The organism is Paenibacillus sp. MAHUQ-45, from assembly GCF_058133325.1.
The window spans coordinates 172,372-287,714 of sequence record NZ_JBYUPV010000003.1; the positions used below are offsets into that span (position 1 = coordinate 172,372).

At 48.0% G+C, this 115,343-nt stretch carries 108 protein-coding genes, 1 pseudogene and 1 riboswitch (1 of these 110 running past the window's edge); of the genes and pseudogenes, 72 read left to right on the forward strand and 37 right to left on the reverse strand.

Annotated elements, in window-relative coordinates; genetic code table 11:
- The 3 genes from AC3Y23_RS08070 to AC3Y23_RS08080 all read left to right on the forward strand — a co-directional run.
- Positions 1 to 35, forward strand: the 3' portion of a protein-coding gene (locus AC3Y23_RS08070) for a sugar ABC transporter substrate-binding protein (RefSeq protein ID WP_379197499.1). 1,093 nt of this gene lie to the left of the window's left edge; 35 of the gene's 1,128 nt are visible here — the last part of the coding sequence; its start codon lies off the left edge, out of view; its stop codon occupies positions 33 to 35.
- A 102-nt stretch (positions 36 to 137) separates the two neighbouring features.
- Positions 138 to 1,658 (forward strand): ATP-binding cassette domain-containing protein, encoded by a 1,521-nt coding sequence (locus AC3Y23_RS08075; protein ID WP_379197501.1) that lies wholly within the window; start codon positions 138 to 140, stop codon positions 1,656 to 1,658.
- 12 nt (positions 1,659 to 1,670) lie between these two features.
- Positions 1,671 to 2,846, forward strand: coding sequence for a sugar ABC transporter permease (locus AC3Y23_RS08080; protein WP_379197503.1), 1,176 nt, complete (start codon positions 1,671 to 1,673; stop codon positions 2,844 to 2,846).
- Between the two features lie 83 nt (positions 2,847 to 2,929).
- Here AC3Y23_RS08080 and AC3Y23_RS08085 read toward each other — a convergent pair whose 3' ends face one another.
- Genes AC3Y23_RS08085 through AC3Y23_RS08095 form a run of 3 tightly spaced genes read right to left on the reverse strand, consistent with a single transcriptional unit; the run spans position 2,930 to position 6,141 of the window.
- The gene (locus tag AC3Y23_RS08085; RefSeq protein WP_379197505.1) at positions 2,930 to 4,018 is read right to left on the reverse strand and encodes a hypothetical protein; all 1,089 of its coding nucleotides are present in this window, start codon (positions 4,016 to 4,018) and stop codon (positions 2,930 to 2,932) included.
- A 57-nt stretch (positions 4,019 to 4,075) separates the two neighbouring features.
- Positions 4,076 to 5,479, reverse strand: coding sequence for a sensor histidine kinase (locus AC3Y23_RS08090; protein ID WP_379197507.1), 1,404 nt, complete (start codon positions 5,477 to 5,479; stop codon positions 4,076 to 4,078).
- A gap of 2 nt (positions 5,480 to 5,481) precedes the next feature.
- On the reverse strand, positions 5,482 to 6,141 hold the full coding sequence (locus AC3Y23_RS08095) for a response regulator transcription factor (protein WP_379197509.1): 660 nt from the start codon (positions 6,139 to 6,141) through the stop codon (positions 5,482 to 5,484).
- Between the two features lie 132 nt (positions 6,142 to 6,273).
- Here AC3Y23_RS08095 and AC3Y23_RS08100 point away from each other — a divergent pair, with 132 nt between their 5' ends.
- Positions 6,274 to 7,311 carry a phosphotransferase enzyme family protein gene (locus AC3Y23_RS08100; RefSeq protein ID WP_379197511.1) on the forward strand — a complete coding sequence of 346 codons (1,038 nt, stop codon included), beginning with the start codon at positions 6,274 to 6,276 and terminating at the stop codon, positions 7,309 to 7,311.
- A 111-nt stretch (positions 7,312 to 7,422) separates the two neighbouring features.
- Here the strand turns inward: AC3Y23_RS08100 and AC3Y23_RS08105 are convergent, their stop codons facing one another.
- A complete protein-coding gene (locus AC3Y23_RS08105; RefSeq protein ID WP_379197513.1) occupies positions 7,423 to 7,845 on the reverse strand; it encodes a PilZ domain-containing protein in 423 nt (140 codons plus the stop codon).
- 82 nt (positions 7,846 to 7,927) lie between these two features.
- A riboswitch (purine riboswitch) is annotated at positions 7,928 to 8,038 on the forward strand.
- Positions 8,039 to 8,111: 73 nt separating this feature from the next.
- Here AC3Y23_RS08105 and AC3Y23_RS08110 point away from each other — a divergent pair.
- Positions 8,112 to 9,068, forward strand: coding sequence for an EamA family transporter (locus AC3Y23_RS08110; RefSeq protein ID WP_379197515.1), 957 nt, complete (start codon positions 8,112 to 8,114; stop codon positions 9,066 to 9,068).
- A gap of 251 nt (positions 9,069 to 9,319) precedes the next feature.
- Here AC3Y23_RS08110 and AC3Y23_RS08115 read toward each other — a convergent pair whose 3' ends face one another.
- The 3 genes from AC3Y23_RS08115 to AC3Y23_RS08125 form a co-directional block, all read right to left on the reverse strand.
- The gene (locus AC3Y23_RS08115; RefSeq protein WP_379197517.1) at positions 9,320 to 10,798 is read right to left on the reverse strand and encodes a 4-hydroxyphenylacetate 3-hydroxylase family protein; all 1,479 of its coding nucleotides are present in this window, start codon (positions 10,796 to 10,798) and stop codon (positions 9,320 to 9,322) included.
- Between the two features lie 168 nt (positions 10,799 to 10,966).
- Positions 10,967 to 11,788, reverse strand: coding sequence for a VOC family protein (locus AC3Y23_RS08120; protein ID WP_379197519.1), 822 nt, complete (start codon positions 11,786 to 11,788; stop codon positions 10,967 to 10,969).
- Positions 11,789 to 11,890: 102 nt separating this feature from the next.
- Positions 11,891 to 12,844, reverse strand: coding sequence for an AraC family transcriptional regulator (locus tag AC3Y23_RS08125; protein ID WP_379197521.1), 954 nt, complete (start codon positions 12,842 to 12,844; stop codon positions 11,891 to 11,893).
- Positions 12,845 to 13,340: 496 nt separating this feature from the next.
- Here AC3Y23_RS08125 and AC3Y23_RS08130 point away from each other — a divergent pair, with 496 nt between their 5' ends.
- Positions 13,341 to 13,526, forward strand: a complete 186-nt coding sequence (locus AC3Y23_RS08130) for a hypothetical protein (protein ID WP_379197523.1) — start codon at positions 13,341 to 13,343, stop codon at positions 13,524 to 13,526.
- Between the two features lie 142 nt (positions 13,527 to 13,668).
- Here the strand turns inward: AC3Y23_RS08130 and AC3Y23_RS08135 are convergent, their stop codons facing one another.
- On the reverse strand, positions 13,669 to 15,057 hold the full coding sequence (locus AC3Y23_RS08135; protein ID WP_379197525.1) for a cryptochrome/photolyase family protein: 1,389 nt from the start codon (positions 15,055 to 15,057) through the stop codon (positions 13,669 to 13,671).
- A gap of 372 nt (positions 15,058 to 15,429) precedes the next feature.
- Here AC3Y23_RS08135 and AC3Y23_RS08140 point away from each other — a divergent pair, with 372 nt between their 5' ends.
- Complete coding sequence (locus tag AC3Y23_RS08140) at positions 15,430 to 16,392, forward strand: Ldh family oxidoreductase (protein WP_379197527.1); 963 nt, start codon at positions 15,430 to 15,432, stop codon at positions 16,390 to 16,392.
- A gap of 308 nt (positions 16,393 to 16,700) precedes the next feature.
- Here AC3Y23_RS08140 and AC3Y23_RS08145 read toward each other — a convergent pair whose 3' ends face one another.
- The 4 genes from AC3Y23_RS08145 to AC3Y23_RS08160 all read right to left on the reverse strand — a co-directional run bounded on the left by AC3Y23_RS08145 (position 16,701) and on the right by AC3Y23_RS08160 (position 21,293).
- Positions 16,701 to 17,576, reverse strand: a complete 876-nt coding sequence (locus AC3Y23_RS08145) for a sulfurtransferase (protein WP_379197530.1) — start codon at positions 17,574 to 17,576, stop codon at positions 16,701 to 16,703.
- A 142-nt stretch (positions 17,577 to 17,718) separates the two neighbouring features.
- Entirely contained in the window at positions 17,719 to 18,858 is a 1,140-nt protein-coding gene (locus AC3Y23_RS08150; RefSeq protein WP_379197532.1) for a toxic anion resistance protein, read from the reverse strand.
- 36 nt (positions 18,859 to 18,894) lie between these two features.
- Complete coding sequence (locus AC3Y23_RS08155; protein WP_379197534.1) at positions 18,895 to 20,583, reverse strand: vWA domain-containing protein; 1,689 nt, start codon at positions 20,581 to 20,583, stop codon at positions 18,895 to 18,897.
- A 14-nt stretch (positions 20,584 to 20,597) separates the two neighbouring features.
- Complete coding sequence (locus AC3Y23_RS08160) at positions 20,598 to 21,293, reverse strand: hypothetical protein (RefSeq protein ID WP_379197536.1); 696 nt, start codon at positions 21,291 to 21,293, stop codon at positions 20,598 to 20,600.
- A gap of 328 nt (positions 21,294 to 21,621) precedes the next feature.
- Between AC3Y23_RS08160 and AC3Y23_RS08165 the strand changes: the two genes are divergently transcribed.
- Genes AC3Y23_RS08165 through AC3Y23_RS08185 form a run of 5 tightly spaced genes read left to right on the forward strand, consistent with a single transcriptional unit; the run spans position 21,622 to position 25,152 of the window.
- Positions 21,622 to 22,587: an ABC transporter ATP-binding protein gene (locus AC3Y23_RS08165; RefSeq protein ID WP_379197538.1), complete on the forward strand. Its 966-nt coding sequence runs from the start codon at positions 21,622 to 21,624 to the stop codon at positions 22,585 to 22,587.
- Positions 22,580 to 23,326: an ABC transporter permease gene (locus AC3Y23_RS08170; RefSeq protein ID WP_379197540.1), complete on the forward strand. Its 747-nt coding sequence runs from the start codon at positions 22,580 to 22,582 to the stop codon at positions 23,324 to 23,326. The genes AC3Y23_RS08165 and AC3Y23_RS08170 overlap by 8 nt, the downstream gene beginning before the upstream one ends.
- 2 nt (positions 23,327 to 23,328) lie before the next feature.
- Entirely contained in the window at positions 23,329 to 23,703 is a 375-nt protein-coding gene (locus tag AC3Y23_RS08175) for a GntR family transcriptional regulator (protein WP_379197542.1), read from the forward strand.
- A 13-nt stretch (positions 23,704 to 23,716) separates the two neighbouring features.
- Positions 23,717 to 24,418, forward strand: a complete 702-nt coding sequence (locus AC3Y23_RS08180) for an ABC transporter ATP-binding protein (protein WP_379198548.1) — start codon at positions 23,717 to 23,719, stop codon at positions 24,416 to 24,418.
- Complete coding sequence (locus tag AC3Y23_RS08185; protein ID WP_379197544.1) at positions 24,412 to 25,152, forward strand: hypothetical protein; 741 nt, start codon at positions 24,412 to 24,414, stop codon at positions 25,150 to 25,152. Before AC3Y23_RS08180 ends, AC3Y23_RS08185 begins: the two co-directional genes overlap by 7 nt.
- Positions 25,153 to 25,227: 75 nt before the next feature.
- On the opposite strand, the gene AC3Y23_RS08190 is transcribed toward AC3Y23_RS08185, so the two are convergent.
- Positions 25,228 to 25,608 (reverse strand): PilZ domain-containing protein, encoded by a 381-nt coding sequence (locus AC3Y23_RS08190; RefSeq protein ID WP_379197546.1) that lies wholly within the window; start codon positions 25,606 to 25,608, stop codon positions 25,228 to 25,230.
- Positions 25,609 to 25,734: 126 nt separating this feature from the next.
- Between AC3Y23_RS08190 and AC3Y23_RS08195 the strand changes: the two genes are divergently transcribed.
- From AC3Y23_RS08195 to AC3Y23_RS08215, 5 genes are all read left to right on the forward strand, one after another.
- Complete coding sequence (locus AC3Y23_RS08195) at positions 25,735 to 26,340, forward strand: pentapeptide repeat-containing protein (RefSeq protein WP_379197548.1); 606 nt, start codon at positions 25,735 to 25,737, stop codon at positions 26,338 to 26,340.
- 661 nt (positions 26,341 to 27,001) lie between these two features.
- Complete coding sequence (locus tag AC3Y23_RS08200; protein WP_379197550.1) at positions 27,002 to 27,805, forward strand: glycoside hydrolase family 73 protein; 804 nt, start codon at positions 27,002 to 27,004, stop codon at positions 27,803 to 27,805.
- A gap of 6 nt (positions 27,806 to 27,811) precedes the next feature.
- Positions 27,812 to 28,087 carry a holin gene (locus tag AC3Y23_RS08205; protein ID WP_379197552.1) on the forward strand — a complete coding sequence of 92 codons (276 nt, stop codon included), beginning with the start codon at positions 27,812 to 27,814 and terminating at the stop codon, positions 28,085 to 28,087.
- A 156-nt stretch (positions 28,088 to 28,243) separates the two neighbouring features.
- A complete protein-coding gene (locus AC3Y23_RS08210) occupies positions 28,244 to 28,666 on the forward strand; it encodes a hypothetical protein (protein ID WP_379197554.1) in 423 nt (140 codons plus the stop codon).
- A 195-nt stretch (positions 28,667 to 28,861) separates the two neighbouring features.
- Positions 28,862 to 29,359 (forward strand): GNAT family N-acetyltransferase, encoded by a 498-nt coding sequence (locus tag AC3Y23_RS08215; RefSeq protein WP_379197556.1) that lies wholly within the window; start codon positions 28,862 to 28,864, stop codon positions 29,357 to 29,359.
- Here the strand turns inward: AC3Y23_RS08215 and AC3Y23_RS08220 are convergent.
- A complete protein-coding gene (locus AC3Y23_RS08220; RefSeq protein WP_379197558.1) occupies positions 29,310 to 29,531 on the reverse strand; it encodes a DUF6199 family natural product biosynthesis protein in 222 nt (73 codons plus the stop codon). The two genes, AC3Y23_RS08215 and AC3Y23_RS08220, sit on opposite strands and share 50 nt — an antisense overlap.
- A gap of 262 nt (positions 29,532 to 29,793) precedes the next feature.
- Between AC3Y23_RS08220 and AC3Y23_RS08225 the strand changes: the two genes are divergently transcribed.
- The 4 genes from AC3Y23_RS08225 to coaD all read left to right on the forward strand — a co-directional run bounded on the left by AC3Y23_RS08225 (position 29,794) and on the right by coaD (position 33,445).
- A complete protein-coding gene (locus tag AC3Y23_RS08225; protein ID WP_379198550.1) occupies positions 29,794 to 30,087 on the forward strand; it encodes a CHY zinc finger protein in 294 nt (97 codons plus the stop codon).
- A gap of 1,040 nt (positions 30,088 to 31,127) precedes the next feature.
- Positions 31,128 to 31,385 carry a DUF3973 domain-containing protein gene (locus AC3Y23_RS08230; protein ID WP_379197562.1) on the forward strand — a complete coding sequence of 86 codons (258 nt, stop codon included), beginning with the start codon at positions 31,128 to 31,130 and terminating at the stop codon, positions 31,383 to 31,385.
- 949 nt (positions 31,386 to 32,334) lie between these two features.
- Entirely contained in the window at positions 32,335 to 32,943 is a 609-nt protein-coding gene (gene rsmD, locus AC3Y23_RS08235) for a 16S rRNA (guanine(966)-N(2))-methyltransferase RsmD (RefSeq protein WP_379197564.1), read from the forward strand.
- Entirely contained in the window at positions 32,927 to 33,445 is a 519-nt protein-coding gene (gene coaD / locus AC3Y23_RS08240; RefSeq protein WP_379197566.1) for a pantetheine-phosphate adenylyltransferase, read from the forward strand. The genes rsmD and coaD overlap by 17 nt, the downstream gene beginning before the upstream one ends.
- Here coaD and AC3Y23_RS08245 read toward each other — a convergent pair.
- Positions 33,417 to 34,655: a nucleoside recognition protein gene (locus AC3Y23_RS08245; RefSeq protein ID WP_379197568.1), complete on the reverse strand. Its 1,239-nt coding sequence runs from the start codon at positions 34,653 to 34,655 to the stop codon at positions 33,417 to 33,419. The two genes, coaD and AC3Y23_RS08245, sit on opposite strands and share 29 nt — an antisense overlap.
- 158 nt (positions 34,656 to 34,813) lie before the next feature.
- Here AC3Y23_RS08245 and AC3Y23_RS08250 point away from each other — a divergent pair, with 158 nt between their 5' ends.
- Positions 34,814 to 35,851 carry a SepM family pheromone-processing serine protease gene (locus AC3Y23_RS08250; protein WP_379197570.1) on the forward strand — a complete coding sequence of 346 codons (1,038 nt, stop codon included), beginning with the start codon at positions 34,814 to 34,816 and terminating at the stop codon, positions 35,849 to 35,851.
- On the opposite strand, the gene AC3Y23_RS08255 is transcribed toward AC3Y23_RS08250, so the two are convergent.
- Positions 35,841 to 37,082, reverse strand: a complete 1,242-nt coding sequence (locus tag AC3Y23_RS08255) for a nucleotidyltransferase (RefSeq protein WP_379197572.1) — start codon at positions 37,080 to 37,082, stop codon at positions 35,841 to 35,843. The genes AC3Y23_RS08250 and AC3Y23_RS08255 overlap by 11 nt on opposite strands.
- Positions 37,083 to 37,242: 160 nt before the next feature.
- Between AC3Y23_RS08255 and AC3Y23_RS08260 the strand changes: the two genes are divergently transcribed.
- The 12 genes from AC3Y23_RS08260 to ftsY all read left to right on the forward strand — a co-directional run bounded on the left by AC3Y23_RS08260 (position 37,243) and on the right by ftsY (position 50,000).
- Entirely contained in the window at positions 37,243 to 37,755 is a 513-nt protein-coding gene (locus AC3Y23_RS08260; protein ID WP_379197574.1) for a YceD family protein, read from the forward strand.
- A gap of 62 nt (positions 37,756 to 37,817) precedes the next feature.
- Positions 37,818 to 37,991 carry a 50S ribosomal protein L32 gene (rpmF, locus tag AC3Y23_RS08265; RefSeq protein WP_026263995.1) on the forward strand — a complete coding sequence of 58 codons (174 nt, stop codon included), beginning with the start codon at positions 37,818 to 37,820 and terminating at the stop codon, positions 37,989 to 37,991.
- Positions 37,992 to 38,254: 263 nt separating this feature from the next.
- Positions 38,255 to 38,851, forward strand: coding sequence for a transcription factor FapR (gene fapR, locus AC3Y23_RS08270; RefSeq protein WP_379197577.1), 597 nt, complete (start codon positions 38,255 to 38,257; stop codon positions 38,849 to 38,851).
- Positions 38,835 to 39,824: a phosphate acyltransferase PlsX gene (gene plsX, locus AC3Y23_RS08275; RefSeq protein WP_379197579.1), complete on the forward strand. Its 990-nt coding sequence runs from the start codon at positions 38,835 to 38,837 to the stop codon at positions 39,822 to 39,824. The genes fapR and plsX overlap by 17 nt, the downstream gene beginning before the upstream one ends.
- A gap of 8 nt (positions 39,825 to 39,832) precedes the next feature.
- Positions 39,833 to 40,822: a beta-ketoacyl-ACP synthase III gene (locus tag AC3Y23_RS08280; RefSeq protein ID WP_379197581.1), complete on the forward strand. Its 990-nt coding sequence runs from the start codon at positions 39,833 to 39,835 to the stop codon at positions 40,820 to 40,822.
- Between the two features lie 80 nt (positions 40,823 to 40,902).
- Positions 40,903 to 41,826 (forward strand): ACP S-malonyltransferase, encoded by a 924-nt coding sequence (fabD, locus tag AC3Y23_RS08285; protein ID WP_379197583.1) that lies wholly within the window; start codon positions 40,903 to 40,905, stop codon positions 41,824 to 41,826.
- 61 nt (positions 41,827 to 41,887) lie between these two features.
- Entirely contained in the window at positions 41,888 to 42,637 is a 750-nt protein-coding gene (gene fabG, locus AC3Y23_RS08290; protein ID WP_379197585.1) for a 3-oxoacyl-[acyl-carrier-protein] reductase, read from the forward strand.
- 122 nt (positions 42,638 to 42,759) lie between these two features.
- Positions 42,760 to 42,993: an acyl carrier protein gene (locus AC3Y23_RS08295; RefSeq protein ID WP_019911228.1), complete on the forward strand. Its 234-nt coding sequence runs from the start codon at positions 42,760 to 42,762 to the stop codon at positions 42,991 to 42,993.
- A gap of 191 nt (positions 42,994 to 43,184) precedes the next feature.
- Complete coding sequence (gene fabF, locus AC3Y23_RS08300) at positions 43,185 to 44,423, forward strand: beta-ketoacyl-ACP synthase II (protein WP_379197587.1); 1,239 nt, start codon at positions 43,185 to 43,187, stop codon at positions 44,421 to 44,423.
- A 12-nt stretch (positions 44,424 to 44,435) separates the two neighbouring features.
- Positions 44,436 to 45,140, forward strand: coding sequence for a ribonuclease III (gene rnc / locus AC3Y23_RS08305; RefSeq protein WP_066369703.1), 705 nt, complete (start codon positions 44,436 to 44,438; stop codon positions 45,138 to 45,140).
- Between the two features lie 200 nt (positions 45,141 to 45,340).
- Positions 45,341 to 48,910: a chromosome segregation protein SMC gene (smc, locus tag AC3Y23_RS08310; RefSeq protein ID WP_379197590.1), complete on the forward strand. Its 3,570-nt coding sequence runs from the start codon at positions 45,341 to 45,343 to the stop codon at positions 48,908 to 48,910.
- A 97-nt stretch (positions 48,911 to 49,007) separates the two neighbouring features.
- Positions 49,008 to 50,000, forward strand: a complete 993-nt coding sequence (ftsY, locus tag AC3Y23_RS08315) for a signal recognition particle-docking protein FtsY (protein ID WP_379197592.1) — start codon at positions 49,008 to 49,010, stop codon at positions 49,998 to 50,000.
- A gap of 204 nt (positions 50,001 to 50,204) precedes the next feature.
- On the opposite strand, the gene AC3Y23_RS08320 is transcribed toward ftsY, so the two are convergent.
- Together AC3Y23_RS08320 and AC3Y23_RS08325 are read right to left on the reverse strand one after the other, a co-directional pair.
- On the reverse strand, positions 50,205 to 50,936 hold the full coding sequence (locus AC3Y23_RS08320; RefSeq protein WP_379197594.1) for a metallophosphoesterase family protein: 732 nt from the start codon (positions 50,934 to 50,936) through the stop codon (positions 50,205 to 50,207).
- 220 nt (positions 50,937 to 51,156) lie between these two features.
- Positions 51,157 to 53,343 (reverse strand): extracellular solute-binding protein, encoded by a 2,187-nt coding sequence (locus AC3Y23_RS08325; protein ID WP_379197596.1) that lies wholly within the window; start codon positions 53,341 to 53,343, stop codon positions 51,157 to 51,159.
- A gap of 401 nt (positions 53,344 to 53,744) precedes the next feature.
- Here AC3Y23_RS08325 and AC3Y23_RS08330 point away from each other — a divergent pair, with 401 nt between their 5' ends.
- Positions 53,745 to 54,620: a glycerophosphodiester phosphodiesterase family protein gene (locus AC3Y23_RS08330; protein WP_379197598.1), complete on the forward strand. Its 876-nt coding sequence runs from the start codon at positions 53,745 to 53,747 to the stop codon at positions 54,618 to 54,620.
- A gap of 268 nt (positions 54,621 to 54,888) precedes the next feature.
- Here the strand turns inward: AC3Y23_RS08330 and AC3Y23_RS08335 are convergent, their stop codons facing one another.
- Positions 54,889 to 55,278, reverse strand: coding sequence for a pepsin/retropepsin-like aspartic protease family protein (locus tag AC3Y23_RS08335; RefSeq protein WP_379197600.1), 390 nt, complete (start codon positions 55,276 to 55,278; stop codon positions 54,889 to 54,891).
- Positions 55,275 to 55,535: a hypothetical protein gene (locus tag AC3Y23_RS08340; protein ID WP_379198552.1), complete on the reverse strand. Its 261-nt coding sequence runs from the start codon at positions 55,533 to 55,535 to the stop codon at positions 55,275 to 55,277. The genes AC3Y23_RS08335 and AC3Y23_RS08340 overlap by 4 nt, the downstream gene beginning before the upstream one ends.
- Positions 55,536 to 55,740: 205 nt before the next feature.
- On the opposite strand from AC3Y23_RS08340, the gene AC3Y23_RS08345 reads away from it, so the two are divergent.
- Positions 55,741 to 56,187 carry a CcdC protein domain-containing protein gene (locus AC3Y23_RS08345; protein ID WP_379197602.1) on the forward strand — a complete coding sequence of 149 codons (447 nt, stop codon included), beginning with the start codon at positions 55,741 to 55,743 and terminating at the stop codon, positions 56,185 to 56,187.
- Positions 56,188 to 56,422: 235 nt separating this feature from the next.
- Here AC3Y23_RS08345 and AC3Y23_RS08350 read toward each other — a convergent pair whose 3' ends face one another.
- The 3 genes from AC3Y23_RS08350 to AC3Y23_RS08360 all read right to left on the reverse strand — a co-directional run bounded on the left by AC3Y23_RS08350 (position 56,423) and on the right by AC3Y23_RS08360 (position 60,376).
- Positions 56,423 to 58,132 (reverse strand): ABC transporter permease, encoded by a 1,710-nt coding sequence (locus AC3Y23_RS08350; protein ID WP_379197604.1) that lies wholly within the window; start codon positions 58,130 to 58,132, stop codon positions 56,423 to 56,425.
- A 12-nt stretch (positions 58,133 to 58,144) separates the two neighbouring features.
- Positions 58,145 to 59,161 (reverse strand): ABC transporter ATP-binding protein, encoded by a 1,017-nt coding sequence (locus AC3Y23_RS08355; RefSeq protein WP_379197606.1) that lies wholly within the window; start codon positions 59,159 to 59,161, stop codon positions 58,145 to 58,147.
- 114 nt (positions 59,162 to 59,275) lie between these two features.
- A complete protein-coding gene (locus tag AC3Y23_RS08360; RefSeq protein WP_379197608.1) occupies positions 59,276 to 60,376 on the reverse strand; it encodes an extracellular solute-binding protein in 1,101 nt (366 codons plus the stop codon).
- A gap of 655 nt (positions 60,377 to 61,031) precedes the next feature.
- Here AC3Y23_RS08360 and AC3Y23_RS08365 point away from each other — a divergent pair.
- The 16 genes from AC3Y23_RS08365 (at position 61,032) to AC3Y23_RS08440 (ending at position 80,820) form a co-directional block, all read left to right on the forward strand.
- Entirely contained in the window at positions 61,032 to 62,498 is a 1,467-nt protein-coding gene (locus AC3Y23_RS08365; protein WP_379197610.1) for a circularly permuted type 2 ATP-grasp protein, read from the forward strand.
- Positions 62,499 to 62,530: 32 nt separating this feature from the next.
- A complete protein-coding gene (locus AC3Y23_RS08370; protein WP_379197612.1) occupies positions 62,531 to 63,484 on the forward strand; it encodes an alpha-E domain-containing protein in 954 nt (317 codons plus the stop codon).
- The gene (locus AC3Y23_RS08375) at positions 63,481 to 64,347 is read left to right on the forward strand and encodes a transglutaminase family protein (RefSeq protein ID WP_379197614.1); all 867 of its coding nucleotides are present in this window, start codon (positions 63,481 to 63,483) and stop codon (positions 64,345 to 64,347) included. Before AC3Y23_RS08370 ends, AC3Y23_RS08375 begins: the two co-directional genes overlap by 4 nt.
- Positions 64,348 to 64,565: 218 nt before the next feature.
- A complete protein-coding gene (locus AC3Y23_RS08380; protein WP_379197616.1) occupies positions 64,566 to 65,225 on the forward strand; it encodes a VOC family protein in 660 nt (219 codons plus the stop codon).
- Between the two features lie 218 nt (positions 65,226 to 65,443).
- Complete coding sequence (locus AC3Y23_RS08385; protein WP_379197618.1) at positions 65,444 to 65,842, forward strand: DnaJ family domain-containing protein; 399 nt, start codon at positions 65,444 to 65,446, stop codon at positions 65,840 to 65,842.
- Between the two features lie 32 nt (positions 65,843 to 65,874).
- Positions 65,875 to 68,370, forward strand: coding sequence for an ATP-dependent helicase HrpB (gene hrpB / locus AC3Y23_RS08390; RefSeq protein ID WP_379198554.1), 2,496 nt, complete (start codon positions 65,875 to 65,877; stop codon positions 68,368 to 68,370).
- A 297-nt stretch (positions 68,371 to 68,667) separates the two neighbouring features.
- Complete coding sequence (locus AC3Y23_RS08395; protein WP_379197623.1) at positions 68,668 to 69,027, forward strand: replication termination protein; 360 nt, start codon at positions 68,668 to 68,670, stop codon at positions 69,025 to 69,027.
- A 164-nt stretch (positions 69,028 to 69,191) separates the two neighbouring features.
- Positions 69,192 to 69,575 (forward strand): DivIVA domain-containing protein, encoded by a 384-nt coding sequence (locus AC3Y23_RS08400; protein ID WP_379197625.1) that lies wholly within the window; start codon positions 69,192 to 69,194, stop codon positions 69,573 to 69,575.
- A gap of 315 nt (positions 69,576 to 69,890) precedes the next feature.
- Entirely contained in the window at positions 69,891 to 72,614 is a 2,724-nt protein-coding gene (locus tag AC3Y23_RS08405; RefSeq protein ID WP_379197627.1) for a CHASE3 domain-containing protein, read from the forward strand.
- A 203-nt stretch (positions 72,615 to 72,817) separates the two neighbouring features.
- On the forward strand, positions 72,818 to 73,684 hold the full coding sequence (locus AC3Y23_RS08410; RefSeq protein ID WP_379197629.1) for a PRD domain-containing protein: 867 nt from the start codon (positions 72,818 to 72,820) through the stop codon (positions 73,682 to 73,684).
- 24 nt (positions 73,685 to 73,708) lie between these two features.
- The gene (locus AC3Y23_RS08415; RefSeq protein WP_379197631.1) at positions 73,709 to 74,218 is read left to right on the forward strand and encodes a PTS sugar transporter subunit IIA; all 510 of its coding nucleotides are present in this window, start codon (positions 73,709 to 73,711) and stop codon (positions 74,216 to 74,218) included.
- A gap of 42 nt (positions 74,219 to 74,260) precedes the next feature.
- Complete coding sequence (nagE, locus tag AC3Y23_RS08420) at positions 74,261 to 75,718, forward strand: N-acetylglucosamine-specific PTS transporter subunit IIBC (protein ID WP_379197633.1); 1,458 nt, start codon at positions 74,261 to 74,263, stop codon at positions 75,716 to 75,718.
- A gap of 204 nt (positions 75,719 to 75,922) precedes the next feature.
- Positions 75,923 to 77,422, forward strand: a complete 1,500-nt coding sequence (locus AC3Y23_RS08425) for a methyl-accepting chemotaxis protein (RefSeq protein WP_379197635.1) — start codon at positions 75,923 to 75,925, stop codon at positions 77,420 to 77,422.
- A gap of 628 nt (positions 77,423 to 78,050) precedes the next feature.
- Complete coding sequence (locus AC3Y23_RS08430; protein ID WP_379197637.1) at positions 78,051 to 78,575, forward strand: cysteine hydrolase family protein; 525 nt, start codon at positions 78,051 to 78,053, stop codon at positions 78,573 to 78,575.
- Between the two features lie 194 nt (positions 78,576 to 78,769).
- A complete protein-coding gene (locus tag AC3Y23_RS08435) occupies positions 78,770 to 79,684 on the forward strand; it encodes a DMT family transporter (protein ID WP_379197639.1) in 915 nt (304 codons plus the stop codon).
- A gap of 293 nt (positions 79,685 to 79,977) precedes the next feature.
- Complete coding sequence (locus AC3Y23_RS08440) at positions 79,978 to 80,820, forward strand: class I SAM-dependent methyltransferase (protein WP_379197641.1); 843 nt, start codon at positions 79,978 to 79,980, stop codon at positions 80,818 to 80,820.
- Between the two features lie 67 nt (positions 80,821 to 80,887).
- Here AC3Y23_RS08440 and AC3Y23_RS08445 read toward each other — a convergent pair whose 3' ends face one another.
- Entirely contained in the window at positions 80,888 to 81,781 is an 894-nt protein-coding gene (locus AC3Y23_RS08445; RefSeq protein ID WP_379197643.1) for a LysR family transcriptional regulator, read from the reverse strand.
- A 283-nt stretch (positions 81,782 to 82,064) separates the two neighbouring features.
- Here AC3Y23_RS08445 and AC3Y23_RS08450 point away from each other — a divergent pair, with 283 nt between their 5' ends.
- The 5 genes from AC3Y23_RS08450 (at position 82,065) to AC3Y23_RS08470 (ending at position 86,492) form a co-directional block, all read left to right on the forward strand.
- Positions 82,065 to 83,012, forward strand: coding sequence for a phosphate ABC transporter substrate-binding protein PstS family protein (locus tag AC3Y23_RS08450; protein ID WP_379197645.1), 948 nt, complete (start codon positions 82,065 to 82,067; stop codon positions 83,010 to 83,012).
- 98 nt (positions 83,013 to 83,110) lie between these two features.
- Positions 83,111 to 84,007 carry a phosphate ABC transporter permease subunit PstC gene (gene pstC / locus AC3Y23_RS08455; RefSeq protein ID WP_379197647.1) on the forward strand — a complete coding sequence of 299 codons (897 nt, stop codon included), beginning with the start codon at positions 83,111 to 83,113 and terminating at the stop codon, positions 84,005 to 84,007.
- The gene (gene pstA, locus AC3Y23_RS08460) at positions 84,004 to 84,900 is read left to right on the forward strand and encodes a phosphate ABC transporter permease PstA (RefSeq protein WP_379197649.1); all 897 of its coding nucleotides are present in this window, start codon (positions 84,004 to 84,006) and stop codon (positions 84,898 to 84,900) included. The genes pstC and pstA overlap by 4 nt, the downstream gene beginning before the upstream one ends.
- A gap of 43 nt (positions 84,901 to 84,943) precedes the next feature.
- Positions 84,944 to 85,720 carry a phosphate ABC transporter ATP-binding protein PstB gene (pstB, locus tag AC3Y23_RS08465; protein WP_379197651.1) on the forward strand — a complete coding sequence of 259 codons (777 nt, stop codon included), beginning with the start codon at positions 84,944 to 84,946 and terminating at the stop codon, positions 85,718 to 85,720.
- 169 nt (positions 85,721 to 85,889) lie between these two features.
- Positions 85,890 to 86,492: a nitroreductase family protein gene (locus AC3Y23_RS08470; RefSeq protein WP_379197653.1), complete on the forward strand. Its 603-nt coding sequence runs from the start codon at positions 85,890 to 85,892 to the stop codon at positions 86,490 to 86,492.
- A gap of 630 nt (positions 86,493 to 87,122) precedes the next feature.
- On the opposite strand, the gene AC3Y23_RS08475 is transcribed toward AC3Y23_RS08470, so the two are convergent.
- Positions 87,123 to 87,644, reverse strand: a complete 522-nt coding sequence (locus AC3Y23_RS08475; protein ID WP_379197655.1) for a hypothetical protein — start codon at positions 87,642 to 87,644, stop codon at positions 87,123 to 87,125.
- A 52-nt stretch (positions 87,645 to 87,696) separates the two neighbouring features.
- Positions 87,697 to 88,350, reverse strand: a complete 654-nt coding sequence (locus AC3Y23_RS08480) for a TetR/AcrR family transcriptional regulator (RefSeq protein ID WP_379197657.1) — start codon at positions 88,348 to 88,350, stop codon at positions 87,697 to 87,699.
- 280 nt (positions 88,351 to 88,630) lie between these two features.
- Here AC3Y23_RS08480 and AC3Y23_RS08485 point away from each other — a divergent pair, with 280 nt between their 5' ends.
- Together AC3Y23_RS08485 and AC3Y23_RS08490 are read left to right on the forward strand one after the other, a co-directional pair.
- Entirely contained in the window at positions 88,631 to 89,344 is a 714-nt protein-coding gene (locus AC3Y23_RS08485) for an MBL fold metallo-hydrolase (RefSeq protein WP_379197659.1), read from the forward strand.
- Positions 89,345 to 89,348: 4 nt separating this feature from the next.
- A complete protein-coding gene (locus AC3Y23_RS08490; RefSeq protein ID WP_379197661.1) occupies positions 89,349 to 89,936 on the forward strand; it encodes a TetR/AcrR family transcriptional regulator in 588 nt (195 codons plus the stop codon).
- Positions 89,937 to 89,976: 40 nt separating this feature from the next.
- Here AC3Y23_RS08490 and AC3Y23_RS08495 read toward each other — a convergent pair whose 3' ends face one another.
- From AC3Y23_RS08495 to AC3Y23_RS08510, 4 genes are all read right to left on the reverse strand, one after another.
- Positions 89,977 to 90,504, reverse strand: coding sequence for a hypothetical protein (locus tag AC3Y23_RS08495; RefSeq protein ID WP_379197663.1), 528 nt, complete (start codon positions 90,502 to 90,504; stop codon positions 89,977 to 89,979).
- A 266-nt stretch (positions 90,505 to 90,770) separates the two neighbouring features.
- On the reverse strand, positions 90,771 to 90,947 hold the full coding sequence (locus AC3Y23_RS08500; RefSeq protein ID WP_379197665.1) for a hypothetical protein: 177 nt from the start codon (positions 90,945 to 90,947) through the stop codon (positions 90,771 to 90,773).
- A 320-nt stretch (positions 90,948 to 91,267) separates the two neighbouring features.
- Entirely contained in the window at positions 91,268 to 92,497 is a 1,230-nt protein-coding gene (locus AC3Y23_RS08505) for an aminopeptidase (RefSeq protein ID WP_379197667.1), read from the reverse strand.
- 31 nt (positions 92,498 to 92,528) lie between these two features.
- Positions 92,529 to 93,761 carry an aminopeptidase gene (locus tag AC3Y23_RS08510; RefSeq protein WP_379197669.1) on the reverse strand — a complete coding sequence of 411 codons (1,233 nt, stop codon included), beginning with the start codon at positions 93,759 to 93,761 and terminating at the stop codon, positions 92,529 to 92,531.
- 169 nt (positions 93,762 to 93,930) lie between these two features.
- Here AC3Y23_RS08510 and AC3Y23_RS08515 point away from each other — a divergent pair, with 169 nt between their 5' ends.
- The gene (locus AC3Y23_RS08515) at positions 93,931 to 94,206 is read left to right on the forward strand and encodes a hypothetical protein (RefSeq protein WP_379197671.1); all 276 of its coding nucleotides are present in this window, start codon (positions 93,931 to 93,933) and stop codon (positions 94,204 to 94,206) included.
- A 72-nt stretch (positions 94,207 to 94,278) separates the two neighbouring features.
- Here AC3Y23_RS08515 and AC3Y23_RS08520 read toward each other — a convergent pair whose 3' ends face one another.
- Entirely contained in the window at positions 94,279 to 95,562 is a 1,284-nt protein-coding gene (locus AC3Y23_RS08520; protein WP_379198556.1) for a TrkH family potassium uptake protein, read from the reverse strand.
- Between AC3Y23_RS08520 and AC3Y23_RS08525 the strand changes: the two genes are divergently transcribed.
- The 3 genes from AC3Y23_RS08525 to AC3Y23_RS08535 all read left to right on the forward strand — a co-directional run bounded on the left by AC3Y23_RS08525 (position 95,474) and on the right by AC3Y23_RS08535 (position 96,683).
- Entirely contained in the window at positions 95,474 to 95,674 is a 201-nt protein-coding gene (locus AC3Y23_RS08525; protein ID WP_379198614.1) for a hypothetical protein, read from the forward strand. The two genes, AC3Y23_RS08520 and AC3Y23_RS08525, sit on opposite strands and share 89 nt — an antisense overlap.
- Before the next feature lie 111 nt (positions 95,675 to 95,785).
- A complete protein-coding gene (locus AC3Y23_RS08530) occupies positions 95,786 to 96,139 on the forward strand; it encodes a VOC family protein (protein ID WP_379197673.1) in 354 nt (117 codons plus the stop codon).
- A 25-nt stretch (positions 96,140 to 96,164) separates the two neighbouring features.
- Positions 96,165 to 96,683: a GNAT family N-acetyltransferase gene (locus tag AC3Y23_RS08535; protein ID WP_379197675.1), complete on the forward strand. Its 519-nt coding sequence runs from the start codon at positions 96,165 to 96,167 to the stop codon at positions 96,681 to 96,683.
- A 166-nt stretch (positions 96,684 to 96,849) separates the two neighbouring features.
- Here the strand turns inward: AC3Y23_RS08535 and AC3Y23_RS08540 are convergent, their stop codons facing one another.
- Entirely contained in the window at positions 96,850 to 98,166 is a 1,317-nt protein-coding gene (locus AC3Y23_RS08540; RefSeq protein WP_379197677.1) for a hemolysin family protein, read from the reverse strand.
- 145 nt (positions 98,167 to 98,311) lie between these two features.
- Between AC3Y23_RS08540 and AC3Y23_RS08545 the strand changes: the two genes are divergently transcribed.
- From AC3Y23_RS08545 to AC3Y23_RS08565, 5 genes are all read left to right on the forward strand, one after another.
- Positions 98,312 to 99,073: a DUF1836 domain-containing protein gene (locus AC3Y23_RS08545; protein WP_379197679.1), complete on the forward strand. Its 762-nt coding sequence runs from the start codon at positions 98,312 to 98,314 to the stop codon at positions 99,071 to 99,073.
- Between the two features lie 90 nt (positions 99,074 to 99,163).
- On the forward strand, positions 99,164 to 100,366 hold the full coding sequence (locus tag AC3Y23_RS08550) for an MFS transporter (RefSeq protein WP_379198558.1): 1,203 nt from the start codon (positions 99,164 to 99,166) through the stop codon (positions 100,364 to 100,366).
- Positions 100,367 to 100,489: 123 nt separating this feature from the next.
- Complete coding sequence (locus tag AC3Y23_RS08555) at positions 100,490 to 102,277, forward strand: TerB N-terminal domain-containing protein (protein WP_379197681.1); 1,788 nt, start codon at positions 100,490 to 100,492, stop codon at positions 102,275 to 102,277.
- An 8-nt stretch (positions 102,278 to 102,285) separates the two neighbouring features.
- A complete protein-coding gene (locus AC3Y23_RS08560; RefSeq protein ID WP_379197683.1) occupies positions 102,286 to 103,605 on the forward strand; it encodes an ATP-binding protein in 1,320 nt (439 codons plus the stop codon).
- Positions 103,602 to 105,800, forward strand: a complete 2,199-nt coding sequence (locus tag AC3Y23_RS08565) for a DEAD/DEAH box helicase (RefSeq protein ID WP_379197685.1) — start codon at positions 103,602 to 103,604, stop codon at positions 105,798 to 105,800. Before AC3Y23_RS08560 ends, AC3Y23_RS08565 begins: the two co-directional genes overlap by 4 nt.
- A gap of 124 nt (positions 105,801 to 105,924) precedes the next feature.
- On the opposite strand, the gene AC3Y23_RS08570 is transcribed toward AC3Y23_RS08565, so the two are convergent.
- The 3 genes from AC3Y23_RS08570 to AC3Y23_RS08580 form a co-directional block, all read right to left on the reverse strand.
- On the reverse strand, positions 105,925 to 106,695 hold the full coding sequence (locus AC3Y23_RS08570; RefSeq protein ID WP_379197687.1) for a GNAT family N-acetyltransferase: 771 nt from the start codon (positions 106,693 to 106,695) through the stop codon (positions 105,925 to 105,927).
- Positions 106,696 to 106,942: 247 nt separating this feature from the next.
- Complete coding sequence (locus AC3Y23_RS08575; protein WP_379197689.1) at positions 106,943 to 107,308, reverse strand: hypothetical protein; 366 nt, start codon at positions 107,306 to 107,308, stop codon at positions 106,943 to 106,945.
- A 92-nt stretch (positions 107,309 to 107,400) separates the two neighbouring features.
- Positions 107,401 to 108,270, reverse strand: a complete 870-nt coding sequence (locus AC3Y23_RS08580; RefSeq protein WP_379197691.1) for a helix-turn-helix domain-containing protein — start codon at positions 108,268 to 108,270, stop codon at positions 107,401 to 107,403.
- Positions 108,271 to 108,527: 257 nt separating this feature from the next.
- Here AC3Y23_RS08580 and AC3Y23_RS08585 point away from each other — a divergent pair, with 257 nt between their 5' ends.
- The 3 genes from AC3Y23_RS08585 (at position 108,528) to AC3Y23_RS08595 (ending at position 112,021) form a co-directional block, all read left to right on the forward strand.
- A complete protein-coding gene (locus AC3Y23_RS08585; RefSeq protein ID WP_379197692.1) occupies positions 108,528 to 109,826 on the forward strand; it encodes an alpha-glucosidase/alpha-galactosidase in 1,299 nt (432 codons plus the stop codon).
- A 105-nt stretch (positions 109,827 to 109,931) separates the two neighbouring features.
- Positions 109,932 to 110,630: a response regulator transcription factor gene (locus AC3Y23_RS08590; RefSeq protein ID WP_379197695.1), complete on the forward strand. Its 699-nt coding sequence runs from the start codon at positions 109,932 to 109,934 to the stop codon at positions 110,628 to 110,630.
- A complete protein-coding gene (locus AC3Y23_RS08595) occupies positions 110,630 to 112,021 on the forward strand; it encodes a sensor histidine kinase (RefSeq protein WP_379197696.1) in 1,392 nt (463 codons plus the stop codon). The genes AC3Y23_RS08590 and AC3Y23_RS08595 overlap by 1 nt, the downstream gene beginning before the upstream one ends.
- Before the next feature lie 323 nt (positions 112,022 to 112,344).
- Here the strand turns inward: AC3Y23_RS08595 and AC3Y23_RS08600 are convergent.
- Positions 112,345 to 112,767, reverse strand: a pseudogene (locus tag AC3Y23_RS08600) (C40 family peptidase); the annotation flags it as partial.
- A gap of 379 nt (positions 112,768 to 113,146) precedes the next feature.
- Between AC3Y23_RS08600 and AC3Y23_RS08605 the strand changes: the two are divergent.
- Positions 113,147 to 113,827: a succinylglutamate desuccinylase/aspartoacylase family protein gene (locus AC3Y23_RS08605; RefSeq protein WP_379197697.1), complete on the forward strand. Its 681-nt coding sequence runs from the start codon at positions 113,147 to 113,149 to the stop codon at positions 113,825 to 113,827.
- 3 nt (positions 113,828 to 113,830) lie between these two features.
- On the opposite strand, the gene AC3Y23_RS08610 is transcribed toward AC3Y23_RS08605, so the two are convergent.
- On the reverse strand, positions 113,831 to 115,219 hold the full coding sequence (locus tag AC3Y23_RS08610; protein ID WP_379197699.1) for a hypothetical protein: 1,389 nt from the start codon (positions 115,217 to 115,219) through the stop codon (positions 113,831 to 113,833).
- Positions 115,220 to 115,343: the final 124 nt, after the last annotated feature.

The following is a 115,343-nucleotide window of genomic DNA, read 5'->3' on the forward strand; positions in this document are numbered from 1 at the left end:
GTTATTACAAAGCAGATGAATTCACAGGATTATAAGATTTCCTAGCCATTATACCGCAATAGGAACGAATAGTGATAGCGGCGTCCTAGCTCTATCACTATTCGCTATCGAAGTTGTTCAGTAAGGAGAGCAGAGCTATGAGCGATTACATTCTGGAAATGGATAATATTTCGAAAGAGTTTACCGGGGTCAAGGCACTGACCGATGTGAATTTCAAGGTTGGCAAAGGAGAGATTCATTGTCTGATCGGTGAGAATGGTGCCGGGAAATCGACGCTAATGAAGGTGCTTAGCGGGGTCTATCCTTATGGAACGTATAAGGGTGACATCATCTTTGAAGGCCAGGTACAGAGCTTCGCCAAAATCAGCGACAGCGTCAAGGCCGGGATCGCGATCATCTATCAAGAGCTGGCGTTATTCCCGGATTTGTCGGTGTACGAGAATATATTTGCCGGCAACGAAATTGCTAGACGTTCGGTAGTGAATTGGAACCAGACCATTATTCAAGCGAAGGCTTTGCTAGGTAAGGTGAAGCTGAATGTGAATCCGGAGACTCTGATTAAGGATTTGGGGGTTGGCAAGCAGCAGCTTGTGGAGATCGCCAAGGCACTTAGCAAAAATGTGAAATTGTTAATTCTTGATGAACCAACCGCCGCGCTGAACGAGAATGATAGCGAGAATCTGTTGGATTTGCTGCGGGAACTGAAGAACCAGGGCATTACTTGCATTATGATCTCGCACAAGCTGAAGGAAGTCATCTCGATTGCAGATAAAGTCACTGTGCTGCGGGACGGGAGAACAATATGCACTTTAGATGCTGCGCAAGGTGAGATTTCGGAGAACGTCATCATTAAACATATGGTCGGCCGGGAAATAGAGGATATTTATCCGAAAAGGGAGCAGAAGCGTTTTGGTGATAAGCTTCTGGAGATCCGAGACTGGAGTGCTTATGACAGCAAGCTGGGAAGAGCTGTTGCTGCTGATGTTAATCTCCACGTAAGAAAAGGTGAGATCGTAGGCATTGCGGGTCTCATGGGGTCAGGGCGAACCGAGCTGGCCTTGAGCATTTTTGGGAATCCGAAGCATTATAGGCTGAGCGGTGAGCTGCTCGTAGACGGAGAAGCACAGGTATTCCGCCATACAAGTGATGCGATCGCCAAGGGCATCGCTTACGTTACGGAGGATCGAAAGGGAGATGGGCTGTTCCTGATTCAGGATATCAAGAGCAATTTGACAGCTGCAAATCACGGAGGAATCTCCAGTAAGGGCGTTATTAATGATAATGAAGAGGTGAAGATAGGGAATCATTACAAGACATCATTGAATATCAAAGCGCCAACGATCGAACAACTGGTAGGTAATCTGAGCGGGGGGAATCAGCAGAAGGTGTCACTGGGCAAATGGATGTTCGTTGGTCCTAAGCTGTTGATTCTGGATGAACCTACTCGGGGTATTGATGTCGGTGCGAAATTTGAAATCTATACCCTTATGAATCGGCTTATTGATGAAGGGATGAGTATTATTATGATCTCGTCCGAATTGGGCGAGGTACTCGGCATGAGCGATCGTATTTATGTGATGGCTGAGGGACGGATTAAGGGTGAACTGCCTGTAGAAGAGGCAAATCAGGAAAAAATCATGCAGTTTGCTACGCAATAGGAGGAGCGCACCATGGATTTTTTGAAGGAAGCTAGATCATTGTTGAAGGTAAATATTCGTGAATATGGGATGTACATTGCACTGCTAGTTATTATTCTCATCTTCTCAGTCATGACCGACGGTTTGTTCATTTCATCCCGTAACCTTAGTAATTTGCTTGATGCTACCGGATATACGGCGGTGCTTGCGGTAGGCATGACATTGGTGATTGTAATTCGGCATATTGACTTATCGGTCGGATTCGCAGCAGGTTTCATGGGAGCGATCTGTGCGATTATGCTGACACAGTGGGGCGTTCCAGTCATTATAACTGTCCCCGTCATTCTGATTCTGGGGATCGTTATTGGAATGTTCAACGGGGTGCTCGTTGCTTCAATCGGAATCCCATCCTTTGTGGCCTCATTAGCAGGGATGTTGATTTTCCGGGGTGCTCTGCTACAGGTAACAGAGAAATCAGGTACAATCAGTATCAAGGATGAAACTTTTAATGCAATTGGAACAGGGTATATTCCTTCGATTGCCAAGGTTGGCGGGCTAACGATGCTCTCGTTACTACTAGGGATTGCAGTTATCCTATTGTACATTTATTTCGAGATTGTCAAGCGCAGGGATAAGCTGAAATACAACTTCGAGGTCGTATCAAAAGGCATATTCACGCTGAAGCTTGTATTCGTATCCGCTATTATTGCTTACATTACCTGGATTATATCTGGTTATAATGGATTCTCCTGGACGGTCGTTATTATGCTGCTTGTCGTTGTGATCTATCAATTCTTGACTACCAAAACGGTTTTGGGAAGGCATATTTATGCAGTAGGCAGCAACCCGGAAGCTGCTCATTTGAGCGGTATTAGTGTGAAAAAGATTACGTACATCGTATTTGGATCGATGGGAATGCTGTCAGCACTATCTGGTATTATGTACACAGCACGACTGCAGTCGGCTACAACAACGGCAGGTACGTTGTTTGAGCTTGATGCGATTGCTGCTGCTTATGTCGGTGGTGTATCTGCAGCCGGCGGTGTTGGTAAAGTGACTGGTTCCATCATTGGTGCCATAGTCATGGTGTCGTTATCCAATGGTATGAACCTGATCGGGGTAGGCATTTCGTATCAATACATTATCCGTGGTGCAGTGTTAGCTTTAGCGGTAATCTTCGACGTTATGACTCGCAAGCAAAGAGCGTAATAGTTGTAAATGTCATGCGGCTAATCAAGAACCTTCAAGAGAATGAAACCTTGTCGTGATAAGGTGGATATCTTGAAGGTTTTTTACTTCTTAGCCTTTGCTTCTTCATAGAGAAGGCAACGAAGCGTCTTATCCGGGTAGCGCAACTCTGCAGTATAGCTGCTGCCGTCTTCGAGTAACATTTTGACGTCTACCATACCGCGACTATCATTTTTGTCGGTATCTACCAGGTAGGCCATAGTGATTTTTCGGGTCTCTCCTTGCTTGTCAGTTACTATTTTCGTAGCCTCGTGAATCCAGGTTGCGTCCTTTTGGATGGCCTTGGCAGCTTCAGCACTGATCGGGGTTCTTTTTAGAGTGAAATTTGCGGCTGTCGTATCCACTACCGTCCGTGTAGGGTAATCAACGATTACTGTATATTGCCAGAATTCCTTACCTTGTGCTCTTAAAGTGTCCGATTTATAAGGAGCAAACGTAATCATCCAAGATTTTTTATTTAATAATATGATATCATTTAAATTAGCATATACTTCCAATTTGGAGACATCAGCACCAAATAGCTTCCTTACACTTGTAGTGGCGAGGGCGACGGCATCAGCCTGACTCAAATCTTTGGAATCCAGCGGTGTTACAATGTTCCGTTTGGAGAGGGCATAGTTCATCCGGTAAATCCAGTCTGTAGACTCCAAGAGTTCCTCATCAGTCAATGGTCGATTCGGATAATGGATCTTGTTTTTGTCCAAGTCCCAATAATACTCCGATTGTCCCGGATTTAACGGAAGGGGCTGCTTCGGGCGGAGACCGTCATACAAATACTGGTCTTGCAATATCAGCCTCCGATTCGCTTCATCCTCGGTCATCTCTCTGTTGGAGGTAAGCTCGTTATCGGGCTTGTCCACAAAATTATAAATTTGCTGGAATTCTTCTTGGGTCATCAGCTGCTCCAACTCTTTGTTTACGTCGGTGACCGTAGTCTTTGGGTTTTCTGCCTCAACCTTTAAGACAGTCGTCTTGCTGCTGATCAAGGTCTGCTTGCCCGTGTCCTGCACGACAGGAATGCTCTTGGCAACGCTGGTATTCACAAATCCTGGGACAATCATTGCGCTGACCACTAACACGCTTCCAGAGAACAAGAGCACTGTGAGTGTAGTTGAAATCTTCTTGTTGTTCATTAACTTAACCTCCATAGGGATTGGATGATGAATCTACCTAACCTTAATCCAAAGATGTTATAGAGTAGGAGGGCAGTTGTTATGGAGTTGTAAAAAGATACGCACACAAGTCCCCTTGCCAAGATCAGAGTCTAAGGTTAACCTGGCCTGATGTGCTTCGGCAATTTGCCGGCATAAGGATAATCCTAGGCCAGCGCCGCCGTATTCGCGTGAACGCGCCTGATCTCCCCGGTAGAACGGTTCAAACACGCGTTTAGCCTGTTCTGCAGAGAGTCCGACACCCGTATCGCGGATTTCCAGCACGGCTTCTCCGCTCAGCTCATAGGCCAACATATAGATCTCGCTACCTCGCTTGGAGGCATGAATGGCATTTTCAATGAGATTGACTAAAAAAGAAGCCAGCAAATCTGCGTCTCCCCAAACAGTAGCGATCTTATGTTGAACAAGAAGTCGTATGTCTGCACTCGCTAATTTGGGGTGTTCCGTGTGTTGGACCGTTTGAAACAGTTTCGGAATGTCCACCTGCCGGAGTGTCAGCGGTTGACGCCGGAGGACAGACAAATCCAGCAGCTTAAAGGCCAGGTTCTTGAGACGGAGAGTTTCGCTAAGAATATAGTCGCCCGCAGTTTGCTGTTCTTCCTGTCCAATGTTGGCCGTGGTCAGAAACTCGGCGAATCCCTGCATGCTGGTCAACGGTGTACGCAATTCATGGGCCAAATTATCTACCATCCTCTGTTTCTCCTCAGCCATGTCCGAGAGTTCGGTGACCCGCTGCTCCACAGCCTCTGCCATCCGGTTGAAGTTCAGGGCCAATTCGCCAAATTCATCCTTACTGCGCAGCTGCACCCGTCTAGTATAGTCGCCTTCGGCGATCGTTTTGCTGGTCTCGGACAGGAGATTCAGCGGCTTACTTAGCTGTCGGATCAGCAGATAAAGTAATAGCAGCAGTACTGGACCCGCGATCCAGTTAATCATTACAAAAAAGCGGCTCAGCTCCTGTTGCTTGGTGAAGAGCTCGCTGATATCACGCTGATAGACAAGCTGCAAATGCTGATAAGGAGCAGGAAGCGGGGTGGAGAGCTGAATAGACCGAACGTCTAAGGCTTCAGGCTCGCTGCCGTTTCCCGAGCTTTGCGCTGTCAAGTTTCCATTCTGAGGAGGATATATCATCCCGTCGCTGTCCCAGAGCTGCAAATAGATTCCTTGCTTACGATAGTAATCACCATAGGATTGAGCGACACTTGTCAGTAGTATAGGGGTCAATGGGTTACCCCGCGCCTGAATAGAATTAAGGTTCTCATAAATATTGTTGGCGATTAACAATTGCTCACTAGAGGCTCTGTGCGTCTCACTATCCATATTGAGCTGCCAGCTTTTTTTCATCACCATAATCACACTTACATCCAGAGTGATAATGAAGAGGGGGAGTACCGACAGCAGAATTTTATGCCAGAATCTCATGATTAACTCTGTACTTCCAGGCGATAGCCTAGTTTGAAAATGGTTTTAATCCGTTCTTCCCAGCCCAGTTTTTTGCGTAGCTGGCGGATGTGGACATCAACGGTGCGAGTGTCGCCCTCAAAATCATAACCCCATGCTAATTCCAGCAGCTTTTCCCGCGATAATGCAATATTACGATTACGGATTAACACCTCAAGCAGTTCGAATTCCCTGACAGTCAAATCAACTGGCGTCTGATCCACCAAAACCTGACGTTCCAGGTAACGCACCTCAACGTTATCGCAAATGAAGCTGGAAGTACCTTTTTCACCCCTGCGCAGCACTACGTTGATTCTTGCCAGCAATTCAAGGATTTCAAAGGGTTTGATGATATAATCATCCGCGCCCAGTTCGAAGCCTTTGATCCGGTCGGCCAAAGAATTTTTGGCGGTGATTAGAATCACTGGGATCTGCAAAGGTGCAATCCGCTGCATAACCTCAAAACCATCCAGCTCTGGAAGCATAACATCCAGCAGAATCAAATCGATTTTCTCACGCTCCAGAATTTCAAAAACCTCTGGTCCACGGTAAGCCTTGCTATATGTATGTCCAACCAGCTTCAGATTCATTGTAATTAAATCACTGATTGCTCGTTCATCTTCTACTACTAATAGATTTGCCATTCCGTATTTCTCCTCCTGATTCCCTTACTGACGAAGTGCCGCTTCCGTTATACACTATATACAACTAGAGGAAGGATTGTCCAGAAATTTACTAGTTTCATCAGGCGCTGTTACCTATTAGAATAGAAAAGAATGTTAAAGAGAGAGGGGCACAAGTCTACGAATAATATAATCAGCGAGGTATGGCCCGAGTGGAATGGGGAACTGCGAAAGCAGCCCGGGGGCTGGAATAATACAACCTATGTAGTGGAGAAAGAAGGACAACGCGCAGTGCTGCGCATCTATGATACGCACAGGGATAGGCATAAAATCGAATTTGAGCATGACGTGCTGCAAAAGCTGGGAACCATGGATTTGCCGTTTAAAGTGCCTTCACCAATTCTTACCTCCGCAGGAGAGTCTTTGGTTCAGTTAGAAGAGTATGACGGCAAATTTTCCTGTTTATTTACATATATCGAAGGAGATTCGCCCTTAGAGGAGAATTCTGATTTTTATGAATCGTTTGGTGAAGCGGCTGGAACATTGTCCGTTGTATTGGCAGAAATTGATCCGGAACTGCCTACGGCGTACCTTCCGTATTATGAGCTGGGACAGTCCTATCCGCTATGTACAAGGGGAACAATTCGGGAATTTTACTTGAATCCACCCGAGTCCTTCATAGATCTTACCCAGGAACTAAAGTTTCTTAGTGACACGATTGAGAACATTGAGGACTCGCTGTGGGAATTAAAGAGACTTCCGCATCAGCTGGTACATGGGGATCTGAATGCTTCCAATTTGCTGGTGGAGACAGCCGATCCCGGGCAAGTAGCCGCGCTGCTTGATTTTGAATTTTGTACATATGACGTGCGGGCAATGGAAGCGGCAGTTATCCTGTCCGGATTGCTGGGGCATGCAGAAGAAAGAGCTGTGATCCGGGATTTTTGGCGGGGATATAGTCGTCAGGTCCATCTCTCTCATGATGAAATCCAGGCTATCCCACTGCTGATGCTGCTGAGAAAAATGGACATTTTCCTTCATTTTCTTACCCGCTATCTGGAAGGAACTGATGAAGCTGGTGTTCTGCGCGAACACGTAAAGAGGTTGGCGGTAGAGGTGCCGCAGCTGGCAAGCGACAGTGCAGAGCTTCTGGGGATTTTGATGGAGGATTTGCCAGAAGGAAGAGAGTGATGGGAAAGTTACGAGGGGGTTAATAAAAAAGTGAATCCACCGCCAGGGTGTGTGCCTCACAATTTGGTAGATTCACTTACTCTCTTTACGAGGAATGCCTTTATTAACATGTCAGCGGACCATTATTTTGCCCTCGCCAGCCAGCTTACGAAGCACCCCTGGAAGACGATCACGGTCGGACTCCGGAATGTCTAATTGGATACCGTAGTGAAAACTGCCGTCCTGTTCCTTATTCCACTTCATTGTGCCTTCTATGTATATAGGTTCTACTGTAAGATCTATCTCTATGCCAACGCGTACTAGATTATTTTCCAGACTTATATTAACGGGAAGCGATAGTTGACAACCGGAACGGCTGATGTCTAACAGAACAGCTCTTACTGGTTTTGGGGGGACTGGAATATCATTGATAGTAAGGATATGAAGATCAAACGTAAAAGGTTCTTTAAGGGTATAACGAAAAGGTTCAGTTCTACGATTAGTATTCATATTTTCCTCCATACTTTTCCAAGTGTATTCTAAGTTTATCGACATGAAGGCGTAATAAGTGAAGAGTTGGTATTAAAGGTTGACATCTGTTTACTTGCCGTGTAGCATATGAAAGGTCGTCATGATGATAATTGTCACATATTGTTCTCGTATAACTCCGCATTCAGGAAATGTCACAAGGGCGGAGGTTTCTACAGGAAGCCTATTCTTCCTAACTACGATGATAAGGAAAATGATTCAGTTCCCTTATCGCATAGTTAGGTTTATTTGCGTTATATCAACAGTTTGGAATAATGTGGAGGTTCGAAAGTATGAAAGATTTGAAGTATCTAATATCCGTCCTGGTGGGGGCTATGAGCTACGGAATATTATCAACAATTGTGGTATTGGCTTACGATAAGGGGTACCAATTGGGTGAAGTGGTCGGAACCCAGCTCTTGACGGGGTGTATACTTGCCTGGCTGTTGGCACTGTACACAAAGGTTAGAGAAAAGCGTATGCAAGGTAGACAAGGTGCAGAGAGTGGTAATTCAGCTGTAATTAGAAGTGGATTATCGTGGAAAAATAGAATAGTGCTTATGTTGGCTGGAGCGCCAACAGTCGTAACAGGCTTGATGTACTATCAATCCCTTCGTTACATCCCGGCTTCACTAGCGATCATTCTACTGTTTCAGTTCACTTGGATCAGCGTGCTGATTCAAGCGGTCAGCAAACGCAAATGGCCTGATAAGGTCACACTGCTAACCTTACTGTTGCTGTTCGGGGGAACGTTGCTGGCAGCGGGGATTATGAATCAGGGCGAAGCTCGTTTCCATGTCATGGGTGTTTCTTTGGGGCTTCTGTCCGCAGTAAGCTATTCCATGTTTATTATTTTCACGGGTAAAGCTGTTCCTGCCGTTCATCCGGCCTACCGAAGTGCATGGATGATTACCGGAGGAATGTTACTGTTGTTTATTTTATTTCCGCCATACTTCCTGTTTAACGGGTTGCTTTGGAGCCAGTTATTACTGTTTGGTTGCTTACTTGGTTTGTTCGGAGCGTTTATCCCACCTGTGTTATTTGCGATAGGTGTGCCTCATATCGGGGGCGGTATGGCGGGAATTCTTGGTGCTGCTGAGCTGCCGGTTGCCGTATTGCTGTCCTCATTCGTGCTTCATGAGCAAGTCAGCGGACTTCAGTGGGCCGGAGTTGTCCTGGTGCTACTGGGTGTCGTGCTTCCGGAGCTAAGCAAGTTACGCTGGAATAGTGTTGACGCAAAGAAATTATAATTCATTCTTTTTCACTAAAACGCGAAGCCCTCAGTACAACGTTGTAGATAATGGTAGCTAAAGGGCTGTGTTTGGAGATAATGGGAGTGTTAGATAATTGCTCATGTCTCAAAAAAACAGCAGTCACCGTAGCCGAGCGGCGTTTATTGAACCGCTAAATTTCCTTACCTAAGAGTTACAAGTATAAAAGTATACAAAAAGGAGCACTCTGGCGCGCTAAGCACCGGGTTGCTCCTTTTTCATTAGAAACTTCATTCGTTTGTTGAATCAGTTTGCTGGTTTTGTGTTGCAATAAATTCGCGAATAATTTGGCGGAAGTATTCGTGATTATCATAGCTATTGTACATGCGGAAGGCCAAGGTATGGGAATTCCCGAAAAATAACCGCTCAAACTGGGTTTGCCGACCGCCGAATGCTCCCGCTCCCAGTTCCCAAGCTAGCCGGAATAAGGCATTTCGATACCAGGCATCCGAGACATTACCCTTCAAATACTGATTGAGGTACGAACCGACACTTGAAATGAAGTCGGATTCGGAGGGGATCATGATGAGGCCGCTTGAACTGAGCTTTTGCACCATTTCGACCATCTCCGGATAAAACTCTGAAAAGTGAATAGTTGAGGCCAGAAGTGGACCTTTATCCGGAATAAGATATCCAAATTTGTCTGGGGAGGCCCCAATTTCAGAAGCGAGTCTTAACGCTTTGAATGTTTCTAAGAACGTTATTATTCTGGATGTAGACTGAAAGCTGTAGGACTCAAAGACAGAATTTTGTTCTTCCGCCAATGATTCTATTACACCGAGAAAAAATTCGGTTTTTGCAATATAGCGGGTGATAATTTGGTGAGCCATATGAGTATGAAAGTGACTCTCGTCGAACAATCGGGCACAGTACACTTCATCTCCGTAATAAAATACACGATCATGAGGAACAAGCACACGGTCAAATATAACAAGCGTATCCATTTCTTCATATCTTGAGCTTAACGGATGATCGTAGAGGGATGAAGCTGCGTAGCTTTCACGGCAAAAAAATGTCATCCCAGGCAGATCATTGGGTACTGCAAAGGCAAATGCGAAGGGATTATCATCATCCACAAGTGATGGTGAAGGGCTCGGGAATACTAGCATTTCGTCGCATGTAGCGCCTTGTGTGGCCATCATAAAAGCACCAGTTACAATGATTCCTTCTTCATTGATTTCTACGACTTTAGCGGCAATAGAATCCTCTGTAGAATCAATCTGCCCCGATATCTTGCTTGCTTGAGGCTGAATGAATGCATGGGATAATGTAATGTCTTGATCTCGGCAGTAGGCGTAATAATTCCTGAGGTTCTCAGCATATTTCGGATTTAGGTCTTCAAGGATATCGGCAGCTGTGTACAGAGACATGATGGCCGTGTTCATATAATCGGGGGAACGTCCTAAAAACCCGTGATGTCTGCTTGACCAGAGTTCAATCATTTTTCTCCGGCGCTCTAAATCTTCAGCAGTTTTGGGCGGCAGAAAAGATAGACCGACAGGTTCTCCTGTTTCTGGTGAAGGATAGGTCATCTGTGCCAAATATTGCTCATCGCACTGCATGTTGTACATTTCGGCTTGAGTTTGTATGAGACCTTGAAATGCAGGGTGCTTGGATAAAGGCCCCTCGATACGCACCCCTTTGTAACAGATATTGATATTTTGCCGGTCGATTCGCTCGATGTATTGATCACCCGTTTTAACAGGCACACGATTCACCTCTCTGGACAGCGTCTTGTACTATATAAAGCTGTGTTATTGCTTATAATGTACGCAACTATGACCATCCTTGTACATTGTCCATAAAAGGTAGGGCATCCCCATTCGCCTACAGGCGGTGGAATACCCTATGATCCAGTCTTTATACATCGAGCAATGTTATATGCTGCTGAAATTCAAACGGTTACCGTCGGGATCATACGCATGAAAGCTGACCATTCCTCTGGTTATAAATCCGCCAATATCCGAGGTATCGATACCGCTGTCAGACAGGAACGTATGATAATTGAAAAAATCCTCACGATCAGTAACCCAGCAAATTGGCCGAACAGGTCCATCTACCTTTCCAATATATACGTCTTCTGTTAACTGCTCTAATACCCATAAGGATTTTTGATCTCGTTGATGGTTTAACTGTAGGCTCATGATGACATAGCCATCCTTGCTCAGATCGTACTCCACTTCCATACCCAAGTAATCCCGATACCACTGAACGGATTTTTCCAGGTCGCTAACGCCCAATCTAATCCAGGAGGGGACGAAACCTTCTTCTTGTATTTCTTTATCTTCTTGAGCCGTGAATCTAATTCCTTCGTATGTAGCCCAGAAGTCAAAGTAAGTTGTACCGCCCGGCCCTTTATAAATATCTGTCACCCGAACCCCGCTTGATTTATAGTGTCTGTGCAGTTGTTTCAGGTTTCGAGTTCTCCAGCATAATCGGATGTTGGATTCCACTGTCCCTCGTTCAGCAAAGTGATGGGGCAATCTTACCGTCGATAGGCTTGAGATCAGCCAAGTACCCCAATTCATTCGCGTCATTCTGCCGTCCGTACAGCGTGGATCAGGCTTCCAGTCCTCCTTTTGGTCTACCTCCCACAGCATGAACTTTTCAAACCAATGAATAGCCTCTTCATGGTTGTCCCAAAGCACGTCAACAACCGAGCCATCAAAATATAATTTCGGTACCGTAAAGGTTGTCATAAGCAATCTCCCATCTTGCTATTTTGAAAGATTTCCCTGCCCCTTATTTTAAACAAACCCATTATGTATGGTTTGACGAATCTTGCTATTTTAAAAAAATTGCTATTTACCTCTGATCGGCAAGCACCACTGGCTGCGGAAATGCCGCTCAGGATCTGTGCGCGGATTGTGAAAGTGTTTTTCAATAATAGGGCGATTATCCAGTACATAACCACTCTGCGGCAACCAGCTTTGGGCAAGAAGTCCGCTGAGCAGCCAAAGGAGATGAATACTGCCTCTAATTTCAATTACGGCATACTTGCCGCCGGGCAAGGTTGCAATCTCCAGATCATCTCTGGATTCTGAATGGGGCGTGACGGTTACACATGCATCATATCGACACTTTTCAAGAGGGACCATGTAAGGATCGTCGTAGGATACGCCGATAATCTCAGGCTCAGAAGAGAGCAACCCATTATGATGAGCCTGACGAAACGCTTTATCGAAGGCATGAGATAATTCCGGGGTCAATCCCGTATCAGATAGACCGGAATGACGTATGGAAAATACTTTGACAGGTGGGAAATGGACAATCTGAGCTGTATGAACGTAATGGTGTGCCCACCTGATCGTTTCGTCTATATCGATTGAAAGATACCCAGCAACCTGCATTTTGTGCCTGAAATGCTTCTCTGCGAAAGTTACGCTACGTGGCTTAAATATATTAAACTGTAAACGGTAATTAGTGGGAGACATCCCGTAGAATATTTTGAACGAACGGGAGAATCCTGCACTGGACGAAAATCCGCATTCCAATCCAATTTCAGTGAGCGACATGTTTTCATGAAAAACAAGGAGTTTGGAGGCTTTCTCAATGCGAACCCGGTTTACATATTTATTCAGCGTTTCTTTGACGACATGTTTAAACATTCGATGAAAATGATATGGAGAGAATCCAGCAACCTCAGCTAGTCGCTCCAATGAAAGATCATCGTCCAGATTGGTGTGAATATAATCTAGAACAGCATTCACTTGTCTAGTATAAATGGTCATTTCATGGATGTTCGGGGATTTCAATAGACTATCCTCCTAGCTGTATATCTGTCTGTATTTTCTGATTGAAATATTCTATGTAATTTTGGACTTTTCTGATTTTTTCATTATCACCAAGGCAAATGCACGTGTGGTTTCTGCTAATGCTGCGGTATGATTACCATCTGCTGCGTAACATTCAGCTAGCTTAGTGAAATATAACTACTCAGGGATTTGATTCAATGGGGATACAGCGATTTCATATTCTCCCTTTGCATTATAACCATAGGCCAGAAAACGCAGTGCATCATAGTTTACTTCAATGTCATTTGAATATAGAGTAGGGTATCCTGATGCTCAACAACCGCTTAAGCGATTAAAAATCAGCTCCAAGTTGAATACAGGAAAAGTAATCGGCGCTTGTTTAATGTTGATTAGCTAGACTCCAATAGCAGTATCGATTAATCTAGATAAATGGAAACGGGAATTTGCTTGAATCATGGAATTGAACTCATGGTGTAAAGAAGAAAGGAGGCTGGCTATGACTTATTCACAGATGTGGAACAACGCAGGAAATGAAGCCGAGATTCTCTATTTGGAAGAGCAAGTTGAGGTTGTCAAAAAAGAAATAAAACGAGCAGAAGCCGCAGGGCTTCAGGAAATATTGGATCAAGCGAATCACAAGTTGGCTGAACTGGAAGCGAAGCTGGATGAGCTAGAGGAGTAGGGGCTAGCTGCCCCTAGTACTCGATTACTCTTACCCAATAGCGATTGGATTTCTCTCATAAGAAATCCAATCACTCCAACTACCCGCAGGAGCAGCAGAAATTTTGAAGATATTGCAAGAAGACCAGGGAAGCGTAAGCAGGCTATAGCTCATTTCTGCTATCAGGTTGCACTGTCGTTCCTTTGCTGTTCAGGATATTTTTATACACCTCAATCGCCAGCGCCCGTGACTGCTTAAGATCAACGATAGCATATGGTCTAGGCAGGTGGATAGCTTTATCGGACAAATCCGCCAGCTCTGGTAGCCAGGTGCGTATATAATCTCCGCTCGGGTCATGAGTCTGGGACTGGGTTACCGGATTCATGATCCTGAAGTAAGGGGAGGCATCGAATCCGAGCGAGGAGCTCCACAGCCAACCGCCACGATTCAGCACATTATCATAATCGCTTAGCTTCAGCCGGAAGTAACGCTCCCCGTAAATAAATGGACAGCCCAGATTTTTGGTTAGAAACATTGCGGTAATCATTCGCAACCGGTTCGGCATCCAGCCGGTTGTGTTCAGTTGGGTCATGGCGGCATCGATTACCGGAATGCCAGTTCTTCCTGAAGCCCAGGCCTCAAAGTATTTCGTACCCAGAGTGCTCAAATCATACACCTTCTCATAGCTGAAGAAATCAGAATCGAGCCGGGCCTGATACAGATAGAAATCCCGCCAGGCCAGCTGTCGCAGCCATTCTTCCCCACCGGTTTCTTCATCCGCCAGCCGAGTATACACAGTGCGTGCAGAAATGGTACCCGTATTGAGGTATCGGCTGATCCGGCTGGTGCCCTCCTGTGCATATTTGTCCCGGCTCACATGATAGTCCCGTAAATGCAAGTCTATAAATTGCTCAAGCGTATCGTTTACATCTATCTTCTTTCCTGAAGGTGCTAGCTCTTCAAACTGTAGTGTGATCTCTTCAGGAATCTTGAAATCTTCGGCAATTCTCTCGTCCAGCGTGGAAGTTGACAGCTCAGCTAAGGTCGAAGAATAGGGCGGATGAAACCGCTCTGCCAAGTAGCTGCGCCAGCGGCGGTAGAACGGTGTGAACACCTTGAAAGGCTCTCGCCGTCCACTCCAATCCATGAAGTCTTCCAGATCGCAGAGCATGCTGTCATGATAAATCTTGAAACGGATGCCGAGTGCAGCCGATGTTTCGCGCAGGCTCATGTCTCTGTGTGATGCATAAGGAGTGTAATCGGCATGAACCATCAATTCCTGAATAGGGTAGGTTTCGCTAAGCCTCTTGACAATAATATCAGGCTCGCCATACAGAATATGTAGCTGCTTGCCCTCAGTGGCGTACTCCTGCTGAAGTCTTGAGACCTGCGTCAGGAAGTTAATCCCGCTATGCTCAAGATAACGTTGTTTGCGCAGTAGGAAAGGTTCCAGAATCAACACATGAAGGCTGCGCGATCCAGAAGAACGTATGGCCTCAAAGGCGGGCAGATCGCTAGTCCGCAGATCCTTGCGGTGAATGAAGAGAATCATAAGAAGTATTTCCTTTCTATTATCTGAGGGAAAAAACCTCCTGTCCATAATACGATAGATTTGAAGTTTTGGCGATGAGCTGTTCCTGCTGCAAGCGGAGGAGCAGTCGGCTACGGGAACACGTTTCGAAAATTTACGGTCTATCATTTGCTAGAATATTGGTGTGCTGCAGCAAGTGAAGAATGGCTCCGCAAATGCAACCGGAAAACTCAGCGGAAACTGATCTTTCCTAAAGAACTACTACTAATTTCCATGATATAATCATTAAAATCTATATTCACATGGAAAGAAGAAATTTCAGTCGGGAGCGTGATGAAATGCTGAGAGGAAACAAGAAAGCAGAAAATATATCGGGTTTCAGGGTAATAGCCAATGCGATACGATCTTAATAGCGCAAGAGAGTTGGCTATTCGTGTGTGTGTTGCTTCTGGTGCAAGCAAATCAGTAGCAAGTGCTCTTGCAGAAGCAACTATTGCTGCAGAATGTGCCGGTCGTAGTTCGGTTGGATTTGCTCATCTTCCTGATTATCTGGAAGGCTTTTTGGATGGTCGCATTACTAGCACAGAAGAGCCTGCGCTCTTTTTTCCAGCTCCAACTCTCATTCAGGTCGATGCCAAGGGTGGTATCGCCCAGCTTGGTTTTGATCGTGCATTCGAGGAATTACAAACACGTGCAAACACTTATGGTGTAGCCGTATTTGCGTTAAAGAACAGCTATACGGCAGGAGAGTTGGGCTATTACGTAAGGCGTCTCACCCGCAAAGGATTGGTAGCGTTGGCTGCGGCCAATGGATCTGCCTTAATGGCTACGGGACAAAGTAAGGAGTCTGTTTATGGTACCAATCCTCTCTCATTCGCTGCGCCTGTCGACAACAGAGCTCCCTTGGTTATCGATCAGGCGTCCAGTGCCACGGCCTTTGTTAACATACGGCAAGCGGCAGAACGCGGTGAGATGATCCCTGAAGGCTGGGCCATCGATGAGAAGGGGAAAAGCACTATGGATTCGCGTGCAGCGATCAAGGGGGCTTTGCTTGCTTTCGGCGGTGCGCGTGGTGCCAATATCGCACTCATGGTTGAAATACTCGCCGCAGGTACGACAGGTGCGAACTGGTCACTTGATGCTCCGTCCTTTGAGGAAGGGAGCCACTCGCCTGGTGTAGGCCTGTTCATTGTTGCCCTAAACCCTGAACTACTCGCTCCAGGTTTTTCGGCTCGTATGGCGGATCAAATCGAACGTTTGTCCTCCAAAGGCATTCACATTCCCGGGGGCAGCTTTGTTAAGGAAGAAATAGATCTCCCGTCTTCACTTGTTACAACCCTTGAGAAGTATTATTAGAACTAGCAATTATTAAAGCTATTATGACATGAAACGGAAACCACCTAAGATAGCCAAGACAAAGGTTTGGACAGATAAGTAACGCGTTACCTTTTTAGGATACGCCAAACCCTATCGTTACTACATTAATAACAAGAGGCTCTCTTTTTGCATGCAGGTAGACACTTCTAAGCTGACTTCTAGGCTTATTAGCCGCCGTTCTCAGGGGGAATTTACGTTTGACTTCGTTACACCTCAGCATGACGCAAAAAAGTACATCGCCACGTGAGCGATGTACTTTAATACACAACCTGTATCCCTGCTTAACGCTACTTTTCGTCCCCCGTCGCAATCGGATTCCCCTCATAACTAATCCAATCACTCCAGCTCCCCGCATACAACCGCACATTCTTGTACCCGGCCTTTTCCAGTGCCAGTACATTCGGGCAGGCAGTCACGCCGGAACCGCAGTAGACGATGATTTCCGCATCTTTGTCCAGATTAGCAAAGTGTTCTTGCAACTCTTCGGCGCTCTTGAGGCTGCCATCTTCATTCTGTGTCTCTTTCCAGAAGTAGTTAACGGCGCCAGGAATGTGCCCGGCTTTTTTGTCCAAGGTTTCTTCGAGACCTAAGTACCTTTCCCGCGCACGGGAATCAATTAAAACGGGAAGAGCAGGGGATGGAGCCGAACCTTCAATATCCGTTACCGTGCCTGTGGACACCCGGCGCACCTCATCGACACCCACCAGCATTTGCGGCTGGACGTTTGGTTCGAATGAGCTTGGTATCCTAATTGGCTGATGATCTGTGACCGGGAAGCGTTCGGCCTTCCAAGAGCTGAAGCCACCTTCCAGGATGAATACTTGTTCATGTCCCAAATAACGCAGCAACCACCAGAGCCGTGCGGCGTTCATACCACTTTCATCGTCATAGGCGACTACTCGCGTTGTGTTGCCGATACCAAGCTTCGCCAGGCGTGCAGCCAGTAGCTGTGGGTCGGGAAGAGGGTGGCGTCCACCATGCTCTGATACAGGGGCGGACAAGTCCAGTTCCAGATCGAGATAGACTGCGCCGGGAATATGCTCCTGCTCATAACTTTCTTTGCCAGCCTGCGGTTTACCTAGCGTAAATCGGCAGTCTACAATGGTCTGCTCGGGTTCATAGAGTCGTGCCAGCAGCCAGCGTTTGGAAACAGTAGCTTCCATAAGTATCCCATCCTTTGCTTGAATCAATATAAAAATCATTATAGCAAAATATGAATGTCCGTGGAGTTATAGTCAACGCAAAAAATCCTAACCGCAGAGGACAGGGGAAGCTGCCCTTGCAGTTAGGATTACAGGCTACTATTTACAATCCAAGCCGATTACCCTTCTCCAGACGCAGAATTTGCTTTTCACCATTGTCAGCCAATTCCCGGAACTGGACGATGGTATCACGCATTTTAGGGAGAGCCTCCTGCTTGTAGGTGCTGATGGAATCCAAAGCCGAGAGCACATCGGTGAACGCCTGTTTTAGCGTGTCAGCGGAAACGCTGGTTTCCAGCGACTGCTTATGAATGGCTGCGCCTTGTTCCTTAAGCATTTTTGAAGTGCCACTGATCAGGGTGTCAGTGGTCTGGTTAAGCAGTTCGATTTTTTTCAGAACAATTCTTTGATTATAAAGTGCACTGGCGACCGTAACCGAAATTTTCAGCGCTGACACTGTAACGTTTCTGGCTCTGTCCACACCGCGGATCAGTTCTTTATTATTGCGGATAACCACTTCGATAGCCATAATGCCTTGCTGGTTGACCACCAGCATTTGCTGCAGATCCATCACGCGTTGGCGGAGAGGGAAGAGGACCTCTTCCGTGATGAAGCGGATTTTATCTTCGGACTCACCTCGCACCTTGGCGGCTTCGATCTGGGTTTCAATCTCTTGGTCCATTAACATACCGAGTTGAATCTCTTTTTGCAGCCTTTTCGTCAGCTCCCGCAGGGTCTGCTGCTCAATCTCCAGTGTCGTATTGTCGTTCCGCAGAACGGTTTTGCCTTTATCCAGGGAGATAATAATATCCGATATGACGGCATCGGCCTTCTGGAATTTGGCAAAGTAAGCACGCAGCGGATTGAAGAGTTTGCCTAGCAATCCACTCTTAGCAAAATCAACGACACTCGGATCCAGATCCTTCAGCTGCAATTGCAGCTCGGTTAAGCCTTTGGCAACATCCCCGCCTTCATCGCCTGTTTTGGACAGATTACCTACGGTTACTTGCAGCATGGCGTTTTTATCGGAAGAGGAGCGCATCGTTCCCATGCCGAAGCTGTCAATGGACTGTAGTACGGCTCTTCGCTTTTCCAACGAATCAATGTCCATTTCCAGAATGGAAGAGACGTTGTTGATCGCGAGTTCCTTCAGCTGTGTGACTTCTTCCGGCTCTGGTTTTACCTGTTCTTCAATAACCGACTTCAATTTCTCTGCACTTGGCACTTCCATAGTGAATGACATGGCAATCCTCCTATAAGTAAATGATTATTAACAAAATTACATTTGTACATTGAGCAGATTGCCGATTTTGTACACGACATCATCTGTATCTGCATTGATATTGGCAGCTTCATTAATGCTGGATATGTTCTCCAGCGCTTTAATATTCGCATTGTACCCAATGGTATAGACCGGAATTTTATAGGTTTGAATAAGTCCTCTGATCTCGTCCAGCGAATGTCCCTCGTTGGTCTCCCCGTCACTTAGTACAAAGATTAGCGGCTTGATCCCCGGGTTGGCCTTGATTTGATCTTGAAGCATCTTCATGGCTACGACCATCGCGTCAAATGTTGCGGTGCCTCCCGAGGCTTGAAGACTGTTAATGGCACCTACGAACATGGACTGCTGATTAGTATCGTATTTGGCAATAGGAAGATTAATGGTCACGTCACTGGAGTAAGAGACAAAGCCGATGCTGTTGTCTTTTCCTAAGTACTTCTGACCTTTAAGCAAGGATTCTTTCAGACGATTAAGGGGTTCGCCAGCCATGCTTCCCGAGACATCGGCCACAAATACCGCGGCAATCGGTGTATTCCCGTCTTTCTTTTCCTTCCAGAGCTTCTGGGCCGATGAGAGTACACTGCCATCAACTGGATCAAGCTCGGCAACATAATCATTCAGACCGTTAAATCCATTGCTTGCTCCAGACTTTTGATATTTATCCTGTTCAACAAAGTCAGCGAATTTCTTAATGATCTCCCGCTTTTCCTTAGATAAATTACCAAGCGCGTACAGCGGGCTGTCATGTCTTACGCCGAATGGAGTAAATACATAACCGCCCTTTAAATCGGGTGTGTTGACATAAGTCTGGTATTCCAGCACGAACGCATCGAGTCTGCCTGTCTTTGCCGCTTCACGCATTTGCAGGGTGGTCGAGGCAATGAAGGGAACATTGGCTTGGAACTTCTCAAAGCCTTGTACCGCCTTATCACTCAGCAGGTCAGAATTGTCAAAGGTAGAGAGAGCCGTTACCAGGAAGTTCAGTCCGGTGGAGCTGGCAAAAGGATCTGTGTACCCCATCGCCAGCTCGTTGTCAGCGATAGCATCTGTAATGGTTTTGACATTGAGGGATCCGTACTTGCCCACAAGTTCATCATACTTCTTCTTGTTGGTCACGACCCCGGCTACATTACCGATCAGACGTTTGGCAACAAGCTCAGTCGGAACGCCGCTTGCTTTGACGATTTCTCCCCACAATTCATTGGAAGGGGTGTAGGCGTCCGGTACATATTTACCGGATCTTATGTAATCGGCAGCTGTGCCTGAAGCGATATTACGGATTTTGACCGAAACGGGTTTGCCGTTTATAAGTGTATTAGAGGCATTGAAATCTTTAGCTACGCCATTCAACCATCCGTCGTTACCGGTTCCGGATTTCTCAACAGAAGAGAAGATTTCAACAAAGTTATCGGTTGTAGGCTCTACGGAAATCGTGAATTTGGAAATATCGGGAAGGGAATCACCGACCGCTACAGGATCAAGATCGATCTGCCCTTTGATCAGAGGCGCGTTGGTTACTCTAATATCTTTATAGAGCTTCTCCAGTCGTTTTGTGGCATCCTCCTCCGAAATTTCGATCTTGGATTTACCCAAGTTAGAGGTAAGGGTGATTCCAAAGTATACAAGTGCAAAGACCGATACCGCAATAATTGCTAATACGGCAATTGTTTTTCCTTTCTGCGCCATCCTCATCTTCCTTTCTATTGCTGGTAAAGTTTCGTTTGTTTGATTAAGTCATTAATTTCTTTCATGCAGGGCATTTCTTCGATGGTCTTGTAGTCTGTACTGTCCAGCAGGGAGATTTCCAGCACTAGCTGATCAAGCTTCAACAGTATTTCTTCGTTGGCACCCAGATAGCCGGCTACATAGGCAAAGTATTCATTGAAAAGATCTTTTTTCTGCTGCACCAGCTTATCCGAGAACTGTCCAGGGGTATGAGCATCCGTAAAAAGCGAGAATTCTTCAGCATCGAAAACGCTTAGCTTATTAAGAATTCCTCTGATATTGGAATAAAAGAGTGTTTCAACGGACCCGATCACCGCGATAAACTTTTGATAACTCAGTTCTGTTCGTTCAAAGCGCTGCGACAGGACATTCAGCAAAGTGTCCTTCTTCTTGTCGATCCGCTCCAGCTGATCCAAGGCCAGGACTACATCTTTTTTAAGTACTTTAACATTGCGGTATTTATGAAGCTCAGCTGTATAATCCTCCTGGGACTCCAGCTTCCGAATGGATTTCACAGGTGAAGGCTTGAATAGCAGGGTATAACTTCCGTATAGGACAATCAGCAGACTGAGGACCAACAGAGTTATGCCGAAGGCAGTCTCTAAGGCACTTCCGCTGACAATGTCCACGCCCAGCAGCCCCGGTGACAATACCGCGATGTTCAGAAACACAATGCCTGCAATCAGGCCAAGCAGTTTGAAAAGTCTTGAGCTGTTCAGGGTTCACACCTCCTCCAAAAGTATATTTTGACATGACTCATTCTGATTCATTTTATCAGAGAATGGCGGAATTGGCTTTCAATTCTTTCCAATAGGGCAGGAGCTTTACGGAAAAATAAGGACTGATTAGTGAATATTACGTGAAATCAAGGATATTTGTTTCAAAATAAAATACTAAAATGGGCTTTACATGATTATAATGCTAGTGTACTATTTAACTATGACACTGACACAATAAACGTATTACTATTTCAACCTGTCCAAAGAGGGAGGCATATACATGAATCAAGGAGATGTGCAGCAAGCGCAACACGGAGGGGAAGACATTGTCCTGCGGATGAATGAAGTTAGCAAGATCATTAAGGGGAAGACCATTGTTGATAAGCTTTCTTTCCAAATTCGCAAAGGTGAGATCGTGGGGCTGCTTGGACCGAACGGTGCGGGGAAGACGACAACGATCCGCATGATGACTGGGCTGATTCGGATGAGTGAAGGAGATATCGAGGTGCAAGGCCACAGCATCAAGCAGAATTTCAAATCGGCTATTGCCCACATCGGCGCCATTATCGAGAACCCGGAGTTCTATCCCTATATGAGCGGGCTCGATAATCTACGGCAGTATGTGCGAATGACTGACAATGTGGATGATGATCGGATTGAGGAAGTGGTTCAGCTCGTGGGACTGCAGGAGGCGATGAACAAGAAGGTCAAATCTTATTCGCTGGGGATGCGCCAACGGCTGGGGATTGCACAGGCTCTGTTGCAGCGGCCCAAGTTGTTGATCCTGGATGAGCCAACTAACGGACTTGACCCGGCGGGTATTCGGGAAATGCGTGAATACATGCGAACCATTGCTGAAGTGGAAGGCATCTCTATCCTGATCTCCAGTCATTTGCTGTCGGAGGTGGAGCAGATCTGCCACCGTGCGGTTGTGATTCAGAACGGAAAGCTCGTGACGGTGACAGCACTTGGAACAGAGACCAACGCTTCAGAAGAAGTTACGTTAACATTCCGAGTAGATGCTCTAGAACCAGCCATTGCGGTTGCTCATGGAACAGAAGGTGTTGAAGTGGTGCGGACTGACTTTATTAAAGACCAGTTGACGGTAATGATGAACAATGAGCGTGTTCCGGAACTGGTGGTGGCTCTGAGCGCAGCAGGTGTCGGTCTGTACCGGATTGAGGAGAACAGGCAGCGCCTTGAAGAAGATTTCTTGAAATGGACAGGAGGGAACCGCATTGCGTAACCTGAACCGGCTTCTGGTCAATGAATGGTTGAAATTATTCAAGAAACGCTCATTCTTTGTACCATATGCCCTTTTAATAGGAATGTCTTTCATAGCAGGCTACGTTATACAATCTTTTATGAAAGGGATGTTTAGCTCGGTCTATGATTTTACAGCAACGATGTCCTACACCCAAGGACTGGGACAGGTCGTAACTATTATGGCGATTATCGGTTCCTCCGGGATTGTAGCCAAGGAGTACAGCCAAGGAACCATTAAATTTTTGCTGATTCGTGCTCGCAGCCGGACATCTATACTGGCTTCCAAATATATAACAGCATTGCTCTACGGCTTGTCATTAACGCTTGTAACAGGGGGTGCGCTGTTCATCTCAGGGTCGATCTGGTTTGGCTTTAGCGGCGCTGAAGGAGGATGGCTGGGTATCCTTAGTTCACTTGGGTATAGCTATGTGTATACCTTGGTCTATATAACGCTTGCGTTTATGCTTGGAATATTAACCACCTCAGGAGGGGCAACGATAGGGATTACGATGCTCATGCTTATGCTCGACAAGACGGTTATTCAGAAGGAATTTTATAAATATTGGTTGTTCCCCAACCTGGATCTATCCGTCTATAGAGATGGAGGAGTGCCGCTACCGGGAATGACACTATCCTTCTCTATCGCGATACTTGCTATCTATGTGCTTCTATTCCTCCTTGCCGGATTTATGGTGTTCAGACGAAGGGATGTTGCATAACTATGACAATCGAATTTGATAACAACCTGCCTATTTACATCCAGATTATGAATTATATCAAAGGTGAGATTGTGACTGGAAAGCTGAAGCCGGGGGATAAAATTCCTTCGGTACGTGAGCTGGCCAGTGAATTGCAGATCAACCCCAATACGGTGCAACGGACCTTTCAGGAACTGGAGCGTGAGACAATCGTGGAGACAAGACGCGGGATGGGACGATATGTGACAAGTGAGGAAGGTAAAATCATGACTATTAAGAAAGAAATGGCCAAGGATGTGCTGGACCGGTTTATCCGCGGGATGCGAGAGCTCGGTTTTCAAGGAGAAGATATTGTTGCTGCCGTAGCAGAGAGCGTGAGTCACGAAGATGGAGAATAAGGGGATGTATAGTGTGGAGGATATTCTTCAGGTACAGCAAGTCAGCAAGAAGTATTGGTCGAAGCAGGCCGTTCGTGATATTTCTTTTACATTAGGCTCTGGCAAAATCATTGGTCTCTTAGGTAGCAACGGCAGCGGTAAAACTACGATTATGAAAATGATCGCGGGTCTGGCTCATCCAACCTCTGGAAGAATTTCCGTATATGGTAATCCGGTAGGTCTTGAGACCAAATCCTTAATCTCATTTATGCCGGACCAGCCGCTAACCGAGTCGTGGATGACTGTGGGTGATGCACTGCGTTTCTACAGTGATTTCTTCCCGGATTTTAACCAAGAGAAGGCGGAGCGGATGCTGGACTTTATGAAGCTGTCGCTGGGTGACAAAGTCAAATCTCTGTCCAAAGGGATGAATGAACGTCTGCAGCTAACATTGGCTTTGTCGCGTAAGGCCAGTCTCTATCTGCTGGATGAACCGCTGGGGGGTGTAGATCCCGTGGCGAGAACCAGAATTCTGAATGCTTTGGTAGAGTTCTATGAAGAGGATAGCAGCATTCTAATCTCGACGCATCTGGTATCTGATATTGAGCGGATCTTTGATGAAGTCATTATGATCAAGAACGGTGAGATGGTCATGCACGGGAATGTGGAAGAACTCCGGCTGCAGCATGGGAAAAGTATAGATGAACTGTTCAGAGAGGTGTTTGCCGAATGCTAAAGCTGTTGAAATATGATTTTAGACGAAATCGTGATCAGATTCTGGGGCTGTATGCAGTCACACTGCTGCTTGAAACTGTGATATGGATTGTGGCGGAGGTCTACGATTGGGAGAAGCTTAGCATGTTTGTGCTTCAGGCCGCTATTTATGTCTCTGCTGCTGTCTTCCTTGTAGTTCTGGCTTGTCGGACTTATAGCACCAATTTGAAATCCTATGGCCGCAAACTGCTGCCGCTAAAAACATATTATACTGTGCTGTCCCCACTATTGTTGAATCTGATTCTATTCTTAGCTCTAATTGTTCTAGCAATCCTCCATGTAGCCATCTATGGCTTTGTCTATCCAGACATCCTGCCAGCAGATTTCTGGTATATTTCTTTCATCAGCATACTGAATACATTAGGTGCAGCCATAATCTTTTTGATCGCGCTGATATTCTCGATTACGCTCTCCCATGCTCTATCTTTCCGCAGCAAGGTCTGGATCGGGATTCTCACACTGTTTGTGTTGAATCTGATTCTGGGGCTAATAGAAGGTAAACTATTCCCTAATTCAGAGGGATGGCTGGATCTTGTTTTCCGATATAACCTCACATCTGGAGAGTATGTGGAACCTAACCGCATTGAAATGTCCAGTAAAGCTTTTGACATAGGTTCGTTTCTATTTGAAATGGTATTTTGCCTGATTCTATTGTATGCATCCACCTGGCTCGTTAAAAAGAAAGTAGAGATCTGATTTCTTCGCTCTCTTCTATATATAGTATAATAAACAGACGCCTCTCTAAGCGGAGGGCGTCTGTTCTATGTCTATCTACATTCTCTCCGCGCTGCGGCCATGGGTCCATGACTCCAGCTCGCGGATCAGCATTTCTTCTTCAGCTACACTCAAATCCAGTCGAACACCATATTTGTACTGCCCAAGTCCGAACATCCAGCCCCAGCGCACGCTGCCTTGTAACCTGAGTTTGTGTTCTTTCAGCTGGAAATGAATAATCAGCCTCGTATCTCCGGCTGTGAAGCGAAGGTTCAGGGAAGATCGCACCTTACATCCGGAACGGCTAAGATCGAGCATTACGCCTTCGGTCAGCTTCCCGGCACCGGGTCCGGAAGTGCCGGCCGGCACTTCAAGCCAGCATTCAATCGGTTGGTTCATGACATACCGGAATGGTTCTTTTCTGCTCGGCCCGTCCATAATTTACCTCCGCTAGTTTATTTGCTATTATATCGAAATGCAGAGAGTGCGACAATCTACTAAAGTGTTATTTTTCAGAATTGGTAGTAAAAATTTACATTCATATCGAATAAAGGTGGGTCAGACATGTATCAATACGACAACGAAACTTTTCGCCAGCATCAATTTGACCATGGTAATCTGCAGGATGGTGAACTGAACGGTTGTACCTTCGAGCAATGCTCCTTCAAGGGTGCTTCTATGGAAGAAATGACCTCTACGGGATGTCATTTTATTGATTGTGATTTCACGGGAGCTTATCTGAATGCTTCTCTGCACAGGGGGTCTGCGTTCACGAATTGTAAATTCAGCGGAACTAATCTGTTTGTCGCCAAATTTGAAGATTGCAAAATGGTCGGCTCGGATTTCTCCAACGCAGCGCTTGATGGACTGACGATTACAGGCGGTGACTGGTCATACACCAATCTTAGACACGCGAATTTGAGCAAGCAGAATCTGCGCGGGATTAAATTTTCAGAGGCGGATCTGTTTGGTTGTGATCTGCAGAAAAGTGACCTTCGCGGAGCGGATTTAAGCAGGGTGCAGCTTGGTCAGTGCAAGTTGAAGGGAGCAGACCTCCGGGATGCAAAGCTGGAGGGGATTGACCTGAAAAGCCTTGATTGGCAAGGGGTGCGGATGGAGGTAGATCAAGCTGTACTTCTGGCGCGCTCGCTTGGTGCGAAGGTGGGCTGAGCTGGGGGACATAGCATCCTCCTGGGGATGAACAAATGGACCCTGGAGGATATTAGTTCCATCCTAACAGTCTAGAATGTGGAAGTCGGCAGAACACACTCGAGACGATACGTCTCGCGGATGAAGTCCTTTATATATTCAAACGTACCGGAAAAATCGGATTTAGTTCGAAGTGAATTCATAATCAAACCTAAAAGGCTGCTTGAGCACTAGTGCACTGTATCCCCGGCAAGGGATGGGGTGCCATACTGCTTAACGCAGCCTTTTGCGCGGTTTCGCCCACCATTTAATCCAGAGATAACCTTCATCATCCCGGAAATATTTGATTCCTATCCAACGCAGAGGCGTCCAAACTTCTTTGAAATAATATGATGGCATAGTCTTTTAGACCCTCCCTAATAGTTATATCATACTATATTTTACGCTATAATTATGAAAATTTCAACATTTATTTACTTAAAATTTCCACATTATGAATAAAAACACCTAAATGAATCTATTAAACCGTCCTCCTGACATCATGGTTGATCCACATAGTTCTTTTGCACCTTATTTTAAGTATATATCTCTCCAATGACGGGGGAATGACAAATTAACAGGGGATAAGCACAAGCAATTTGTGCGGACTGGCATTAAATACTAGTAGAAAGGATGTGATGATATGAAAGAGGCGGATTTCATCGCGAAAATTGCACCTTTTGCGGTGGATAGCATGCGAAGCAGCAAGGTGGCGGCGTCCTTGACGATTGCGCAGGCCGCTCTTGAATCTGGCTGGGGTAATAGCGGACTTACGGTAAAAGCCAATAATTTGTTTGGTATTAAAGGCAGCGGGCCGGCTGGAAGTATCACCATGCTGACAACAGAATATGTCAAGGGAAAGGCAGTCCAGGTTCAGGCAGCCTTTCGTGCCTATAACAATTGGGGCGAATCTGTCGCCGACCACTCCAAATTGTTGGTAAACGGAGTGTCATGGAATCCTGGAATCTATACCAAAGTCATTGGAACTACTGGCAAAGCAGCAGCTCAAGCCATTGCCGCTGCCGGCTATGCCACCGATCCGGGTTATGCAGCCAAGCTGATTTCAATGATGGACACCTATAATCTTTACCTATTCGATGAGCAAGGAAAGGAGGATGACGAGATGTCGGCTGAAGATAAGCAGAAGCTCGCAAGCCTGGAGGAGCAAGTCAAAGCGCTTAATAGTTTGATAGCCAGTCTTAATGTCAGCAGGGATACACTAAAGACTGGCATGCAGGAACAAGGTCAGGCGATCAAGAATGTGACCGATCGAATTGCTGCTGTCGAGAATCGGGCGGTCATGAATGTCCCGGATTGGGCCGAGCCAGCGGTTAAAGCCGCAACCGCAGCCGGGCTACTGGATACCCCGTCTGGGGGAAGTTATGATTTTTATCGTATTTTGACGGTATTGAATCGTGCAGGCCTATTAATAACGAAGAAGGGATGATCCTAGATGAACACTGAGCTCAATACCGTGCTGGCTTTTGCTTCGATGCTCGCTGTATTTGTAATGGCTCTTGTGCAGCTGGTGAAGAACAGTTTTAACCTGCCACGTAATGTGGTGCCTGTTGTGGGCCTGGCGCTTGGTCTGATAGTAGGCGTAGTATCCTATCCGTTTACCAATATGGATTTGATTATGCGCCTTTGGGCAGGTGGACTGGCTGGGTTATCTGCTACAGGATTATTTGAACTGGCTTTTAACAAACGTGAGGGTACAACCAAAGAGTGATAGAAGGAGAGATATGATAGGTTGCGCACTCATGTAAAGCTTGCATAAACTTGTAACTCTAGTAAAACAAGCATTTGATAGAGGAGATTCAACCAAGCCAACAAGGAATGCGGTTAATACAATAGAGTATGTTAGAAAGAAAGGAGGTGCATTCTCATGGGAACCTATGTTGATGGCAGAACATCACAGAATGCAAGCTACGCCAACTCGATTTCAATCCCGATTACGTTCGCTAATACTCCACAGCTCTTTGGTCAAATCGGTCTGGTGTCAGCCGGCATTGGTGCTAACCCTCGCGTAATCTTGAAGGGAACGATAGCCGTGCAAGTTCCGCTGAATTTGGTAGGAATTACAATTAGTATTGTTAGAGGAACGCTCCCCACAGATCCAGCTGTATATTCTGCGACCTCTACCTTTGATCTCAGCGTCTTGGCTCCACAGGTTATCACCTTCTCGGCCGCAGATTTTGACCCGCCGGTCACACCGGAGATCGTGTATACAGCTTTCGTCTCCTCATCATTGCTGGGAACCGTTCGTGTCGGTCCTGAAAGCTTCGATGGTATTCTCGTTTCGGATTAAGACATTCCCGGCAAATTAATCAAATCTTTATATTCTTTTCAGGTAGATTTAAGCTGGAATGAGTATAGTAATCACATGACCCCCTTATAATATAGACTTTGACCCTGCCGGATCTCGGTGGGGTCGCTTTTTTATATGGACACCCGGTAGAATGAAGTCATAATATTAATACGGAGAGCAGGTGATGTCATGGTTGTGGATATCAGAAAGATGGGACCGCATGAAGCTCCCCCGATAGAGCTGCTACTGTTGGCCGATCCCTCGGTGTCAGTAATTGAAGGGTACATGGAAAGAGGAGAGTGTTACATAGCGTTAGTCGGGCTGGAAATTGTCGGCGTGTATGTGCTGCTTCCAACCCGGCCAGGAATGGTAGAATTGGTCAATGTAGCGGTGGTGGAACATCTTCATGGTCAGGGCATTGGGAAACGACTGGTACAGCACGCTATAGCGAGAGCCAAAGCGCAGGGCTATACAACGATAGAAATTGGCACGGGGAATTCCAGTCTGCATCAGTTAGGTCTTTATCAAAAATGCGGTTTCAGAATCATAGGTGTGGACAGGGATTATTTTATCAGACATTATCCTGATCCCATCTTCGAGAACGGCCTGCAGTGTATCGACATGATTCGGCTGGCACAAGATCTCACAACAGATTCAGGATGCCTCCCAGGAATAGAAATGAACCAAGAATGATGGTTATTAAACCTCCGAATTTGGCCATGTCCTTATAGGCTTCGCTGGGTTCGGAGTCACCTTTAACTTTCCAAGCTTCGTTCATCCTCCACCCGAAAGTGGGCTTGCGAATCGTAAAGATGCCCAGTGAAATAATCAGACTGCCTAGAATGATGAGAAAATAGCCATTCAACTTAGGAGTCTCTCCTTTCGTTATGAATTACCTAATCATATTCTATTTTTGCCGGGATATCCAAATACGAATGCCCACCGTAAGCAGAACAAAAATAATAATAAAGGTTATTAATTGAGACATATGTATTCACCTCCAATGTAATTGTAAACGATTGGAAGGTATGGAGCTATGAAAAAAAATCCAAGGGGATGATAAAGTGTCGGTTACTCCTGAACAACATTGCATGAACATACATGGCGTAAAAGTATACGGGGTTCAAATGGATTCCCAAACCCGCTGCAGGCATTACCATTCTCCAATAGATATTATTGCGATCCGTTTTCCATGCTGTGATGCGTATTATCCTTGTTACAAGTGCCACGAAGAAGTCGGAGGTCATGCTGCAGCGAGGTGGGGAAAGCATAAGAGAGATGAGCAGGCAATACTGTGCGGGGCTTGTGGTCACCAGTTAACCATCCATGAATACATGGCCTGCGGCTCATCGTGCCCTGCCTGTAAGGCTGCATTCAATCCAGGTTGTCAAAATCATTATCATTTATATTTTGAAATGTAGATTTGTTATTTGTTGAGTTGTATCCAGTCTTTAGATCGATCTCACCAAGCATAAAGCTGTAATGGAAGTTTTTTTATTAAACGGAATGGGCGCTCGTTATGATTTACCGTTGGAAAGTAGAACATACCGTGATTGATGGTCGCCGGCAAAGGTTTGACGGTACTGCAATACAACTCTTCGGAAACTGGATTAAGTGGTGGATTCTGTGCGTTATTACTGTAGGTATTTATTCTTTTTGGTTGTTCATAAAACTGGAACAGTGGAAGGTAAAGCATACTCATTTTTAATACATATGGCTAAATGATCATAAGCGTCGAAGCAAGCTGCCCGGATACATGGACAAATACCCGTCAACCTTAAGTGGTGACGGGTATTTGTTTTATATTGCAGCAATGGAAGCCTGCTGAGAGCGTGAGGGCAGATGATTAAGTATCCCTTGACTAGTTATCAGTGCTACGAAAAAGTCGGAGGTCATTTTGCAGCGAGATGGGAAAAGCATCAGAGGAATGAGCAAGCAATTCTGTGCGGGGCCTGTGGTTATCAGTTAACCATTTTTATGGAATGAATATAATTCCTAACAGTGATTTGAAAATCGAGTCATCATCATATCTCTCAACAAGCGTTGAAGTTTTCTCAACACGATCTCAATGGACCTGCACTCATCTCAACACTTTATCATATGCTGATTTCAAAATAGGTTAGGGTGGTGAAAATCAAAAATGATGTCATACAATTCATCCGTTCTTATTAGTGGTATTGCAGCATTTGCCGATGGGGTACAACAAACGTAATCAGTTTACGTTCAAATTACCCAATCTGGAGGTCACAACCAAACCACACGAGCTAACCAGGCTAACGAGAAGAAAACCACACAAGCTAATAAGAATCACATCACACAAGTTAACGAGAATCAAACTCCACAGACTAATAACTAGAATCAGACCGATCTGAATATTCATCATATCTAGAATATCGGGGGGAGCATCCTAGCCTCCGGAATATATGTTTGAATTAAAAATTATATGAAGAGGTGATTATGTATGTATTATTGCATCGTTTGTTCACAAATACATCAAGGGGAAAATAGCCAAGGAAGTGTTTTCAAGAAAGGACTTTATGTAGACCCAGGAACTGGGGCAATGATTCATTTGGGGATGTGCGAAGAAGAACATAGAGGGGCACAAGACAATATACAATTAACAATCAGTGATAATTATGTGCAATTAAAAACCATTAATAGTTGGCTACCGGTGCAGCAATCAGCTATAGAACATTCAGAATTTGGCGAATATCATTAGGTGGCAAAACGAGGTGGCAAAAACGGGTGATATCCTCAATGGAGGACAGCATCCGTTTTTTGTGTGCATTTATATAATCCATTTCATTTATTTAATCTATTTAATCTATTTCATTTATTTAATCTATTTCATTTATTTCATCGATTCATCTATTTGCATCAATTGCATCGTAAAGTTGGCCTAGCTCGCGCTGTTCCTAACTAAGGGCAATTTCGTACCTTATTTTTACCTTTTTGGACCAAATTAATGGAATAAGGGCATTTTTGCATGCTATTTTATGGAGATTCCGGATAAAAGCATGATATCAGAAGATTTAAGGTGCAAAAATGCTCTTAATTTGAGCTCATCATCATTTTCACACAATTTAAGGTACAAAAATGCCGTTATTTACACTTTGGTGAGGTACAAGGCGATCTCCGTTTTATTCGAGTGGCACATTTTGCAGTTAGAGTGCCGAGTGGTACATTTTGCAACTAGAGTGCTTTGTATCTGCTTTCTTTTGTCCATCGTACAAAGTTAACATTCTTATGGAAAATCGTAAATGGTGTTTTATAAATAGGGGCTCATAAAATGGACTCATGTAAATATAAATTTGGTGTATTGAAAATGAAATCCCCTTGCTACGTAAGGGTTCGTAAACGAAAAATCGGGCACCCCTTTCGGAGTGCCCTTTCATGGGAGAGGAGAAACCGGACGAAGAGCTTATGGGGAAACGTAAGCCTGCTCCGCGGTTGTCTACGACATTTTGTGATGTCGATAATTACATGATGTCCCGGCTTGCTCGTTCTTATACATACGACTTGAGAAATTGCTTGGAAAAGATGGGAGACCGCTCGATCCGACATAATGATACAAACTTTTTATTTCGGCGGGCGAATGTGGTACGATAGGCGTGAACTTGTGCCCTTTTTGGCATAATAAACAGAGATATAAGCAGGTGAGCAAAATCGTGAGAGTGGTATCGGGAAGTGCAAAGGGGAGGCCCCTCAAAAGTGTTCCGGGAAGTGGGACAAGGCCAACAACCGACAAGGTCAAGGAAGCGATATTCAGCATGATTGGCCCTTATTTTGACGGGGGATCGGCGCTTGATTTGTTTGCCGGTACAGGCGGATTGGGGATAGAGGCCCTGAGCAGAGGTATGGACAACGCCGTATTTGTAGACATGGAGCCTAAAAGCATAGACACTGTGCGTGCCAATCTGAAGGCAACCAAGCTTGAGGGTCAGGCAGAAGTATACCGAAATGATGCGGGCAGAGCGATTAGCGCTTTGGAAAAGCGGGGGAGACGGTTCGATCTAGTGTTTTTGGACCCGCCCTACAGGCTGAAGCATGGGGAGGAACTGATGCTGGCTCTGGCCGAAAAAGGGCTGTTGGAAGAAGATGCGACGATTGTCCTTGAGCATGAGTCAGGATATGACTACCCTGAGGATATCAAGGGATTCTACAGAGCGCGGCAGGCTGTGTACGGGGAAACAACAGTCGCGATTTATCAGTATGAAGCCGCTGGACCGGATGAAACCGGAAGTGGTGGGGAGGAACAGGATGAGTCAGCCAATTAGAAAAGAGCGCATTGCCATATATCCGGGAACGTTTGATCCGGTCACCATGGGGCATATGGATATTATTCATCGTGCGGCCAAGCAGTTTGACCGTCTGATCGTGGCAGTGCTGAACAATTTAAGCAAAAATCCGCTGTTTACAGTGGAGGAACGTACTGACCTGCTGCGCCAGGCTACAGCGGACATTCCTAACGTGGAGATCGACAGTTTCAGGGATCTGTTAGTTAACTATGTCCGGCAAAAAGATGCACAGGTCATCGTACGTGGAATACGCACCGTAACGGATTTTGAATACGAACTGCAGAATGCTTCCATTAACCATAGTCTTAGTCCGACTGCGGAGACTATTTTTATGATGACTAACCCGAAATATTCGTATCTGAGTTCCAGCGTGGTGAAGGAAATTGCCCATTTTGGCGGCAATGTCACGGAATTCGTCACACCAGAGGTAGAGCGGGCGATGAAGCTGAAATTCAACCGGAATGTCGACGAAGTAAAGTAAAGAGGTACACTGCACCAGAAAGCAGCATGAGCAGGACCAACAGAGCGGTTTGCAAACCGAGCAGCTGTGGGAATGCGCTCCATAACATATAAGTCTGTACGTCTCCGGCGGGCAGAGTTTGTGTTCCCATAAAAGCTGGCAGAGTCTTCTCTTGCAGTGACATCAGAGGCTTCCAGAGCAGCAGAGTTAATACAAAAGCATAGCCGCCATGCAGTAGACGGACTGCTGCGAAGGGCAGGAACCGTATGCCTGCCGGTTTTAGCAGTGTCAGCACCTGAAGCTGTGCACAGATGCCGCTCCAGCCCAGCGCCGCCGACAACAAGGCGAAGCCCAGAATACTAGGTACTCCGTTCGTAACTGAAACGGTGGCACCAGCTGTGCCAGTCATGCCGGTCAAAGCCTGGGCACCCAGGTGAAGCTCTAGCAGACTGGCTGGCAGTGCTGCGGGGAGCCAGGGGAATAAGCGGACCAGAATGTTGATGATCACGGCGAAAATAATAATAAAACCGCCTACGACCATCAGATTTTGTACTGCAGTGCCTACAGCTTCGCCTAGTAGCTTGCCGAAGCTTCGGCCATCCTGTGCCCGGGCATGTGCAGCAGCATTTGTGACCCGATGATATAGAGAGTCGCGTTTGTTGTGTGATACGGTGACTGAAACAGCAGGCGTTGAGAGCTGCCACCCCAGCCGGGCGGCAGTGAAGCCTGCCAGCAGGCCTCCGAGCCAATGCAGAACCAGCAGGCTATATCCTGCTGCTGGATGGTGCAGCAGCGCTGCTCCGATAACGATAAGCAGCGTTACAGGGCTTGCAAAATGGACGAGCGAGGCGAGTCTTCCCGCTTCTTTACCGGTAAGGCTGCCCTGCTTGTGAAGCTGGAGGACGCCGCCAGCACCGCCGGGGAATCCGGCGGTGGCACCGAGGGCTAGCGTCCAGCCCCCGGCTCCGGGCAGCCGAAAGACCCGGGTCATAAGCGGTTCTAGCAGCACGCCTATGCCGTGAACAAAGCCGGATGCGGTCAGCATCTCTGACAGCATCAGGAAAGGCAGCAGCGCCGGGAAGACGAGGCTCCACCAGAGCTTCAGCCCTTGTAGCGAGGCTGCAAAGGACGACTCCGGCGAAGCCACGATGGCAGCGGCGAGGAGAATGGCCAGCATCCCGGAGAGAAACGGGATGGACCGGGAGCCAAGCCTGCGTATTTTAGTGTTCATTTCTGGGATCACCTCTTCATAACTTAGGACAGGGTAGTAATGTTATCAATTTATGCAGGGGAGACAACCGTCATGCCAAAGGCTGGTGGCGGTGTTTTTTTGAAAATATAAGGATTTATATGTTTTAGGCTATAGTCAGGGGAAAGAAGGGAACAACCGTGAAACAACTGAAGCGCCGGGCAGGACTTCGCTCTATAGTCTACCTTTGCACGTTTATTGTGGTCGTTTATGTATTTGTATTTATGAGTACGCCATACATCATGTACCAGCCGGGCAGCGCTTCGGAGGTCGCTCCGATGATTAAGGTGGAGAATGGTGATCCCGCCGAACAAGGAACCTTCATGATGACGACGGTTTCGGCCAGTTATGCCAATGTGGCGTTGCTCGTGGCCAACATGTTCAACAGCAATGCAGAGATTGCCCGCAAGGATACGCGGCTTGGAGATAAGACGGAAGCGGAATATGCAGCCGAGCAGGTCTACTATATGAACAGCTCTCAGTCCTTGGCAGTGCAGGCGGCGTATCATGCAGCAGGCATTCCGTATAAAGACATTACGGACTATCTCTACGTGTTCTCTGTTCCTAACCAGGACAATAAGAGCCAGTTCCAGCCGGGAGACAAGATATTGAATGTGGATGACCATGCGGTAACCGATCCGGCGGCCCTTTCTACCCTGCTATCTAAGCGGAGTATTGGCGATAAGGTGAAAGTTACATTGCAGCGTGGGGACAAGAAGCTGGAGGAAGAAGTTACGCTTGTGGAGGTCAAAGATAAAGACGCGGCGGCTGGACGTCCAGGCCTTGGTGTGGTCATTGGTGCGGTTCAGAGGGTGGAGCCCAAGGACCCTGGCAAAAGCGTAAGCTTTGTAAACACTGATGTTGGCGGTCCTTCGGCAGGTCTGATGTTTACTATGGAAATCTACAACCGTTTGACGCCTGGTGATCTTACCAAAGGCCACCGGGTAGCCGGAACTGGCACCATCGATGCAGATGGCACGGTAGGACCAATCGGCGGGGTGAAACACAAAATTGTAGCTGCCGACCGGGCTGGAGCGGAGTTTTTCTTCGTGCCTGTTAAGAATTACGATGAGGCTAAGGAGAAAGCAGACAAGATCAGCACAGCCATGAAGCTGGTACCCGTATCTACGCTCACAGAAGCACTGGACTATATGAAAAAGCTTCCGGTCAAACCCTGACCGGAGGCTCCAGATAATCGCGGTATAGGTCCGCACGCAGTGGCTGCCTGAAGGCACCAGCATATGCAGTAGCGGCCTGAATATCACGGGTAAGCTGAGGATGAGGGCAAAGCGCAGGTCGCAGGACGACGGGCAGGGAGGCGCTTTGCTTCATTTTTTTGAGCAGGGGCCGACCGCTTTCCCGAAATCCGAGCACACGGATGTAGCCGGGACCCTCAGCCAATACGGTAGAGGCCAATTCCTCCTTGCTATGCCCCAGCAAAAGATGGAGTAGTAGGCGCTGAAGGCGAGTACGGGTGTAGCGTTTGCTCTTCACCGCTTGAAGCAGGTCCTCTACCCGGAACTGCTCCAGCTCAGGCATGACGCGCAGCAGTCTGTTCTCCAGCCCTTCATTCATGTCATGGAAGGCCCGCAGCTCGTCTGCGGTGCGGGTGGAGAGCAGATGGAGCAGAGGGCTGCGGAAGCTCTCCCAGTCCAGTGGGCCGCGGCCAGCCGCGACTTCGCGCTCCAGGATGGACAGGCTGTATTCCGGCATATATGGCGCCGGAGAACCACCTTCCTGCAGCAGCCGGCGGATAGCCGTGGCGCTGGCGATCGAGGAGCCAGGCTCTAGCGGATCATGGAAGCCTGCGCCGGTCCGCGGCACAGTAAGCGGAGTGATCTTGCTCTTTAGCCGCCGGAGGGCGATGAGGTAATGCAAGCCGAGGCTGTTGTTCGGCTGGCGCAGAAGCTCAGCCGCGCCGGTTTCCGGTTTCTCCTCTCCCAGGAGAAACCCTTCCCAGGCGGCCGCCGCCGCTGCGCTGTAGGCGGCGGGGAAGCTCTCTCCGAGCGCCATGCGGCGGCGGATTTCGCTCTGAAGCTCGCTGCTCTCTTCGGCAAGGTATGCCGCGAGGGGCAGCAGCGAGCCCAAAGTGCCTGCTTCGGACCCGAAGCACAGGCTGTCCACGACCCCGGTCGCTTCCAGCAGGGCCACGGCCCCGTAGGCGAACCATTCTGCCGGTTGAACGGCATAGGCCACCGGCAGCTCAATCACGAGATCGGCGCCCATATGGAGCGCCATCTCTGTCCGGGCTTGCTTGCTCACCGCCGCCGGCTCGCCGCGCTGGGTGAAGGGGCCGCTCATCACTACGATAGTGTGCTCGGCCCCGGAGAGTTTTTTCGCCTCTCTGTAATGATGAACATGCCCGTTATGTAAAGGATTGTATTCTGCAATAATACCTACCGTTGTCACCGGTACCTCACTCCTGTATTGTTATAATAGTCGGCTTTTGGCTCCTGCCAATAGTTATATCATAATTCTCCGTCTTTTCTGAAACAATATAAAGGGAAAATGGTTGACAAAGCTAACCAATGCTAGGTATAATAATTTTTGTTTGTTTGGAGTGATACTGATGAAGATTCACTTTCGCAAAATTGCGAATGCCGACGAACCCTTGCAGATCCATGAAACTATGGATGTAAGCGAGGTAGTCAGAGGGCGTAAGGATATTCTGGACATTAGCCCCCTCTCAGTTAACCTTAATGCGCTGCCCGCGGGTACCGATCAGGTGAACGTGGTGGGTACGCTGAGTGGAGATGTGGACATGTTATGTGGCCGCTGTCTCAATGAGGCTCATAGTCATTTGAAGATTCCTTTTGCCGAGACTTTCAAGTGGCTGAAGCAGCCAGATCTTCCGGAGGAAGACGAAGATGATGAACTCATCTACGTTAAGGACGAGATTGTGGATCTTGTTCCGTACCTGGAAGAAACTTTCGTACTGCACTTGCCGGATTCGGCATTGTGCAAGGCAGACTGTCTTGGTCTTTGTCAGACTTGCGGACAAAATTTGAACGAAGGCACCTGCAGTTGCGACAACACAGTAGTCGATCCTCGACTTGCTGGGTTGAAAGACTTTTTCAAATGATACATTGAATGAACCTGTCTTCCGCGCTTCGCGGGTTAAAACAAATTAGGAGGTGGAATCACATGGCAGTACCTCAACGTAGAACGTCCAAGACACGCCGTGACAAACGTCGCACTCACTTTAAATTGGCTGTGCCGGGCATGGTTAAATGTGAACAATGCGGAGAATTGAAGCTTGCTCACCACGTATGCAAAGTGTGCGGAACGTACAAAGCAAGAGAAATCATCAAGCAATAGTTTTTGGCGAGATGACGAGCGCTCTCCTTTTATTATAAGAGGAGGGCGTTTCTTTTAACCTCAAGTTACATAGTATAGATACAGATGAGAAGCCGCTCTGGAAGTCAATGCTTTATTTTTCCGGCGGCATGCTTTATACTACATATTAGTACCTGGTTCTAAAATGAACTTATAAGATTTTATATCCATATGGACAGCGGTCATTGTGTGGCCGGATGCTTTTGTCTTCAGCACGTGCCAGGAGGTGAGTCGCCATCGAGCGGATGTCTAAAAAGGATCGTCAGCAGCATATGCTTCAGATTATCGGAAGCAATCCTTTCATGACTGATCGGGAATTGACCCGGCAGTTGAAGGTAAGTATCCAGACGGTTCGTCTGGATCGAATGGAGCTAGGAATTCCGGAGCTGCGTGAGCGTATGAAGCAGATGGCTGAGCATTCCTATGATCAGGTGCGCTCACTGCCTGCGGATGAAGTGGTCGGGGATATAGTAGACTTGCAGCTCGACAGGAGCGGCATTTCCATATTTGAGATTCGTGAGGATCATGTCTTCTCCAGAAATGGCATTGCACGCGGACATTACGTATTCGCCCAAGCCAATTCGCTTGCAGTAGCCGTGATCAACGATGAGATTGCCCTGACGGCTTCAGCTGATATTCGTTTCTTGCGTATGATTCATCTGGGTGAGAAATGTATTGCCAAAGCTCAGGTGCGTTCGCTCGCCGGGCGTGGCGGTAAGGCTGAAGTGGATGTATTCACATATGTTGGTGAGGAAATGGTGTTTCAGGGCCATTTTATCGTGTATCGGTCTGCAGTTGAAGAAAACAGCGAAGGGGGAAACCGCAGTGCGGATCGCCATTGATGCCATGGGCGGGGACAATGCTCCTGAATGTAACGTAGAGGGTGCATTGTCCGCGGCCGCGGAGTGGCAGGATACACAGCTGGTGCTCGTCGGAGATGAGGCCAGACTGTTACCACTGCTGAAGAATATGCCGTCTAACGTGACGGTGCGTCATGCAGGAGAGGTTATTGAGGCAGATGAAGAACCTGTAAGAGCGGTACGACGCAAAAAGGACTCCTCGATGGTCGTTGCCGGACGTATGGTGCGCGAAGGAGAAGCCGACGCCATGATCTCGTCCGGTAATACGGGGGCTCTTATGACTACCGGGTTACTGGTTGTAGGTCGGATGGAAGGCATCGAGCGTCCTGCACTGGCACCGATGATACCAACGCTGGACGATGTCGGTGTGCTTGCTCTGGATCTTGGCGCCAATATGGATGCCAAGCCTCAGCATTTGGCACAGTACGCCCTGATGGGCAGCATCTACCGCAACAAGGTGCATGGAATTGCCAAGCCGCGAGTCGGGTTACTTAACGTAGGTACAGAGCCAGGGAAGGGCAATGAACTGACGAAGGAAGCCTATCCGCTGCTGGAGAATGTGCCAGGTATTCATTTTATGGGGAACGTTGAAGCACGTGATGTACTGACAGGCAACTGCGACGTGCTCGTCTGTGACGGCTTTGCTGGCAATATATTGCTGAAATCGCTGGAAGGGACAGCAGGGGCGATCTTCTCACTTTTGAAGGAGCAATTCAGCAAATCGCTTAAGACCAAGCTCGGTGCAGCGATGCTGATGCCTGAACTGCGGAGTCTCAAAGGCAAGATGGATTACAAGGAACACGGCGGTGCGCCGCTGCTCGGTCTTAGTGGACTGGTCGTCAAAGGCCATGGTTCATCCGACGGCAATGCGGTCAAGAATGCGGTCCGTCAGGCGCGCATTGCACTTCAGGCTGATCTTGTGCCAAGCATATCCAAGGAAATTAGCGGGAAGTGAGTGACTAGATGAAGAATTTGCGGCCAGTTGGGATTATTGGAACAGGAAAGTATGTGCCCGAGAAGATCCTGACCAACAGTGACCTGGAAAAGATCGTGGACACCAATGATGAATGGATTGTGAGCCGGACAGGTATTCGGGAACGCCATATTGCAGCTCCACATGAAGCAACCTCTGATCTGGCGTATGAAGCTTCGCTGAAAGCGCTGGAATCCGCTGGGATGAAGGCGGAAGATCTGGATCTGATTATCGTAGCAACGATTACGCCAGACAGTTCATTTCCTTCGACAGCCTGCATTCTGCAGGATAAGCTTGGAGCGAAAGGTGCTGCAGCCTTCGATTTGTCCGCTGCTTGTTCAGGCTTCGTATACAGTCTGGCAACAGCTGTGGGCTTTATTCAGAACGGAATGTACAACAACGCGTTGATTATTGGCGCCGACACGCTTTCTCGTATTACGGATTATACTGATCGCAACACTTGCGTGCTGTTCGGTGACGGTGCGGGTGCGGTAATTATCGGTGAGGTGCCGGAAGGTCGCGGCTTCCAGTCCTTTGATCTCGGTGCTGAAGGTTCCGGCGGCGATCTTCTCAAACAAGAAGCGGGCGGGTCCCGTCTCCCAGCTTCGCATAGCACTGTGGAGGACAAGAAGCACTACATCTACATGAATGGTCGTGAAGTGTTCAAGTTCGCGGTCCGCATCATGGGGACGGCTACAGAACGCGTGCTTACCAAAGCTGGTCTGAGCAAAGAAGATGTGGATCTGTTCGTGCCGCATCAGGCGAATATCCGTATCATTCAGTCGGCCATGCAGCGGTTGGACTTGCCACCAGAGAAATGTGTAATCAATGTAGATAGATATGCCAATACATCGGCAGCTTCCATCCCGCTTGCACTGGTTGAAGCGGCGGAAGAAGGCCGGATGAAGGAAGGCGACAAAGTACTTATGGTCGGCTTCGGCGGAGGCCTCACATGGGGCGCATCCGTTCTGGTATGGTAATATAACGTTGAACTGAAGAAGATAAAGGGTAGACCGCGCGGAGTTTGGCTGCTACCTTTTACGGGAAGGGGATCAACATTATGGGTAAAATTGCATTTGTCTTTCCCGGGCAAGGTGCGCAGGCAGTTGGCATGGGTAAAGATGTGTATGAGGCAATCTCGGATAGTCGTGCAGTATTCGACAAGGGGGACGAGGTACTCGGATTTCCACTGAGCACGCTGGTATTCGAAGGCCCGGACAGTGATTTGAAGCAGACAGTGAACACTCAACCTGCGCTGCTGACAGCGAGTGTGGCGTATCTTGAGGCGCTACGCGGACTTGGTGTGAAGCCGGATTATGTGGCTGGTCACAGTCTTGGGGAATATAGCGCGCTTGTAGCGGCAGGTGTTCTGTCCTACGAGGATGCCGTTAGACTTGTGCGCCTGCGCGGTCGCTTCATGGAAGAAGCTGTACCAGGTGGACAAGGGGCTATGGCCGCGGTGCTTGGTGCGGAGCGTGAAGCGCTGGCAGAACTGTGCCGCAGTATTTCTGAAGAAAGTGGTCTGGTAGAACTGGCAAATGTGAATTGCCCGGGACAGATCGTTGTATCTGGCTCTCAAGCCGGCGTAGAGAGCGTTGTGCAACGCGTCAAGGAAGCCGGCGGTAAGCGGGCCATTCCACTCGAAGTCAGCGGACCGTTCCATTCTTCTTTAATGAAAGAAGCGGCGGATCGTCTGGCCGACGAACTGAAGAATATTACGTTCAATACGCCATCCGTCCCTGTCGTTGTCAATGTCACAGCATCACCGGTCAGTGATCCTGAAGAAATTCGTGAATTGCTGGTTCGTCAGGTGTATTCACCAGTATTGTGGCATGATAGTGTAGAGTGGATGATTAGCGAAGGTGTAGACACTTTTGTAGAGATTGGTTCCGGCAGCGTACTGACAGGCTTGATCCGTAAAATTGACAAGAGCGTTAAGCTCGTCAACATCAATAGCCTGGAGAGTGCGCAAACATCCTGGTAAGCTGCTCGCTGATTAGGTGTGATAATAGCAGGAAGCATATCTAATGAAAGGGGATAAAACTATGTTCTCAGCATTACGGGGCCAGACAGCCCTCGTTACCGGCGCTTCGCGCGGCATTGGTCGCAGCATTGCGCTGGCGCTGGCGGAGCAAGGCGTGAAGGTGGCCGTCAACTTCGCCGGCAGTGAAGAAGCGGCACAGGAGACTGTGGCGCGGATTGTCGAGCTGGGCTCGGAGGGCATAGCTCTTCGGGGCAATGTCGGCAATGCTCAGCAGGCAGACCAGCTCGTGAAAGAGGTGCTGGACACCTGGGGGCGGATTGACATTCTTGTCAATAACGCTGGCATTACCCGGGATAATCTGATTATGCGCATGAAAGAGGAAGAGTTCGATCAGGTCATCGAAACGAATCTCAAAGGCGTGTTCAACTGTCTGAAGGCAGCTACACGTCCGATGATGAAACAACGTTACGGACGGATCATTAACATCTCCTCGGTTGTGGGTGTGACAGGGAATCCTGGTCAAAGCAATTACTCGGCAGCCAAAGCAGGCATTATCGGCCTGACGAAGTCTGCGGCGCGTGAACTGTCCTCACGGGGAATTACCGTGAACTGTATCGCACCGGGCTTCATTGATACCGATATGACCCGTGAGCTGTCCGAGGAAGTCCGCAGCGGACTGGTGGAAGGTATTCCGCTGGCTCGCCTGGGACGGCCGGAAGACATCGCTAATGCGACAGTATTCCTGGCTTCCGAAGGGGCTGCTTACATGACAGGTCAGACACTTCATGTGGATGGCGGTATGTACATGTAAGCCCCGAAATGGGTCCAAAGCCTTGCTGGACAAGGGATTTGAGGAAGCCGGAAAGCGTTTATAACCGTCTATGGCATTTTGACTTCATATCTCGTATAATACCAAAAGAGGAGGTGAACCGGATGTCCGATGTATTGGAGCGTGTAAAGCGCATTGTCATCGACCGCTTAGGTGCCGATGAAGCTGAGGTAACATTAGAAGCGTCTTTCAAAGATGATTTAGGTGCTGATTCTCTTGATGTAGTAGAATTGGTTATGGAATTGGAAGATGAATTCGATATGGAAATCTCTGATGAAGATGCAGAGAAGATTACGACCGTGGGTGAAGTTGTGAAGTACATACAATCTCATACCTAGAGTCATATGATTGAGAGTCCCGATCCTGCTAAGGCGGGACTTCTCCTCATTTTTGCATCTTAATGGGCTTTGCAGGTGCTTATGAGCGCCGCTTATGAAGATAATTACTGAACCGCAGATGCGTTATTCTGCTGCGGAAATTGCAGTTTATATAAGTTTGATTTTACAGTTAACAGATGAGGTGATTGCGTTTGAGTCATAGAGTGGTTATTACCGGAATGGGCGTAGTGACGTCATTGGGCAAGGATCTGGATACCTTCTGGGACAGTCTTATGAATGGCAAATCCGGAGTGTCCTTGGTGGAAGCATTTGATGTTAGTGAATACCCAACGAGAATTGCAGCTTCTATTAAAGATTTTGATCCGGAAGAGCGCTTTGGCCGCAAAGAAGCCCGCAAGATGGACCGGTTTGTACAGTTTGCAGTAGCAGCCGGCGAAGAGGCACTGAAGGATAGTGGCCTGAAGATTGGCGAAGATATCGACGCTGAGCGGATTGGCGTAGCTGTCGGTTCAGGGATTGGCGGACTTGGTACATGGGAAGATCAACATAACCTTCTGCTTGAGAAGGGACCTAAACGTGTCAGCCCGTTCTTCATCCCGATGATGATCGCCAACATGGGATCTGGACAAGTATCTATCAACCTCGGCGCTAAGGGCCCGAACACAACAACAGTAACTGCTTGTGCAACGGGTAGCCATTCTATTGGGGAATCTCTACGGTTGATCCAACGCGGGGATGCGGATGCTATGATTTGTGGCGGTGCAGAAGCGACTATTCGCCCGACAGGTATGGCCGGTTTCTGTGCAATGAGAGCGATGTCGACACGCAACGACGAGCCAGAGAAGGCAAGCCGTCCGTTTGACACTGACCGTGACGGGTTTGTCATGGGTGAGGGCGCAGGAATCCTGATTCTTGAATCGCTGGAGCATGCACAAAAGCGCGGCGCGAAGATTTACGCGGAAGTCATTGGTTACGGTCTCAGTGGTGACGCGCATCACATGACAGAGCCAGATCCAGACGGAGCGGCACGCTGCATGAAGATGGCCATCCGCGATGCTGGCATTAAGCCAGAGGAGATTGATTACATCAATGCTCATGGTACATCGACTCCGGTTGGGGACAAGTCGGAGACTGAAGCTGTTAAGAAGGCACTTGGAGATCATGCTTACAAGGTAGCCATCAGTTCCACTAAGTCGATGACAGGTCACCTGCTCGGCGCAGCTGGCGGGGTGGAAGCAATCATCTGTGGGCTTTCTCTGCAGAACGGTATGATTGCACCAACCATCAACCTGGACAATCAAGACCCGGAATGCGATCTTGATTATGTACCGAATGTTCCGCGCAAAGCGGACTTGAACATTGTAATGTCGAATTCATTCGGATTCGGTGGACATAACGCAACCGTTATTTTGAAAAAATTCAATCAGTAAGGGGACAGTGCGGTGAAAGGAGACCTGAAGCAGTTACAGCATCAACTTCAAATCCAATTTCACGATTCTGTGCTTCTGAAGCAGGCCTTTACCCATGCGTCATACGTGAATGAACACCGATTTAATCAGCATCAGGACAATGAACGTCTGGAATTTCTGGGCGACGCTGTCCTGGAGCTGACAGTCTCCGAGTATCTGTATAATCTGCTGCCGGACAGGCCAGAAGGAGAACTGACCAAGCTGCGGGCCGCAATTGTCTGCGAGCCATCATTGGTCAAGTTCGCTGAAAGTCTGGGCTTTGGACGGTATGTGCTCCTGGGAAAAGGGGAAGAACTTACGGGTGGACGTACTCGCCCTGCCCTGCTTGCAGATGTGTTCGAATCTTTCGTGGGAGCGCTTTACCTGGATCAGGGGTTGGAGGCAGCACGCTCCTTCCTGGATAACCATGTCTTCCCTCTTGTGGAAACGGACGGCAAGCTTCAGATGCAGATTAGCGATTTCAAGACGGAACTGCAGGAACTGATTCAGCATCACAACATGGGTACGCTGGAATATCGGATCATTGAAGAACGGGGACCTGCGCATGAGCGCGAATTTGTCTCCGAGGTATACATGGCCAGCCGTTCACTTGGCCGGGGAAGCGGACGCTCCAAGAAAGAAGCGGAGCAGCAAGCAGCAGCAGCGGCGCTGTTGCGTCTCAAGGAAGACGGTGCCTGATAATGCACCTGCTACCACTTCGAAAGTGGTGGCCGATGGGAGAGAGCAGCAATGGTCTGAATGCCGGCGTATAGGCGGAGGTCAGACCGTTGCTGCTCTTTTTTTTGAAATATAAGAAACTAAAGAAACACAGGCACAGGTGAGATTGTTTTAGGGTGCTGAACGCTATGGTATAATGGGTCAGAGGTGATTGGCGAGTCATGTTTTTGAAACGGATTGAATTAGCGGGCTTTAAATCATTTGCCGACAAGACGGAAATGGAGTTTGTACGCGGGATTACGGCTGTAGTTGGGCCTAACGGCAGCGGCAAAAGTAACATCTCCGACGGCATCCGCTGGGTGCTTGGTGAACAAAGCGCCAAATCGCTGCGCGGTGGCAAGATGGAAGATATCATTTTTGCCGGAAGCGATGCACGCAAAGCAGTGAATTACGGTGAAGTCTCGCTGACGCTGGACAATGAAGACCATACGCTGCCGCTTGATTTCAGCGAGGTCACAGTAACCCGGCGTGTTCACCGCAGCGGAGAAAGTGAATATTTGATCAATAAGCAGTCCTGCCGCCTGAAGGACATCACGGAATTGTTCATGGACACAGGGATCGGACGGGAAGCATACTCCATTATTGGACAAGGCCGGATTGAGGAGATTCTCAGTACCCGTTCCGAGGATCGGCGAGGAATCTTCGAAGAAGCCTCAGGTATTGTCAAATACAAATCGCGCAAGAAGGATGCTGGCCGCAAGCTGGATGAGACTGAGCAGAACCTGCTCCGTATCCATGACCTGCTTAGTGAGCTGGAGGATCAGGTGGGTCCGCTGAAGGAGCAATCCGAGAAGGCGATCCGCTACAAGGAACTGCGTGAGCAGTTGAAACAGCTGGAAATCTCGGTCTATGTGCATCAGATTGAAGGCATTCATACGTCCTGGCAGGAAGGCAATGCGAAGCTTGAAAAGCTGCGTGACGAGCAGTTAGAGCTGGCGACAGTAGTCTCTGCTCATGATGCGAAGCTTGAGAGCGGTCGATCCGCCCTGCGAGCGCTTGAGGCACAGGTTGAGGAGCAGCAGGAGCAGTTACTGCGCTACAGTGAAGCCTATGAGAAAAGCGAAGGCTTGGGCGAGGTGCTTAAAGAACGTCACCGGAACCTGGAAAGCAACCGTGAACAGTTACTGCTTACGCTCGGTTCTGTAGGTGAGCGTTCAGCGGATCGTCAGCGTGAGCTGGCTGCCTTGGAGCAGAAGCTGGAGCAGTCCAGGCTGGCGCTGGCTGAGCTGCGGGGCCAACTGAGTGATGAAGAAGCGAAGCTGGAAGGCGTTGCGGACGGTATCAGCCAAAGTAAGGAAGAGAAGCTCAAAAGCGCCTTGCTGGAGCTGATGAACCTTATGGCCCAGGCCCGCAATGAAATCCGTTATGCGGATCAGCAGAAGGAGAACCTGGAACGGCGGATGAGTCGCAGCGAGGAAGAAGGCGACAAGTGGAATGTTCGCCATGAAGAGTTGATTTCTGCCCAGAAGGGGCTCAAGGATAAGATTGCTCTTCTCGGCAAGGAGCTTGGCGAGCTGCGCAATGCCTATATTTCCGAGAGCGAGCAGCTCAGCAAGCGGCAGAAGTTGATCGAAGAGACCGGAGCGGGCTTACGCAAGTGGGAACAGAAGCGAGAAGCTCAGGTCTCTCGTCATGAGACCATGAAGGAAATGCAGGATGACTTCGATGGCTTCATGCTTGGGGTCAAAGAAGTGCTCAGGGGTGCCCGTAAAGGCCAACTGAGCGGGGTGCACGGTGCCGTTGCCGAGCTGATCTCGGTACCTGAGAATTTAGAGCTGGCAGTAGAGACCGCCATGGGAGCGTCTTTACAGCATGTCGTGATGGAGAATGAGGCGGTATCCCGTCAAGCGATTGCTTTTCTGAAGCAGCGCCAGCTTGGTCGGGCAACGTTCTTGCCACTCGATGTTATCCGTCCACGGCAGATTACGGGTAGTGACCGTAGCCTGGTGGAAGGTGCAGAGGGCTTTGTCGGGATCGGTTCCGAACTTGTCGGCTTCGATGACCAATATGCCAACATCGTGGGCAGTTTGCTTGGCAATGTGGTCATTGCCGAAAGTCTGGAGCAAGCCAACCGGATTGCGGCGAAATGTCAGTATCGCTACCGGGTCGTAACCCTTGAAGGCGATGTTGTTAATGCCGGCGGTTCGATGACCGGTGGTAGTCAGCACAAGAAGAACAATAGCTTGCTGAGCCGTAAACGTCAGCTGGATCAGCTGAGCGGCGAGATTGAAGAGACGGAACGGCAGATTGTCAAGCTGAAGCAGGGCATTGACCGTCTTCGCGAGGAGCAGGAGAAGGCTAGCACGAAGCTGGAGGATCTGCGCCATGGCGGGGACGAGAAGCGGCTTGAAGAACAACGTGTTTCCGGCGACTTGAAACAGCTGGAGCAGGAGCTGCGTCATGTGCTGGAACAGGTTGAAAGTGCTGGCGCACAACGCAGCAGCTTTGAGACTGAAGCTCGCAACCTGGAAGAGTCGCGCAAGCAGGCTACGGCCGAGCTGGAACGGCTGGAAAAGGAAGAGAAGGATGCTCATGAGGCCATCCGCAATGCCGAATCTGCTCGCAAAGCGAACGAATCAGCCAAGGAAGAGCTACAGAGCAAGCTGACTAGTATGAAGGTCGCGGAAGGGAAGCTCGATCAGGAGATTTTCTCCCTGGAGGAACAGCTCCGCCGGATGAGACAGGATGTCGGCTCACAGGATAAAGAACTGCGTCAGAATCGGAATTTGCTGAATACGATTGAACAAGATCTTGCCGACAATGAGCTTAAAGCCGTCAAGCAGAAGGAAGATATGAACAGCTACCGGATCAAGAAGGAAGAAACAGCCGGGAAACTGGATTTCTCCCGTGCTGAGCGGTCTGCGTTGACCCGCAAGCTGGAGCTGGAAGAAGGCGAGACTAAGGATCAGCGGCAGGCGCTGAAGGTCGTGGATGACAAACTGCGCTCTACAGAGGTAGCTGTTGGTAGACTCGATGTGGAACTGGACAACATTCTGCGCAAACTGAGCGACGATTACGAGCTGAGCTATGAACTGGCGAAACAGCGTTACCCGGTTCCAGAAGATGTCCCTGCCACGCAGATGGAAGTACAGCGTCTGAAGCGCAGTATTTCTACACTTGGTGAAGTCAACCTGGGCGCTATTGAGGAATATCAGCGTGTACATGAACGCTTCACGTTCCTGAGTGGCCAGAAGGATGACCTCGTGGAAGCTAAGACAACCTTGTATCACGTGATCCGTGAGATGGAAGAGGAAATGTCGAAGCGCTTCAAGCAGACCTTTGATGCCATCCGCAAGGAGTTCGGGACTGTGTTCACGAAGCTGTTTGGCGGAGGCCGAGCCGATCTGCAGCTGCTGGACCCAGACCATATGCTGGATACGGGAATCGACATTGTCGCTCAGCCACCAGGGAAGAAGCTGCAGAACTTGCAGCTGCTCTCCGGTGGAGAGCGTGCACTTACAGCAATGGCCCTACTCTTCGCCATTCTGCAGGTCAAGCCGGTACCGTTCTGTGTACTGGATGAGGTCGAAGCCGCACTAGATGAAGCCAATGTGGTACGTTTTGCCCAGTATTTGCGTGAGTTCTCAGAGCAGACGCAATTCATTGTTGTTACCCACCGGAAAGGCACAATGGAGGAAGCAGATGTGCTATACGGGGTCACGATGGAAGAAGGCGGCGTATCCAAGCTGGTGTCGGTGAAGCTGGAGGATGAGGAAGCGGAGATTGCTTAATGCAGGAGAGTTGCGGTTGAACGCAACTATATGTAGCCTGACACGACAGAGAAAGTGATGAACAAGCTTTGCAATATGAGTGGAGTGGGGGAAGACAATGAGCTTTTTTAGAAAACTAAAAGAAAGCATCGCCAGCAAAACGGAGAGTGTAACCAAGCAATTCCGCGACGGACTGGAGAAGACACGTCAAGGGTTCGTCGAGAAGGTAGCAGATCTGATTACCCGTCGCAAAAAAATTGATGAGGAGTTCTACGAGGAGCTCGAAGAAATTCTGATCGGTGCTGACGTAGGCGTCAATACGGTTATGACACTGGTAGAAGAGCTGCGTGCAGAGGTCAAGAAACAGCGGATCGAAGACGCCTCAGAGCTGCGGCCGATTCTGTCAGGCAAGCTGATGGACCTGCTGCGTGGAGACGATGACAACAGCCTGAAAGAGAACCCTGACGGTATCACCGTTATTCTCTTCGTCGGCGTTAACGGTGTTGGTAAAACGACGACGATCGGCAAGCTGGCGCACCGCTACAAACAACAAGGTAAAAAAGTTCTTCTTGCCGCAGGCGATACCTTCCGTGCGGGAGCCATTGAACAGCTGGAAGTATGGGGACAGCGTGCAGGTGTGGACGTGATTAAGCAGCAGGCGGGTTCCGATCCGGCAGCAGTTATGTACGATGCCGTGCAGGCCGCGAAGCAGCGTAATGTGGATATCTTGATTTGCGACACCGCAGGCCGATTGCAGAATAAGAGCAACCTGATGGAAGAGTTGAACAAAATCTTCCGCGTCATCCAGCGTGAGATCCCAAGTGCACCGCATGAGGTGCTGATGGTACTGGATGCGACAACTGGGCAAAACGCGTTAACTCAGGCCAAGCTCTTTGGCGAGAAAAGCGGTGTAACTGGTCTGGTCTTGACCAAGCTGGACGGAACAGCCAAAGGTGGTATCGTTGTAGCGATTCGCCAGGAGATGAACCTTCCGGTGAAGCTCGTTGGACTGGGTGAGAAAATGGAAGATCTACAACCATTCGATTCCCAGCAGTTCGTACATGCTTTGTTCGCAGGTATGATTGATGAGGAGGAGAAGGCGGAAGAGTAAGCCGCCAGTGTTTAGGATCGTCTAGAATTACAGAAAAACAATTTTTAACCAATGGCTTCGCCCTTTGTTTTCAGAGGGCGAAGCCATTGGTCGTTTTTAAGGGAAATACTTATCGCCATATGAAGCAGTAAAAAATAGATTTGTGCGATGCAAATAAAAACAGCGACTGATCTAGTGGGTAGTCCACTGTTTTTTTGGTAAAACTTACATGTACCCCGTCTCGATGGCGATTGCATAATCCTCTCGCCCATTGAATCGAGCTAGCTGTACAGCTTCAGTCCAGTTGTAAGGCACCTGGATATGTGACACTGTCCAGTGACTCTCCATCCCTTCCAATAGTAAGTAGCGAGCATGCGGGGAACCCGATTCCATTTGATGAGGATAGGGCAACTCGTCATCATAAGCAGGGAGGCCAACGCTGCCCGCATTGACGATAAACTTTCCGTCTGGCAGATACATGCTTCGTCCCATATGACTGTGCCCACATACGATTAATCGACTAGAGCATTCCGCAAGCTCCTTTTGAAGTTTCGCTGGGTCTTTAAGTTTTACTCCTGTTGCTGTTACTTCCTCCAACAGATAATGGTGATTGGAATAAGGTGTACCGTGGCAGAACAATAAATCCTTATAAGTCCATGTGGGCAGGAATGTACTTAGCCATGTTTCATGCACGGATGTCAGCAGTGGTTTGACAAAATCAAACGTACGTTGTCCGGTGGCTGCAGTCAGTAAAATTTGATCGCAATTGCCCATAATGTGTATCATATTGGGATAACTCATTAGCAGCTCAGTTGTTCCAAGCGGATCAAGTGGGCCGTAGATTACATCCCCAAGCTGAACGATATGTTGAACACCTCGGCTTTTGATATCCGCCAACACGGCTTCCAGCGCGAGACGGTTGCTGTGAATATCCGAAATTATTGCAATTTTATCCATTGAAAAACCTCCTCATAATATTCCCTTTAATAAAAACTCTACGGTGTCTTATGTACGGTATCAATTGAAAATATCTTAATAGTCATACTCTACCAAATCAGCCGAACGATAACATAGCTTTCATCATAATAAAAAAGTGCGGAGAAGAGGAAGGGTCCTCATGCTCTGCACTTTTTTCTAATTCATGAGTTGCAACCATTAATTCGGTGTCAAACAATTTTTAATCGCTGTGCACATTTTCTTTATTTTCCGAAAAATCAGCAAGCTGACGATTCATCTCATCGATCGTTTGCTCAACACTCAGCACGCCTGTCAGCATTTTTTCAAGAGATAACCCGATTACCAGTTCCAGCTTCTTGGTGTTAATTCCTGTGCCGTCCAGAGTTTTGGTTTCCCTGATCCCCTGAGCGCTCCATTTGCTCGCATCCTGAAGCCAAGGGTACAGCGTGCGGATTGTATAATTGTTATTGATCTCTGTCTTGCCAGTTGTCCCCCCAAGTAGGCTGATCTGCTCCGCAATTTCAGTTTGATTGACCCATTTCATGAACTGAATGGCGGCGTCAATCTTATTACTGTTCTTCGAAATCCCGATTACGCCACCACCAAGTAGTGGAGCATTCCCCGGAACAGGCGCCGAGCCGATAAAAGAGCCGACATCACTGTGCGCTATACGCGAGACATGGTTCATAAAGCCGATGACCATCGCCGTTTCGCCCCTGGCAAAGCTATTGACCGACTCTCCCCACCAGGCTTCATCCAATTTCTGAGCTACGTTTAACGTTTCTATAAAGTTGTGTAGCGCTTGCGTAGCCTTCGGCAAGTCCAGCGTCATCCCATTGCTGTTTAATAATCGGCCGCCCTCAGCGTAATAGCGGGTCAGGAACTCAAGCGCGATAATTTCCGGTCTGCCAAGCGTCACGCTTGTACCATACGGTGTCGGAGACTGACTGAAGCAGGACTGTGTGAAGAAGGTCACCAGTTTAGTGTATGCTTCATAGTCTGCGGGTTCCGTTAACTGCTCTTTATATTTTTCAAAGTACATCCGCTTGATCATCTGATCTTCAAACAAATCTTTTCGGTAGAAGAGCATCTGAACGCTGGGGTCAAAAGGAAACGTGTATGCGACCCCTTCGACATTCATATAGTTGTCTTTAATGTGAAGCGGGAGGGCATCAATAATCTCATCGAATTCCTCGTCCAGACCGTGGAGCGGATGAAAGGACGTCTTACCGAACCAAGATAACCACGCCATATCCATCCGGACGATATCATAACCTGAATTGCCTGAAGCTTCTGACAGGATTTGATAAATCTCCTCATAGGTGTGAATGGCGAGTGATACATGAATGCCTGTTTTCTTGCTGAAATGAGGGAGTAGCTTCTTCAGCGCATCTGTTGTCGGACTGGGGATCGTTAGCATCGTCAGGCTTGCCCCGCTTTGATCGTTCACTGTCGGCGAATTTACCAGCTCTAATCCGTTGTTCGGGAAAATCGTATGCTTCGCAATTTTTTCCTGTCCGTTCACTTGCTTCATTAAAGAGTCGGCAATATGATGCCCGAACAGCTGATAATTTTGCTGATACTTGATGAACTGGTCGTCAAAAGCTGCTTCGGTTGGCGTCAGGCATAGGATCGGCGGCTGCGAATCATCGGAACCGTAGTAATGAGCGTTCTTCAGGAGCTGAGCCCGGCTCAGGCTGGATGTCACAATAATGTCTGGCGTCCCATTTTCCCAAAATTCAAACGCTCTGCTATACGACTGCCCCATGGGAGAAGCGATTATTTTGACCGAAGCTTGCTTCATGTTCTCCGCTATAGCCTCAGCGAACTGCTGCTCGCTTGAATATTTCTGTTCATCCACAAAAATCCCGATCGATTGATACCCTTGTTCTGATAGGTAGCTTGAAACATCTTTCCCGGCCTGTACGAAGTCAAAAGCAGCAAATGCCTTGCTGTTCTTAATTTTCCGATTCACAAACAGAATATTCTCTTTCGGAATATTGAGTTCATTGTAATAGATAGAGGCATCGTCCAGGCAAGAGATGGTGATAATTCCGGTAACGCGTTCTTCGGCAATTTCCTTCAGTATGTTTTGTTCGTTCAGCTGCAGATCGTAGGTTATGTAGAGATGGGTGCGATAGCCCCATTCGGTCAGCGTCTTATCCAGACCCTTGTACAGTTGGGCATACTCCTCTGATTCAATGCTCGGAATGATGATGGAGATTGATTTGGTTACGCCGGAACGCAGGGACTGCGCCTTGTAGTTGATTTTATATCCAAGCTGCCGGGCAGCCTCTTCTACCAGCCGGATCTTCTTGGCACTGACGTTGCCTCTTCCGTTCAATACATTGGACACCGTTCCATGCGAGACGCCGGCTGCTTTTGCAATATCCTTGATTGTAGCCATGTTACAATCCTCCTACTTTTTTGGCTCAAATAAAATCAGTGCTTGAACTACTACGTGCTAGCAGCCGCTACGGGCGCGAAGGGTTCTTCCGATCGCTGTTAAAGCCCGATTTCTGGAATGAAGCATAGAGGGGGTGAAATCGGTCTTTAAAGGCGAACGCTACGCTTCTCCAGAATCCCTTCGCCCCTCCGCTCCGTTTCGACGTTAAGTAAAACACTGATTTTCTGCTGAGCCCATATTCCTTCATCATAACTATAATAAATTTTACGTTCAATAAGAGATTTGTAAAAAGATGAAAGGACGTCTATAGTATGTTCAAATCACTCTAAATTGACACGTTCCAATTAATTTGATAAGATGAATTTGAATCCAGTACACTCAGGAGCAGGAGGCACATTTAGATGTTTGGAAAAGCAATATTCAGCAAGATCAATGGGTTGCTTAATCAACGCTTTAATGAACGAGGAATTTTGATTGCCGTACATAGAGGAAGCTTCGGCGGCAATATTATTGAAAATACGCTTCCCGCGTTTAAAATCGCACTGCAGCAGGGCGGCGATATGATCGAAATCGATTTGGCCAAATCGACAGATGGCGCAATCTACTTGTTTCATGATGGCGGAGAGCCCCGGCTGCTGAACGAGACTGATAATATCACCACGATGGATTCTTCCCGAATTGACGGGTTATCTTACTACAATAGTTTATTTTGTCGTACGAACACCAAGCTGGATCGTCTGGAGCAGGTGTTGCCTCATTTAAAAGGTGATACGTTGATTAACATCGACCGTGCCTGGGATTTCTGGCCTGAGCTGGTGGAGATTCTGGACCAATATGACATGATGAATCAGTTGCTTTTAAAAGGACCTGTGAGTAAGGAAACACTGGAATTTTTCGATACTTACGAGAAAAAGTATATGTTTATGCCGATTATTCACTCTGCCCAGGAGATCGAGACCGTGTTGTCTTACACCAATATTAATCTGGTGGGTATGGAATTGATCGTGAAGACAGACAGCGACCCGCTGTTCCAGGACAACGTTATAGAAAGACTTCATGAGCAAAATCTTTTTGTATGGGCCAACGCCATTACACTGGATGATGACACTGTCCTATACGGCGGCTTGGATGATGATACATCGATTATTCAAAGCCCTGATCTGGGTTGGGGAAAAATAATCGAGAAGAAGATCGACATTATTCAAACGGATTGGCCTTCACTATTATCTCCTTACCGGAATGAACGACTGAAAGAGACAGAACTTCAACGTTTATAAATAACAATAAGTAACCCGCCCTGGATAGACCAGTGGCGGGTTTTATAATATCAAGCATCAACCAATCCGTCAGTGAGTGATCTGTCGATGCTAGCTATTATCTGAAATTCAAGTGAGTCGAGATGGTGATATTCAGGTGATGACGACCTTTGGGTTGTCGTTGCAGGATTTGGAATCAGACAATAAGGAACAGTGCAATTAGCATAAGACGCTGTATATAAAAATAGACCAAGTGATTGTTGTCCATAGACGGACGGAATCATTTGGTCTATTTTTCAAGCACTATATCCATGGATTCAAAATCCACTTTGCATTTCGCTCTTATCATAAAATCAATCCCAACAATTCCATCAAAGCCATAAGGCTCTTGAATCGAACCAAGCTGAATTGGAAAATCAGTCAGAACAATATGTTCAATGCAAAGGTCGGGGATATGCTGTTCATAGCAAATTTCACTTGTTCCTCCTACTCCATACATCCGCTTGGCTCGTCCATTAATAAAATCAATGTGGATGCTTATTGCAGCTAATGCATCAGTATCAAAGACGGTTGCCGCACAGCCTGTATCAAATAGAACATTGTGCAAAATGATGGATTTTTCTTTATGGCTTAAGGTCAAAGAAACGATGGGCAAGCCATGTAGCAGTTGTAGCTTCATGTTCGCTGCCGCACTCCTGAGAAAAACTCCTCTACGACCTCAACATCGTTTCTGCTCGTATGAAATACATATAGCTCACGAGTCGGGTGGAGCTTGTGTAGCTCTTTATAGCCGTTCCACGCCTCTTGCGGATTATCGTAGTCTTGAATGACCGCCATATCCTCTAATTGACGCACACGGTTGCTTGAGCTTACCTTGATTGCTTCCACCAGTACAAAACGACCTGGGTGTAAATCGGTAATCTCTTCCCATTTCATTGGCTTCACCTCGCTTGGATTATTCTGTTTTATTATAACATAGCTACCCAAGGATGAATGAAGTAAGTGTGGGGAATGGTGTGTTAAGCCTGGCGATGGATGTGAACAAGTGATTCAATCCATCTATGGGTGGACTTAATCCATAGTGAATTCGGATAAACTAAATGTACACCGAAGAACACATGGAGAAAGTGAGGAAACAAACATGATGAATATTCTGATTGTAATTGTAATTGTCCTGCTGTTATCGCTTAAGGAAAAAGAAGTAAATACCACGCGTTTATGGCTTTTACCTGCCATTCTAGCGTATGTAGTGTTTACCAGCATAGCCCAAACAACGTTGACCGTGAGTAGTATGCTGCTATATATTCTTTTTCTAGTGATCGGTTGTGGTATTGGCGCATGCCGAGCCTATTTGGAACGGATTCGAATTCATCCGGAGTCTGGGAAAATTATGTTGAAAGGATCGTTGGCCAGCAGCATTCTCTTGATCGTGGTTTTGTTGCTACGCCAGCTCGTCAGTTCACTAGATGCGCATAATACTTTCCACATCCTGAGCAGTGCGCTACTGTTTCTTCCCTTGGGAAGCATTGCTGCTCGCAGGTACTTCCTGTATACCAAAGTTCGGCGTTTACAGGAACGAGGCGTTTAATCTAAAGTAGCTCGCAAAGAAAGGATACACATGCAGATAGCAATACCCTGTTTTTTGGATAATCAGCAGACCTTTATGTGGCAATCCTATTGTTTGTTTTTCAAGTAGATACGTATAGCTTGTTTATTCGTAATTTTAAATTCTACAGGATTTTATTTGTTGGTTATACTTGGTTATAAAGCCCCTATGATTGCAATAATCAATAGGGGCTTTATTTTTTACCGTCACCAGAACCTTAAGCCTTTGACTTCCTTCCATAGACCAAATACAGTGCCACAGAGGAGATTACCATTAACATGACCGAATATACGAGCCCGAGCGCACGGGTATCGGAAGCGGTTTGGCCGTTTGTCGCATTTTGAATGGCGATGCCCAGCGGTTTGAACAGTGGGTGGTACAGGAAGACGGTCAGATCGTAGTCCGCTAATTGGCTGTTAAAGTTGAGTGCAAGCACTGCAAGCGTCGAAGGAAGAACGATGGGGAGCAGAACCCTTCTGAACGTGTAGAAAGCACTGGCACCGAGACTCCGGCCAGCATCTTCTAGAGAGGCATCAATGGTAAAGAAAGCGGCTTTGAGCATCCGCAGCGTGAACGGGATCAGCACAATAATATAAGCGATCATCAAGATCCACATCGAGCCGGTTAGCACCTGGTTGGCCAGAATCCATTTTGGCGAGTCATAAGTAAGGATCAATCCCAGCGCAATTAGCGTAGAAGGCAGCAGCCAAGGAATCAGCATCGCATACTCCAGCGCTGTAGTAAAGAGATTGCTGTACTTATGGAGAATGCGAGAAACAAGAAGTGACAAGGCGACAACGATCACGGCAGCCCCAGCAGCGTAAACAATACTGATCAGATACGGTTGATACGCGTCAGCGTTGGTAAACAGCAGCTTGTAGTTGCTGAGCGTAAAATGATCCCAGGACAAAGTGGAAGTTGAGATGCTGTAAGCGTCCGTAAAGGAAAAGATGACTGTCAACAGAACCGGCACTGTATAGATTACAAATAGAAGATAGGCAATGACGTGAACCACGGCGTTCAGCGTCTTGTTGCTGATTTTTTGTTTAACGATTTCCGATTTTACCTTGGAGACTGAGATAAAGTTCCCTTTTTTCTCAGCCTTACGGAGAAAGGTCAACAGAATCAGAGTAGCAACCCCTAAGATGATCGCCAGCACGGAAGCCATGTCGCGCGAGGTTGGGCTTTTTGAAAAGGCCAGAATTAACGGGGTAATCGTCTGGAATTCAGTTCCCCCAACAATCAGCGGCGCGGAGGTTGCGCCAAGACCGGTCAGAAACAGCAAGATCGTAATCGCGAACAAAGAGGGCTGCAGCACTGGCAATACGACTCTACGTAAAATGTAAAAGGGGGAAGCGCCCATATTACGTGCGGCCTCCACAGTTTGGTAATCGATTTTGCGAATGGCATTCGACAAGAACAACACATGATTGGACGTACAGGCAAAGGTCATAACGAACAGCACTGCCCAGTATCCGTGGAACCAGTCCGCCGGGAAAGAAGGGAAGAGCAGGAGCAGAAATTTCGTAATAAAGCCCCGCTCGCCGTACAGAAATTTGTAGCCTGACACTAGCACGATGCCGCTGTATACAAGTGTAGTATAATAGCCGATTCTCAGCAGTTTGGAGCCTTTAATATCGAAATAGTCCGTAACGAACACTAGAAAAATGCCAACGACATTCACTGTAATGACCATCGAGACGGCCAGAATAAAGCTGTTTAGCAGGCCCTTCAGCGCTCTTTTAGAGTGCAGCAGCTTTTGAAGAGGTTCGATCGAGAAGCTTCCGTTCGCCCAAAATACGCTTTTTAGCAAATTAAGATTCGGATAAACCAAGAAAGTAACAATAAACCAGGTCAAGAACAAACCAGCAATGAGCAGGGAGAGCCTCCCCGGAGTTACGTATCTTCTTATGCGCTCTATTGTCATGGGGAAAGCCTCCTAATATTGCAAAATATCGTCCGGGCGAATATAGATGTCTATTTCATTTCCAATGTTGTAGCGGTTTCGTCCGTCCTCAATCTCCACCTTTTTCAGGAGGGCCCCACCTATTTCAAACGTATATTTCGTGTACAAGCCGTAGTATTCAGCGTCGATCACACGTGCCGTCAGAGTAGCAAATGTGGCGGCGTTTCCCTCTGGCAGGGAGGTGTAGATTTTCTCAGTTCTTAAATAGGCGGCTTTCGCCGGGTCTAATGACTTGCCTGATGCAGCGTTAACCTTCTCAATGATAGAACGTTCCAATTTGTTAATGTCTCCGATAAAGTTGCATACGAACTCGGTTGCAGACTGACTGTAAATTTCGTACGGCGTGCCGACCTGTTCCACTGCTCCGTGATTGAACACGGCGATGCGGTCCGATAAAGTCAGGGCTTCTTCCTGATCATGGGTTACATAGATCGTGGTAATGCCGAACTTCTTTTGCAGACTTTTCAGCTCATTTCGCAGTTGGACCCGCAAGCTGGCATCGAGATTAGAAAGGGGCTCGTCCAGTACTAGAATGCTGGGCTTCAGCACCAGCGCTCTGGCGATAGCTACACGCTGCTGCTGGCCCCCTGACAGCTCGGATACTTTTTTACGTAATTGCGCTTGGCTCAGGTCCACTTTCTGGGCGATTTCGGCCACTTCGGCTTCAATCTGTTCTTTGGGCATTTTTTTGACCTTCAGGCCGAAGGCGATATTCTCGTATACATTAAGAGTGGGGAACAGAGCATAACTTTGAAAAACCATACTGATATCCCGTTTCTCTACCGATAATTGTGTGATGTCCTTGCCATTCACATGAATGGAGCCGTGTGTCGGACTGACAAAGCCAACGAGGCTTCGCAGCGTAGTTGTTTTGCCACAGCCGGAAGGGCCTAGCATGGTGAAGAATTCGCCTTCAGCGATCTTCAAATTCAAGTTCTTGACTGCGACAAAATCGTTGTATTTAATTTCTACCTCTCGAAATTCGATCATGATTCCCCGGCTCCTCACTACTTGTTGTATAAAAATAAAGCCACCCGACAGAGGGGACTGGCGCCGTGATGAGGCACACTGTACTCCTGCTGCCGGGATGGTCATGATTCTGAATTAAGGCAAAAGCTCAAGCTGGATTTTCTCAACCCAGTTGTTGATGTTCTTGTTCACAAACTCCCAATCAATAGGCTGTTGTTTGAGGGAGGCATCCAGATCTTTAAGATTCTGTGCGGCGTTCTCGAGCGCTTTGCTATTAGCTGGCATGGTGGAGAACTGCTTAGACCATTCTGTTTGCACCTCGGCACTACCGAACCAGTCGACAAAGGCTTTGGCGGTATCCAGGTTCTTCGTACCTTTAGCGATCGCCACTTGCTCGACGATATAAGGGACGCCGATTGCTGGTTTTACAATACCGGCTTTGACGTCGTACTGTTTCTCTCTCGAAGCGATCCCGCTAGAGAACATCGGGCCAAAAGGTGACTTTCCACTAGCCAGGTTGGCGTAGAAATCCTCGCCTTCGGCTTTGTAGAAACCGTACTTCAGGAAGTTCTTCATAGCATCCCAACCCTGCTGGGAGATTCCGTACTCGCCATTCGGGTCCTGATAGCGAACGAGAATACCGGCCAGAACCGCACGAATGGTAGCGCCGCCGAGATCGTTCGTTCCCGGTGCGTCGTATTTATTATGGAACTGCGGGTCGTTCCACAGATCCGACCAGTCTTTAGGAGCGGTGCTTTCGTTGTAAAGCTTAGAGTTATAAATCAGCAGGATTGCTTGTTTGACAATGCCATGGAAATAATTGTCTTTATCACTTAAGCCCTCAGGAACTTCGCTTGCCCATGCGGGCTTGTACTGCTCCAGCATGTCCTGCGACTTGAATTCCACATAGTTCATCGTACTTAAACCATAAATAATGTCGGCTACTGGCTTATTCTTTTCGGCAATCAGACGGTTGGCAATATCGCCGCCGCCACCCTCCACGATCTGCAGATCAAAGCCTTTTTCTTTAGCTTTTTCTTTCAGCCAATCACCTCTGCCGTCAGAAGCGGAGTTAGTGTAGACAACGAGTGGAGCCTTGGTAGAACTAGCGGCCTCAGTTGGGCTTACGGCATTGGTTGCATTTGTGGTGGAAGATTGGTTTCCACATGCAGCGAGCGTGCTGGTGAGTACGAGACCGAGTAGAGGCAGGACCATCCGTTTGAATTTGCTGTTCATAAAAATCTCCCTTGTTCATTAATTTTGGAACGTGTCAATTTCAAATTGATTATAGCAACATCCCAAAATGACCGTCAATCGAATTGATGTTATTTAACATAGTCTTAATAAAGTTAACAAAACTCTGATTTCAAAGCTTATATAGGATGAGGTATCCATATTGTTATCTTTATGATTGATGTGAAACCGAGGGATTACATGCGAAAAGTATAAAAAGAGCCATGATTGAAAGGAGTACTAGCACAATAATTGGTTATGTATGCCCATTCACACCGCTATTATGCCTTGATCCCCTGGTTATATCCGGAGAACATGCCCTGGATGATGAAGAGACTAAAGATATAGGCTAAAAGCTCAATAAGTAAAAAATACAACATATGAAAAATTCACAATAATAATTGGATTCATAAGCATCGAGCCTACACTTGCGGCAGAAGTTGCATCGACGCTCTTACTATACACATAAAGGTTTAAGGAAACGGTTACACGGTACCTGTCAGGGTGAAAAGAACATTTTGTTGTCATATATATTGACATGAAAGTAGGCCTTTGCGTAAAATGAAAATATTAACAGATTAAAATCACAATATTTTCAAAAATATTACTCATTATTTGTTAGAAAACATTACATTATTCCGAAAGGAGAGTCAGGCTCATGTCCAAACTCGATCCAATGCCCGGCCTGTCCCCGTATCCGTTATTTCATTATTATGATGAGATGTATGCTGATGCGCAGAGTGTCAGGCCTCACTATCAACATGTGAGCCGCATGTTTGCCGGAATGAGTCCTGATGAGTTGCGGGGGAAGCAGAACCTTATGCAGCGACGGATGATGGAAGAAGGTATTACATTCACACTATACAATCCGGCTCAGGATCATCCGATGGAACGGACTATCCCCTTTGATATGGTGCCGCGGATTATCCCCAAGGAGGAATGGGAGCGGCTGGAGGCCGGGATCGTACAGCGCATTACAGCGCTCAATTTGTTCATTCATGATATTTATCATGAGCAGAACATTGTGAAGGATGGAATCGTGCCGCGGCGAATGATTCTGGCCAATTGTTATTTCCGACCAGAGATGGCGGGACTGCGTGTTCCAGGGAATTCCTATATCACAACCTCCGGTATTGATCTCATCCGCCATCATGATGGAGAATATTACGTCCTGGAAGATAACCTGCGTACACCATCAGGCTTCTCCTATTTGTTCAAAGGGAGATCACTGATGAATCAGCTGTTCCCTGAACTATCCTTAGCCAGCTCCATTCGGGATGTGGATCAGAGCCTTAACTGCTTTTTATCCGTGTTGCGTAGTTTGTCTCCTTCACGGACTCAGGACCCAGTCATCGCGCTGCTGACGCCCGGTGAATATAACTCAGCGTATTATGAGCATGCTTTTCTCGCGCAACAGATGGGGATTCATCTGGTTGAGGGTCGTGATCTGGTGGCCCGTGATCATAAAATCTATTTGAAATCCTTGAATGGTCTGCTTCGTGTGGATGTGCTGTACCGAAGATTGGATGATGATTATATTGATCCACTAGCCTTTCAGCCCGATTCGCTACTCGGTGTAGCCGGGCTCATGAATGCCTACAGGGCAGGTAATATCGCCATTGCCAATGCTCCTGGCACCGGGGTGGCTGATGACAAGGCTATATACGTGTATGTTCCTGAGATGATTCGATATTACCTCAAGGAAGAACCGATTCTGGGCAACGTACCGACCTATTTGTTATCCAAAGCAGAGGAGCGTCAGTACGTTCTGAATCATCTGGAGGAAATGGTTGTCAAAGAAACCTCGCTATCTGGCGGATATGGCATGCTGATTGGCAGCGAGGCGACACGGGACGAACAGAACGAGTTCCGCCTGAAGATTCTGGCTGAGCCGGAACGTTATATCGCCCAGCCGATCATGTCCTTGTCAAGAGCGCCGGTACTGTCGGAGGCCGGGGGTATGACGCCACGGCACATCGATCTTAGAGCATTTGTCCTGATGGGGGCCGACCGCAAGCCGCATGTGATCCCGGGCGGGTTAACCCGTGTGGCTATGAAGGAAGGTTCGCTGGTTGTCAACTCCTCGCAGGGTGGAGGGGTCAAGGATACCTGGGTGATGGCCTGATGACTTTATATAAGATAAAGGGGTGGCTGACGATGCTGAATCGCAATGCAGAGGCGTTATTTTGGATAGGCCGATATATTGAACGGGCAGAGAACCACGCGCGGCTGATCGATGTTCATTATCATATTCAGCAAGAGGAGGATTTTCAGGAGGAAGGCCATAAATGGTCACGACTGATCGATGCACTCGGGGTGCGGAGTGAATACCTTCAACAGTTCGAAACCTTTTCCGAGCAGGATGTGTTGTCCTTCATTACGCTGGATCTCGGCAACCCTAATTCCCTCTTCTCCTGTGTCCATCATGCAAGAACTAATCTGCGTACCTTGCGGCAGCATTTGCCCAGCGAACTCTGGGATATCGTGAATGGCTTTAATCTCTGGCTGGGAGAACGGTCAGTGGCAGATATCATGCGCGGACCGCATCAGTTCTATCGTCACATTAAGGAGCGGGCGGCCATGTTCCTCGGTGCAGAGCAATCGGTGATGGTGCGGGGCAATGAGTGGCATTTTATTGAGAGTGGGCGTTTCCTTGAGCGTGCGGAGAATACGACACGGATTCTTCAGTCTGTCACGGCATCATGCAAGGAAAAGGACATTAATGCGGTGTACACTCAGCTTCAGGCGGTGCTCAAATCCGTGAGCGGATACCAGGCCTTCCGGCGGTATTATGCCGATGCTGTCTCGCCGGAGAGAATTCTGGAGTTTCTGATTGCCAGTGCGCAATTTCCGAGGTCGATCTGTTTTTCCTTTCATAAGCTGGGTGAACATCTGACAGCACTGGAGCTTGATGCATCTGACAAAGGGTCAGGGTATGAGCGAGTGATCCGGCAAGCGGGAAGAATTCGGGCCGAGCTGGATTATATGGAGAAGGAGGAAATGTCCGGCGACATGGTGGAACATGTGCTGCAAGCGCTGGTACAATCCTGCGAGCGGTTGGGTCAAACGATGGAAGGCGCCTTTTTTCGGCGGGAAGGCATCTCGGCATGAAAATTCAAATCCACCATACAACGACATATACCTACCCCGAGCCGGTTACAGACAGTGTCAATGAAATTCGCCTCACGCCGCGTACCAACTATCGTCAGTCCTGCTATCATCATGAGGTGGAGGTGCATCCGCCGGCGAATCTGCTGACGTACGAGGATTTTTTCGGGAACCGTGTTCACGCCTACTCGGTCAATAAACCGCATACAGAGATGGTTATCCATACCAAAGCCACGGTAGTGACGCTCGATAAAGCACAGGGTTCTGGTCTACCGTCCATCCCGCTGGCGGAGCAGGTGAAACTGCTGGAGGACTCAGGGTTCCAGAACCGGTACATCGAATTTATTTTGCCAACTAGCTATACGGAAGTGACGCCTGAACTGGTTGAGTTTGCTTCACAGCATCCTTTTGATGCCGCTGAAGGAATGTATGAGTGGGCCAAACAGCTATCTTCGACGATCTACGAGCAGTTCACGTATGATCCGGAGGCGACGAGTGTGAATACAACGGTAAAAAAAGCATTGAAGCTCAAACGCGGTGTCTGCCAGGATTATGCCCATTTGATGATCGCGGTCTGCCGCAGCGTCGGGTTACCATCCAGGTATGTGAGCGGATATCATTTTGTCGGGGATTTACAGGGAGGAAATGCGGATTTTGAACAGGCTTCACATGCGTGGGTAGAGACCCACATTCCGGGCACAGGCTGGCTGGGCTTTGATCCCACTAACAATGCTGAAGTGAACTGGCGATACATTAAGCTGGGGCACGGAAGAGACTACAAGGATATTGTACCTGTCAAAGGGGTATACCGAGGCAACGCGGGATCGCTAACGGTTAAGGTGGATGTAACCTGCCTGAATAAATAAAGCAAAAGGGGCTGGCTGATTGCTTAATCAGATCAGTCCTTTTTTTATTTGGAACAAAATTGCAGATAGTGATTAACAATAAGGTGCACTTGGGTAATTTTGAAACAGAGAGACATTGGTGTATATAAAAGCCCTGAGCGAAACATCCTTGAGGATGTAGATATTGCAGCCTTTGCCGTAAAGAGATAAGTTAATATAACAAGCCTTGGAGGTGCAGTATGATTATTAAAGAATTAACCCTGTGGTCTGGGAATCTAGAAGAGACCCGGAACTACTATAGAGACAAACTGGAACTTGAGGTCTCCGCTGAAGCTCCGGGGCAGTTTACCGTATTGATCGGCACTACCAAAGTAACCTTTCATGCAGTAGACACACCAGAGAAACCTTACTACCATCTAGCGTTTAATATACCCGCACAGCAATTTACCGAAGCTAAAGCATGGGCAAAGTCAAGGCTTGTACTGAACAAGGTGGAGGGCGAGGATGAAGTGTTCTTCGAAAACTGGAACGCGCATGCCTTTTATTTTGAAGACCCTTCAGGAAACTTGCTGGAATTCATCGCTCGTCATAATCTGAAACACTCTGCGGAGGTTCCTTTCTCATCCAGTGCGTTGCTCGGTGTCAGCGAAGTTGGATTGGTCACCGATGAAGTGCTGCCACTTGTGAGACAGTTGAATGATTGGGGAATTCCAAGCTGGGGAGAGGTTGGCGAGGGCTTCACCCCGGTTGGGGATGAAACGGGATTGGGCATCGTAGTGAAAAGAGGCCGTCAGTGGTTCTTCTCCAATCTGATTGCCGAATTTTTCCCTCTGGAGATACAGGTAGAAGGGATCGGAAGACTTTCGTTTCCGGAATTGAATAAAGTAAACATAACTTAAGCAATGATCCGCGATTCTTGCCTTCAGGGGTATAGAATAGCGGATTTTTATATTTAAAGAGGAAATTCACTTCCAAGGGCGATGGCGCAACTGCTGACAGATTGCTTGCACCAGTAAATTCATGTCTCAATAAAGGCTTTTCCTATATAATGATGTAGAGCAGTGTTTGAGGTTAGATCCTAGAATGATTCGCTTTTACATAAAAGGAGGTTATGGAAATGGAGATCTTCTCTTGGCTGGCGGAGCAGCGCATTCAGGAGGCCATGACCCGGGGTGAATTTCAGAATTTGCCGGGACATGGCAAACCGCTGGAGATCGAGGATTTGTCTGGTGTACCGGAAGACCTGAGAATGTCATATAAGCTGATGAAGAATGCCGGCGTGCTGCCGGAAGAACTTACGCTTCGTGCTGAATGTGTAACCCTTGAGGAATTACTGGCAGCCTGCCGCCGAAGCGGCAACGACGATTCGGAGGAGGGCAAGGCTCTTGAGCGCAGATTATCCCTCAAAAGAATACGTCTGCAAGAGCTTCTACGGCAGCGTGGAATGGACAATAGCGCAGCGTTTCAGCAATATGGTAACCAGATCCAGGAACAGATGCTCCGAGAAGAAGAGTAATAACGATATTATATAGATAACGGAGAGATATGATGGATCAACTTCCAATACAACAGGTGCTTCCTGACCTGAAAAATATAATGGCTACTCGTACGACCGCTATTCTCGTCGCAGAGCCGGGAGCGGGTAAGACTACCGGAACGCCCCCGGCTTTTCTGGAGGAGCCATGGATGGAGGGCAAGACTATTCTGATGCTGGAGCCCCGCAGACTGGCGGCTCGTGCAGCAGCGACCTACATTGCTTCCCAGTTGGGTGAAAGTGTGGGGCAGACAGTAGGTTACCGGATGCGAATGGATACCAAGGTTGGGCCACAGACGCGGATCATTGTCGTTACTGAAGGTGTATTAACCCGGATGCTACAAAGTGATCCTACGCTCGGAGATGTGGGTCTTGTCATCTTCGATGAGTTCCACGAACGCAGCCTGCATGCTGATCTGGGGCTGGCTCTAACGCTGGAAGCCCAGTCGGTGCTTCGGGAGGATCTTCGCATCCTGATCATGTCGGCGACACTGGAGACGGAACGGGTATCAGCCCTGCTGGGGGATGCCCCAGTAGTGGATTGTCCCGGGCGGACTTATCCGGTAGAAACAGTCTATTCACCTGTTCCCACGGCTTCGCACATCGAGAAATCCGCTGCCGCGGCTGTGCGACGGGCTTTGGCTGAACAGCCGGGCGATGTCCTCGTGTTCTTGCCGGGGGAGCGGGAAATCCGCCGGACCCAGCGGGAGCTAGAAGCTGCTATTCTGCCGCAAGGAACGATTGTGCGACCGCTTTACGGACAGCTGCCGCAGGCTGCACAAGATGCAGCGGTCGCTCCAGCGGTGCCGGGGCAACGTAAAGTCGTGCTGGCGACCTCAATCGCAGAGACTAGCTTGACGATCCAAGGCGTGCGCACGGTCATTGATACCGGACTGCGGCGTACACAGGTGTTCTCGCCGCGTTCGGGAATGCCGCGCCTGGAGACCGTGCCGGTGTCGAAGGCTTCAGCCGACCAGCGGCGAGGTCGGGCGGGCCGTACAGCACCCGGCGTTTGCTACAGGCTGTGGAGCCAGGAGGAGCATTACCGACTCCCGGACGAGAACGTGCCGGAGATCATGGAAGCCGATCTGACGCAGCTCGCCCTTGAACTGGCCATGTGGGGCGTGCCGGACCCGGCAGCCCTGCCGTGGCTGGACACGCCGCCCGCCGCGCCTTACGCGCAGGGCGCTGCGCTGCTGCGCCAGCTTGGCGCGCTGGACGCCAGCGGCGCCATCACCCCGCACGGCCGCAGCATGGCCGCGCTGGGTGCGCACCCGCGCATCGCGCACATGCTGCTGCGCGCGCAAGGGATTGGCGCTGCCCCGCTGGCCTGCCGGCTGGCAGCGCTACTGCAGGAGCGGGACCTGCTGCGCGGTCCCGCCGGGGGAGATTGCGACCTCACGCTGCGCGTAGAGGCGCTGCTCCGGTTCGAGCGCTCCGCCGGTGCTGACGGCGGCGGAGCTGATCTTGCAGCTCTGCGCACGGTGCAGCGCGAGAGCCGGAACTACCTGGCGCAGCTGAAGGCCTCGCCAGGGGAAGAGCCGGACAGCAGCCTATGTGGGCTGCTGCTGTCGTTCGCCTACCCCGACCGGATTGGGCAGAGACGCGGCGAAGGCGCGTTTCTGCTGTCGGGAGGTCGGGGAGCGGCGATGAGAGAAGGGCAGCCGCTGGAACGCTCTGCGTATATTGTGGCTGCCTCTGTGGATGATCAGGGCCCGCAAAGCCGGATTTTGCTGGCCGCGGAGCTGAGTGAAGCGCAGCTGCTGTCCCACCATGGGGACAGCATTACGGAAGAAGCCGAAGTCTATTGGGACAAGGATAGCGGGAGCGTGAAGGCACGGCGTCGCACGCGGCTAGGTGCGCTCATTCTTAAGGAAACAACCCATGAACGGCCTTCGGCAGAAGAGGCAGCAGAGGGACTGCTGGCGGCCATCGCCTCTGAAGGGCTGGAGGTGTTACCTTGGGAGAAGGGACCGCAGCAGCTTCGCTTGCGGATGATGTTTATGCATGGCTTGCGCGAGGATTGGCCGGATGTATCTGATGACGCACTTATAGAGTCACTCGCTGACTGGCTAGGTCCTTATCTGCATGGAATGCGGAGTCTGCGCGATCTTCAGCGGCTGCCGCTGGCCCGTGCGCTGGAGGATCTGCTCGACTGGAAGCAGCGTCAGACGCTGGATCAGGAAGCACCCACTCATATTACGGTGCCAAGCGGCTCACGGGTACCTGTAGATTACGGGAATCCGGCAGCCCCGGTGCTAGCGGTACGACTACAGGAAATGTTCGGACAGCAGGATACGCCGAGACTTGGCGGGGGGCGGGTGCCGGTTTTACTGCACCTCTTGTCGCCGGCAAGAAGACCGATGCAGGTCACATCCGATCTTTCGAGCTTTTGGCGCAATACATATTTCGAGGTTAAGAAAGACTTGAAAGGCCGATATCCGAAGCATTATTGGCCGGATGATCCGCTGCAGGCGGTGCCAACCAGTCGCACACGACCAGTAAAATAGCTCCGCAAAGACTGCATTTTCTACGAACAAGCGTAGGCATGCAGTCTTTTTTTACAACTACCGACCACATTTCAACATATGAAAAATTCACAATAGAAAAGACTTAAAACCTATAGTACTCCTCCTATCTATCCTGCAAAATCAAACGCCACCTCTCCTTAAATACAACTAACAAGGAAAAAGTAGACCCCTTGCCTTTATTTCAGGTTGTGAAAGTTGGAAAATAGTGCTTATACTAGATTCATAGCAAGAACAAATAGGAATAGGTAATTTACACATCAGGAGGTGTATCTTGGCATGGCTTTTATGATTGCCCAACGGGCTTTTATTAAGGTGTATCTGATAACAATGGTGGAGCAGCATCGCGGGTACGGTTATCAGATGCTGGAGGATATGCGGCGGGAATTCAAATCGCATGGGTACTCTCCTCCGCAGAGTGAGATTTACCGTGCGCTGCACGAGCTGGTGCAGCAGGGCATTTTATACCGTACCAAGCAGTTGAAGGGGAATGATCCCAAGGTTGATTTTCAGGAAATTGTGCTCTATCATTTCACTGCAGATGGTGAGGAGAAGGCCAAGCTTTATAAAAAGCAAGTAAAGACCGACCTGGACCGTTGTCTCGGAATTCTGAACAAAGCGGTTAACGATAATTTTTAATATACGGGCCTCGTATCTGAGTTATTCGCCTGCCTTATTCCTGGATTTGGAAAAGCTTCGACTGCGGGGGATATTAGCAACTCTAGTGATATTTTCAGAGGGCCCGCGCCCTGTTATAATGAGTACTGCCGGAAGATTGCAGTATATACTTGGAGGTATTACAGATGGACGAACATATGAAACGTCGATTGGACAAACAAAGAAAACTATTCAGCCAATTAGGAATAACGCTGGATGCCCTTACGATACATGAGAAGGAATTCGGCATGAAGCTTCGTGGATATGATGCGGAGGAAGTAGATACATTTTTGGACAGTGTGATTAAGGATTATGAACGATTCTATGCGACCATCGCCGATCTGATGGACAAATGGCAGGAACAGCAGCTGGAGCTGCGCGAGCTCAAGGCTGAGGCCAAAGCCGCTGTTGCTCCGCCAACCATTATCCGGGGAATCGATCCGATGGATCTGGAGGATGTCATTCTGAAATTGGAGGCCAACATCCGTCAGCTCAAAGACAGAATCCCACGTACCGAGAGCTACCTGTAATCTAGATACATTGAACTTAAGTTACTAGCCTAAGGATCGGCGTCACTCTGGTGAAGCTTGGACTTTCGGGCGCTTTTGTCTCCAGATTTCTTCTATTTAACTGCTTGTAGTAGTAGTTGAAATCCGGAGACAGCCTATACTTTCGATGCTATTTTTTTCTATAGAAGACTTTCAGGAGATCGCTTTCGCTCCTACAGTTCCAATCTTCGCTTTTACTTATTCTCTCCTTTTCGTTTCTTTCCTTTGTTCAACTTATATAGTTCTGTATGGCTCACTAGAAATCAACAATGTCAGACGCTGATGGGGGTTAAGCCTTTGGTCGATAAGCGGGGATGGAAGCTGAAGATTCGCAGCAAGATCGCGCTGGGGTATTTCATGATCCTGTTAATGCTTGGACTGTTTCTGCTCGTTGTATCTGCAAGGATCAGCAAGCTGGAAGCCGAGACGGTTTATCTTAGCGAACACGATATGAAGGTTCACGAGCTAATATATCAAATTGAGAAAAATGTGCTGGATATGGAGACAGGTCAGAGAGGCTATGCGCTCACCGGCAAGATGGAATATTTGCCCCCGTATACTAACGGACTTGCGGAATGGCGCATTAATTACGCCAAGCTGAATGGCCTGATTGCCGACAATCCTGCACAAGTCAAGAATCTGCAGACGATCATGGTCAATATTGAAAAATGGATTGAGGATGCCGGGCAGTATATCATTGATCTCAAGCGGAGTGGCCAGAATGAAGCCGTGAATCGTTTTTTTCAAGACGATACCGGCAAATCCATCATTGATTCCATCCGTTCCCAATCACAGTATTTTCTCGACAACGAAGTAGCCCTCACCAATAAGCGTATCATCACTTTGAAAGAAGGCAACCACAGATTACTGCAGACGATGTACATATTATGGGGCCTGGTGGCTGTTTTGGCTGCGTTTATTACCGTGCTGATTGCCAGAAGTATCGTGAGCCCTCTGCGCCGTGTTATTCTTGCCATTAACAACATTGCCAGCGGGGGGAATTTGTCTGAACGGGTCAGGGTTAGGACACATGACGAGCTGTATGATCTGGGAGATGCTACTAACCGTCTGCTGGAGACTGTTGAACGAGACCAATGGGGCAGTGAGCAGTTAAACGTGATGTCTATGATGCTTCAGGAAACTACAGATTTATCGGTTTTGAGCAAAACCTTTTTGAACAAGCTTGCCTCTATCCTGGAACTACAATACGGTGCTCTGTATGTGCTAAATGCAGAAGACAGCTTTGAGCGGATCTATTCCTACGCGGGTAGCGAAGACAACGAGAATTCTGTTGGTGTGAAGAAGATTAAGCCCGGGGAAGGTCTGGTCGGACAATGTGCACAGGATATGAAGCTTAGGGTTCTGGAGGATCTTCCTGTGAATTACATCAGCATTAACTCCGGCCTAGGCAGAACCGCCCCGCGTTATCTCACCTTGGCCCCGGTCATTTTTGAAAATAAAACGCTAGCCGTACTTGAGATTGCCTCGTTAACCAAGTGGGCTCCTTTCCATTTTGAACTTCTGTCCAAGCTGGTGAATATGCTGGGTGTCACGTTGAATTCGGTCATGACGCGGATGGAGATCCAGAAGCTGTACAGGGAATCACAGGTTATGAATGAAGAACTGCAGGTGCAGTCCGAGGAGCTTCAGGTACAAGCGGAAGAACTGCAGAGTTACACCAACGAACTACTGACATTAAATGGCGAGCTGGAGCTGCAAAAATCGATGGCGGAGCGCTCCGCGATAGAACTGGAGAAGTATAACGAACAGTTGGAACAGAGCTCAAGATATAAGTCGGAATTTCTCGCTAATATGTCACATGAGTTGCGTACACCGCTTAATAGTATGCTTATTCTTTCCCAACTGCTGGCGGAGAATCGCAACGAATTACTGAATGAGGAAGAACAGAATTATGCAGCGGTGATCCATGCCTCCGGAAGTGAATTGCTTAGCATGATCAATGATATCCTGGACTTATCCAAGGTGGAAGCGGGCAAAATGCTGGTTGAGGTTGATGCTGTCAATCTAACGGAGTTGCCTACCCTCATGCTATCCTATTTTGGAAAAATCGCTGAGCAGCAGAAGCTGGAGTTCACAGTAGTTTTGGATGAAAATGTGCCGAATTTATTCTACACGGATGAATTACGACTTCATCAGATTCTGCGCAATCTCCTGTCCAATGCCTTTAAGTTCACCGAACAAGGCAGTGTCAAAGTAGAGGTGTCCAGGCTGGAATCTTTCCAATCCCTGAGCTATGCATCAGAGGAGCCGGTACTTGCTTTTGCAGTAACCGACAGCGGTATCGGCATTTCGGAGAAGAACAGTCAGTTGATCTTCGAAGCCTTCCGACAAGCCGACGGTTCAACAGCCCGCAAATTTGGCGGCACGGGACTTGGGCTGTCAATTTCCCTTCAGCTGGCCAGGCTGCTGGGCGGTCATATTGCGCTGAGCAGTACACCTGGGCAGGGCAGCACTTTTACGCTCTATTTGCCTAGCCGGGAAGAGGAGACCGAAGAGGTTCTGATTTCGCGAGCTGGATGCTCCGAAGCGGCAGCATCAAGGGCAGATGACCTCGTTTCAACAGAGAACCCTACATACGGACAGAACTCAGATCAGTTCGACAAGCATTATGAATACCTGCATGGCCGGACCGTACTTATCGTCGATGATGATGTTCGCAATATCTTTGCCCTGGAAAAGGGACTGGAACCATATGACATGCAGATCTTGACCGCTCAAACCGGCTTTGAATGCCTGCAAATGGTGAGAGAGCATGAGGACATTGATATAGTTCTACTGGATATCATGATGCCGAATCTGGATGGTTATGATACGTTAAGCATTATCCGGGAAGAGCTACTGCTGACGAAGCTGCCCATCCTAGCGATCTCGGCCAAGACGATGAAGGAGGACCGGGAGAAGTGTCTCGCAGCAGGGGCTTCCGGCTTTATGAGTAAGCCAGTAGTGCTGCAGGAGGTAGTCTCTCAGATGTGTAAATTGCTCGCGGAGCGTGAAAGCTGAGACTTCCGCCCGACTTGACAATTTGAAAATTACCATTGACGCATGCCCAGGTATGATTTATTATGAACCTATAAATGATCATTTATAGTTTAGTGGCGTGTTACCGTAAAGGGCATGAGCCAAGGATTGTCTTATTTAATTGAGACTATTCTTGGCTCTTTTTTATACCTTTCACCTGACAATCACTGGAAAGAGGGGAGAACTTGATACGGGAGCACGAGCAATTTCAAGTACAACGCGTTATCGGCAATAACGTGGTTATGGTGCAGGGGAGCAAGAACGGCAAAGAATATGTCATCATCGGCAAAGGGATTGGCTTTGCGGTGAAGGGCACGGGGGTCATTGAAGGGAATGATCACCGAATTGAGAAGCTTTTTCGCCTGGAGGACCGGGACGAATGGAGCCAATATCAAATTTTGCTGGAAGATATCGACCCTAAGGTTATGAAGATCACAGATGAGATCATCAGCGATATCGGGGAGCAGTTTGCCGGAAAGCTGAATGACAAAATCTACTTGGCGCTCCCAAGCCATATCCAGTTCACCATCTACCGTCTGCGCAACGGGATGGATATTGTCAACCCATTTTTACAAGAAACGAAAATGACCTTCCCGAAAGAATATGAGATCGCTTACAAAGCGGCAGAGAAGATCAATGCCGAATTTCAGGTGCAGATTCCCGAAGACGAGATCGGATTTTTAACCTACCATGTCTACTCTGCTGTTAGCAACGTACCAGTAGGGCAGCTGGTGAAAGCCTCCAACATCGTGAGCGAGTTAATGGATCTGATTCGGGAAGAACGACAGATTATCTTCGAGTACGGAAGTATGAATCATGTCCGGCTGATGATTCATCTGCGCTTTTCGATTGAACGCATTTTACAAGGGTCATTAGTCGACAATCCTTTTGTGAAGCATATCAAAAAAGAGTATAAGCGGGAGTATATGCTTGCAAAGAAGCTCGGAAAAGCAATGCAGAACTCACTGAATGTAGAAGTCCCGGAGGAAGAGTTGTGTTTCTTGGCCATGCATTTGTATCGTCTGTTTCAAACGCTTGATAAAAACAAATAGCAGCATAAGAGGGAGTGGCAACATATGTTTTCCAAATGGAAATCAAAGAAAGAAGAGAAACGTACTGGACATACCGTTACAATTAAGGCTCCTATGAGCGGGCAAGCGGTTCCATTGGAACAAGTTCCGGATGAGACTTTTGCTGGTGGTCATATGGGAGGCGGAATCGCCATACAACCTATAGAGGGGAAATTGATAGCCCCTTTCGATGGGAAAGTCGCTCACATTGTGAAGTCGAACCACGCCATCATTCTGGAACATTCCTCCGGCATGCAGCTGCTGCTACATATTGGAATAGAGACCGTCAGCCTGAAAGGGAATGGGTTCACCAGTTATGTCACTACCGGAGATACTGTGAAGGCTGGACAGACGCTGATTGAATTTGATTTAGAGGCCATTCGGGCCGCTGGCTGTGAGACCATTTCCCCGGTCATTGTTACGAATAATGGTGAGACCGTACCACAGGTAGAAGGTCACTTTGGTCCTGTTACCGCAGGTGAAGACAGTATCCTTACCGTGGTTTCAACGCAATAAGCAAATAGCTTCACTATTTTGCCATTGAGAGGATGAGAGAAGATGTTGGCTTTTCTTCAGAAATTGGGCAAGTCACTGATGCTGCCAGTAGCAACGATGCCGGCGGCGGCAATACTTCAAGGGTTTGGATTGATTGATTATGAGAAAGATTTGCATTTGGGCAGCGCAGTAGGGGGCTTCCTGAACCAGTATGTCGCCCCATTCTTGAATGCAGGAGCAGGTGCCATTTTTGGTAACCTGGCTTTGATCTTCGCCATCGGTGTAGCTATCGGATTCGCAGGTGATGCTGTAGCAGCATTGTCGGCGTTGATTGCTTACATGGTGCTTACCAAGGTGCTTGCCGTTGTTCCAACGCAATTTTCATTCATTAATGATGATGTAGTTCTGAATATGGGCGTTCTTGGTGGTATTTTCGCTGGTGCGTGGGCTGCATTCCTATACAAAAAATATCATAATGTCAAAATGCCGGATTGGCTCGGCTTCTTCGCCGGCAAACGTTTCGTACCGATTATCACTGCTGTCAGCACCATGGTGCTTGCCGTTTTGATAGGTATGATTTGGAGTCCAATCCAAGATGTAATCAGCGACTTTGGTAACTGGGTGGTAGGACTCGGAGCCTTCGGAGCCTTCTTGTTCGGTACTGCGAACCGTCTCCTGATTCCGATCGGTCTTCACCACGTAATCAACACCATTGCCTGGTTCCAAATCGGTGACTTCACCAACGCTGCTGGCGAACTGGTGCACGGTGACTTGACTCGCTTCTTCGCCGGAGACAAAACTGCAGGGATGTTCATGACTGGCTTCTTCCCAATCATGATGTTCGCACTGCCGGGTGCAGCGCTGGCCTTTATTCATACGGCTAAGCCGGAAAAACGTAAACTAGTAGCTTCCATCTTTATCGGTTCTGCTATCGCTTCGTTCCTTACGGGGATTACCGAACCGCTGGAGTTCTCCTTCATGTTCGTTGCTCCGCTGCTGTATCTGGTTCACGCTTTGCTCACAGGTCTGTCTTTGGCTGTAATGTATATCCTCAACGTCAAGCTTGGATTTGGTTTCTCGGCGGGGCTTATCGACTATCTAGTAAATATGAAGCTATCCACCAATCCATGGATACTGATTCCGGTTGGTCTGGCATTCTTCGTACTCTATTATGTGTTGTTCCGCGCCATCATTACCATCTTCAAGCTCAAAACACCTGGACGTGAAGATGATATTGAGGATGAGGTTCAGGAAATCTCAGTTGGTAGCGGTAATAGCATCTCCGCTTCCTCCAGAGCAACCAAAATTCTGGAGAATATCGGAGGTCCGTCCAACATTAAGAACATTGATGCGTGTATCACGCGATTGCGTCTCGTAGTGAATGACGAGAAGGCAGTGAAAGATGCGGCACTCAAACAGCTTGGTGCTTCCGGTGTGATGAGACTCGGTCAAGGAACGGTGCAAATTGTATTCGGTCCACAATCGGAGCAAATCAAGGATGAGATACAGAAGTTGCTGTAAAATGAAAGATTGATTCACTAGAAAATCACATTTAATTTAGTTCAAGGACGAAATTTATAAATTTCGTCCTTGTTTAATGGCTATTTTTAGGATAGTTCTCTAAAATGTTAGGCCCTTTCGTCCGATATAATAATGCAGATATTATGCGCTAACATGAAAGGGCGAGTGAGAATGTCGATTTGGACGAAGGCAAGAAGTCGAATTATGAATGAATCAAGAACAAATAATTCCCAAAGTTATAAGGATTATGAGCAAGAGTTGACGCATCAGCGCAACAAGATTATGAGATTTATTTTATTGTTTATTACAGTAGCGGTCGTTCCGTTGATTGCATTCAATCAGGAAATGGCAGAAGGTATAAAAACGCTCATTGTAGCGATTATCGCGAACTCAGTCTTTTTTGTGCTGGTACGTAAAAAAGTCGCCGTGCAATTGCTGTCTTACATAGTTGTTTTAATAATAAGCGCGTTTATGTTCTTTATTAATTATTTGCAACCCAACCTATTTTCGTATTTGAGTCTCGGGATTCTTCTTGTGTTTTATCCTACTTACAAACCTGTTTTAACCTATGCTTTCATTAGCTTTATTCAGGTTAATTATTTTATTCTTTACCCAGCTACTACAGAGTTTGCAAACTATGAATGGGCAGATAACATTAAGCTATTCATCGCGTTTGCACTGCTAATTATCTTGTCGATCCTTTCACGGCAAATGATGATGAATGCCTATGAAGGTAGACTTAACTCCGAGTTGGCCAAGAAAAATGTAGAAGAGCTATTGGATCAAATGAAATCATCGATCACCGAAATGGCAACATTCAACCGTCAACTGCAGAAGAATGTTATGGTTACCGGCGATATTACGAGTGAATTGACCATTGGGTTTACGGAAATGACCAAAGGTATTGAGAGTCAAACGGTCAGTGTCAGTGATATTTCTATGGCGCTCGGCGATGCCAATACTGCGATTCAACTGGTTGCCGATAATTCGGTAGTCATGCGGGAGTTGTCCAATACTACTGCTGAGTCAGCGGAACGCGGAAATGAGCAAATCGGAGAATTGTCACGCAGTATCACGGATATCAGCTCTGTAATGGATGATATTACAGCAGCGATGCATGAACTGAACGAACAGAATCATAGTATCGGTACGATTGTAACAACGATTCAGTCTATTGCGTCGGAGACCAACCTACTTGCTTTGAATGCGGCGATCGAAGCTGCACGGGCTGGCGAGCAAGGACGTGGCTTCGCAGTTGTCTCTACTCAGGTCAGAAAGCTTGCCGAGAATTCCCATCAGTCTGCTGAAGAGATTTCTGGTCGCTTGGATGGACTTAGAGTTAAGGTGGAGCAGTTGTCCTCCCAATTGGAACGAGGCAAATCGATGATCGAAACCAGCGAATCAACGGTCAAGCATTCTGAGCGCGTATTCCGCGAATTGTCTGAAATTGCCACTCAGGTCATGAAGCAAGCCGAAGAAGTGGAAGAGAAGTCGATTGAGGTTCGCAATTCATCCGAGGTTATTGTGGCCGAGGTGGATTCCATTTCTGCAATAACCGAGGAATCCAGTGCGGCATCTGAAGAGATCCTTGCCAGCGTTGAAGAGCAGAAGATGATGGTTGATGATGTTGTATCCGGCTTCGAGCGCTTGGATCAACTGATCGGTGAGCTGGAGAAGCTGTCGGAGAATAAAGCATCGGAATAATTAGTTAGGCATAAGCGTTCGTGCCATACACTCGGTGAGTGAGAGGTACGGACGCTTTTTTTATTATATAAGCCGAATAAAAGAATTTAATTAAAAGCGAAGATGAGCGAACGGGGAAGTTTGAAACTGTAGGTGCAGAGCGCTCGTCTGAAAACTTTCCATAGGAAAGCTAACAACAGAACATAGAGTGCCGACAACAAGACATATAATCCGTGGCTGCTCAACTCTAGTGATGTCACTAGAAGCGGTATATTCGCCCTCCTTCACCGGTCGTCTTAACAATGAAAAAGAGGGGCACCTCCCCAACTAACGGCATTTTTGTATCTTATTTCTCTTTAATATGGTCAAATGAGGGAAATAGGTGCATTATTGTATCTTATTTTTCGAAAAAGTACGCTGGAGGGGGTATTCTGGAAGATTTAAGGTACAATTTTGCACTTAATCTCCACTTACCCTTGCTTGCAGAGGATTTAAGGTACAAAAATGCCGTTAATTACACTTCGAGACTTCTTACAGAAGCGCTCTTTTTCTTGGTTATGTTTGTTATTATAAATGCATTCTATATAGACACTGTATCTTTTTGGTATAATCAGAACACTATCTTTTCATTTAATGGAGGGTTAGACCTATGAGCAGGAATACGGCATTGTTAATTATTGATGTGCAGGAAGCGATGTTTTGGTATCCGGGACAGGAGCTGTATGATGGACAGGGCGTCATGGACCGGATCATCTCCTTGCTCGGTAAAGCGCGACAATCAGGCACACCGGTAGTTTATATCCAGCATACAGAAGATGAAGAGTTCACAAGGAATTCTCCGACCTGGCAAATTAGTGCTCGTATTAAGCCACAAGAGGGAGAACGGATTATAGAAAAGCCGACCCCGGATTCTTTTCACCACACGATCTTGCATGAAACACTGCAGCAGATGGGGATTACACGGCTAGTTATTGTCGGTATGCAAACCCAGTTTTGTGTAAATGCCACAACTAGGCGCGCTTATAGCTTGGGCTATGAGAGTATGCTGGTTCAAGATGCCCACAGTACCTTTGATACAGAACTATTGAGTGGGAAAGACATCGTCAGTCAACATAATGACATTCTGGGAGGAAAATTTGCAGAATTGAAGCTGGAAAGTGAGGTAGAGTTCTAACAAGAGTAGTATGCCGGCTTGCTGTACAACGTTCCGGTTACCGGCTGCCTTACGGCATCGTCATAGTTATGATGTCTTTCCTGATGAACAATGGATACATCATGAAAATTTTATGTAAAAGGGCTGTATTTTTTCGTATTTTGCGATACATTAACATATGTAACTTTACAGAAACGAAAGGATACCCTCACACTATGACTATCAAGAGGCCACCGATTCCTATTCCGATATTAATGGTAATTGGAATTCTGGCCATTTCTTTTTCATCCATCTTCATTAAATGGTCTGCTGCTCCGGCTTCGGTGCAGGGGATGTATCGATTGCTGTTCACCTCGCTGATGATGTTGCCTTTTGCTCGCCCGCATAGCGGCGCTGTACGTAAGCTGCGTACAACTGACTGGGTGCTCCTTATTTTCTCAGGAGTAATGCTGGCACTGCATTTTTTGCTCTGGATGGGTTCATTGTCGTATACTTCTGTAGCAAGCTCAACTATGATTATGGCATTAGAGCCGGTATTTATCATGCTGGGAGCGTATGTATTATATAAGGAAAAGACAGCAGCTTCCGCTATAATGGGTGTAGCTATTGCCATCGGTGGAGTGTGCTTCATCGGCTGGGGTGACATCGGAGTTTCTGCTGATAATCTGAAGGGAGATTTACTCTCGCTCGGAGGGACTGCTGCAGTCGCTGTACATATGTTGATCAGTCAGAAGCTTGTAGCCCAGATGCCCTCCTATTTATACAGCCTGATTGTTTTCAGTGTAGCGGCGGTTGTATTTGGTATCTATAATCTGGTGATGGGTATTCCTTTCTTCGACTATCACCTTAGCGAGTGGGGAATCTTCTTGCTGTTAGCCATCGTTCCCACAGTGTTCGGACATCTCCTCTTTAACTGGATGATGCAATACCTTTCGGCAACCACGGTATCGATGACCATTTTGGCTGAACCAGTTGTGGCCAGCATTCTGGCCTATCTGTTGTTGAGCGAAAATTTGGGGCATTTGCAGTGGACGGGAGGACTGCTCGTGATGATCGGCATGGCGGTTTATTTATGGGCTGAACGCAAGAAAGCAGACCCGGTGCCACCTGCACTGGAGAATGCGTCTTAATATATAAGACGAACAAAAGAAAGAAACAAAAAGCGAGAAGGAGCGAAGGGGGAAGTTTGGAACTGTAGGAGCGAAGCGATCGCCTGAAAGCTTTCCGCAGGAAAGCTCACACCGGAAGCATAAGCTCGCCAGATTTCAACCGCTAGAAGCGGTTATAAAGAAGAAATCTGGGGACAACAGCGACCGGAAGTCCAAACATTCCACCGTAGTAACGACCGAGCCTTAGGTTGGGATCTTTAGTCCGTCTTATTATAGAAGCTTTTTTAACATTAGACAAAAGGAGTCACAATTTAATGAATAATCAGCATCATGAATCAGAACCGGCTGCAGGCGTGCAGGCTGGATCGGTCAGCGAAGAATCCTGGAATGAGGATACCTACGCCGCCTGGACAAGTCGGTTTGGAACCCCGGCGGAAGCGGCAGCCAGACTGGCGAAAGATCCATTAGCCAAGCTGCACCCGATCGCATCCTATTTTGGTGAGATCAGCGGGAAGAAAATAATGAATCTTATGGGTTCCAACGGGATGAAGGCAGTGGCGCTCGCTTTGCTTGGTGCAGAGGTGACGGTAGCGGATTTCTCTGAAGCTAATGCCCGTTATGCCCAAGATCTCGCTTCGGCGGCCGAAGTACAGTTAACCTATCACGTATCGGATGTGCTGAAGCTTCCGGCGGAAGTCGCAGAGGGTTCTTATGATATTGTGTTTGCTGAACAGGGAATCGTCCATTACTTCACAGATCTTGCGCCTTTTATGGACACAGCCTATCGTCTGCTCTCACCGGGTGGGCGGTTCGTACTGCGCGATTTTCATCCGATCACTACGAAGCTGATTTCATCCAAAGGGTCTACGGCGAAGGTCCGCAAGCATAAGGTGAGCGGTGATTACTTTGACACAGGGCTAGAGGAGAAAATCGTATCGTACTCCAAGTATCTGCCTGCTTCAGCGGGCGCAGTGGGCGAGAAGAAGAGTATTGTGCACTGGCGTCGCTGGACACTTGGTGAAATCGTCACGGCGGCAGCAGCCAGCGGACTTGTCATCACCATGCTGGTCGAGGAGCCTAATCTTTCTTCGGATGTGTATGATAAGGGCATTCCCAAGACCTTTACACTGGTTGCGGAAAAAGCAGGGCAAGCATAATCCTGCTACTTATAAATGAAAAAGGGTCTGGTACATGGCTTCCCATGTGCCGGACCCTTTTTTTGTATTATTGTCCCGACCTCTGCGCAAAATAGTCCAGAACTGCTTGTTCCAGCGGAGTCAGCAAATGATCCTTGCGCCAGGCGACAAAAAAACCGCCGCTTTCCGGTTGAATGCCCGGCAGGGGAGCGTAGCGCAAGCGGTTCTGTGCGACATCGGCTTCAATTCCTTTTTTGGAATAGATTGCGACGCCACCTGCTTCGCTGACCAGGTCTTTAATAAGCTCTGGTGAATCCAGTACGGTACGGTTCCACAGACGCACGCTATTGAGCTGTGCCCATTTGTCAGCGATCCCGCGCAAAGCGGAACCGGCTGCATGCTGTACCCAAGGTTCGCGTACGGCTAGCTCTGCAGTCAGCTCCGGATTTTCTTCGAAAGGATGTCCCGGTGCAAAAATCAACACAGGCTCGTCTTGTTCGATTCGCTGAAAATGAAAGGTATCATCATTCCATTCACTGGTGTGCAGCAGCGCCAATGGTGTTTCGCGGACCCGTAGCCGTTCTCGCAGTTCCCGGTCTGCATGTACAGACATGGATAACTCTATACCAGGAAAGTCCACCATGAGCTGTGACATAGCTTTTGGAAGAACATAGCTGCCAGGAATATAGCTGGACTCCAGTTTTAACTGTCCTTGCGAGGGTGAGGAGAACTGTTTGACACTGCGCTCGGCATCAGCAGCAAGGGCTACGATTTTCACCGCGTATTGGTACAAGGTACGGCCTGCTTCTGTCAGCAGCACGCGACCACTGCGATATTGAAACAATGGAGTACCAAGTTCAGTTTCGAGATTCTTCATATGAAAGGAAACGGTGGGCTGTTTGACCCCAAGCTCGGCGGCAACCTCTGTAACCTTTTTGTATTTTTCAATTAACACTACGATGTGGAGTTTCATAATATTCATGATGTTCCCCCGAGAAAATGTTGTTAAAAACGGTGAATATTAAGCTGTTGTTTCTTCATTATAGAATAATTCTATACAGGTATACAAATTATATTGTTATTTTTATCTTTGATTTTACACAACGAGGACCTTTCTCTAACGAACGAGCCCTAGAATAGGAAGAGTCAAAGCGACACAATGTTGCCAAGGCAATACAACAAGAGTCAGCTTTCACTGCATTTTGTGGTGGTCAAGCGTGTGGGAGCAACTGCTCCACAACAACTTTAGGGGGAGACAAACAACAATGCAATTTAGAAAATCTTGGATCATGACACTGGCTTTAACTAGCGTACTGGCACTTTCGGCTTGCGGAGCAAATAATGCAACAACCAATAATGGTGGAGGCAACACTTCAGCAACAAACGCACCAACTGAAACTAGCGGCGCCGAATTAAAAGGTTCTGTACTGGCATCCGGCTCCACAGCATTGCAGCCGCTCGTTGAGCAAGTTGCAGAGAAGTTCATGGAGAGCAACAAAGGCGTAGACATTCAAGTACAAGGCGGCGGTAGCGGTACAGGCTTGACTCAAGTTGCTGAGAAGCAAGTTGATATCGGTAACTCCGACGTATTCGCTGAAGAGAAGCTGAAAGACGCTGACGCTGATAAAGCAGCAGCTCTCGTTGACCATCAAGTAGCTGTAGTTGCGATTGCTGCTGTTACGAACAAAGATGTTGGTGTTAAAGATTTGACCAAGCAACAATTGGTTGACATCTTCACTGGCAAAGTAACGAACTGGAAAGATCTTGGCGGTAAAGACGAGAAGATCCAAATTATCAACCGTCCAGGCAGCTCCGGAACACGTGCGACTTTCGAGAACTTCGCACTGGGCACGAAGACTGAAGACCTGCAAGGTTCTATTCAAGAAGATTCCTCCGGTACAGTTAAGAAGCTTGTTAGCGAAACACCAGGAGCGATCGGATACCTTGCACTTTCCTACCTTGATGATTCTTTGACAACTCTTAGCTATGACGGTGTAGAACCATCTGTAGACAACGTTATTGCTGGTAAATACCCAGTATGGGCTTACGAGCACATGTACACTAATGGTGAGCCGAACGAAACTGTTAAAGCTTTCCTTGATTACTTCTTGACTGACGACGTGCAAAACGGCGATGTGGTAGAGCTTGGATATATCCCAGCTTCCAAAATGCAAGTTGTACGTGATGTCAAAGGTAACGTAACGACTAAATAAACATCACGATCAAGCATTCTTCAGTAGAAATTCAATGTGATTAGAGGCGGAAATCCTTCTGCCTCTCTTTTCACTTTAGAAAGAGGGAGCATTTCAAGGTGAAAGCAAACAAATCTCGTATTGAAAAACATCATATAGAGGATTTCATTGGGCGCACTTATATGTCCTTTTGCGTAACGCTATTAATTGTCATCATTGTATCAATGGTGTATTTTGTAGCGTCAAAAGGCCTGTCCACCTTTATTAGTGGGACTACAAGCGTATCCGAGTTCTTCTTTGGTACCAAATGGTCGCCGGACGGGGATTCACCATCCTTTGGTGCACTTCCGTTTATTTCCGGGTCCTTCCTAGTTACTCTACTCGCAGCACTGATTGCTAGCCCGCTTAGCATTTGTGCGGCATTGTTTATGACTGAAATCGTTCCAGGGTGGGGGAAAAAGCTGCTTCAACCAGTTATTGAGCTGTTGTCTGGTATTCCTTCCGTTGTATACGGCTTTGTGGGCTTAAGCGTGATTGTGCCACTGCTTCGCAATATCTTTCCGGGTCAGGGCATCGGGGTGGCTGCAGGCGCACTTGTCTTATCGGTTATGATTCTACCGACGATTACGAGCGTGGCTGCAGATGCATTGTCTTCTTTGCCGCAAAATTTGAAGGAATCTTCGTTTGCGCTTGGAGCTACCCGGTGGCAGACGATTTCTCGCGTCATCATTCCTACAACCCTGCCCGCGATTATGACAGGTGTAGTACTCGGGATGGCCCGCGCCTTTGGTGAGGCCCTTGCTGTACAAATGGTTATTGGTAACGCACCATTCGTTCCGCGCTCGCTATTCGAATCGGCTTCTACCCTGACGAGTGTCATTACACTGGGAATGGGCAATACCACTATGGGCTCGCCGCACAATAATGCGTTGTGGAGTATGGCGCTGGTTCTTATGCTGATGACATTTGTATTCGTCTTCCTCGTAAGACTGCTTGAAAGGAGAAATAAAATTTGAAGCCGAGAACCGCTGACAAAATCGCTACCACGCTTATTGTGTTTTTCGCTCTACTTATTGTAGGCATCTTGGTTGGACTGTTAGGTTACATTCTGATGCGCGGAATCAGTCATATCAGTTGGGACTTCCTGACCTCCGCACCTCAGAAGATCCGAGCAGGCGGAGGAGTCGGGCCACAGCTGTTCAACTCCATATTCTTGCTGTTCCTGACCCTTCTGATTACAGTACCGCTAGGTCTGGGTGCCGGAATTTTTATGGCCGAGTATGCACGTCCCGGCAAGCTTACCGCATTCATCCGCTTGATCGTAGAGGTTCTGTCCTCATTCCCGTCGATCGTAGTCGGTTTGTTCGGACTCTTGTTGATCGTGAACTATTTCAATCTCGGATTCTCTCTAATATCTGGTGCACTGGCATTGACGGTATTCAATCTGCCGCTGATGGTGCGGATAACGGAGCAGGCCTTCCGAACAGTTCCGAAGCAGCAGAAAGAAGCTGGGTTTGCTCTTGGATTGTCCAAGTGGAAAATCGTAACCTCAGTCCTGTTCCCTGTAGCTTTGCCAACAATCATTACAGGAACGATCCTATCGGCAGGCCGGGTGTTCGGGGAAGCAGCAGCACTGATGTTTACCGCAGGGATGAGCAGTCCACGTCTTGATTTCGGGAACTGGAACCCACTCAGCACGTCTTCACCGCTAAATCCGTTCCGGCCCGCTGAGACACTTGCGGTACACATCTGGAAAATAAATAGTGAAGGCTTGGCTCCAGATGCGGTACAAATCGCTGCCGGAGCTTCGGCTGTGCTGGTCATTACTGTATTAATCTTTAACCTGGCCGCGCGTTACTTCGGCCGCTTTATTTACCGTAAACTCACAGCTTCTAAGCGTATGAACTAGCAGGTACACCAATTAGATCAGAGAATAGTAGGAGGAGTAAGCGATGGGAGCAACAGCAACCGCAACTAAAAATTCTTTTCAGACCGAAAATTTGAGTATTTTCTATGGGTCTTATGAAGCTGTTAAAGGAATCAGCCTACCTTTCCCGGAAAACACAGTAACTGCACTCATCGGTCCTTCGGGCTGCGGTAAATCCACCTTTCTTCGTTCGCTCAACCGGATGAATGACGAGATTTCGGGTTCCACATCCAAAGGCAGCATTTGGATTGACGGCGTAGATATCAACGCCCCAGGTACAGATGTAATCAAGCTGCGTCAAAAAATTGGGATGGTATGGCAGAAGCCTAATCCATTCTACAAATCCATCTATGACAATATTGCCTTCGGACCAAAGTATCATGGAATCAAAGGTAAACAGGCATTGGATGAGATTGTAGAGAGCAGTTTGCGTCGTGCCGCACTGTGGGACGAAGTAAAAGATCGTCTGAAGGATTCGGCCCTGGCATTGTCGGGTGGACAACAGCAGCGTTTGTGTATCGCACGTGCGTTGTCTGTTAATCCGCAAATTTTGCTGCTGGATGAGCCGGCTTCTGCATTGGACCCGGTATCCACAGGTAAGGTTGAGGAATTGATCAAAGAGTTAAGAGAGGACCTGCGAATTGTTATCGTTACCCACAACATGCAGCAAGCCGCTCGTATTTCCGACTTTACCGCTTACTTCTACCTCGGTTCTTTGGTGGAGCATGACAAGACGGAGAAGGTCTTCTCCAACCCTGAGAATCAAATGACACAGGAATACATAATGGGCCGTTTCGGCTGATTATGATCAAAATGATCAAGCGGAAAACACTGCTCTGTCTGAGCGGTGTTTTTTGTTATACCGTTAAGAGAGATGGCATCAGGCGAGGTTATTTGCAAAGCAAGTAAAGATCATGTATGATTGTTGATAATGATTCTCAATGATAATTTTATACTGGGAGGAACTATTCATGACAAATTCACAATCTTCATCTGCAAATAGCATTGCTGACACAATCAAGGAACGTCGTTCTATCAAACAATTTAAGCCTGACCCGCTGCCGGAGGGGCTGCTCGAAGAACTGCTGAATGTTGCGGTTTGGGCTCCAAACCACGGACTGCGTGAGCCATGGCGCTTCATCGCTTTTAAGGGAGAAGGGGCGAAATTTCTCGGCGATGCAGCTTTTTCTTTGATCAAGCGTGGTGCGGCCGATCCTGACTTTGCGGCTAGACGTAAAGAATACCTCTCAAATATCCCACTTACCTTAATTGTGGTGATGCCCGAGGACCCGCGCCAGCGGGAATGGGATGAGGATTATGCCGCAGTCTCTGCCTTAGTACAGAACTTCCAGCTGGCGGCGTGGGAGAAAGGCGTCGGCACGATCTGGAAGACCGATCCTTACATCTACGCACCTGAGTTTCGGAGTAAGCTTGGCGTGAAGCCGGGGGAGAAGATCGTAGCAATGGTTCACGCCGGTTATCCGGAAGTCGTGCCAGCCAGCCGCCCACGGACCGAGGCAGTAGAGCTGCTGCAGGTGGTTGACAGCTATCCAGAGAGTGGAAGCCTGGAGTAGAAGAAGTCTGGAGTAGAAAATTGTGTTAAGAGAAGTGAATTAATCATCCGAGTTCACGCTGTATAACCCGAACAAAAGAAATTAATAAGAGCGAAGATAAGCGAACGGGGGAGTTTGAAGCTATAGGCGCAGAGTGCTCGTCCGAAAGCTTTCCATAGGAAAGCTGGCATCGGAACATAGACTGTCGACAGACTGCAACCAATAGCGGTATATTCCCCTTCACCAGTTGTTTTAATAGTAGAAAAGAGGGGTCACATCCCCAACTAACGGCATTTTTGTACCTTATTTTTCTTTGATATAGGCAAATGAGGGAAATAAGGGCATTATTGTATCTTAATTTTCGAAAAAGCATGCCGAATGGGCTATTCTGGAAGATTTAAGGTACAAAATTGCACTTAATCTTCAATAACCCTTAGCTGCAGAGGATTTAAGGTACGAAAATGCCGTTAATTTTAGTTCGATCCTTTTTAAACAAGCACTCTCTTTTCTTGGGTATGTTTGATTTGTATTGCGTTCTGTATTGCGTTCTATATTCATTGTATTGATTGATCAGTTCAACGTTAACCCCCTGAAAACAGACAGGGGGTTCTTTATTTTCTATTTTGCCTAGGCCATATGAATGTGGGAGTTCTAGTTTTCTATTATTACAAATTCCTGCGGGTTGAAGCGAATATATGCGCTAATTTGTTGTAGACTACCTTGGGACAACTCTAGGAAGCGCTCAAACAGAAGAGTAACAGTGGCTAACAACTCATGATCTTGATCCAAGTCTTTAAAAGTAGCATCACTCCATTGGACACCTAGCGTGGTATTTCTTGCTTCGAGAACCGCTTTAGTTTCCTCAAGCAGAGTGATCATGGAAGTATCGCTGAAGAAACGCAAGCCGCCTGTCACACCAGACCAATAACCCGGTGTATCCAGCAAATAAGAGATCCAAGCATAATACTCCCTCACCGAGTTTTTAGCGTGATCGTACAATACTCTAAACATGCACAAAGCCCGTTGTCCCTCCGTGAGCTGAGATATCACTTGTGTTTTCACGGACATGTTTTTTCCACGAATTTGCATGAGGGTTGGCTCCATACATACCCACCCGAGTCTTTCATCATCCAATGAATCGAAATCCTGTCGTTTCACTGTTACTAATGACATTTGATTCCTCCTTTTTTGACTATCACGAATGTCAATCATAAAGACAAAAAAATTACTGAGGTCTCACTACCGCTACAGCCGACTCAATCACTTGCTCCAATAGCATCTCCAGCTGTTCTTTCATCGTAAGCTCCAAAGACCCTTGTGCCAAAAGATCTTGCTGTAGCTTGTCTAAATAATTCATCCCTTGTGAAATAGCGCCCCAGAATTGCATAGCCATAAGGCTGGCATTACCCTGACGAATCGTCTTTTGGATGATACCCTTCTCAACGGCTTGGGTCATCGGTTGTAGGAAGCTTTTCATCCATTCGAAAGGAGAGAAGGGTTCATCCGTATAAAAGTAATGCACATCCATGCTGACTCGCATGTAAAAGCGAGAGACCGCAGGATCATCCAGGACTTGCGTGCAGACTATCCGTGCATACTGACTGAACAGTTCAAGGGATGAGCCTTCTTGTTCGAAATGAGACTGTGTAAATCGTTGAGTCCTATCCATCATGTATTCGTATAGTTCACGAAACAAGATTTGCTTGTTTTTGAAATAGTGGTACACAAGTCCGCGCGCCAGACCCGCCTGTTCCGCTACTTCACCAATCTCAGCTGCCACGTAACCTTTTTCTGCATAAACGTGTATGGCTGCCTGCAAAATCTCTTGTGTCCGCTGTTTACGAATTTCTTCGTTTTGTGCTTTGGTGCGTGGTGACATGTTGTGCATCCCTCTTTTTCATTGACATTCATGACAATCAAAAATATAAAGGATATTCAAAATATTGTCAATATAATTCATCTAATAATGCTCGGTTAGCTTGCTAGGGGAGCGAAAACTGGCTAACTTGTCCTTCTCCATAATCATCAAAGCCTCATTCGCGGAAGCCGCTTCACACAGGTTATGCTCTAACCATAGGGAATTTTTACTTGCTCCTTGAAAAACTAATCATATTAGTTTATATTATAACTAATGATATTAGTTTTGAGGAGGAATACACATGAGAGTACTTCAAGAAGGACATTTACTTCAGCTGACTTGGATGCCATCCTTTTTCCCGGTAAACTGCTATTTGGTCGAAGAAGAAGACGGGTTGACACTTATTGATGCAGCAATGCCATTTAGCGCCAAAGGGATTATTGGCACAGCAGAGAAACTGGGGAAGAAGATCAACCGCATTATATTGACCCATGCCCATGACGACCATGTCGGGGCGCTGGATGAGGTAGCGAAGCATTATGCAGATGCAAAGGTATATATCTCCGAGCGGGATGCAGACTTGCTTCGAGGGGACAGCTCACTTCGGCCTGATGAGCCACAGACTCCGATCAAGGGAAGTGTACCTAAGAAGATCACCACCAAACCGGATGTACTGCTTCGGGAGGGGGATACCATTGGCTCACTAAAAGCAATCAGCACACCTGGTCATACTCCTGGTTCAATGTCTTTCATCGATCAGCGCAGCGGTGCGGTTATCGTCGGCGATGCGGTCCAGATGTTCAGGGGATTTGTGGTAGCAGGAACAGTAGTACCACTGTTTCCGTTCCCGGCGCTGGCAACCTGGCACAAGGAGATCGCACTCTCGAGTGCCCGCAAGCTGTTACAGTTCAAGCCTACTCTCATTGCTGCAGGGCATGGTAACTGGTTAAAGGAACCGGCTAGTGGGCTTCAGCGGGCAATTCTTCGGGCAGAAAAGTCATTACGAAAGGGGTAAGCGAATGTCTCCAAGAGCAGGATTGGATGTCGATATACTTGTACGAGCGGCAGCAGAGATTGCCGATGAGGAAGGGATTGAAGAGGTAACACTGGCACGGCTGGCAGCCAAACTGGGTGTGCGGTCGCCTTCACTTTATAATCATATCAATGGTTTACAGGGTTTACGCACCCAGTTGGCTATCTATGGACTGGGAGAGCTGAATACGGCGATAGCCTCTGCAGCGGAGGGGCTGAGCGGTGACGATGCGGTCCAGGCGATGGGCCGCGCCTATGTTGAGTTTGCAAGAAGCCGCCCGGGGTTGTACAAAACGACGCTGTCCTCCCCGGATCCAAACAACGCCGAACTTGTGGCGGCCAGTGAGCGTATTTTGTCCCAGATTATTAATCTGTTACAGGTTTATAATCTGGGTAAGGAAGGCGAGTTGCATGCCGTACGTGGCCTTCGCAGCATCCTGCATGGCTTTGCCTCTATCGTGCAGGAGGGCGGCTTCGGGATGCCGCTAGATACCAACATTAGTCTATCCCGCCTAATCGCTGCATTCCTCACCGGGATCGGGCAAATGAACATTCCAGGAAAGCATGAATCTTGATCTGGGGGATTGAACTAACGTTCTCCGTTAGTTCAATCCCTTATTCAATCATTGATTTCGCTAAAACAATCATTTGCTTCTTAGACAATCGAAAACTATCCATCTCTATGTAAGTACCATCTTGTACCCATCGCAAACATCTTCCTTGTGTTCCATAATTAAACCTCGCTTCAACTCCATTCAATTTAATAATCTCACCATTTGTATTAAATCTAAAGTTTTCTTCTATATCTCTGGTCGTACTTGTTTTACTATGAACATCAATTGTAGTTTCAGATCGCTTACTTTTGTATCCTATCGCTTTATGTTGTTCAATTCCAAACATATACGTGCTTCCGGATTTATCGAAGTAATGGAGTCTTACCTTCGTAATTAGTCGGTCGGTAACGAGAGGATAAGGTTCCTTGATTTCAAGGTTCCAATTTGCAAAGGAGTTACGTGGGATGAATAGCTTAAAATCCGCTGCACTTTTTATTTGATCTAATCCAATATTCGCAAAAGTTATTGCAGGATTTAACAATGGAATTGTTGTTAAGAACAAAATTACTACCAGCTTTTTTAGAACCACCAAGAGCACCCCGCGTGTGTTTTCTTTTAGAGTTTCCTAAGAAGGGCGTTCTTATTGTGGGACGGGTCGGATTAGTAATACTGCTCGTTAGTTAAATGTGTTCCGGTCTAAAGTTATATTTGCTCAGTCTACTGAGCTTAGTTTCTTTAAACAAGTATAAGACGCAAAGAGTACATCATATGCGTAAAAAACGGCTAGTAACGCTCCATTTCGGAAGCATTATTAGCCGTAAGCGCTTTCTATAGAAAAACGTAAAGGCGAGTTCATTACAGCATAGGGCCCAAATAGGCTGCAAGGAAATACAGTAACCCAAACAACAGCATAACATAAGCCGTATACTTAATGGCATTGGAGGCAGTGATACGTGGATCGACAGATTCTTGAACCAGGACCTGTTCTTGTTCCTTCGCTTCGAAGTCTTCAGACAGCGGGTCTCTCATCATGATAATCTCCTCCTTGGATGTTGAAGCCTTAACTGTATTGTGACATATTTGTGAACTAATTTCAACAAATATGTGGCTATAATTTGAACAAATATTTAAATTTGAGTTATTTATGGACATTTAAGCGAAAAAAGAGCTTGACACCGGGCGGTTTCTGCGAATAAATGGGGTCTCCGGCACACGTAAGGCAAGCTTTTGAACTTAAGATTGAGCCTATTGATATTCCTAATTCACAGTTTAAGGATGAAAAAGCACAATAAAAAAGCCAGCCGGACACAAATTTGTGTCTGACTGGCTTTTGTTATCCTGTGCAAAAGCGATTATGCCCAGTTGCCATTGCGGAAAATTGGCTCGGTCTTGCCGTCATCCGTAATTCCGTCAATATTCATTTCCGGTGAACCCATCATGAAATCGACGTGGGTTAGACTTTGGTTCATGCCTTTAGCAGCCAGCTCTTCCTTCGTCATCTTGATTCCATCTTGTAACGTAAATGCATAAGCTGCGCCCAAAGCTAGGTGGCAGGAAGCATTCTCGTCATAGAGAGTCGTGTAATACAGAATGCCGCTCTCCGAGATCGGAGAATGGAAAGGCACAAGCGCAACTTCACCAAGGTAGGAGGCACCTTCATCCATTGCCAGTAGTGCAGCTAGCGTTTCTTGACCTTTTTCGGCCTTGAAATCAGTTACCTTGCCATTCTCGAGCGTCAGTGTGAAATTGTCAATAATATTGCCGCCGTAGCTGAGTGGCTTCGTGCTGCTGACAGTACCATTGACGCCATTCTTCGAAGGTGCAGTGAACACCTCTTCTGTAGGGATATTAGCCAGGAACGGAACTCCACGTCCATTTACTGCGCCAGCCTGACACCAGATATGGCCTTCCGGCAGCTCGATGGTTAGATCTGTTCCGTGTGCAGTGTAGTGCAGCTTGCGGAACTTGCGATCATTGAGGAATGTACAACGCTCCTTCAAGCCGTCCAGATGCAGGCGCCATGCTTCAACCGGATTCTCCTGATCGGCACGCACCGCTTTGAAGAAGGCTTCCCATAATAAGTCGACTTGCTGATCCGCAGGGGCATCAGGGAAGACTTTCGCCGCCCAAGAAGGGGATGGGAAGGCCACAATACTCCAGCTTGCAAAATTGTTCATCAGCATCTCACGATACGCTGCCATCGCCTGTCCAGCCGTCCGCTGGTTGTTGGCAATACGCTCAGAGTCTACGCCAGCCAGTAGATCTGGGTCTACAGAGACGATATTCAGGAACGCTGCACCGTTCTTGGCGAGATCCTCCAGCTCATCAGCTTGCCATTTCGGCGGCAATAGGAAAGATTCCGCTGGAGCCAGATCATAACGGGTACGAGTAACGACCTCGTCACTGTAATTGACTTTGACCAACTGGGCTCCAGCTTCATAAGCGTTGCGTACGACGAGGCGCACTAATTCTGCCGAGGTGATGTCGGCATTGACGACCAGTGTCTGTCCCGGCTGAATATTCACCCCAATTTTTACAGCTAGCAGCGCGTAGTTCTCCAGCTTTTGTTTGAAACTCAACATGACATCCTATCCCCTTATCCTTTAATTTCTCTTAAAAAGCCCAGTTACCTTTGAGGAATACAGGTTCCCGAGTGCCATCTTCAGATATTCCATAAATGTCCATCTCACCAGAGCCGATCATGAAATCGACATGCGTAACACTGGAGTTCAGTCCATGGGCAATTTGCTGCTCTTCGTCCATCTCTTTGCCGCCCTCGAGACAGAAGGCATAGGCCATACCGATAGCCAAGTGGTTGGAGGCATTCTCGTCAAATAATGTATTGTAGTAAAGAATGTTGGATTCCGAAATAGGGGAGTGATGTGGAACCAATGCCACTTCTCCAAGATATTTGGCGCCTTCATCCATGCTGATTAGATGCTCCAGGGAATCTTGGCCCTTTTCCGCGCTTACGCTAACAATCTTGCCGTTCTCAAAGGTTAGGGAGAAGTTGTCAATAATATTGCCGCCGTGGCTGAGCGGTTTGGTGCTGCTAACGACCCCGTTCACACCGGTCTTAAGCGGAGCTGTGAAGACCTCTTCGGTAGGTAGGTTGGCAACGAAGCTGTGACCCTTCGCGTTAATGCTGTCACCCTGTGCCCAAAGATGACCTTTTGGAAGTTCGATAGTCAGATCGGTACCAGGTGCTATGTAATGCAGTTTCTTATATTTTTTGGCGTTTAGCACATTTGCTTTGCTCTCCAGATTGTCCAGATGCTCATGCCAAGCGGCAATCGGATCTTCCTGGTCAATACGTACTGTATGGAAAATAGCTTCCCATAGCTGTGCTACGCGTTCTTCCGCAGGTAGTTCAGGAAACACTTTGTCTGCCCATGGCTGGGAAGGAACAGCAATGACATTCCAGCTAATCTTATCCGACATCTGGTAAGCACGGTATTTGGCCAGTGCCGCGCCGCGTGTTTTTTGGAAATTAGCAATACGTTCCGGGTCAATGCCCTTCAGCGCGTCTGGGTTCTCGGAGATGACTGCCATCACGGCTGCGCCGTTCTCGGCGAACTCGGTCATTTCACCGGCATACCAGGTTGGAGCCTTGGTGAAGGTCTCCGGTGCAGCATGTTCAAAAGTCTGACGGGTAATGCTCTCATCGCTCCAGTTGACCTTAACCAGACTAGCACCTACTCCATAGGCTTTCTCAGCCACGAGACGGGCGAATTCTGCTGCGCTGATGGGAGCGTTAATGACCAAGGCTTGCCCTGGTTGAATGTTGACGCCAATCTTAACTGCAAGCTCGGCATATTTGTTAAGCTTTGTTTGAAAATCGCTCATGTAGATTTCCTCCATTTACCTTTAATCTAATGCTTTACAAGGGTTGTCTTAAATTATTAACCGCCGGATGAAAAAAGTCAATTATGCTAAGGGAAGGCGGGATTTGCTTTCATTTCAATGATATACTGGTGTAGTGAAGCAAGAATTATTCGAAAGGGTGTTTATTAGGATGGCAGCTGAGATTGTAAGCGCGGAAATGCGCCGCAACGAGGATGGAAGTTTTGTAGGGAGAACGGTGTTTACATTAGAGAATCATACTTCTCCGTATGAAATTACGTTTTATAGTAAGAAGGGGAGCGAGTGGGATTACAGCCTCAGCTTTGCCGGAGAGCCAGGAAGCGAGGAGCAGTTCCTTCAGACGGACACCTTGCTGGAAGAGGATGATGAAATCTTCAACCAGCTGCTGGATGCTGCTATCGATGCTCAGGAAGTACAGGAAGGGTAAGACAATAAATTGGATGCAGGCGCAGTTATTTATACTTATTGCGCCGCATCCGCAAGTTAGCACTTCTATTTTCTAACCAATCGTAATATTGCCTTCAGGGTAACGGTACAGCTCTTTACTCTTCTTCGGCTTCAAGGCGTAAGCGAGCGTGAGTGGCCCAATCCGCCCAACGAACATCAGGATGATGACGAGCACTTTGCCGATCGTGGTGAGCTCAGGAGTAAGGCCCATTGTAATGCCGGAAGTACCAAACGCCGATACTGCCTCAAAGAGCACTGTCAGAAAGCTCGCTCGCTCTGTCACGGATAGCAGCATCGTCGCCATCACCACCAGCATCAGAGATAACAGCGTCATGGTAATCGCACGGTAAACGTTATCTTTGGAGATACGGTGACGGAACATAATGATATCTTCTTTTCCCCGCAAACGAGCATATACGGCACTGACAAGAATCGCAAATGTCGTAATCTTGATCCCTCCCCCCGTTGATCCCGGAGCCGCGCCTATAAACATGAGGAGAATCAGCAGAAAATGTGTGGATTCCCGTATCAGCGGAATCTCGATGGTCGTTACTCCGCCCGAACGTGGTGTTACAGCCTGAAGAAATGAGGCCATCACTTTCCCGCCTGCATGAAGTGGTTTCAGGGTATGGTTCAGTTCCAGCGCAAAAAAGATAATTGCCCCGAGTCCGATTAACACAGCAGAGGTAGACAGTACAACCTTGGAGTGCAGCGTGAGTCGTCTGCGCTTGCGGAAGTCTATTACGTCAGCCATGACGATAAATCCAATCCCACCCAGGAAAATAAGCAGCATCGAAATAATGTTGACTATAGGATCTTCTACGTACCTGGTCAGTCCGCTGAACGGACCGTGGATATCCCCGAAGAGATCAAAGCCTGCATTGTTAAAGATCGAAATGCTATGGAAGATCCCGTAATACACTGCTTTTCCTATCGGCATATCCAGCATAAACCGAGCAGCCAGCAGAATAGCACCGGACAGCTGGATCACGAGCGAATAGAGCAGGACTCGGCGAATGAGCAGGACAATACCCTGCATGGAGTTTTGGTTCATGGATTCCTGCAGCAGTAGCCGTTCTTTCAGGGATATGCGTTTATTCAGTGCCAGCGTAATGAGGGTTGCCATCGTAACGAATCCCAATCCACCGAATTGAAACAGAACCAGCAGAACAATCTGCCCGAACGAGGTCAGCTGGGTTCCTGTATCGATCACGGCTAGTCCTGTTACACAGGTAGCAGAAGTAGCCATGAACAGGGCATCAATGAAGTGGATTCTTCCTGTGGTCGATGAAGCTGGCAAGCATAGCAGTGTGGTGCCTATTGCGATCAGCAGCAGAAACCCGAGTGATAATATTTTGGGTGGTGTAAGTTTAGGATTGCCTAAGTTTAAATTGGCCAATGTGATTCTCCTGACGATTAATGATGGAAAGTTGTTGACCAGATTATAACACAACTCCACAGAGCTTCACTAAGCACAGGAGGAAAAAGGTGTGTTTTAACGAATTGTAATATATAGGCAATATACATTCCGTCATTTACAAGGAGGAGGCTTACTTCCTATGACAAGTCCGATTCTCAATCAGATTGGCGCGGTTTTCATCCCGGTAAGCGATATTGAAGGAGCCAAAACATGGTATTGCACGCTGCTGGGTCTGCCGCTTGATGGTGAAGTATTGTTCGGCCATTTATATGTCATTCCGATGCAGGGGCCGGGAATTGTACTGGACAGTAAGATTTACACAGCTGAATCTGTATTTAAGGTGCCCGCTTTTCATTTCAATACGGAAGATATCGATGCAGCGTATGATTTTGTGAAATCCAGCGGAGCGGAAATATTGACGGACATTGAGCATGATCACTGGTTTAACTTTAAAGATCCTGACGGGAATGTCTTGATGATCTGTCGATGTTGATTATTCAATTAAGAGGTGAGTAAAAATGGTGGTTACACTCAGAGTATTACAACCTGACGATGCCGAAGAGCTGCTGAATCTGCAACACCGTCTGGATCAGGAATCTTCATTTATGCTGCTTGAGCCGGATGAACGGAAGACCACGGTAGATCAGCTGACGGATATGCTGAGGGATGTCGCAGCTTCAGGTACCTCAGTACTCATTGGAGCCGAGGCAGAGGGGAGTCTGGTTGGCTATCTGTCTGTTCGAGGGGGAAATGTCAGGCGGAACAGACATAGTGCTTATATTGTCATCGGTATACTCCAGCAATATCAGGGTCTCGGCATTGGGAGCGGTTTATTCCGGGAAGTGGATACTTGGGCTGCGAAGAGCGGGATTGTCCGACTGGAACTGACCGTAATGGCTCATAATGACAAAGCGGTGGCGTTGTATCAAAAGAGTGGATTTTCCATTGAGGGAACCAAGCTTAAATCGCTTAAAGTGGACGGGCAATGGGTGGATGAATATTATATGAGTAAGCTTTTAATTAATGATGTAAATTAACGGTTATACATACATAGGATCAGGCAGCTCAAGAGCTCATAGGTAGATACGAAGAGGCGTACCTGAATGAGAGCATAGTAGCGCTGTAACGGTAATTGGAAAAGGGTTGAGCAGAAGAATGATCTGCCCAACCCTTTTTTATATCATTAATAGTTAATCACATAAATTATAAGGACTCTTGTCCCTCAGTCGATGTTGTCTCAATGAGGATCTCCACCTTGCGAATCCGGTGACGGTTCATTTCCCGTACAATCAGGGTCGCATGTTCTAAGGTCACACTTTTGCCAACAGCGGGATCGTTCAAGTGACTGTACAGCCAGCCTCCGATGGTAGTTACTTCTTCATCCTCGAAGTCGAGACCCGTAATCTGTTGTACTTCCAGGAGAGAGACCTTACCGTCGAACAGGTAGTCATTGTCAGCGAGCTTCTCCACATTCTTACGCTCGTCACCGTCGAATTCATCGCGGATCTCCCCGACAATTTCCTCAAGAATATCTTCGATCGTGATCAGTCCGGATGTGCCGCCGTATTCATCAAGCAGAAGGGCAATATGCACACGCTCGACCTGCATACGGGTCAGAAGCGTCTTGACCGGGGTGACCTCGGATACAGTCAGCACTGGCAGAATGAGGCTCTTAAAGTCAAAGTCAGGATTATTATCATACTGCAAGAAAAGCTGCTTCGTATTGATCATACCGATAATATTGTCTTTATTGCCTTCCGCTACAGGAAAACGGGTATACTGTTCCTTACGGATAACATCCAAATTCTCCAGCAGGGAGTGATTGGTGTACAAGCACACCATATCTGTCCGGGGAACCATAATCTCACGGGCTAACATTTCGTCAAAAGCAAAGATTCGGTTAACATACCCGTATTCCGCTTTGTTGATCTTGCCACTCTCGTAGCTCTCGGACAGAATTAGACGAATCTCTTCCTCCGAATGGGCGTCTCCATGCTCGCTGGCCGGCTTCATACCGAACAGACGGACCAGAAGATTGGCGGAACCGTTCATGAGCCAAATCAACGGGTACAAAATTCTGTAGAACCAAATAATCAGTGGGGCTGTAATTTGAGCGATTTTCTCCGGAACATTAATAGCAGCAGTCTTTGGCGCAAGTTCGCCGACAACGACGTGCAGGAATGTCGCCACCAGGAAGGCGAGTGCAAAGGCAAGCGGTTTACTCACACTCTCACTAAGACCGATCCAGTGGAATATCGGAAACAGCAGATGCTCGAAAGCAGGTTCTGCCAGTGCCCCGATGCCGAGTGCAGTGATTGTAATCCCGAGCTGACAGGCGGACAAATATCCGTCAAGATTGGCAGCGACCTTTTGTACGGCGAGAGCGTTCTTGCGTCCCTCAATCACCATCTGGCTGATCTGGCTGCCTCTCAGTCTTACCATTGCAAATTCCGTTGCTACAAAAAAAGCGGTGAAAATAATCAAAATAGCCACCAACGTCAAACTAAGTCCTATACCCATATAATCTTTACCATCCCTTTCGCACCTTAAATAGGTTATACTCATATTATGAGTTCTTATGAACCAATTTTACGAACTTTTCGCTGAAATATCAAATGTAAGTGATTTACATTATTTTTGAAGGGAAACAAGGAGGGATACTGACATGGAGTCATTCACATTGACCCGTATCGAAATGTCCGGTCTTTTGCTCTCGCTCACAGGTGTTTCGCCGCAGAAACCGCTGAGTATCCTGCAGGAAGCCTGGACTAAATTTCATCATGATGAGGTCCGGAGTGGCACGACGCTACCGGCCTTTTTGTCTACCGACATCCCGCCTATACTGCACAAGATCATCAAAGGAGGGACTGTTAAAGGCTTATCCCTTGGAGAGATCGCAGCACTGGGTCATCTGATTGAGTATTCCAATCTTACGGTTACAGCGATGCAGAACTGGGTGAAGCGTGACTTCAAGGAATATTTGGGATCTCCAAAAGCGGGGAAGAAGTATTCATTTAACCAGGCAGCGCTGTTGTTTATGATAGATGATTTGAAGTCGGCACTTGATTTTGAGAGTATCCGTCAGCTCTTTCAGCTGCTTTTTCTGATGCCGGAGCGTGATGATGATGATCTCATTGAACCTGCTCAGATGTACTCTTCCTACGCTGGCCTTTTTGAGGAAATCAAGAGCAACCCTGTGCTGCATACCCAAAGAATCGGGGGACGGGATCTGCACAACAATACTTGGAAGGACAGCTCGCTCGCCAGAGCAACGGAAGGCATCCTGACAAGGTTGAATCATTTAAGTAGAAACCAGCGGGAAATGGTGCAGCATGCGTTATTGGTCGCCGCCATTTCTGTACAGACCTGTTACTTCCAATCGCTGGCCAAACAGTATTTTAATGCGGTGTTATTCCTTGATTTTTGAACACTTCGATTCTAAAATGTGTATGAGCAATAATCAGGGTAAGATTTAACAGTCGAGAGATTGGAAAGTGGGGGCTTAAGCGTGAATCAAATGACGCTGCTGCGGAATCCGAAGCAACGCAAACTGCTGTTCAGCGCGGGACTAAGCTGGATGTTCGACGCGATGGACGTCGGTATGATTTCTTTTGTCGTTGCAGCATTGGCCAAGGAATGGAAGCTCGGGCCGGAGCAGATTGGACTATTAACTAGCATTAACTCTATTGGAATGGCTGTCGGTGCAGCGGCAGCGGGAATCCTGGCGGACCGCTTTGGACGTAAATCGGTGTTGCTATGGACATTGGTTATCTTCTCTGCGGCGAGCGGCTTGTCCGCCTTTGCCTCAGGATTTGCCATCCTGTGTATTCTCCGGTTCGTAGCCGGATTTGGGCTTGGTGGGGAGCTGCCAGTAGCTTCTACACTGGTATCAGAGAGCATGCCCGCCAAGGAGAGAGGCCGTGCCGTAGTGCTGCTGGAGAGCTTCTGGGCACTAGGCTGGATTCTTTCTGCACTGATTGCCTTCTTCGTAATTCCTGATCACGGTTGGCGTGTAGCCTTTGCAATTGGGGCCGTTCCAGCCCTATATGCTCTTTATCTTCGCCGGGCGATTGACGACTCTCCGCGGTTTGCAGAAATCCGGAAAGCGCCGGTCTCTCTAAAGAGCCGTATAGCTACAGTCTGGTCATCGGAATATCGTCGTTCGACGATCATGCTCTGGATTTTGTGGTTCACGGTGGTCTTTTCTTATTACGGTATGTTCTTGTGGCTACCTACAGTTATGGTGCTCAAGGGCTTCAGTCTGGTTAAAAGCTTCGAATATGTGTTGATCATGACACTAGCCCAATTGCCAGGCTATTTCACTGCCGCTTACTTTATTGAGAAATTTGGCCGTAAATTTGTACTGGTGATTTATCTGCTGCTCACGGCAGTCAGCGCTGCCTGGTTCGGTAACGCTACGACAGAAGGAATGTTGATGGCTGCAGGTATTTGCCTGTCGTTCTTTAACCTTGGTGCTTGGGGCGGCATGTATGCTTACACGCCGGAGTTGTATCCAACGTCTGTTCGTTCGACAGGGGCTGGCTTAGCTACTTCCTTTGGACGGATCGGGGGGATTATTGCCCCGTTGCTAGTCGGAATGCTGGTAGCACGATCCGTAGAGATCAGCTCTATCTTTATGCTGTTCTTCGCAACCATCATCGTAGGTGCTGTTGCGGTGTTGTTGCTAGGTAAAGAAACCAAAGGGATCGAGCTGGAATAAAGCAGACTGCGCTTAGCGCATTTCAAGAAGACCTTGAGTAAGCATGGAGACGGTTCTTTCACGATAGTGAACAGGGCCGTTTTTTCTAATATTAGTCCGGGACAAGAGAAAGGAGGAGAACAGATGAGCAACGGAAAGAAGCCGCACTTTTCGGAATGGGTATGGGAAAGCACGGAGCAAAACATAGCCATACCGCCACGGGAGCCAGCTGTACCGGAACGACCTGCCTTGAAGAAGCCGCAGCGCCCTGCCTCGGAGGAGAAGCAGCAGAAATTGCCGGAGGCTGCGGAACAACTGCAGCTTTGGGATGCGGAGTCACAGGAGCCTGTGACCACGACAGAGAGCGAGTTCGTGCAGCGGGCGCGGGAGCTTGTAGCGGTCAAGGGCGAGGCGACACTCTACGTGCCGTTCAAGAGCTACTGGCCGAACTACGGTCATATGACGGGGGCACAGAGCAAATGGTATTTCTTCTGGCGTGGAGAGGTCCGTGAGGGGCGGTATCCGGCTACGGATTTGTCTTATATTTTTCTGCATGTGTATGAATTGATTAATGGTGTAGGCTGGGATGATCCGCTGGATGGCTATACACAGTTATGCCGGATATGGGAAGCCTATCGGGATAAGTTCAAGCGGCTGGATCAGTATATGGGCGGCTGGATTGCCGATTTTTCCTTCGTACATAAACTGGAGGTTCCTTTGTCGCTGATAGTTGCCCGTTCCCGGGGACTCGCGGGCGACCTTGCCGAACTGGAATTAATGCGCTGTCTCTCTTCGGCCAGGGAACAGCTGAGCTTTGCCGTGTTAACCTTCATGTCGGACTATGACATCAGCAAGTCCAAGTTCTACACCGGTGAAGGCCAGGAAGCTGCTGAGTTATATATTCCCAAGGTTGTAGCTTTGATCGATGCCTACGTGATGCGTAAGCATGGACAATCGCTGATGGAGATGTTCCCACCTGGGGCGCCAGTGCTGAGAGAACGCTATCTGTTCCGCAGTGCGGTATACGATATTTCGCTGTACGGTTATTCTGTGCTTGTTCCGGTTGTTCGGATCAGTAAGTCCATTCCACTGCGTAGCCTCGTAACACGCCTGTTCCGGTTGACAGAGAACAAACTGCGTGATTTGATGGGCTTTCGCGGTAGGCTGAAGGGTGTCAAGCTGGATGCCGATATGGAAGAACTGGTTACTCAGTACCTGCAGCGGGAGTTCCATAAAGCGAAGCAAGAGGAAAAAGGACCTGCAGTTGTCATTGACACGGAGAAGCTGGAACGGTTACAAGCAGACTCTGACGTTGTTCGTACCCTGCTCACCGTACAGGATTTGGGGTATACTGAAGAGGTAGATGCTACTGTCTGGCCTGAAGCGGAGGCGGTGGATGACCATGACGCAGTCCTGGAAGGTAGCGAGGGGAATAATGACGGGTCGAAGATCGCTAAGGCTAAGGGATATGTGGACGAGGGGTATGGCGAGAGCGTTAAGATGTACGAGGCAGAGAGCTACGATAGTGATAAGTTATATGAAAATGAGAGCAACGATAAGAGCAATATAACGGGGAACGAGCATAAAGCATCTGTCACTGCTGATTTTACTGCTCTGGAGCGTGAAGTAAACCCTGTAAGTAAGGTCGCATCAAAAGACGAAGCCTCTCGCACTGAAGAGACAGCCGAAGATTCGGAGTGGGTGTCTTTTGCTGCGGCATTGACTCCACTTCAGCGGGATGCAGTGCTGGCCCTAACTGGTGACGAAGGTTGGCATGAGGTGCAAAAGCTGGCCGCGGCGAACGGTACTATGGCCGAGCTGCTGATGGACGAAATTAACGATATCGCGATGGACATGCTTGGCGATCTATTGATCGATGGAGAAGAGATTATAGCCGAGTATGTGCCTATGCTTTCATATTTGAAGAGGTGAATCACAGGATGAACGAGTTGAAAATACCGAAACGGATGACGACAGCGCTCGTCAACTCTCTGACCGCAGGTGTTGTGCCACGGATCGGGCTCGAGCATATTGCTGTTGGCCGCAGGCCGGAGATCGAAGCGATCTTACGTGATATGGACAACATTGCCGAGGGCGGAGCGGCCTTCAAGCTGATCACAGGCAAGTTTGGTAGCGGCAAAAGCTTTTTATTACAAATGATCCGCAATTATGCCATGGATCGGGATTTTGTCGTAGCAGATGCCGACCTCTCTCCAGAGCGGCGGCTGGTCGGTACGAAAGGACAGGGTCTGGCTACCTATCGTGAGCTGATGAGCCATCTGTCGACCCGTACCCGACCGGATGGTGGCGCGCTGGAGATTGTGCTGCAGAAATGGATTCTGTCGCTTCAGCAGACTGTGATGCGGGAACAGGGCTACGGCCCAGACCATGAAGGTCTTGGCGAAGCTGTGGAGAAACAGATCTATGCTGTGGCTTCCGAGATGAGGGGACTGGTACACGGCTTTGACTTTGCCAAAATTCTGGCCTCCTATTGGAACGGTCATAAGCTGGCCGATGATGATCTCAAGCAGGACGCACTCCGTTGGCTGCGCGGTGAATTCGCGACAAGAACCGAAGCCCGAAAAGCGCTCGGTGTTGGCGTCATCATTGATGATGACAACTGGTACGATTACATGAAGCTGTGGGCGGAATTCACCGCGGCTATCGGGTACAAGGGACTACTGCTGTTTATTGACGAAGGTGTTAACTTGTACAAGATTACGAATAGTATTTCACGGCAGAGCAATTATGAAAAGCTGCTGACGATGTTCAATGACACGATGCAGGGGAAGGCGGAGCATCTTGGGATCTTCCTTGGCGGGACTCCACAATTCGTCGAGGACGGACGGCGTGGCTTGTTCAGCTATGAGGCCCTTCGTTCCCGGCTCGTGGCAGGCCGGTATGCAGCAACCGGGCTGAATACCTTTACAGGACCAATCATCGGTCTGGAGATGCTTTCACCGGAAGAAATTCTTGTTCTGCTGGAGCGACTGCGCGATATTCATGCCCTGCACTATGGATATGATTCGGCGCTGAGCCGGGAGCAGCTAGTGCATTTCATGGAGGAAGCCGTCGGCAGATTAGGTGCGGACGAGCTGCTGACCCCACGGGAGATCGTACGTGATTTCATGGATCTGCTGCATTCGCTGCACCAGCATCCGGAGCTGTCCTTTGAGAAGCTGGTGGGTGAAACACAGGCCAAGGCTGACGAGACAGAACAAAGCGAGATGGACTCATTATTGGCGGAGTTTGAGCTATGAGCGAGAATCCCTTTTATCGTCTAGCCCCTTTTATTAAGGAATTTATTTATAAAAATCGTTGGGAGACCCTGCGCGAGGCCCAGGTTGACGCTTGTCGGGTATTGTTCGAAACGCCGAATCATCTGCTGATTGCGTCGGGTACGGCTTCGGGCAAAACAGAGGCGGCTTTCTTCCCGGCACTGACCGAGTTATACGAGCGTCCCTCTGATTCTGTAGGGATCTTATATATCGCGCCGCTCAAAGCGCTCATCAACGATCAGTTCACACGGCTGAACGATCTGCTGCGTGAGGGCGGAATCCCGGTGTGGCATTGGCATGGAGATGTTCCCCAGGCTGAGAAAACGAAGCTGATGCAGAAGCCCTCGGGTGTGCTCCAGATTACTCCCGAATCGCTGGAAGGGCTGTTGATGAACCGGCCGAATGCCATTCCGGCCCTCTTCCATGATCTGCGCTTCATCATTATTGATGAAGTGCATGCGTTTATGGGCGGTGATCGCGGCATCCAGGTCCTTAGCCAGCTGGCGCGAATCTCGCGCATGGCCGGCTGTTCGCCGCGGAGAATCGGACTGTCGGCGACGCTCAGCGACTACGAGTCCGTGACGAAGTGGCTGGCGGCGGGAACCCGCCAGCCCGTTGAAGTCTCGACGCCGCAGGGCGGGCGGAAGCTCCGCCTAAGCGTCGAGCATTTCTCGTTCCCGGACGCCAGGGACGAGAAGGGGGCCGAGCAGCTTGAGCTGGCGCGGCAGTCGTATTTTGATTACATCTACGACTACACCCACTTAAAGAAAGCGCTGATCTTCACGAACAGCCGCACCGATGCCGAGACAGCGATCCTGGAGATGCGGCGGATCGCTGCGAAGCGCGGGGAACGGGATGTCTTTCACGTTCACCATGGCAGTATTTCGGCGCTGCTCAGGGAGGAAACCGAAGCAGCACTTAGGCAGGGTCCGGGCCCGGCGGTGGCCGCCGCAACCTTGACCCTGGAGCTTGGGATTGACCTGGGCGAGCTGGAGCGGGTAATCCAGCTCGGCGCGCCATACAGCTGCGCGAGCTTCGTGCAGCGGCTGGGGCGTTCCGGTCGGCGGGGCGACGCCGCCTCCGAGATGATCTTCGTCACACCGGAGGAAGAGGACGAAGAGGCGCAGCTACCCGCCCGGATGCCTTGGAGTTTGCTGCGCGCGATCGCTGTCATCGAGCTATATGTGCGCGAGAAATGGGTAGAGCCGCTGGCTGTGCGGAAGCTGCCGGTAGGGCTGTTATACCATCAGACGATGAGTATTCTGAAGAGTATGGGTGAAGCTGAACCGGAAGATCTGAAAGAAGCAGTGCTGAGCCTGCCGTCCTTTAGGGAGATTGCACCTGAGGATTACGATGCTTTTATGGAATATATGCTTGGTATGGGCCAGATTGAGAAGATGGATGAGGGCAGTCTCTTGATCGGGCTGGCGGGTGAGAAGATCGTCAATAATTTCCGCTTCTACGCGGTGTTCAAGGATGATGAAGAGCATGTCGTTTATAACGGAACGGAAGAGATCGGCTCCATTACGACGATACCGCCACCGGGCTACTGCTTCACACTCGCTGGTAAGCTGTGGAAGGTAGAGGAGGTAGATAACCGTCACAAGGCGGTGTACGTCAAAACCTCACGCGGCAAGGTAGACACGCTCTGGCTGGGCGCTGGTGGCGATGTGCATACCCGGATCATGACCAAGATCCGGGAGGTACTGGCAGATACGGCGCTGTACCCGTATTTGGCGCCTAGCGCGGCAGCCAGACTAGAACGAGCTCGCCGACTGGCCAAAGAAAGCGGCCTGCTGGAGCGCTCGGTGCTTCCGGCTGGCGGGGATTCGATGTTCATCCTGCCATGGGCGGGCAGCCGTCAGTTTCGCACCCTTGAACGACTGCTGAAGAATAATCTTAAAGGCCCGCTTAACCTTCGTTCCATAGTGCCGATGGAGCCTTACTACATGGTAGTTGCCGGAAAGACGGATGCCGAGACCCTGGAGGCAGAAATCCTCGCTGAAAGCGCGGCTACGGAAGACCCGCTCGGGCTGCTAGCCCCGGATGAGGCCCCGTATCTGGGTAAATACGACGAGTTCATCCCGCATGATCTGCTGCGCAAAGCATTTTCGCTGGATGGTCTGGATCTCTCAGGTTTGCTTGAGGTCCTAAAGCAGTGGCGGCGGCCGCGATAAGTGTACTGGTGAGATTTTGACCGAGATAAATGCAAAGAAAACAGGAGCAATCCAAGTAACGGGACTGCTCCTGTTTATGTATGGCTTAGATTTGTAAAAGCGGCCGTAAGGAGTAATACGGAGATTAGTTCGTCCAGTGTACCAAGGTAACGCAGGGCACTAGTCCGAGCGACTCGGCAAGCTGGATGGAGGGATGGTTGGTTTCAAGCACATGATATCGCGGGATTCGTTCGTCCCGGTGAAGATAGAAGAGGGCTGTTTGTACGACCTTCTGCGCTAATCCCTTACCTCTCGCGGATTCCACTGTATAGACCGCACCGATCTCCCACACCTGGTCTTCATTATGGAAGGCTAGACAAGTGCTTAGCGGCGTCTCTCCCTCATAAATAGATACAGAGAACGCTCCACTTCGGAAATACTCTTGTATTTCCTCCAGACTGTAGTGATTTCCCTCCCATAACGGCAAGAGGCGATTATCCAGTAGTTCTATCCGCACGGCCTCCTGTGCGGGAACCATAGGCAGATTGGCAGGAGTAGTGTACGTGATATATCCCCGGGCTTTAGTCAATGAAAAATGCTTGGACAATATCGCATGGTAAGCCTCGTCCTGAAGCTTGAACACAAGCTTGGCGTCTTTTGGCACCAAGGCAAGAAGATGGGGGAACACTGCGGGGCTGCTGTATTCCATAAACACAATAAGCTCAGCTTCCGGGTAAGTACGATGATCGTAAGCATAGGCTTCGGCTGGCAACAACAGCAGGACTCCCCGTCCCTCCGGACCCTCCACGTAGTGGCAGTTCATTACATGGCTGAAATACGTCACCATTTTGAGCAGGGTGATATTCCTGAGCGGTTGCTCACGCAAATAGTTTAGAATAGTATCACTCTGATCCATTGTGGTCAGGCTCCCCTCTTCATATATGGCTATATAGATTGAATTTGTAATTTTCCTATTTTGGGATGTGCCGTGACTCCAGAGAATGTTTGGACTTCCGGCCGCTGTTGTCTGCAGATTTCTTGATTTTAACCGCTAATAGCGGTAGAAATCTGCAGACAAAGGCGGTCGCTCTCGCTCCTACAGTTCCAAAATTCCCCTACGCCACTTTCCCCTTCATATATATTTTCAAGTTCAATCTATATAGTTACTTTTTAACATAGTCTCCGGCATATTTCCCTTCATAGAAAAAGCCATCCAATTCCGCAGCAATGGCATCATCGGTCTCCACATTTCTGACTTTGTACACCTTCGTGCCTACTTCAAAGTGATTGGAAAAGGTCTCCGAGGTAAACGTGTGAGATTTTTCATTAGATAATTCCTCCACTTTTCCGACTTCTTTTTCAATCTCAGCAGTTGTCTTGAGATCAAAGGAATACAGCTTGCCGTCCCATACGATAAATCTGGAAGTCCAGTCGGGGCTGCCGACGAATTGTTTTTTTGTCCCGGAGGAACAGCCAACCGCTGTAATTACAAGCAGTGCTGTTACAAGTACCAAAAATATTTTTTTCATGTCAATCTCTCCTAAGCAGTATTTTAAAAATTATCTTTAATTTTATTCTTCTTTTTTTCAGAAAGCTACTGAAAATTTTCTTTCTGTTCTTCTTAGCCTCCCTCATTGCGTTTTTCCGCCCGGTATTCACTTGGCGACATCCCGCTCCATTTGCGAAACTGCTTGGAGAAGTACAGTGCATCGTTAAAACCAACAGAAGAGGCTACTTGATCGATTGCCAGATGACCGCGAAGCAGTTCTTCGGCTTTGTTCATACGTACCTTCATCAAATATTGCTTAGGCGACATCCCGGTTCTGATTTTGAAGGCTTTGGACAAGTGAGCCCGGTGATAGCCAAGGGAGAAGGCCATATGATCAATGTTGACCTGCTGATGGTACTCAAAGGTAATCCAGCGGATGGCCTGATCGATCTGGCGGTCGATCGTGCTGGGCATCGCTTGAGACGGAACAGACAGTGTACTGCGGTTATCATAGCCAAACTGATGAAGGAGGAGACGCAGCCAGCCGGAAGCCTCCAGACTTTCCAACTGCGGATATGGTGATTGTGAAAAGGAAAGCCGGGTCTTCTCGTACAAATAATTTAGTTCCGACAAATGTTCGGAGTGAATGACCGGCTGCTCTTTCGTAATCCCGACTCTGCTGAGCAGTGCCGGGACAGCATCGCCCCTAAGGCCGACCCATGCGTAAGACCATGGATTGAGCGTGTCGGCCTGATAGCAGAACAAAGTGCCTGGAAAGATAATAAAAGTATCTCCTGAACTGCAGGGATGGATTTTCCCGCTTCCGCTTTGAAAGGTGCCTTCTCCATCAAAGACTGTATGAATCAAATAATAATCGTGGATAGACGGACCGACCTTATGCCCGGGAACCGGTGATGCTTCACCACTGAACAGTACGGTCAAATCTGGTTCGTCCGGGATCAGGTTAAAGCCGGATGTATAATATGAATGTTCTGGATTCATAACGTAAAGCCGCCTCCTGGAGAATTAAAAATAGAACCAGAGACCATTATAACAAATCTAATTTCATGCAACAAAAATCCATATGTCTCTTGTATTTCTCCATACTCAATTGAACCGTGCTAATTTATAGTAAATATTGAAAAGAGCAACGCTGGATGCCTGCTATTACTGCATTTTAAGGCGGATTACTTCTTATAATGCAACATAATAAATAATTAATGCAGTCTTCAGTGTAAACATTCGAAGGAGGATTTCATATGTCCAAAATTACATTTATCGGTGCTGGTAGCACCGTGTTTGCCAAGAACGTACTGGGTGACTGCATGAGAACACCTGCCCTGCAAGGCTTTGAGTTGGCCTTGTTTGATATTGATCCGGTTCGTCTTGCCGACTCGGAGAACATGCTGAACAATATTAAATCTTCCCATGGATCGACTTGCGTAGTCAAAGCCTACAGCGACCGCAAAGAAGCACTACGCGGTGCCAAATATGTAATCAATGCGATTCAGGTAGGCGGTTACGATCCGTGTACAATTACTGATTTCGAAATTCCGAAGAAGTACGGTCTTCGTCAGACCATTGCAGATACAGTTGGCATCGGTGGGATTTTCCGTAACCTCCGTACGATTCCAGTCATGCTGGATTTCGCCGCAGATATCCGCGAAGTCTGCCCGGATGCGCTGTTCATGAACTACACGAACCCGATGGCGGTGCTGACCAATGTCATGAGTACGTACGGAGGCGTAAAGACCGTTGGTCTGTGTCACAGTGTGCAGCACTGTATTCAGGATTTGTTCAGGGATCTTGGCATGGATCATAAGGGTGTTCAGGGCAAGATTGCCGGTATCAACCATATGGCTTGGTTACTGGAAGTGACCAAGGACGGTGAGGACTTGTACCCGGAAATTAAACGCCGGGCGGCAGAGAAGCAGAAAGAGCACCACCATGACATGGTACGTTATGAGATGATGCTGAAATTCGGTTATTATATCACCGAATCATCCGAGCACAACGCAGAGTACCACCCGTATTTTATCAAGCGCAACTATCCTGAGCTGATCGAGCGCTTCCAAATTCCGCTGGATGAATATCCACGCCGGTGTGTGGAGCAGATTGGAAACTGGAAGAGTATGCGGGAAGATCTGGTCAATAACCCGGGCCTTCAGCATGAACGCTCCGCAGAGTATGCTTCCTACATCATGGAGGCAATCGAGACGAATGTGCCGTTCAAGATCGGCGGCAACGTTATGAATACCGGCCTGATTACCAACCTTCCGCGCGAAGCTTGTGTTGAAGTTCCGTGTCTGGTTGATGCCAGCGGCATTACGCCAACGTTTGTAGGTGATCTTCCGCCTCAATGCGCAGCACTGAACCGTACTAATATCAATACCCAATTGCTGACGATTGAAGCAGCCATCACACGCAAGAAGGAACATATCTATCATGCAGCCATGCTGGACCCGCATACCTCAGCTGAGCTGTCGATGGATGATATCATTGCGATGTGTGATGATCTGATTGAAGCACATGGAGATTGGCTGCCGGAGTACAAATAATCTTTTTAAGAATAAGAATGCCACATGGACAGGATACTATTCCCATTCGGGAATAATCCTGTCCATTTTTTTGCTGGCAATGTTATTTAAGTAGGAGGTGCAGGTATGGGGAAATCAGTGCTGGTCATTGACGATGAAGAACGGATCTCTCGGCTGCTTCAGCTCGAGCTTTCCCATGAGGGATACGAGGTTGAGGTTGCTCATGATGGTAGAGACGGGCTAGAACTGGCGCTTGGGCAGTCTTGGGATATTATTATTCTGGACATCATGATGCCGGGGCTGAACGGAGTTGAAGTTCTGCGAAGATTGCGCAAGGCGGATGAGATTACACCGGTTATTCTCGTGACCGCTCGCAATACAACACCTGATATTGTATCGGGACTGGACCAAGGGGCCAATGACTACATTACGAAGCCTTTCGAGATTGAGGAACTGCTGGCAAGAATTCGGGCACACATTCGCACGCCGGCTGGGAATCCTCAGCTCCAGGCAGAAGAGAGTCCTGTTATCGAAGCGGATAATTTGACGATCAATAAGCAGACCAGGGATGTATTTAGAGGAGAGCAGCGGATCGAACTGACACCCAAGGAGTTTGATCTGCTGGTGTATATGATACAGCATAAGAATCACGTCTTGAGCAGGGAGCAGATCATCAAGGATGTCTGGGATTTTGAGTTTGTGGGGGATACGAATGTAGTGGATGTGTACATCCGTTATTTGCGGCAGAAGATCGACAAGGGTCACAAGAAGAAACTGATCAAGACCAGCCGCGGTATAGGATACAGCATTCGGGAGGAAGAGTAGTGAAGCTCGGCACGAGGATTAACCTTCTTACTTCCCTGGTCCTCATTGGTATTCTCCTGTTTGTCGATATCACCGTTTACTGTCTATACATCACGAATGCTACTCGCAACGCCAGTGAACTGATCCTGAGCAAATGGGAGCCGATTGTGAACAAGGCGGCCGGCCTCCCGGAGGCCGAACAGGAGCTCCTGCTCCGAAGCTCCCTGACGCAGAGTACCTATATCCGTGTATCCGATTTTCGTAACAATAAAGTCTATGAAATTACACATGGCAGAGATATGAATCTAAGCGGCATTTCCTTCAATTATGCCAGGCACCGGAAGTGGCTGCTTCTGGAACGGGAAGCTGAGCTAGTGATGGTCGTACACATTCCGGTCGTGGTAGAGAATAAAGTCATTTGCGGGTATGAAATTGCTGCGAAGCTGGATGGCCTGAAAGCCAGCATTCAAAATCTTCTAACCATCCTTAGCATTTCGTCACTGATCGCTGTTCTGCTATGTCTGGTAGCAGGTAAGCTGGTATCCCGGACTATTCTGAAGCCCATCACCAAAAGCATCCAGACGATGCGAGAGAATGAAGAGAGCCTGACCTTTAACACGATTCCTCTGCAGGGCTCTGCCCGTGATGAGTTGTATGATCTGACAGAGACCTTTAACCGTATGATTGGACGATTGGAAGAAAGCTTCTGGAAGCAGCAGCAATTTGTGTCCGATGCCTCCCATGAACTGAATACGATGTTGACGATTATTGAAGGCTATGCCAATATGCTGAAGCGATGGGGGACTGAAGATCAGGCGGTACAAGAAGAGGCGATTCAGTCGATCTATGAGGAAACTAAGCGAATGCGCAAGATGACCCAGCAATTACTTATGCTAGCCTCCTCACAGCAAAGCACGATGTTGAATCTGGAGCGGGTGAATATGGTGGAGGTCTGTGAGCTAGTGATTGCCCGCTTCCATTTGATTAACGAGCGTATTATTCGGCTTCATGCGCATTCTGAAATGGAGTATATAGAGGCGGACCGCAATAAAATCGAACAGCTGCTGATTATTTTGGTGGACAATGCACAGAAATACAGTTCTCAAGTGGTGGATATTGTTATCTCTCAAGAAGATGGGGAAGTTACGGTTGCTGTAAAGGATCGAGGAATCGGAATTCCGCAGGATGAGATCAAGCATGTCTTCGAGCGGTTCTATCGCGTGGACAATTCACGTCACCGCAAGACAGGAGGGACCGGACTCGGTCTGCCGATTGCCAAATCTATTGTGCAGGAGCATGACGGCTTAATCTGGATTGAAAGTGTGGAAGGCGAGGGAACAACCGTAAGTGTCAGGCTGCCTGTAAGATCAACTCGGTGTTCGGCAAAAGATTCGGGAGAGATCAGATGTTAAGCTTCTATAAACGAGCCGCGGCAAAGCCACATCCGGATACAAGGATGTGGCTTTAGAATTATAGTGGTCTATTTTAAGTTAGTGAAGTAATCCAAAAGACCTTGTACTGTGTTATCACTGTTATTAATGCTACTGCCGCTATTACGGACTTTACTGCTGTTGCCTCCATTACCACTATTACTGCTACTACTGCTATTGCTATTACTGCTATTACTGCTATTGCTACTACTGCTATTGCTACTACTGCTATTACCCCCATCACTGCTATCACTACTATTACTACTATTCATAACTGAATGGGACGTAGATTGTCCGCTTGATGGCAGCACACGACGAGCTGTTGTGTAATGTGAATCCCACCAGCCGGAATTCAGATTGGTGACGGTGACACCACCTTTTCCATAAGTATGCAGCAGCTTACCATCACCCATATAAATTGCTACATGGTGAATTGGGGAGTAGAAGAAGACGAGATCACCCGGTTGTAGCTGACTTCTTGGTACATAAGTACCTACGGTAGATTGCTGTGAAGATGAACGCGGAAGAGTGATGCCGTTCTGTTTGAATACGTATTGTGTGAAAGACGAGCAGTCGAAGGAACTTGTATTTCCTGCCTTGGCTCCAAATTTATAAGGAGTCCCTTGGAATTTCAAGCCGGTTGCAATGATATTATCTGCTACAGAAGTCTGACTCGATGCGGCATAGACTGTTCTGGACCCGTCCAAGACGGCAACGCCTGAAGTCATTAGGGCAATCCCTAAGCTGACACCGACACAAAGCTTGCGGATACGTTGGTTGTTATGGTTACTCATACATTACCTCCTATGGTTTTGTGTGGGCTGTTTCGCCTGACAACACCATAGCATAGTTAAAATGACCATAACTTACCATGTAACCTTGGATCTCGCGTGTCCCAACCAGTGCAGAGCGATTATTAGAGTACGCTGAGAAATTTCACATCCTGTTCTTATTGACAGACTTATAGCAAGAAGACTTGCGCACTCCACAGCTGCGGTGGCGGGGTCTTTTTGCTGTTTCGTCCATCCCCCTGCAAGGAAACAAGCATAGAAATATAGTGTTATTCCTGTATCTGAACAGGGCGAATTCATCAGGAGGTGGGAAACGGTGATTGTGGAAAAACATAGCTTAGCGCCGAGTTCAGCCTATAGCACGCCTTATTATATTATCAAGGGAAGTCAGCGGGGACCTGTCTTTATGATTGTCGCAGGGATACATGGAAATGAAACAGCCAGTATGAAAGCGGCACAGCGGATAGTCGATCAACTCCGCCAGGGGAGTAGAAGTATCCAGCGGGGGACCCTGATTATTGTGCCGATTCTGAATAAACAAGCACACCGCAAACGAATCCGCGGAATACCTGATCTGAACCGCAGATTCCCCAGGTCCAACAATGGAGCTGCGAGCCATCCACTGGCCTCATCTCTGTGTCGATTAATGCGCAGCCATCATCCATCCTGGTACCTTGATCTCCATGAAGCCAACGGGTTGTCCCAGCGGAGTAAGGGTGTGTTGGGTCAAAGTTTGGTCGTCAGCCCGGGGAATCCGGCAGTGCCTGCTGTCCGCCATGTTCTTAAAGGCATCAACCGGACTATAGGGGTAGACTCCTTGCGTTTCAATATTCGTCTGCGGTCCCGGTCTGGCACTTCAAGGATGGCGGCCTCCCGATTGCTTGGGGCGAAGGCAGTGACTGTAGAGACCTGCTGGAGTCTAAAGCATGCTGACCGGGTACATTATCAGATGAGCATCATCAATCGATTTCTGCGCTATGCGGGGTTAACGACTTGATTATTACTCTAAAAAAGAAAATACACTCCCGTAGCTTCCCTTATACACGGGCTGTCCGAAATCTTTAACCCATTCGCTGTAAAGTTTGCGGGAGACGCCGTTATGGACAATGACATAATCGGGATGATCGGCTTTGACAATCTCCGGCAAGTATTCTGAGAACCCGTGCATCGAGCGTTCAAAGGCCGTCCAGCCCAAGGCGCCTATCGATTCTTTGGTGATAAAAGGGTCCTGTCTCCCGTCACAGAGTATATCCCCGCCGCGGAACATCACGTATCCAGATGAGCCGTAGCGGGAGAGTACCCGTGGGCGCACACCATCTGGTGTTTTATCAAGAATATAGGTCATTTCGTCGACCGGATAGCTTTTAGCATCTACCACGGGTGGAACCAGAAAAATATAGGCGGTATTGATGACTAGTCCCAGCGTCAAGTAGAGCAGGAGCGTCTTTCGTGCCGGCATATATGTGAACTTGCGTAACCTGGACATCTTCGGAAGTGCCTCGAAGAACACTGCGGCAAAATAAGGGATGAACAGCCACATGAATAAATTTTGCTTGAAATTGGACACACCCAGATACAGAATTCCGAGCATCAGGAAGAACCGGAACGGCTTGCGCTGCAAGGCAAAGGGCAATGTAGCTGCAAAGAACAACAAGAGCAGCAGAATCGGAAGATTCAATAGCTTGTTGAATTGAATTGGCTGCCATTCATTGATGAGCAGATTGAAGTTCTTCTGGGTGACGGCCAGGATGAACAGCAGACTTTTTAGCCCGCCGGGGTTGGCTAGACCCGCAAGCCAGGTAAGTACATAGACGACGATATGGCGTCTGTCCAGTCTTTTGGCAATCAGCGCTTCCAGGAGCGTCATTCCCGTGAACACAGCGATGACGAGCCATACGCCCGCGTGAAAATTGGCAATAGCACAGGACAGAAGGATCATAGCGGCTGCGTATCTCTTTTTGGCAACCATCTGAAATTCACGCATGTAAATAAAAAACCACACAATCATAAACGCAGAGATCATTTGTGGCCTGCCCTTGAAATAATTATAATAAATCCAGCAACTGATCAGCAGCACAAATGGTAACAGTAGTGGATGGTCCTCCGCTAGGCCCAGTTCCTTGCGCGATACTCGTCCCAGTCGGAGTAGCCCCAGAATTAGCAGCAGCAAACACACAGCAGTCAGTATGTATATCCCCGGCCAACCGAACGCTTGATACAGCGGTGCAACGATTAGTTGGAATCCGAATTCATGCGGTACATAAGGCAGTTTATCCCCGTAAAACGTATGTATAGCGTGATGCAGCACCTGACCGTGCTCAATCATATAACGCCCCACTTCAATATGCCAAAAAGTATCCGGATCATTATACGAATATTTGGGCATCATTACCAAGATGAATCCTATAATTAGAACACAATATAAGATATGGGTAGCTTTTGGCTTCATCAGATCAGTTCCTTCTCCACTTTTTCTCTTACTATACAGTGACTTCCCTAAGGAATGGTTAATA

Excerpts from the sequence above, each read along its gene's own strand:
- AC3Y23_RS08090 (WP_379197507.1), bottom strand. The coding sequence starts at position 5,479 with ATGAGATTCTGGCATAAAATTCTGCTGTCGGTACTCCCCCTCTTCATT.
- AC3Y23_RS08485 (WP_379197659.1), top strand. The coding sequence starts at position 88,631 with ATGAGAGTACTTCAAGAAGGACATTTACTTCAGCTGACTTGGATGCCA.
- AC3Y23_RS08400 (WP_379197625.1), top strand. The coding sequence starts at position 69,192 with ATGGACGAACATATGAAACGTCGATTGGACAAACAAAGAAAACTATTC.
- AC3Y23_RS08190 (WP_379197546.1), bottom strand. The coding sequence starts at position 25,608 with ATGGACGGGCCGAGCAGAAAAGAACCATTCCGGTATGTCATGAACCAA.
- AC3Y23_RS08490 (WP_379197661.1), top strand. The coding sequence starts at position 89,349 with ATGTCTCCAAGAGCAGGATTGGATGTCGATATACTTGTACGAGCGGCA.
- fapR (WP_379197577.1), top strand. The coding sequence starts at position 38,255 with ATGTCTAAAAAGGATCGTCAGCAGCATATGCTTCAGATTATCGGAAGC.
- AC3Y23_RS08440 (WP_379197641.1), top strand. The coding sequence starts at position 79,978 with ATGAATAATCAGCATCATGAATCAGAACCGGCTGCAGGCGTGCAGGCT.
- AC3Y23_RS08365 (WP_379197610.1), top strand. The coding sequence starts at position 61,032 with ATGTCCAAACTCGATCCAATGCCCGGCCTGTCCCCGTATCCGTTATTT.
- AC3Y23_RS08515 (WP_379197671.1), top strand. The coding sequence starts at position 93,931 with ATGGCAGCTGAGATTGTAAGCGCGGAAATGCGCCGCAACGAGGATGGA.
- AC3Y23_RS08195 (WP_379197548.1), top strand. The coding sequence starts at position 25,735 with ATGTATCAATACGACAACGAAACTTTTCGCCAGCATCAATTTGACCAT.
- AC3Y23_RS08450 (WP_379197645.1), top strand. The coding sequence starts at position 82,065 with ATGCAATTTAGAAAATCTTGGATCATGACACTGGCTTTAACTAGCGTA.
- AC3Y23_RS08145 (WP_379197530.1), bottom strand. The coding sequence starts at position 17,576 with ATGGAAGCTACTGTTTCCAAACGCTGGCTGCTGGCACGACTCTATGAA.
- AC3Y23_RS08530 (WP_379197673.1), top strand. The coding sequence starts at position 95,786 with ATGACAAGTCCGATTCTCAATCAGATTGGCGCGGTTTTCATCCCGGTA.
- hrpB (WP_379198554.1), top strand. The coding sequence starts at position 65,875 with ATGGATCAACTTCCAATACAACAGGTGCTTCCTGACCTGAAAAATATA.
- AC3Y23_RS08430 (WP_379197637.1), top strand. The coding sequence starts at position 78,051 with ATGAGCAGGAATACGGCATTGTTAATTATTGATGTGCAGGAAGCGATG.
- rpmF (WP_026263995.1), top strand. The coding sequence starts at position 37,818 with ATGGCAGTACCTCAACGTAGAACGTCCAAGACACGCCGTGACAAACGT.
- AC3Y23_RS08150 (WP_379197532.1), bottom strand. The coding sequence starts at position 18,858 with ATGTCATTCACTATGGAAGTGCCAAGTGCAGAGAAATTGAAGTCGGTT.
- AC3Y23_RS08535 (WP_379197675.1), top strand. The coding sequence starts at position 96,165 with ATGGTGGTTACACTCAGAGTATTACAACCTGACGATGCCGAAGAGCTG.
- AC3Y23_RS08555 (WP_379197681.1), top strand. The coding sequence starts at position 100,490 with ATGAGCAACGGAAAGAAGCCGCACTTTTCGGAATGGGTATGGGAAAGC.
- AC3Y23_RS08185 (WP_379197544.1), top strand. The coding sequence starts at position 24,412 with ATGCTAAAGCTGTTGAAATATGATTTTAGACGAAATCGTGATCAGATT.
- AC3Y23_RS08445 (WP_379197643.1), bottom strand. The coding sequence starts at position 81,781 with ATGAATATTATGAAACTCCACATCGTAGTGTTAATTGAAAAATACAAA.
- AC3Y23_RS08540 (WP_379197677.1), bottom strand. The coding sequence starts at position 98,166 with ATGGGTATAGGACTTAGTTTGACGTTGGTGGCTATTTTGATTATTTTC.
- AC3Y23_RS08425 (WP_379197635.1), top strand. The coding sequence starts at position 75,923 with ATGAATGAATCAAGAACAAATAATTCCCAAAGTTATAAGGATTATGAG.
- AC3Y23_RS08345 (WP_379197602.1), top strand. The coding sequence starts at position 55,741 with ATGATGAATATTCTGATTGTAATTGTAATTGTCCTGCTGTTATCGCTT.
- AC3Y23_RS08130 (WP_379197523.1), top strand. The coding sequence starts at position 13,341 with ATGACTTATTCACAGATGTGGAACAACGCAGGAAATGAAGCCGAGATT.
- AC3Y23_RS08560 (WP_379197683.1), top strand. The coding sequence starts at position 102,286 with ATGAACGAGTTGAAAATACCGAAACGGATGACGACAGCGCTCGTCAAC.
- AC3Y23_RS08105 (WP_379197513.1), bottom strand. The coding sequence starts at position 7,845 with ATGTCGATAAACTTAGAATACACTTGGAAAAGTATGGAGGAAAATATG.
- AC3Y23_RS08395 (WP_379197623.1), top strand. The coding sequence starts at position 68,668 with ATGGCTTTTATGATTGCCCAACGGGCTTTTATTAAGGTGTATCTGATA.
- AC3Y23_RS08505 (WP_379197667.1), bottom strand. The coding sequence starts at position 92,497 with ATGTTGAGTTTCAAACAAAAGCTGGAGAACTACGCGCTGCTAGCTGTA.
- AC3Y23_RS08550 (WP_379198558.1), top strand. The coding sequence starts at position 99,164 with ATGACGCTGCTGCGGAATCCGAAGCAACGCAAACTGCTGTTCAGCGCG.
- AC3Y23_RS08140 (WP_379197527.1), top strand. The coding sequence starts at position 15,430 with ATGCGATACGATCTTAATAGCGCAAGAGAGTTGGCTATTCGTGTGTGT.
- AC3Y23_RS08175 (WP_379197542.1), top strand. The coding sequence starts at position 23,329 with ATGACAATCGAATTTGATAACAACCTGCCTATTTACATCCAGATTATG.
- AC3Y23_RS08545 (WP_379197679.1), top strand. The coding sequence starts at position 98,312 with ATGGAGTCATTCACATTGACCCGTATCGAAATGTCCGGTCTTTTGCTC.
- AC3Y23_RS08155 (WP_379197534.1), bottom strand. The coding sequence starts at position 20,583 with ATGGCGCAGAAAGGAAAAACAATTGCCGTATTAGCAATTATTGCGGTA.
- AC3Y23_RS08570 (WP_379197687.1), bottom strand. The coding sequence starts at position 106,695 with ATGGATCAGAGTGATACTATTCTAAACTATTTGCGTGAGCAACCGCTC.
- AC3Y23_RS08355 (WP_379197606.1), bottom strand. The coding sequence starts at position 59,161 with ATGATCGAATTTCGAGAGGTAGAAATTAAATACAACGATTTTGTCGCA.
- AC3Y23_RS08590 (WP_379197695.1), top strand. The coding sequence starts at position 109,932 with ATGGGGAAATCAGTGCTGGTCATTGACGATGAAGAACGGATCTCTCGG.
- AC3Y23_RS08080 (WP_379197503.1), top strand. The coding sequence starts at position 1,671 with ATGGATTTTTTGAAGGAAGCTAGATCATTGTTGAAGGTAAATATTCGT.
- AC3Y23_RS08205 (WP_379197552.1), top strand. The coding sequence starts at position 27,812 with ATGAACACTGAGCTCAATACCGTGCTGGCTTTTGCTTCGATGCTCGCT.
- AC3Y23_RS08380 (WP_379197616.1), top strand. The coding sequence starts at position 64,566 with ATGATTATTAAAGAATTAACCCTGTGGTCTGGGAATCTAGAAGAGACC.
- AC3Y23_RS08075 (WP_379197501.1), top strand. The coding sequence starts at position 138 with ATGAGCGATTACATTCTGGAAATGGATAATATTTCGAAAGAGTTTACC.
- AC3Y23_RS08475 (WP_379197655.1), bottom strand. The coding sequence starts at position 87,644 with ATGTCATTAGTAACAGTGAAACGACAGGATTTCGATTCATTGGATGAT.
- AC3Y23_RS08585 (WP_379197692.1), top strand. The coding sequence starts at position 108,528 with ATGTCCAAAATTACATTTATCGGTGCTGGTAGCACCGTGTTTGCCAAG.
- AC3Y23_RS08385 (WP_379197618.1), top strand. The coding sequence starts at position 65,444 with ATGGAGATCTTCTCTTGGCTGGCGGAGCAGCGCATTCAGGAGGCCATG.
- AC3Y23_RS08575 (WP_379197689.1), bottom strand. The coding sequence starts at position 107,308 with ATGAAAAAAATATTTTTGGTACTTGTAACAGCACTGCTTGTAATTACA.
- AC3Y23_RS08340 (WP_379198552.1), bottom strand. The coding sequence starts at position 55,535 with ATGAAATGGGAAGAGATTACCGATTTACACCCAGGTCGTTTTGTACTG.
- ftsY (WP_379197592.1), top strand. The coding sequence starts at position 49,008 with ATGAGCTTTTTTAGAAAACTAAAAGAAAGCATCGCCAGCAAAACGGAG.
- AC3Y23_RS08350 (WP_379197604.1), bottom strand. The coding sequence starts at position 58,132 with ATGACAATAGAGCGCATAAGAAGATACGTAACTCCGGGGAGGCTCTCC.
- AC3Y23_RS08230 (WP_379197562.1), top strand. The coding sequence starts at position 31,128 with ATGTATTATTGCATCGTTTGTTCACAAATACATCAAGGGGAAAATAGC.
- AC3Y23_RS08095 (WP_379197509.1), bottom strand. The coding sequence starts at position 6,141 with ATGGCAAATCTATTAGTAGTAGAAGATGAACGAGCAATCAGTGATTTA.
- AC3Y23_RS08580 (WP_379197691.1), bottom strand. The coding sequence starts at position 108,270 with ATGAATCCAGAACATTCATATTATACATCCGGCTTTAACCTGATCCCG.
- fabD (WP_379197583.1), top strand. The coding sequence starts at position 40,903 with ATGGGTAAAATTGCATTTGTCTTTCCCGGGCAAGGTGCGCAGGCAGTT.
- fabG (WP_379197585.1), top strand. The coding sequence starts at position 41,888 with ATGTTCTCAGCATTACGGGGCCAGACAGCCCTCGTTACCGGCGCTTCG.
- AC3Y23_RS08360 (WP_379197608.1), bottom strand. The coding sequence starts at position 60,376 with ATGAACAGCAAATTCAAACGGATGGTCCTGCCTCTACTCGGTCTCGTA.
- AC3Y23_RS08260 (WP_379197574.1), top strand. The coding sequence starts at position 37,243 with ATGAAGATTCACTTTCGCAAAATTGCGAATGCCGACGAACCCTTGCAG.
- AC3Y23_RS08370 (WP_379197612.1), top strand. The coding sequence starts at position 62,531 with ATGCTGAATCGCAATGCAGAGGCGTTATTTTGGATAGGCCGATATATT.
- AC3Y23_RS08210 (WP_379197554.1), top strand. The coding sequence starts at position 28,244 with ATGGGAACCTATGTTGATGGCAGAACATCACAGAATGCAAGCTACGCC.
- AC3Y23_RS08325 (WP_379197596.1), bottom strand. The coding sequence starts at position 53,343 with ATGGCTACAATCAAGGATATTGCAAAAGCAGCCGGCGTCTCGCATGGA.
- smc (WP_379197590.1), top strand. The coding sequence starts at position 45,341 with ATGTTTTTGAAACGGATTGAATTAGCGGGCTTTAAATCATTTGCCGAC.
- AC3Y23_RS08500 (WP_379197665.1), bottom strand. The coding sequence starts at position 90,947 with ATGATGAGAGACCCGCTGTCTGAAGACTTCGAAGCGAAGGAACAAGAA.
- AC3Y23_RS08525 (WP_379198614.1), top strand. The coding sequence starts at position 95,474 with ATGAACAGGGCATCAATGAAGTGGATTCTTCCTGTGGTCGATGAAGCT.
- AC3Y23_RS08135 (WP_379197525.1), bottom strand. The coding sequence starts at position 15,057 with ATGATTCTCTTCATTCACCGCAAGGATCTGCGGACTAGCGATCTGCCC.
- AC3Y23_RS08120 (WP_379197519.1), bottom strand. The coding sequence starts at position 11,788 with ATGACAACCTTTACGGTACCGAAATTATATTTTGATGGCTCGGTTGTT.
- AC3Y23_RS08480 (WP_379197657.1), bottom strand. The coding sequence starts at position 88,350 with ATGTCACCACGCACCAAAGCACAAAACGAAGAAATTCGTAAACAGCGG.
- AC3Y23_RS08510 (WP_379197669.1), bottom strand. The coding sequence starts at position 93,761 with ATGAGCGATTTTCAAACAAAGCTTAACAAATATGCCGAGCTTGCAGTT.
- AC3Y23_RS08200 (WP_379197550.1), top strand. The coding sequence starts at position 27,002 with ATGAAAGAGGCGGATTTCATCGCGAAAATTGCACCTTTTGCGGTGGAT.
- AC3Y23_RS08245 (WP_379197568.1), bottom strand. The coding sequence starts at position 34,655 with ATGAACACTAAAATACGCAGGCTTGGCTCCCGGTCCATCCCGTTTCTC.
- AC3Y23_RS08280 (WP_379197581.1), top strand. The coding sequence starts at position 39,833 with ATGAAGAATTTGCGGCCAGTTGGGATTATTGGAACAGGAAAGTATGTG.
- AC3Y23_RS08295 (WP_019911228.1), top strand. The coding sequence starts at position 42,760 with ATGTCCGATGTATTGGAGCGTGTAAAGCGCATTGTCATCGACCGCTTA.
- AC3Y23_RS08165 (WP_379197538.1), top strand. The coding sequence starts at position 21,622 with ATGAATCAAGGAGATGTGCAGCAAGCGCAACACGGAGGGGAAGACATT.
- nagE (WP_379197633.1), top strand. The coding sequence starts at position 74,261 with ATGTTGGCTTTTCTTCAGAAATTGGGCAAGTCACTGATGCTGCCAGTA.
- AC3Y23_RS08100 (WP_379197511.1), top strand. The coding sequence starts at position 6,274 with ATGTTAAAGAGAGAGGGGCACAAGTCTACGAATAATATAATCAGCGAG.
- pstB (WP_379197651.1), top strand. The coding sequence starts at position 84,944 with ATGGGAGCAACAGCAACCGCAACTAAAAATTCTTTTCAGACCGAAAAT.
- AC3Y23_RS08225 (WP_379198550.1), top strand. The coding sequence starts at position 29,794 with ATGGATTCCCAAACCCGCTGCAGGCATTACCATTCTCCAATAGATATT.
- AC3Y23_RS08375 (WP_379197614.1), top strand. The coding sequence starts at position 63,481 with ATGAAAATTCAAATCCACCATACAACGACATATACCTACCCCGAGCCG.
- AC3Y23_RS08435 (WP_379197639.1), top strand. The coding sequence starts at position 78,770 with ATGACTATCAAGAGGCCACCGATTCCTATTCCGATATTAATGGTAATT.
- AC3Y23_RS08320 (WP_379197594.1), bottom strand. The coding sequence starts at position 50,936 with ATGGATAAAATTGCAATAATTTCGGATATTCACAGCAACCGTCTCGCG.
- AC3Y23_RS08610 (WP_379197699.1), bottom strand. The coding sequence starts at position 115,219 with ATGATGCCCAAATATTCGTATAATGATCCGGATACTTTTTGGCATATT.
- AC3Y23_RS08415 (WP_379197631.1), top strand. The coding sequence starts at position 73,709 with ATGTTTTCCAAATGGAAATCAAAGAAAGAAGAGAAACGTACTGGACAT.
- AC3Y23_RS08470 (WP_379197653.1), top strand. The coding sequence starts at position 85,890 with ATGACAAATTCACAATCTTCATCTGCAAATAGCATTGCTGACACAATC.
- AC3Y23_RS08565 (WP_379197685.1), top strand. The coding sequence starts at position 103,602 with ATGAGCGAGAATCCCTTTTATCGTCTAGCCCCTTTTATTAAGGAATTT.
- AC3Y23_RS08085 (WP_379197505.1), bottom strand. The coding sequence starts at position 4,018 with ATGAACAACAAGAAGATTTCAACTACACTCACAGTGCTCTTGTTCTCT.
- AC3Y23_RS08110 (WP_379197515.1), top strand. The coding sequence starts at position 8,112 with ATGAAAGATTTGAAGTATCTAATATCCGTCCTGGTGGGGGCTATGAGC.
- AC3Y23_RS08330 (WP_379197598.1), top strand. The coding sequence starts at position 53,745 with ATGTTTGGAAAAGCAATATTCAGCAAGATCAATGGGTTGCTTAATCAA.
- coaD (WP_379197566.1), top strand. The coding sequence starts at position 32,927 with ATGAGTCAGCCAATTAGAAAAGAGCGCATTGCCATATATCCGGGAACG.
- AC3Y23_RS08335 (WP_379197600.1), bottom strand. The coding sequence starts at position 55,278 with ATGAAGCTACAACTGCTACATGGCTTGCCCATCGTTTCTTTGACCTTA.